Consider the following 115,343-nt stretch of genomic DNA (forward strand, 5'->3'; position numbering starts at 1 on the left):
ACCAACGCCTACGCACCCGCACCGCCACCACCCGACGCCACCGCGGACACCTCAACCCCGCTTAAGTTCGAAGAGCCGGATTCGGGCGGGGGGTCACCGCCGCACCCGGCTCGGTGGCCCGCCTGGCCGGTCGGTGCTGGTCGGCGGGCGGTTCGCCGGTCACAGGCCGCGCAGCGCGCCGCCGTCGACCGGGAGGGTGATCCCGGTGAGGTAGCTGGCCGCCGGGGAGAGCACGAAGGCGGCCACCCGCCCGAATTCGACCGGGTCGCCGATGCGCCGCAGCGGGATGCCCGCCTCCGCTTCCGCGCGAGCCCGCTCCGGGTCCCCACTGGCGGCGAAGAGTTCCCGGTTGCGGTCGGTGAGAACGCGCCCCGGCAGCAGGCCGACCACCCGTACCCCACGCGGGCCGTACTCGTCGGCGACATCCTTGGCCACCCCGGCCAGGCCGGGCCGCAGACCGTTGGAGATGCCCAGGCCGGGCACCGGCCCCCGGGCCGAGGTGGACAGCACCAGAGCGATCGCGCCACCCTCGGGCAGCGCGGCGGCCACCGTCCGCACCATCCGTACGCTGCCCAGGAAGACCGTCTCGAAGGCGTGACGCCACTGGTCGTCCTCGACGGAGGCGGCGCTGCCCGGCGTGGGCCCGCCCACCGACACCAGGGCCCCGTCCAGCCGACCGAAGTGCTGGTGCGCCGCCTGCACCAGCCGGCCGGGGGTGGCCGGGTCGGCCAGGTCGGCGGTGATGCCGACCGCCCGGTCCGCCCCGCCGAGGGCGGCGGTCGCCGCAGCCACCTCGTCGGCGCGCCGGGCCGAGATCACCACCCGGGCACCGTCGGCGACCAGGCACTGCGCGGTGGCGTAGCCGAGGCCACGGGAGGCACCGGTGAGCACGTACACCCGGTCGGTCAATCCCAGATCCATACCGCCGATCCTGCCGCAGCGCGTCCCCGGGGAGCATCCGGGGTTCGGTCGCCCCGCCGGCGTCGACGCTGCTACCGGGCCGCGCGGAGCAGGCGTACCCGACCGGCGAGCTGCACCGCGACGGCCCGGTCGGCCCGGCCCAGGGCGGGCCACCGGCGGTGGCGGGGTGCGGTCGTGCCGTCGTAGCGGTGGGTGGCCTCCCGGGCGGCCAGTTCTTCGGCCCCGAGCGCCGGCAGGGCGTGGCGGGCGTGTAGCGCGCGGGCCAGTTCCCACCCGTCGCGTAGGCCGCCGAGGTTCGGTCGGTCCGCCGCCCACTCGATGAAAATGGCCGGCCACCGCGGGCCGAGCCCGGCGGCCAGCAGGGGCCAGTGGCGTGCCACCTCACCGGCCCGTTTGCGCAGCAGGGCGGCTCGGGCGGCGGCCAGCGGGGCTGGTGCGAAGCCCGGCGGTGGTGGCCCACCGGCCACCAGGGCCGCGACGAGTTCCGCCTGCCGTGCGGCCAACGAGCCGGTGGCCGGACCGGGGGTGCCGGGCGGAGTCGGGCGTTCGCCGGTGGGGTCCGTGCCGTCCACGGGCGGCGCGCTCATGTCACCAGGGGAAGGCCGGTGGCGGCGGCCACGGCGTCCAGTTCGGCGCGGAGTTCGGCGGCGGGCGGGTAGTGCCCGTCGCGTTCCAGCAGCACCGCCGGTGGGCGGCGCCGCGCGCACAACTCGGCCAGCAGGTCCAGCACCGGCGGGGGCACCGGATGGGTGTGCGTGTCGTGGTAGAAGCCGCCCTGCTCCGCACCGCCGGCCACGTGCAGGTACGCCACCCGCTCCAGGGGCAGCCGGTCCAGCAGGGCCAGCGGGTCGGTGCCCCGGTTGCGGGCGTTGGCGTGCACGTTGGCGATGTCGAGCAGCAACAGTGCGTCGGTGCGGGCCAGGATCTCGCTGAGGAAGGCCGCTTCGTCCAGTTCGTCGTCCGGCCAGTCGAACAGCGCCGCGATCGGCTCCAGGGCGATCGGCACCGGCAGTTCGGCTTGGGCCCGCGCGACATTGGCGCAGACCGCGTCGACCGCCTCCCGGGTGCGCGGCAGCGGAAGCAGGTGCCCGGCCTCCATTCCGCCGGCCCGGACGAAGGCGATGTGCTCGCTGACCAGCGGCGCGGCCAGCAGTTCGGCGACCGCCGCCAGGTGGGCCACCCGGGCCGGCTCGACCGGCTCGGCCCCGCCGAGGGAGAGCCGCACCCCGTGCGGTACGACCGTCACGCCGCGCTCTCGCAACTCGACCAGGGCCTCAGGTGGCGGCCCGGCGGTGGGCACCGTCTCGGCGATCACCTCGACGAACCGTAGGCCGGGCAGTTCGGCGACGAACCCGGCGATCTCGGGTCGCCAGCCGATGCCCACCCCCTGCGGACCGGTCATCCGCCACACCCGCCGCCGCCACCACACCCGCCGCCGCCTCCGCTGTCACCGCCGCCGCTGTCGTTTCCGCTGCCACCCCCGCAGCCGCCGCCGCAACCCCCCGCCGTGTTGCTGCCCCCGGTCGCCATCGCCTGGCGCTGGATGTCGGCCTGTTGGGCGAAGTTCGGGTCCATCAGCCAGATGGTGCCGGGGCCGTAGAGGGCCACCGCCATCGCCACTCCGGTCGAGCCGTAGACGGCGTACGCCGGTTTCGAGGCGGGTGCGAGGTGGCGGTTTCGGTGCCGGAGGCCGAGTAGGGCCATCTTGGCCGCCCGGGTCTGGCGGGGCATCCGGAAGAACAGGATCATGGTCAACACCGCCAGCGGCCCGACGATGAACACGAGATACCACACCGGACGGTCGTTGCTGATGCCGGCGGCGATGCGGGCGACCCCGAGGGCCACCAGCGCGGCCAGCAGCAGTGCTCCCAGGCGCAGCCGGGCCCGCCGGTCCGAGCCGACCAACAGGTCGTGGCGGGTCAGTCCGTCGCGCAACTCGTCGAGGGCCCGGCTCACCCACTCGGTGCGGCTCAACTGTTTGGCGGATGTTTGCTGGCTGGCCGCGTAGTGCACCGCGCGGTCGAGGGGAGTGGCCCCCGCCGGTAGCGGGCCCTCGGCGATGAGCGCGCCGCGGTCCTGCACCCCGAGCGCCCGGTTGCTGCGCAGGCTGCTGACCGAGGACCAGATCGCCCGTTCGGGCCCGCCGTTGAGGTACGCGACCTGCTGGGGGTTGAGCTGATCGGCCGGGGGCGCGGCGTGACCGGCCAGGGTACGCCGGCGGTGGATCAGTACGCCGATGACCAGTACGACAGTGGCCAGCAGGTAGAGGATCAGGAAGGTGCGGCTGGGAACACCCCAGGTGTCGAACTCTGCGGTGGGCGCCATCATGGCCGGCTCCTGTCGGGCGAGGGGAACGCGCTTCATTGTGCGGCGGCGGTGCCAGCGGTCGATGGCTGCCGGTGCGCAGTTATCTCCTCGTTATCGGCGGCGTACCGCCTCCTCGACCATGTCGAGCACCGGGCCCAGGTCACCGGCCGGTCGCCCCATGGCCAGGTGCAGCACCAGCCCGTCGTAGGCGAGTTCGAGGAAGCGGGCCAGCACCTCGATCGGAATGTCGTCGCGCAGCACCCCGGCGTCGCGTTGGCGTGCCAGACGGTCCCGGGTCGCCTCGGCGACGGCCTCGGACCGTTGCGCCCAGCGCTTGGCGAAGGCGGGGTCGGTACGCAGGCGGCGGGAGACCTCCAGTTGGCTGCCCAACCAGCCGGTGGTGTCCGGGGAGACCGCGCGGGCCAGCAGGTCCCGCATCACCTGCACCAGGCCGTGCCGGGCGACCGTGGCCACCATCGCCGCCGCGTCGTCCTCGGCGACGGCGAGGAACAGCGAGTCCTTGTCCCGGAAGTGGTGGAAGATGGCTCCCCGGGACAATCCGGTCGCCTCCTCCAGCCGGCGGACGGTGGCGCCCTCGTAGCCGTGCCGGGCGAAGCAGGGCCGTGCGGCGGCGAGAATCTCCTGCCGGCGGGCGTCGAGCTGATCCTGACTTACTCTGGGCACAGTCCGATCGTGTCAGCCCACCAGGGCGAAGGCAAACCGTACGTACGGCTTGGTTTCCTGGTCGAGGCGGCAAGGCGCCGACCCTGACCCGAGTCCGTAACATTGCGACCTGTCGGTCGGGTACCCGCTTACCGTAGGGTTCCCGAGTGCCACTGCTCCTGCTGGACCTGGACAACACCCTGCTCGATCGGGCCGGGCCGTTCCGCATCTGGGCAGAGCGTTTCCTCGACGGCATCGGGGCCCCGCCGGGTGACATCGAATGGCTGCTGTCAATCGACGCCGACGGCCTCACCGACCGGTGGGACGTCGCGGACGCCATCCGGGACCGTTACCGACTGCGCATTCCCTCCATCGACCTGGTCGAGGAGTTGCACGACGGGGTCGTCGAGTTCACCCGACTCGACCCCCTGGTCGCCTGCGCGCTGCGCATCGCCGACGACGCCGGCTGGATGCCGGTGGTGGTCAGCAACGGGGCGGTACGCCAGCAGGACGCCAAGATCCGCCGGACCGGACTGGACCGGTACGTCGCCGACTGGGTGATCTCGGAGGAGGCCGGGGTCAGCAAGCCCAATCCCCGGATCTTCGCGCTGGCCGCCCAGCGGGTACGGATGCCGCTGCGCGGTGCCTGGGTGATCGGTGACGGCCCCGAGGCGGACATCGGTGGCGCGACCGCCGTCGGCCTACCCAGCATCTGGCTGCATCGGGGACGGCGCTGGAGCGACACCCGCTTCGCCCCGACCGTCACGGTCGACACGGTGATCGCCGCGGTCGCCGCCGTCATGGGGGCGTGACGGGCGGTCGGTGCGAAATGCGGTTGACGCGGGGTCAGGGCACCGCGAAAACTCGTCTGCGCATCGGGCATCCCGGGCGTGCGCCCGGTCGAGGAGAGGGGGTCGGTCATGACCGTCTTCGCAGGTCACTTCCCGCCTCCGATCACCTCGACCAAGGGATACCAGCGCAGTGCGCGATCACGACTTCTCGGCGCGGGAGCGCCACACCCGCGGCAAGCGCCGCTTCGACGACGATGACGAACCGTACTTCCTGAAGCGCGGGCAGGCCCGCGTCTCCGTACCGGCCGACCCGGCCGACGAACCCGACCCGGAGACCGGCGCGGTCTGGTCCTCCTGGGACGACGCCCTGCACGGCCCCCAACCCCATCCGGCCTGGCTGGTCACCGACCTGGCCGCGAAGGACACCGAGTTGGGGGTGCTCAAGACCGGCAAGGAGGCGGACGTCCACCTGGTCCGCCGGGCGGTACCGGGCACCGACCGCTCCTGCCTGCTGGCGGCCAAGCGTTACCGCGATCCCCGGCACCGGCTGTTCCACCGGGACGCCGGATACCTGGAGGGCCGCCGGGTCCGCCGGTCCCGGGAGATGCGGGCGATGACCGGCCGGACGGCCTTCGGCCGACAGATGATCGCCGGGCAGTGGGCGGCGGCCGAGTTCGCCGCGCTGGCCCGGCTCTGGGAGATCGACCAGCGGTACGCGACGATCGCGGTGCCGTATCCGGTGCAGTTGCGGGGGACCGAGCTGATGCTGGAGTTCCTCGGCGACCCGGACACCGGACGGGCCGCTCCCCGGCTGGCCGAACTGCGGCCGGCCGCAGCCGAGCTACGCGGGCTGTGGGAGCAACTGGTCGAGGCCCTGACGGTGCTGGCCCGGGCCGGGTACGCCCATGGCGACCTGTCGCCGTACAACCTGCTGGTGCACGCCGGCCGCCTGGTGCTGATCGACCTGCCGCAGGTGGTGGATGTGGTGGCGAACCCGCAGGGACGCGACTTCCTGGCCCGGGACGTCCGGGTGGTCGCCACCTGGTTCGTGGCCCGAGGGCTGCCGGCGGGTCTGGCCGATCCAGCCGTGCTCACCGAGGCGCTGGCGCGCGAGGCGGGCCTGCGCTGACCCCTGCGTTGAGTTCCGGCTCCGGGTGGTGGGACGGCAGCCACCTGGAGCCGGTTGGCCACTACTGGAGGTAGCGCTCGACCTCCTCGGTCGGTCGGGGGTTCTGCGCCTCCGGGTCGCCGTGCGCCTGCCGGGCGGCCCGGCGGCGGCGCAGCAGGTCCCAGCACTGGTCGAGGGACTCCTCCAGCTCGCGGAGCCGGGTCCGGGTCGTGTCGTCCGTGCCCGTCTCGGTGGCCTGCGTGTCCGCGCGCAACCGGTGCTCCTCGTCGACCAGCTCGGAGATCCGGCTCAGGATGGTCTTGTCGTCCATTCCCTGAGCCTGGCACAGCGATACGGCCCACCGCCTGAATTCACCCGGGCGGCGCGGCTCTGTCGTCGACCGGACCGGCCCGCACACCGGAGGCCCGGGGACCCCGACCATGTCATGCCGGACATGACGTAGATCACCCTATCCGATCTGATCCGGTGGTCCACGGCCCGTGTGGTGACGGATACCGGCCGTGCCGTCGCCTCGCCGGTCACCCAGTTGAGCTGGGCAAACGTGCTGCGGCTGGGTGCGCAGGGCGGTCGTCGGGTGACCGGGGGTGCCGGAAGGCGGCGGCGGAAGGCCGTCCTGTGACGCCAAATCCCTTCTGGACAGCGGGAATGTCGACCATGAAGATTTCTCGACACGCGACTAGTGAGGGATACCACTGCGATGTCATGCTCTTCGCAATCGTGGCATTCCAAAGAGTAAACCCATACCCCGGGGAGTCTGTGCGAGTGGGAAACAACCACGCGACTAATGTCCAAAGCCGACGCGCAGGATCGGTACCGCTGCGACACGTACTGCCGGGCCTGTTGCGCGATCCGGCCCGCGCCCTGGTGGAGTGCGGTGAGCGGTCCGGTGGCGAGGTCGTACGGCTGAACCTCGGCTCCTTCCGCCCGTTCCTCGTCACCCACCCCGAACACCTCCAGCGGGTGTTGCGGGAGCGGGCCGACAACTATGTCCGGGCAGGGGACGGGCTCCAGTGGCGGCCACTCAAGCGGCTGTTCGGCGAGGGCATACTCGGCGACGGTGAACACTGGACGAACAGTCGACAGATTCTCCAGCCGTTGTTCACCGCCCGGCGTATCGACGGGTTGGTCGACCGCCTGGCCGTGGCGATCGAGGAGTCGATCGACGAGCTGGCCGAACCGGCCCGCTCCGGCCAGTCGGTGGACATGGGCAAGGTGCAGGCCCAGGTGGTCTGTTCGGCGATCATGCGGGTCTTCTTCGCGGACAAGATCTCGGTGTCGGACGCCATGCGGATCATGGAGGCACAGGACGCCATCGCCTGGTCGGTGATGCCGCGGATCCTGGTGCCCTGGGCGCCGTTGGCCGCGCCGATGCCCGGCGACCGGACGTTCCGCCGCTCCGTGCAACTCATCGACGACCTGCTGTTGCCGACCATCCGGGCCGCCCGGAACACCGCCGAGACCGACTCCGACGACATCATCTCCACCCTCTGGCGGGGACGCACCGAGGACGGCGGCCGGTTGGACGAGCGCCAGGTGCGCAACGACACCGTGGCGATGGTGGCCACCACCACGGAGACCACCATCAGCGTGCTCACCTGGCTCTGGCCGCACCTCGAACAGAACCCGGAGATCTCCGACCGGCTCTACGAGGAGCTCGACCGGGTGGTCGGCGACCAGCCGGTACGCGGGCAGCACCTGCGCGAGCTGCGCTACACCCGGCAGGTGCTCGACGAACTGCTCCGGCTCTATCCGATCGGCTGGCTCTTTCCCCGGACGGCGGTGCAGGAGGACACCCTCGGTGAAGTGCGCATCCCGGCCGGCTCCACTCTGGTGGTCAGCCCGTTGATCACCCAGCGGATGTCGCAGTTCTGGGACCGACCCGAGGTCTTCGACCCGGACCGGTTCCGGCCGGAACTGGTCCGCGGCCGACCCAAGTACGCGCACTTCCCGTTCGGCGGGGGTCCGCACCAGTGCATCGGGATGCACCTGTTCTACCTGGAGGCGACACTGATCGTCGCCACCCTGCTCAGCCGGTACCGGTTCCGGTTGAGCCGCCCGACCGTACCCGGGATCAAGGTGGCCGCCGCGCTGCGCCCCAGGGACCGGGTGGAGGTCACCCTGCGCCCCGTGGCGGGTGTAGCGGCGTGAGTCTGGTGACCCAGTCGCCGCCGGATACCGGCGGCGACCAGATGAGTGTGGCCGCGGAACAGGGACGCATCTGCGCCCTGGCCGCCAAGGGCCAGCGGGACCTGGCCGAGGTCGCCGCCGGCTACCCGGATCTGTTTCCCGCCAAGCCGTTCGACGCGACCCTGTTCGGCAACGTGGCCATGGCCATCGCCTTCGGCGCGCCCTGGTGCGACGTGGCCCAGCTTCGACTGACCAACCGGGCGGTGCTGTGGGGGTTCGCCCTGGACTGGCAGGTGGACCACGAGGCGCGTTCGCGCGACGAGATCGAGCGACTGGCCGCCCGCTGTCTAGCGGTGGCCGACGGTGCCGCGCCGGAGCCCGGGGACTCCCTCGGCGCGTTCCTGGCCGAGCTGCGTGACGAGCTGGCGACCGTACCGGCCTTCGCCGAGTACGGTCACCACTGGCGCCAGGAGACCGGCAAGGTGCTCACCGCCATGGCCCGGGAGTGGACCTGGAAGCAGACCCCCGACCAGCTGCCCGGCTTCGAGGAGTACCTCGACAACGCCGACAACCTGGCCTGCACGGTGGTCAATGTCGTGCACTGGATCCACACGGCCGACCCGGCCACCCTGACCCACCTGGACGCGATGCTCACGGCCAGCGATTGCGTGCAGCGGATCCTGCGGCTGGTCAACGACCTCGGCACCTACGAGCGTGACCTGCGCTGGGGCGACCTCAACGCCCTGCTGCTGGTGCCCCGGGTCGAGGTCGAGCAGCGCATCGCCGAGTTGGTGGCGCAGGCCCGCGACCTGCTGGCGGCGCTGCGGGAGAACTGTCCGGTGCAGGCTGACTACCTGGCCCGACAGATCGGCTTCAGCAGCGGCTTCTACCGGTCCACCGACTTCTGGGGGGTGTCGTGACAGCACCGCCGCTGACCGCCGACGCGGTGGCGCAGCCGACCCTGGCCGAGGCGGTCGGTGGTCTGCTCGCGCAACTGGAAGCACAGCCCCACGGGCAGGTCAGCACCTCGGTCTACGAGACCGGGCGACTGGTCGCCGACACGCCCTGGGTAGCCGGGCACCCGCAGCGGCTGGCGTACCTGCTGGCAGAGCAGGGGGACGACGGCAGCTGGGGTCCGGCCGGCGGGTACGCCCTGGTCCCGACGGCGAGCGCGGTGCAGGCCCTGCTCGCCAGCCTGGTCCGGGCCGATCCGCCCGACCCGGCGGGACCGGACCGGGCGGCGGTCGCCGCCGCGGCCACCCGAGGGCTGCTCGCGCTGATCCGGTGCCTGGGCGATGGTACGGCCCTGCCGGACACCCCGGCCGCCGACCTGATCGTGCCGACCCTGGCGGCGCGGATCGACGCGGACCTGGTCGCCTTGGCGGGCGACCCGGCGATGACCGGCGCACCCGCCGCGCTGCCCCGGGTCGACCGACGTCGGGCGGACGCGGTCGACGCCCTGCTGGCCGGCGGCCGACCGGTGCCCAGCAAGCTGTGGCACGCCTACGAGGTGCTCGGACCGGCCGCCGCCGCCCGCGCCGAGATCGACCCGATCGAGGGTGCGGTGGGCGCCTCACCCGCGGCGACCGCCGTGTGGCTCAGCCACCGAGGTACCGAGGACCGGGCCGCCCGCTCGTACCTCGACGCGGTGGTGGCCCGGCACGGTGGGCCGGTCCCGTGTTGTGCGCCGATCACGGTCTTCGAGCGCTCCTGGACCCTGGCGACCCTGGCCCGGGCGGGTGTGCCGGTGCGTCCCGGCGCGAGGCTGGTGGCGGAACTGGTCGCCGCCCTGGGGCCGGACGGGGCGGCCACCGGACCGGGTCTGCCCGCGGACGCCGACACCACCTCGACCACGCTGTACGCCCTGGCCCGGCTGGGTCACCCGGTGGACCCGGCCAGCCTGCTCCGCTACGACCTGGGCAGTCATTTCTGCACCTGGCAGGGCGAGGACGGGCAGTCGATCACCACGAACGCGCATGTGTTGGAGGCGCTGGGCTGGCACGCCCGGTACACCACCGACGGCGCCGCCCGGTACGCCGCCAGGGTCAGGTCACTGGCCGGGTGGCTGCGGGAGGCGCAGCAGCCGGACGGGCTCTGGGTGGACCGGTGGCACGCCTCGCCCTTCTACGCCACCTACTGCGCGGTGTCCGCGCTGGCCGGTCACGCGCCGCCGGAGGTGGCCCACGCGGCGATCGACCGTGCCGTGGACCGGATCCTGGCCACCCAACGCGAGGACGGCGGCTGGGGGCGTTGGTCCACGACCACCGAGGAGACCGCCTACGCGGTGCAGATCCTGTTGGGTGGGGGCCGGCCGATCCGACCGGAGATGACCGCGGCCGTGCGCCGGGCATTCGGGCAGTTGCTTGTCGATCGGGTCGACCACCCTCCATTGTGGCACGACAAAGACCTGTACGCGCCCATTCTCATTGTCCGGGCGGCGGTGATCGCAGCGCGGAAACTGGCTCATGCGGCGGTGTCGACATTCAACCAGGCTTTGCCGGCGGCACGGCAAGCGGGGACCGGGTCGGGCATGATCACGACCGCTTGAGTTGGCGCGGTGACGCTGTTAGCGTGCGCCGGGGTCGTCGTGTGTGACGCACTGCTGACCAACCGATCAATTAGCTCAGTGCCAGGGACGGTGTAATGGGTTCCCGCAGTTCGAATCTGCGTACCAAGGTCGTGGCTCTATTGGCCTCGCTGGTGGCACTCTGGGGCTTCACCGCCTGGGTCACCGTCCGAGAGGGAGTCAACCTCGTCGGTGTGCAGGCGCTCGACGCCCGGGTGTTCGACCCCACCGAACCGCTGCTGATGCAACTGCAGTTGGAGCGCCGTACCTCAGTGGTCTACCTGGGGCGGCCGGATGAAGGCGGGCGTACCGAACTGGCGCAACTGCGGCAGCGTACCGACGAGTTGGCGGCCGATTTCGTCGAGTCGACCGACAACTGGCAGGTGCGTCTGCTGGGCAGCAAGGATCTGGATGAGCGCATCACCGCCCTGAACCGGGGATTGGCCGCGCTGTCGGAAACCCGTACCGCGGTCGACCAACGCAACATCGGCCGGGGTGAGGCAATGACGGCGTTCACCGAAGTGATCGAATCGATCTACGGCGTCTACGATGAACTCGGCAACCTGGATGACGACGAGGTGGCCGAGAACACCGCACAGCTGATCCGGCTCAACCGGGCCAGGGAACTGGTGTCCCAGGAGGACGCCCTGCTGGCCGGAATTCTGGCCGCCGGCCGAATCACCCAGAACGAGCGGGCGGAGTTCACCCGCGTGGTGGGTGCCCGGCAGTTCCTCGCCGAGCAGGCGGTCACCCGGCTGCCCGCGGCAGATCAGCGCCGTTACGAGCAGATGATTGCCGGCGCCAATTTCACCCGGCTGGCCAATCTGGAAAACCAGATCATGCTCGCCTCCGGAACGTCGCGCCTGCCGTTCGACAGCCGGGAGTGGAACGAGGTCTCCTCGGCCGCCCTGGTCGAGATCGGCGATGTGGTGCTGGCCGGTGGTGACGAGATCGTCAAGCGGGCCACCCCGGTCGCGATCGGCGTCGTAGTCCGGTTGGTGCTCGCCGCCGGCCTGGGCCTGCTAGCCGTCATCGCCTCGGTGGTCGTCTCGATCACCACCGCGCGGGCCCTGGTGCAGCAGCTGCAACGGCTGCGCGACGCGGCCTTCCAACTCGCCAACGAGCGGCTGCCCAACGTGGTCGAGCGGCTGGGCCGTGGTGACCAGGTGGACGTGGCCAAGGAGGCCCCACCCCTACAGTTCGGCGACGACGAGATCGGCCAGGTGGGTAAGGCCTTCAACGTCGTGCAGGAGACCGCCATCCGTACGGCGGTGGAGCAGGCCGAGCTGCGCCGGGCGGTACGGGAGGTCTTCCTCAGCCTGGCCCGGCGTACCCAGGCCCTGGTGCATCGCCAGCTGACCCTGCTGGACGCGATGGAGCGGCGCGAACACGACGCGGAGGAGTTGGAGGACCTGTTCCGGGTCGACCACCTCGCCACCCGGATGCGACGTAACGCGGAGAACCTGATCGTGCTCTCCGGCTCGACCCCGGGCCGGGCCTGGCGACGCAGCGTGCCGATGGTCGACGTGATCCGCGGTGCGGTCGGTGAGGTGGAGGACTACACCCGGGTCACCGTGCTGCCGGTCGGCGGGGTGTCCCTGGCCGGTCGGGCGGTCGGCGACGTCATCCACCTGCTCGCCGAGCTGATCGAGAACGGGCTGTCCTTCTCCCCGCCGCACACCAACGTCGAGGTCCGCGGTCAACTCGTCGCCAACGGTTTCGCCATCGAGATCGAGGACCGCGGTCTGGGCATGACCGAAGAGGACCTCGCCGCGGCCAACCACCGGATCGTGGACCGGTCCGAGCTGAACCTCGCCGACGCCTCCCGGCTGGGCCTCTACGTGGTGAGTCGGCTGACCGACCGGCACGGGGTGCGGGTCCGGCTCAAGGAGTCCGCGTACGGCGGCACGACCGCGGTGGTGCTGATCCCGAGCAACCTGATCATCGTCGACGGCAGCGAGCCGGAGACCGTCGCCGGGCGGGGCACCGAGAGCGCCGTGCGCGGCGCCGAGCCGGTTCCGGCGGTCACCGCCCCGCGGTCGGGCGCACCGGTGGCCCTGGCCGCCCCGGCGCTGCCGCCGGCCCCCCGCCCCACCCGCGAACCGGCGGCCGACACCGAGGCCGAGCAGGGGCAGCCGGGCGGAGCCGCTGGCGACCCCACTGTGGAGTTCCAACCCGACACCGAAGGTGGGCTGCCGACCCGGTCACGACGGCGGCCCGGGCACTCCGCCCTGGACGGTCCGACCATTCCGATCAGTGTGCCGGTCACCAGCCCGCCCTCGGGCGGCTCCGGGCTGCCGCGTCGTCCGCTGGACACCCGGCCCGCCGCCGCACCCGCCCCGGCGAGTTCCCCGGCCGGCAGCGTGCCGGCGACGGCCGAGCCGGGTGAGACGGCCCCGGCCGAGGTGCCCCGCACCGAATCGGGCCTGCCGGTCCGCATCCGGCAGGCCAGCATCACGCCGGCGTTGCGCGCCGAGCCTGAGGCCGCGGAGGAGGACGAGGACGTGATCCGCGAACCCGAACAGGTTCGGCGAATGATGAGTTCGTACCAGACCGGCACCCGGCGCGGCCGTACCGACGCCGCCCGGCTGCTGGGTGGTGGTGGTCGGTCAGGCGACACGGACGAGTCTGACGACGCCGACCAACAGGAGTCCTGACCGGGGTGCCGGTCGTGCGGCGATCCGCCCGACCGACGGTCAGGACCAGATGAGCACGGCGATGAGCCGGGGGAGAAGAGGACGACGAAGTGGCGCAGAAGACGGCTTCGAGTGCCGACCTGACGTGGTTGCTGGACGATCTGGTCGGCCGGGTCAAGCAGGCCGAGCACGCGGTCGCACTGTCCGCCGACGGTCTGCTGATGGCCTCGTCGCAGGGGCTCAGCCGCGACGACGGCGAGCACCTGGCGGCGATGGCGGCGGGAATCCAGAGCCTGGCCCGGGGCGCGGGGAAGCGGTTCGGCGGCGGTCAGGTGCAGCAGACGATCATCGAGATGCAGTCTTCGTTCCTGTTCGTCACAGCCGCCGGTCGCAACGCCTGTCTCGCGGTCCTGGCCAGTGAGGACGCGGACGTGGGGCTGATCGCGTACGAGATGGCCATGCTGGTCACCCGGGTCGGCAAGTTCGTCGCGTCGCCGACACGATCAGCCGAACAGACCAACGGGGAGAAGTAACCCACATGACGGTGCAGGGAGAGTCCGCCGACCACCAGTGGGTGGACGACCATGCCGGTCCGGTGGTCCGCCCGTACGCGGTGACCGGCGGCCGGGCCCGCCCGGTCACCGGCACGTTCGACCTGATCTCACTGGTGATGGCGACCCGGACGGACGTCTCACCGGAGGTCGGGCTGGGCCCGGAGCACCTGGCGATCGTCGGTCTGTGTCAGCGGTTGCAGTCGGTCGCCGAGATCGCGGCGCATCTTGACCTGCCGGTCGGCACCGTGCGGGTCCTGCTCGGCGATCTGGTAGCGCGCAGCCTGGTTCAGATCCGGGAGCCACACAGCACCGTCGGCCTACCCGACAACAGCATCTTCGAGGCGGTTATCAATGGACTACGGGCACTCTGAGCGGTCGTCGGGCGCGGTCGCACTGCCCACGGCGATCAAGATCCTGGTGGCGGGCGGATTCGGGGTGGGCAAGACCACGCTGGTCGGCGCGGTCAGTGAGACACGCCCGTTGCGGACCGAGGAGGTGCTCACCGAATCGGGGGTGGGCATCGACGACCTGTCCGGGGTCGAGACCAAACGCACGACGACCGTGGCGATGGACTTCGGTCGCATCACCATCAGCGACGACCTGGTGCTGTACCTGTTCGGTACTCCCGGCCAGGACCGGTTCTGGTTCGTCTGGGACGAGTTGGCGCTGGGCGCGATCGGTGCGGTCGTGCTGGCCGACACCCGGCGGCTCGCGGACTGCTTCCCCTCCATCGACTACTTCGAGGGGCGGGGCACGCCGTTCCTGGTGGCGGTGAACTGCTTCGACGGAGCCCGGCAGTACCGGCTCGACGAGGTGCAGGCCGCGCTGAACCTCGACCCCGAGGTGCCGGTGTTGCTCTGCGACGCCCGGCAGCGCGAGTCGGCCAAGGAGGTGCTGATCACCGTGGTCGAGCACGCGATGAAGCTCCGCGAGGCCCGTCGCGCCGCCGGCTGAGCCGCCGCCGCGGGGCGACAACGCTCGAAGGGCTCCTTCCCGTGTGGGAAGGAGCCCTTCGGCTTACGACCGTCAGTTGGCGATCATCCGGCGCAGCACGTACTGCAGGATGCCGCCGTGGCGGTAGTAGTCCGCCTCACCGGGGGTGTCGATCCGCACCACGGCGTCGAACTCCACCCCGCTGTCGGTGGTGACCTTGACCGTACGGGGGGTCGAGCCCTCGTCGAGGGCGGTCACCCCGGTGATGGTGAAGGTCTCCGTGCCGGTCAGCCCCAGCGAGTCGGCGTTCTCACCGGCCGGGAACTGCAACGGCAGCACCCCCATGCCGATCAGGTTGGAGCGGTGGATCCGCTCGTACGACTCGGCGATGACCGCCTTGACCCCGAGCAGCATGGTGCCCTTGGCCGCCCAGTCCCGCGAGGAGCCGGAACCGTACTCCTTGCCGGCCAGGATGACCAGCGGCACCTCGGCGGCCTGGTAGGCCATCGAGGCGTCGTAGATGGAGGTCTGCTCGCCGGTCAGGTGGTTGACCGTGAAGCCGCCCTCGACCCCGGGCACCAGCTGGTTACGCAGCCGGATGTTGGCGAAGGTGCCCCGGATCATCACCTCGTGGTTGCCTCGGCGCGAGCCGTAGGAGTTGAACTCGTGGCGCGGCACCCCGTGCGCGGCGAGGTACTCGCCGGCCGGGGAGTCGGCCTTGATGGAACCGGCCGGGGAGATGTGGTCGGTGGTCACCGAGTCGCCCAGCTTGGCCAGCACCCGGGCACCGGCGATGTCGGTCACCGGGGTCGGCTGCTGGGCCATGCCCTCGAAGTACGGGGGCTTGCGGACGTAGGTGGAGTCACCGTCCCAGGCGAAGGTGTCGCCGGTCGGGGTGGGCAGCGACTGCCAGCGCTCGTCACCGGCGAAGACGTCGGCGTACGCGGCACTGAAGCCGGTCGCCCCGATCGCCGAGGCGATGACCTCCTGGATCTCGGTGGTGCTCGGCCAGATGTCGCGCAGGAAGACCGGGTTGCCCTCGCTGTCCTCGCCGATCGGCTCGTTGGCCAGGTCGATGTCCATCGTGCCGGCCAGCGCGTACGCCACCACCAGCGGCGGGGAGGCCAGGTAGTTCATCTTGACGTCCGGGTTGATCCGGCCTTCGAAGTTGCGGTTGCCGGAGAGCACCGAGACGACCGCCAGGTCGGCCTCGTTCACCGCGGCGGAGATCTCCTCCGGCAGCGGACCGGAGTTGCCGATGCAGGTGGTGCAGCCGTAGCCGACCAGGTGGAAGCCGAGCTTCTCCAGGTACGGGGTGAGACCGGCCCGCTCGTAGTAGTCCATGACGACCTTGGAGCCCGGCGCCAGGGTGGTCTTCACCCACGGCTTGCGGTTGAGGCCCTTGTCCACCGCGTTGCGGGCCAGCAGGGCCGCGCCGATCATGACCTGCGGGTTGGAGGTGTTGGTGCAGGAGGTGATGGCGGCGATCACCACCGCGCCGTGGTCCAACTCGTAGGTGTTGCCGTCGGTGCCGGTGACCCGGATCGGGTTGCTGGCCCGTCCGCCCGAGCCGACCGCGGCGGTGACCAGGTCACGCGGGGCGTCGGCCGGGTCGTTGACACCGTTGGCGGGGGAGTCGCTGGCCGGGAAGGACTCCGCGCTGGCCTCGTCGGCCGGGCCGGCGGTGCCGAAGGGCTTCTCCTGCGGGGGCACACCGGGCTTGCGGCCCGGCTCGCTGCCGGTCTCGTCGGCGGCCACGTAGTCGGTGAGCGCCGCGCGGAACAGGGTCTTGGCGCTGCCCAGCGGCACCCGGTCCTGCGGGCGCTTCGGCCCGGCGAGGGAGGGCTCGATGGTGCTGAGGTCGAGCTCCAGGCGCTCGGAGTACTCCGGCTCGGCCGCCGGGTCGTGCCAGAGGCCCTGCTCCTTGGCGTACGCCTCGACCAGGGCGACCTGAGACGCGTCGCGGCCGGTCAGCTCCAGGTAGCGGATGGTCTCGGCGTCGATCGGGAAGATCGCCACGGTGGAGCCGTACTCCGGGGACATGTTGCCGATGGTGGCCCGGTTGGCCAGCGGCACCGCGCTCACGCCCGGCCCGTAGAACTCGACGAACTTGCCGACCACCCCGTGCTTGCGCAGCATCTCGGTGATGGTGAGCACCAGGTCGGTGGCGGTGGTGCCGGCCGGCATCTCACCGGAGAGCTTGAAGCCGACCACCCGGGGGATCAGCATGCTGACCGGCTGGCCCAGCATGGCGGCCTCGGCCTCGATGCCGCCGACGCCCCAGCCGAGCACCCCCAGGCCGTTGACCATCGTGGTGTGCGAGTCGGTGCCGACCACGGTGTCCGGGTACGCCTGACCGCCCCGCTCCATCACCGTACGGGCCAGGTACTCGATGTTGACCTGGTGCACGATGCCGGTGCCGGGCGGGACCACCTTGAACTCGTTGAAGGCGGTCTGGCCCCAGCGCAGGAACTGGTAGCGCTCCTTGTTGCGGGCGTACTCCAGCTCGACATTGCGCTCGAAGGCGTCCTCACGGCCGAACAGGTCGGCGATGACGGAGTGGTCGATGACCAGCTCGGCGGGGGCGAGGGGGTTCACCTTGGTGGGATCGCCGCCCAGGTCGCGGACGGCCTCACGCATGGTGGCCAGGTCGACCACGCACGGTACGCCGGTGAAGTCCTGCATCAGCACCCGGGCCGGGGTGAACTGGATCTCGACGTTCGGGTCCGCGTTCGGGTCCCACGCGCCGAGTTGGCGGATGTGCTCGGCGGTGATGTTCGCGCCGTCCTCGGTCCGCAGCAGGTTCTCCAGCAGGATCTTCAGGCTGTAGGGGAGCCGTTCGTGCCCCTCCACCTGACTGATCTTGAAAATCTCGTAGCTCGCGTCTCCGACGCGTAGCTGGGTCTTCGCACCGAAGGTGTCGAGGCTCGCCACGTCGTACTCCTTCACACCAGCGACCGTGAGTAGTCCTGAGCAGTCTGTCGCACCGGTCGGGGCGCCGCCGTGGTTAGGGGACACTTACCGCCGATTCTCCCTGTCATCAAAACCGTACGTCCGTCTTGCTATGCACGCAACCCAGTGCCATCGTATGGACCCCCTCCCCGGCACCCCCACCCTCATCTCGCCCCTCCGGGTCCGTTGATCAAGAGGTTCGCGTCATTCTTCGGCCGTACGGAGACGCAAACCTCTTGATCAACGGGCAGACAGAGGGCCAGGGGGGGGTGGGTTTTCGGGGAGGGGGAGGGGGAATGCGCGGCGGGTAGGTAGCCGACGATCCAGGGAGGGCCCGTGGGGCAGCAGGGCCGATCCGTCGCCGTACGTCAGCACCCGGCCCCGGTGGCCGGGGCGCCGCTGTGGTGCGACGCGCGGGACTACGGACTACAGGGCGACGGCACGACGAACGACCAGCCCGCGTTGGCGGCCCTGGTGGACCGCCTGGGCGAGGGGTACGCCGCCGACGGGCGGGCCCGGGTCATCTACTGCCCGCCCGGGATCTACTCGATCCGTGACGCCGGCACCGTCTGGCGCAGCGGGGTGTCCCTGATCGGCGCCGGTTCGGGCGCCACCCGGTTCCTGCTCAGCAACGAGGGCAACCGCGCCGAGCCGACCCCCTTGGCGTACTGGACCACCCTCCAGCACGGCGCGGACCGGGACCGGCACATCGCCGACTGCACCTTCGCCGACTTCGAGATCGACGGCTCCGGCGTGGCCATGACCCAGTACAACTACCTGGCCAAGGGCCTGGGGTTGCAGTACGTCGTGCGCGGGGTGTTCCGCAATCTGTACATCCACCACACCGGCGCCACCGGGCTGGGTTGCGACTTTCTCCAGGACTGCCTGATCGACGGGGTGGTCGTGGTGGGCTGCGGCCGACTGGACAACGGCGAGCAGATGGGCGGCGCGGGGATCGGCGTCGGCATCGGCGGTTGGGGTGACGTGGAACGCTGCACCATCTCCAACTGCACCACCCTCGGCAACGGCACCAACGGCATCTTCCTGGAGTTGCAGAAGCCGTACTGGACGCCGCCGCGTGGGTACCGCATCATCGCCTGCCACAGCCAGGCCAACCGGTTCGGCATCTCCGACTGGGGCGCCGACGGACTGATCGTGACGGCCTGCACCATCACCGGGAACCTGGAGGCCGGCTTCGACGTCTCCGCCAACGGCACGGCCGGTATCGCCGGTCGCGGCGGCATCCTGGCCAACTGTGTCATCGACCGCAACGTCGGTGACGGGATCAGCATGGGCAACACCCCCGGCCCGTACACCATCGACGGCAACCGGATCAGCGGCAACGGCCGACACGGCTACCACCAGCATGACCTGGGTACGGGCTACGAGGGCCCGGCCCTGGACGTCGTCATCGACGGCAACCAGTTCTGGGACAACGGGCTGGATGGGATCCGGATCGACCGGCCGATGGTGGACACGGTGGTGGTGAACAACCGGATCCGCAACAACGGGCGGCAGTGCGCCCCGGCGGCTGCCGGGTCCGGCGAATCGGTGCACTACGCACGCCGGGCCGTGACGGACCGGTCGGCGCACTGGCCGATCGACGGCCACCGGGGCAAGGTGCTGCGGGTCGGCACCCGGTACGCGGTCGTGGTCGCCAACACCGACACCGATCTGGCCCTGGCCGACCTGCGACCGGACGCCGAGAACGCCTGGAACGAGGACGTGCCGCCGCCCGGTGCGGCGTACGAACTGCCCAGCCCGGCCCCGGTACGCGCCGGCATCACGGTGAACTCCGAACTGCGTTCGTCCAGCGTGCGCGGCAACCGGATCTGGGACAACCGCGAGGACCCCACCCAGAGCTACGCCATGTGGATCACCCCGCGGGGCCGCTGCGTGTCCTGCCGGGTCGAGGACAACGACCTGGCCGGCAACGCCGAGGGGCCGCTACGGCTGGACAACGCTCCGGAGGGCGGTCGCTGGGACCGCAACCACGTCGAAGTGGACTGAGGACCGTCAGTCCTGCTCGCCGGCCGGGGAGAAGGAACTGGCCTCCGCGTGCCGGTTGCGCAGCCGATCCCGGATCTCCTCCGGTGTGTACGCGCGCCGCCGTCGCTCGGCTCGCGCGATCACCACCCCCGACGCCGCCACACCGGCCAGACCCGCGAGACCGAGAACCTTCCACCACCGCACCCGTCGCCGCATCCGCTTAGGGTAAACCCTCATGAGCATCAGCCTGGACGACGCGGTCGAGCTGACCCGTACCGGCGACATGTGGCTGTTCCGGGGGCGCAGCGCGCCGGACCGGGCCATTCAGTGGACCACGAACAGCCCGGTCAACCATGTCGGCATGGCGGTCGTGCTGGACGACATGCCACCCCTGATGTGGCACGCCGAACTCGGCCGTTCCCTGCCGGACATGTGGACCGGCACCCACCAGCGGGGTGTGCAGCTGCACGACCTGCGTGACGCGGTCTGTGTCTGGGCCAACCGGTACGGCCAGCGGGCCTGGCTGCGGCAACTCGATCCGCCGGCCGACCCGGAGATGGAGGCGGCGGTGTTGCGGACCATCGCCCGACTGGACGGCACCCCCTTCCCGTCCACCGCCCAGATGGCCTGGCGCTGGCTTCGCGGCCGGGTGCCGAGCCCGCGCCTACCGCGCCTACCGCTACCGGCCGCCCGATCGCGCTCGGCCGCCTCGGCGGAGCCGACCCTGGGTCCGGTCTCCTCGGCGGAGCCGACCCTTGATCCGGCGAGCTCTGACGAGCCGACCCTGGAGAGCGCCTACTGCGCGGAGGTCGTAGCGGTCACCTACGAGGCGATGGGGCTGCTGCCCGCCGGTCGCCGTCCGAACTGGTACGACCCGGGACGCTTCTGGAGCGGCGACGACCTCGGCCTGCGCGGTGGGGCCCGGCTGGGCAGTGAGATCGAGGTACGGATGCCGGCCCGTTGAGGTTTGGTCGACCGGCGAGTCGGCTACTTCCTGCCTGTGAATGCCTCCACCGATCTCGACGCCCTGACCGAATTCTTCGACCGGTACGGCGTGGCGCTGACCGCCGGTGACCTGCCCGCGATCGCCGGCTGCTACGCCCTGCCGGGGCTGGTGGTCGCCGACACCTACAGCTTCTCGTTCACCTCGCCGGCGGCGGTGGCGCTGTCCTTCGTGGGCGCCGCCCCGGACTACACCGAGCGGGAACTGATCGCCGCGCACGCCGAGATCGAGCAGATCCAGCACATCTCCGCGCTCCTGACCATGGTGGCCGTCCGGTGGGAGTTCCTGGACAGCCAGGGGCGGCAGGTGCCGGGCGAACGCTACCGTTACCTGCTGCGATCTACTGATGACGGACCGGCCATCTGCACGGTGGTCCGGACCGGCTGACCCTCTGGCCAGCCAGGACCCACCACCGCTGGCCGGGCTGTTCCGTCGCCCGGGCACACCTGGCTAGGCTGACGCATCGGTGACCATGAGGGGGCCTGAATGCCGGTGCGGTCGGCGGGCGACGAGGGCGCAGATCGCCACGGCCGAGGGGCCTTGCCCACCGCGATCGGGTCGGCACCGTGGGTGGTGGTGCTGGTCGGCGTCGCGGTGCTGGCGGTGTTGCTGGTGGTGGCGATGTTGTCCTTTCGCCAGCCGGAACAGCCGGCGGCGTGGGAGCCCGGCCCGCCGATGCTGCTGCCGACCCAGCCCACGCCGACCCAGGAGCCCAGCGCGACCCGCAAGCCCACACCTTCTCCGAGGGCGATCCCCGGCCCGGCGCTCACCCCCTCGTCGGTACGGTCGCCGTCGCCCACCGTGTCGGGGTCGTCGCGGAGGGAAGTCGAACCTTCGGAATCGCCCGATGTCTCTGATCCGCCGTCGTTGGCGGTCGACGCCGGGGAACTTGCCGCCAGCTATCTGGTCACCACCCGTGCGACGGACTATTACCGGGCCCGCCTGGTCGTCCACAATGGCACCGGTCAGCCGGTGGGATGGGTGGTCGACCTGAGGTTCACCAGTGAGGTCACCGGCGTTCGGGCCGCCAGTGGACCGGGGATGTCGATGAGCATCAAGGGCGCCGGCTGGTACCAGCTCAGCGGCAACATTCTGCTCCCCGCCGGCGGGCAGCAGACGGTGTATCTGCGAATCAGCCGTACCGGAAATCGGAATTATCCGGCACAATGCACGGTCAACGGCTCAGCCTGTGCGATGGGCTGACCGTACAGTCGGGACTGTTGGTCGATCGGTCGGGTACTTCCCGAGATCTGTCATGATCGTTACCCTTGCCGGGCTGCCCGCTGAGGAGAGACATGTCCGGTATGCGACGCGCTCCGCGTCCGATGCCGCCCCCCGGTGCCACCGCAGTGGCGTCCTCGCCCTGGATCCTGATCTCGATCGGGGTGGGCGCGATGGTGGTACTGCTCGTCATCGCGGTGGGGGCGTACCGGGGGCCCGGAACCGACTACGACCCCACCCCGCCGTTGGGTGCGGTGCCGCCGCCGCACGCCACCTCGGCCGGGTGGGGGGCCTCGGGCCTGCCGTCGCAGCCGGTGCCGGGCCTGTCGCCGCGTCGCACCGACCCACCCGCCCCGACCGGTACGGCGGGCCTGCCCGTGCCCTCGCCCTCGGCCGGGCAACCCTCGTACCCGTCGCGCCCGACCTATGCCGCACCCGAGGTCAGCAGCCCGCCGCCGGCCGCTCGGCCGCCCGCCGCACCGGCCTCGCCGATTCAGGCGCGCTACCGGGTGACCGACACCTTCGACGGCGGATTCATCGCGGAGCTGTTGATCCGTAACACCTCCCGCCGCGACCAGGAGTGGGTGGCCCGGATCGAGTACCCGGGCGGACGGGTGGTCACGGCCTGGTTGGAGGGGGTGCCGCAGGGGAGCTTCCGCGAGGGCGGCGGCATCCTGACCTATCGCAGCGGCCCGGATCTGGCGGCCGGATCAGCCGTCGCCCTGCGGTTCCACATCGAGTTCGCCTCCCCCCGCCCGGCGCGTTGTGTCGTGTCCGGACGGACCTGCGACGGCCTCTGAGGACCGTTCCGCTGCTGCGCGACGCTTTCAAGTTTGCGCAAGGTGTCGACAACATTGCCGGTTCGTTTGCAAGGTATTGCAGAAGTTTTCGGCAAGGGCTAGCGTGCGGGCCAGTCAGCGACCAGAGGAAGGCCGTCGATGAAGCCCCCGCCGAAACCCCGCAGCGCCCTGCACCCCCTCGTCCTGCTGCTCACCCTCACCCTGCTCGGGGCACCGGTCGTGGTGCACCAGAGCCCCGCCGTGGCCGCCCCGGGCACCGGCTCGCTCAGTCCCACCGGGGCCGTCACCTGGCAGTCCGAGCCCAGCGCCAAGGCTCTGCTGGCGGCGGGCAGCAACTCGGCCCGCGCCGAGCAGTTCTACTTCGTACTGCCCGACCGGTTCGCCAACGGCGACCCGCGCAACGATCGGGGTGGGCTGACCGGAGACCGGCTGCGTACCGGGTACGACCCCACCGACAAGGGGTTCTACCAGGGCGGCGACCTCAAGGGGCTGACCGACCGGCTGGACTACATCCAGGGGCTGGGCACGACCGCGATCTGGCTGGCACCGGTGTTCAAGAACCGGCTCGTGCAGGGCGAGGGCGACGACGTCTCGGCCGGCTACCACGGCTACTGGATCACCGACTTCACCCAGGTCGACCCGCACTTCGGCAGCGCCGCCGACCTGAAGAAGCTGGTCGCCTCGGCGCACAAGCGCGGTATCAAGGTCTACCTCGACGTGATCGTCAACCACACCGCCGACGTGATCACCTACGCCGAGGACAGGTACAGCTACATCGACAAGACGACCGCGCCGTACCGCGACGCGCAGGGCCGGCCCTTCGAGGACCGCAACTACGCCGACGGCAGCCGTACCTTCCCGCCGGTGAACACGCGATCCTTCCCGTACACCCCGACCTTCGCCAGCCCGGCGGACGCCAAGGTCAAGGTGCCCGGCTGGCTGAACGACCCGACCATGTACCACAACCGGGGTGACTCGACCTTCGTCGGGGAGAACAGCGAGTACGGCGACTTCTTCGGCCTGGACGACCTGTGGACCGAGCGTCCCGAGGTGGTCCGGGGGATGACGAAGATCTACGCCGACTGGGTACGCGACACCGGGGTGGACGGGTTCCGGCTGGACACCGTCAAGCACGTCAACATGGACTTCTGGCCGCAGTTCAGCCAGGGCATCGACCAGGCCGCCGCCCGCGCCGGCAAGAAGGACTTCTTCATGTTCGGCGAGGTCTACAGCGCCGACCAGGAGATCACCTCCAGCTATGTACGCCAGGGCGCTCTGCCGGCCACCCTGGACTTCGCCTTCCAGGAGGCGGCCCGGGGCTACACCGCCAACGACGGCTCCGCCAGAACCCTGGCCGAGGTGTACGCCCGCGACGACCTGTACGCCGCCCGGGACACCCACGCCGGTCGACTGCCCACCTTCCTGGGCAACCACGACATGGGGCGGATCGGCTCCTTCATCGCCGCCGGCCCCACCGACCCGGCCACCCACCTGCGCCGTGACCAGTTGGCCCACGAGTTGATGTTCCTCACCCGGGGCCAGCCGGTGATCTACTCCGGTGACGAGCAGGGCTTCACCGGCGCGGGCGGGGACAAGGACTCCCGGCAGCCGATGTTCGCCTCGCGAACCCCGGACTACCTCGACGACGACCTGCTCGGCACCGACCGCACCCACGCCCAGGACCAGTTCGACCGCAGCCATCCGCTGTACCGGACCATCGCCGCCCTGGGCAAGCTGCGCCAGGCCCACCCGGCGTTGCGCGACGGGGTCCAGGTGACCCGGCACGCGGCCGAGGGAGCGGGGATCTTCGCCTTCTCCCGGTTCGACCCGGACAACCGCACCGAGTACCTGGTGGCGGTCAACAACGCGGCGACCGCCCAGACCGTCACGGTGGACACCTGGTCGGCCGGTGCCACCTTCGCCGGGGTCTACGGCAGCACCGGTCGGCCCAGGGCGGCCGGCGACGGCAAGCTGACCGTGACCGTGCCGCCGCTGTCGGCCGTGGTGCACCGGGCCGGCAAGCCCGTCGCGCTGCCGACCGCCAAGCCGGGCCTGACCATCACCGCCCCGGCCGCACCCCAGGCCACCCGGGCCGAGGTGACCGCTCAGGTGACCGGGGATCCGCTGGCCACGGTCACGATGGCGGCCCGGGTCGCCGGTGGCCGGTGGACCCTGCTCGGCACCGCCCACCGGGCGCCGTACACCGTGCACCACGACCTGACCGGGCTGGCCGCCGGCACGAAGGTCGAGTACCTGGCGGTGGTCCGCGACGGGCGGGGCCGTACCGCCACCGCCCGGGGGGCCACCACGGTGGGCACCCCCGACGAGGCCGGCTCCTCCCGTGACTGGCTGGTGGTGCACTACCAGCGGCCCGACGGCGATTACACCGACTGGGGCCTCTACACCTGGGGTGACATCGACCCCGAGTACGCCACCGAATGGCCGAAGGGGCAACCCTTCGCCGGGACGGACGCCTACGGCCGGTTCGCCTGGGTGAAGCTCAAGCCGGGCGCGAAAACGGTCGGATTCCTGGTGGTCGACGCCGACGGCACCAAGGACGTCGAGAATGACCGGGTGGTGGATGTGACGCAGACCGGGGAGGTCTGGGTCAAGCAGGGTGACCCGGCTACCTACCAGAGGCGGGAGGAGGCGGCCGGTGGGCCCGCTCCGCCGGTCGAGGAGGGCACGGCGGTGCTCCACTACCGTCGGTCCGACGGCGACTACGAGGGTTGGGGCCTGCACCTGTGGGACGGCGCCGCCAACCCCACCGACTGGGCGCGGCCGATGCCACCGACCCGGATCGACTCCTTCGGCGCCGAGTTCCGGGTGCCGCTGTCCGAGGGCGCGACCGGACTCAGCTACATCATCCACCGGGGCGACGAGAAGGATCTGCCGCAGGACCAGCGGCTCGACTTCGCCGACGCCGGACGTGAGGTGTGGTTGCTGGCCGCCACACCGGGCCGGCTGCTGCCGACCACGGCCACCGGCACCGGTACGGACACCGACATCGGCAGGCAGAAGGCCCACTGGATCGACAGGTCCACGCTGGCCTGGCGCACCGGTCCCACCGACGGCAAGGCGTACGCCCTGGTGACCGCGCCGACCGGTGGCGTGCGGGTGGTCGACGGCGAGCTGGTCGGGGCGTACACCTCGCTGCCGTTGACCGCGCAGCGCAACGGGCTCACCGAGGCCCAGCGCGCGGCCTTCCCGCACCTGTGGGACCACCGGACCTTCAGCCTGGACCGGCGGGATCTGGCCAAGGTGCCGCCCGCCCTGCGCGGGCAGGTGCTGGTGACCGAGCGGGCCGCCGACGGCACCCTGCTCGGCGCGACCGGGGTGCAGCTGCCGGGTGTGCTCGACGACCTCTACGCCCCGGCGACGGCCGCCCGACTGGGGGCCACCTTCACCGGCGGGGTACCGACCCTGGCGGTCTGGGCCCCGACGGCCCGCAGTGTGGCGCTGGAACTGTTCGACTCGCCCACCGCGACTCCGCGCCTGGTCGAGATGCGCCGCGACGACCGCACCGGAGTCTGGTCGGTGCGGGGGGCCCGGGACTGGACCGGCCGGTACTACCGGTACCGGGTGCAGGCCTGGCAACCGGCCGCCCAGCAGGTGGTCACCGCCTCGGTGACCGACCCCTACTCGGTGGCCCTGGCGGCGGACTCCACTCACAGCCAGATCGTCGACCTGGCCGACCCGAAGCTGGCCCCGCCCGGCTGGGCCAAGCTGCGCAAACCGGCCGCGCCGCCGGCCGCCAAGGTGCAGATCTCCGAGCTGTCGGTACGCGACTTCTCCATCGCCGACAGCACCGTGCCGGCCGGGCGGCGGGGCACCTTCCTGGCCTTCACCGACCCGAACACGGCCGGGATGAAGCACCTCCGGGCGATCAGCGATGCGGGCGTCAACCACCTGCACCTGCTGCCCGCCTTCGACTTCGCCACCATCCCGGAACGGCGGGCCGACCAGCGGCAGCCGGACTGCGACCTGGCCGCCCTGCCGCCGGACTCGGAGCGCCAGCAGGAGTGCATCGCCGCGGTGCGCGACACCGACGGCTACAACTGGGGGTACGACCCGCTGCACTACACCGTTCCGGAGGGCGGGTACGCCGTCGACCCGGACGGCGCCGGGCGCACCACGGAGTTCCGGCAGATGGTCGTCGGGATCAACGGGGCCGGTCTGCGGGTGGTGCTGGACGTGGTCTACAACCACACCTCGGCCGCCGGTACCGACCCCCGCTCGGTGCTCGACCAGATCGTGCCCGGCTACTACCACCGGCTGCTGGACGACGGGACGGTGGCCACCTCCACCTGCTGCGCCAACACCGCCCCCGAACACGCGATGATGGGCAAGCTGGTGGTCGACTCGATGGTCACCTGGGCCAAGGCGTACAAGGTCGACGGGTTCCGGTTCGACCTGATGGGTCACCACCCGAAGGCGAACATCCTGGCCGTACGCGCCGCGCTGGACAAGCTGACCGTGGCCCGGGACGGGGTGGACGGGAAGAAGATCCTGCTCTACGGCGAGGGCTGGAACTTCGGCGAGGTGGCCGACGACGCCCGGTTCGTGCAGGCCACCCAGGCCAACATGGCCGGCACCGGGATCGGCACCTTCAACGACCGGCTGCGTGACGCGGTGCGGGGCGGTGGGCCCTTCGACGACAACCCGCGCCGGCAGGGCTTCGCCTCCGGGCTGTTCAGCGACCCCAACGGGGACCCGGTCAACGGCACCACCGCCGAGCAGCGAGCCCGGCTGCTGCACCAGCAGGACCTGATCAAGGTCGGGTTGGTCGGCAACCTGCGCGGCTACCGGTTCACCGACTCGGCGGGCCGGACGGTCACCGGCGACCAGGTGGACTACAACGGCTCACCGGCCGGCTACACCGACTCGCCCGGCGAGGCGATCACCTATGTCGACGCCCACGACAACGAGATCCTGTACGACGCGCTGGCGTACAAGCTGCCCCAGGCCACCCCGGCGACGGACCGGGCCCGGATGCAGGTGCTCGCTCTCAGCACTGTGGTGCTGGGTCAGGGGGCAGGGTTCGTCACCACCGGCACCGAACGGCTGCGGTCGAAGTCGCTGGACCGCAACTCGTACAACTCGGGGGACTGGTTCAACCAGATCCGCTGGGACTGCGCCCAGGGCAACGGTTTCGGTGCCGGCCTGCCGCCCGCCGAGGACAACCGGGACAAGTGGCCGTACGCGAAGCCGCTGCTGGCCGATCCGTTGCTGGTGCCGGACTGCGCCGCGATCGAGCTGACCGACGCTCGCTACGCCGAGCTGCTGCGGATCCGCAACTCCACACCGGTGTTCGGGCTGTCCGACGCACGTCAGGTGCAGCAGCGGGTCGGGTTCCCGCTGTCCGGGCCGGACGAGACGCCGGGGGTACTCACCATGACCCTGGACGCTCGTGGCCTCGGCGGGGCGTGGAAGTCGGTGACCGTGGTCTTCAACAGCACCCCGGAGACGGCGACCCAGCGGGTCACCGGGCTGCGTGGGGCGGACGTGGCGTTGCACCCGGTGCTGCGTACCTCGGCCGACCCGGTGCTGCGGACCGCCGCCTTCGCCGCGTCGACAGGTACGTTCACCGTACCGGCGCGCAGTGTGGCCGTCTTCGTCCAGCGGTAGGCCGTGCCACCCGGACGGGGGCTGGACCGCACGGTCAGCCCCCGTTCGTGCCCGCAGCAATCAGCCACCGACGGCCACCCGGGACGGTTCCGGTACGCGGCGGCGATGGCCCCGACACCACGCCGTACGTCTCCCAGACCGGCGCGGACCGGCTCCCTTCCGTGGTCGGAAGGGAGCCGGTCCGCGGTCGGAACCGGTGTCAGTGCCGGTCAACCGTGTGGATCAGCCGAAGCAGCCGTCCGGAATCACCGGGCTGCCGAGGCAGTTGGTGGGGCGGTTGTCGGTGATGACGGACTTGTCGTCCAGCAGCACGCCGTCGTTGTTGGTGAAGACACCGCCCGGCTTGTTGGCGGCGGAGTTGTGGGCCACCTTGGTCTTGGTCAGGTAGACCCAGCCGCCCTTGTTGAAGATTCCACCGCCGGCGGCGAACAGGCCGACGGCACGGTTGCCGGTGACCTCGGTGTCCCGCAGCGTGGTCTTGCTGTCCTCGTTGAACAGGCCGGCGCCGAAGAACCCGGCGACGTTGTCCTTGATGGCGCTGTCGTCGACCGTGGCGGTGCTCCAGTCGACCACTGCCAGGCCGCCGCCGACACCTGCGGTGCTGTTCTTCGCGACCGTGCTGTGCGCCAGGGTGAGCTGGCTCTTCTTGGCCGCGAGGATGCCGCCACCGGCGATCAGCGCGGTGTTGTCGGAAACCTTCGAGTGCTTGACGGAGGTCTGACCGCCGATGTCGAGGATGCCGCCGCCGAAGCCGGTGGTCTCGTTCCCCTCGATCTCGGACTTCTCGACGTACAGCGTGCCGTTGTCGATGCCGGCGTGGTGCAGCTTGTCCTGGTACGGCTTGAACTTGACCAGACCGTTGGAGATGCCCGCACCGCCGATGATCGCCTGGTTGTTCCTCACCGCCGATTTCTCGATCTTGAGGACGCCGACGTTGAGGATTCCGCCGCCGAAGAGGAAGGCGGTGTTGTCGACGACGCGGCTCTCGTCGAGCAGGGTCTGGCCGTAGTTGGCCACGGCGCCACCGTTGGCTCCGGACTGGTTCTCGACGAACTCGGTGTCGTGGACATCGGCCCGGCCGCCCGGCTGCACCAGCAGGCCCGCGCCGTCAAAGCGGCCCGGCTCCCAGTCGCCCTCGGCCTCGACCTGCTCCCCGTCGACCTGGGCGGTGGCCGGCGCCGTCGCCTCGGTCTCGGCCGGTGGCGCGGCCGGCGCCTTCGGCGCGGCCTGCAACGCGGTGACCAGCGGCTTGCCGCCCTGTACGGCGTCCGTCGCCTCGCCCGAGCCGGAGAGCTGTGACCACGTCTCCCGTGGCTCCGGCGCCGACATCTTCTTGGCCGGCGCGGTCTGGCCGCCCTTGATGGTCAGGCCCTTGAGGGTGAGTTCCCCGCCGGGACCGACATTGAGGATGCGGAACGGCTTGGCCGTGGCATCCCGCTCGATCTTGGTCCGGTCGCCCTTGAGGGTGATCGGCTGGGTGATCTTCGGTAGGCCGTTGCCCCACTTGTCGTGCCGGGTGAGCTTGTAGGTGCAGCGCTCGGCCAGCCTCAGCGTGGCGCCGTTCCTGTTGTTGGCGAGGGTGATCGCCTCGATCAGCTTGTCGGTGTCGCAGGGCACCTCCCTCGCCCGCTCGTCGTGCCGATCGCGGTCCCGCTTCTTGCCGTCGTGTTCCGCCTTCTTGCCGTCGTGTTCCGCTTCGCCCCGGGCGTCGTCGCGGCTGACCTGCTGAGTGGTAGACCACTTCACCCCGTCAGTGCCGCCGACCGCCCCGGCGCCGGCGACGCCGACCGCGGCGATGCTGACCACGCCGGTCAATCCGGCAACGCCGCTGGCCACCCAGAGCTTGCGGCGACGCCTCGGCGTCGGCCGATCATCGTTGTTCGCTAGGTAGTTGGACATCGGAGCTCTCTGCCCTCTCCTCGTACCAGACAGGGTCGCTCCGCCTCAGGCGGGCGTCCCCCGCTACAAATCGGTTGTAGCTCCCAAAACCAACAGTATGAGAATCTTCTTCATCTCGCGGTCAAATGCGAAACGAACCCGCATTAGGTGCATCCCCGGTCCCACCCGGCCAAGCCCTCATCCCCACCCCACCTCCCCACACCCTGGACAAGCGACTGATCAAGAGCTTTTGGTCGTGCTCCACGCCATTCGTGACGCAAACTTCTTGATCGACATGACCGTGCGGGTGGGGTGGAGAGGAGGAGGGCTTCTTCGGGGCGCCGGGTGGCGGCCCCGGAGAAGCCCTCCGGCTATGTGGTCTGGCTCTCGGTGTGTCTCAGCCGAAGCAGCGGTCCGGAACGACCGGGCTGCCGAGGCAGTTGGTCGGGCGGTTGTCGACGACCGTGGACTTGCTGTCGATGTCGACGCGGTCGTTGTTGGTGAAGATGCCGCCCGGTTCCTTGGTGGAGAAGTTGAAGGCCACCCTCGACTGGATCAGGTTGACCTTGCCGCCGTCGTTGAAGATCCCGCCGGCCTGTGCGTACCTGCCGACCGCCTGGTTGGCGAGTACCTCGGTGTCCCGCAGCACGGTGAATCCGAAGTTGAAGATTCCGCCACCGTCGCCGTCGGAGACGTTCTCCTTGACGAGACTGTGCTCGATGACGGCCTTGGTGCCCTCACCGATGCCGATGCCGCCGGCCCGGCCCTGGGTGGAGTTCTTCGCGACGAGCACGTGCTTGAGGGTCAGCTGGCTGTCGACGTTGGCGAGCACACCGCCGACGTCGGAACCCGCGGTGTTGTCGGTGAACTCGCTGTGGCTGGCCGAGGTGGTTCCGCCGTTGTCGGCCAGGCCGCCGCCGTCACCCGCGGTCCGGTTGTGGCTGATCTTGCTCTTGAAGAGGTAGACGGTGCCGCCCTCGATCCCGTACTGGCCGGATGAGCCGTTGGCGATACCACCGCCGCCTTCCTCGGCACTGTTGCGAGCCACCTCGGACTCCTTGACCTGGAGAGCTCCGGCGTTGAAGATGCCGCCGCCGAAGCCGCCGGCGCTGTTGCGCTCGATCAGGGTCCTGTCGATGCGGGTGGCGCCGAAGTTGGCGATGGCACCCCCGTCACCGGGGGCGTGGTTCTGTACGAAGGTGCTGTGCTCGACGACGGCGCGACCACCCTGGTGGACCAGGAGGCCCGCGCCCTCGGTGGGCGTGTGCCCGTGCCCGCCGGTGGGCCACGGAGCCGGCGTCGCCTCCGAACCGGGTTCGCCGGCTCCGGGCACGGCCGCCGCCTGAGGTGCGGCTGCCGCCTGAGGTGCGACCGCCGGTGTCCCGGGCGCGGCGTTCGCCGCCTCCGGCGCGGTCGTGGGGGCCGTCGCTGACCCCTTCGATCCCCACCGTACGCGGGGCTTCGAGTCGTCCTTCTTCTTGTCGTCCTCGAGCTGGCCGCCCTTGATGGTCAGGCCTTTGAGGGTGAGTTCCCCGCCGGGGCCGACGTTGAGAATGCGGAACGGCTTGGCCGTCGAGTCCCGCTCGACCTGGGTCTTGTGGCCCTTGAGGGTGATCGGCTGGTTGATCCGTGGCAGGCCGTTACCCCACTCGTCGTGCCGGGTCAGCGTGTAGGTGCAGTGCTCGGCCAGCTTCAGGGTCGTGCCGTCGGTCTGGTTGGCCAGGGTGATCGCGTCGATCAGCTTGTCGGTGTCGCACGGCACCTCCTTCACCCGTTCTCGGTCTTCGAAGCGCTTACCCTTGCCGTCCCGGTCGCCCTTGCCGGCTCGGTCGTCCTTGCCGTCCTTGCCGGCTCGGTCGCCCCGGTCGTCCTTGCCGGACTCCGCGCCACCGGTCTCCTCGGCCTTGTCCGTGTCGCTGACGTTCTGTTTCGGCGCCGACGCCTGCATGTTCGACGCCTGTTGCCGCTCGCCGGACTTCTGGTCACGGGCGGCCACGCCGCCCACGGCGGCCAGGCCGACGACACCGGTCAAGCCGGCTACCCCGGCGGCCACCCAAAGCTTCCGTCGTCCTCGTCCGGGTGGGGCCATGGGGGCCTCGCCGGAGGGAGTCGTTAGGTCATTGGACATCAGAGCTTTCCGCCCTTTCCTGCTACCAGACGGGCTCGCACCACCCGAAGGAGGCGCGGGCAGCTACAAATCGGTTGCAGCCTCCGACGACCACCGTATGAGAAGGATCCTCGCGACAAGGGCGTATCCGAAAAACCCCCGCATTAGAGGTATTCAGGGCATCTGCCGGTCAAGGCGCCAGCCCGGGCAGGAAGCGGGTGACCAGGGTAAACGCGGACGGGCCCCGCTCGGAGTGTGCTGGACGTACGAAACGTCGCACACCGCCGGGCGGGGCCCGTCGTGCGGTCGTGGCGCGGTCAGCCGGGCAGGCGCGGGCCCGCCTCGCGCTGCTCGGCCAGCCAGGTCTCCACCTCGTCGGAGCGACGGGGCAGGCCCGCCGACAGGTTCACCGCACCGGAGTTGGTGACCAGGATGTCGTCCTCGATCCGGATGCCTACCCCCCGCAGTTCCTCGGGGACCAGCTCGTCCTCGGGCTGGAAGTACAACCCCGGCTCGACGGTGAGCACGTATCCCTCGCCCAGGCTGCCGTCGCGGTAGGCCTCCTTGCGGGCGTTGGAGCAGTCGTGCACGTCGATGCCGAGCATGTGGCCGAAGCCGTGCAGGGTCCACCGGCGGTAGACGGTGGAGTTCTCGTCCATCGCCTCGTCCACGCTCACCGGCAGCAGCCCCAGCTCGGCCAGCCCCTCGGCGAGCACCCGCATACAGGTCAGGTGCACCTCCTTGAAGGCCACCCCCGGTTTGATGACGTCGATGCCGGCCTGCTGCGAGGCGTACACGATGTCGTAGACCTGCCGCTGGAGGGCGGTGAACCGGCCGTTGACCGGCAGCACCCGGGTCACATCGGCGGTGTAGAGGTTGCGACCCTCCACCCCCATGTCCATCAGCAGCAGTTCGCCCGGCCGGGTGGCCCCGTGGTTGTGCACCCAGTGCAGGATCGTGGCGTGCTCGCCGGCGCCGACGATCGAGCCGTAGCCGACGTCGTTGCCGTCGTGCCGGGCCCGCAGGGCGAAGATCCCCTCCAGCAGCCGCTCCGAGACCCCCCGGTCGGCCGGCAGCACCCGGGCCACGTCCTCGAAGCCGCGTACGGTGGCGTCGATCGCCTCCTGCAACTGGCTGATCTCCCACTCGTCCTTGACGAGCTTCTGCTCGGAGATGGCGATGGCCAGCTCCCGGTCCCGGGCCGGCTGGCCCTCCTCGCGCGGACCGTCGTAGGCGCGGACCGCGGAGTCCACCCGGGGGTCGAAACCGCGCAGCACCCGGGTACGCGCCGGGGCGAGCCCGGCCAACGTCTCGTCCAGCTCGGCCAGGTCGGCGGTGGGCAGGCCCAGCTCGGTCGACTTCTCGGTCAGCGTGTGCCGACGGCCCACCCACAGCTCGCCGTGTCGGCTGCGGAAGAACTCGTCGTTCTCCCGCGAGCTGCGAGGCCGCATGTACAGGATCGCGTCGTGCCCGGAACCGTTGGGCCGCAGCACCAGGACGCTGTCCGGATCATGGTCGCCGGTCAGGTACGCGAAGTCGCTGCCCGGACGGAACCGGTACTCGGTGTCGTTGGCGCGGATCTGCTCCCCGCCGGTCGGGATCACCAGGGTCTCGCCCGGGAAGGCGGCCGACAGCGCGGCCCGCCGCTTGGCGTAGTTCGGCACCTCCGGTCGGGGGCCTACCGGCAGCGTGGTGTCCCGCCAACCCTGCCGCATGAACGCCAGGAACGCCGGGGGAAAGTCCGGGTCGTGTGACTCGGTGCCGTCGGCCGGCTTGCCGTCGGTGCGTTCCTCGGTCATGCCCGCTCCCTTCATGTCGTCGCTGGCCCCGACGGTACCGCGAATCCGGTCCGCACCGGCCATGGTGATCATTCCGCGCCGCGCGCCGAGACCGATCCGGGCCCTCGGCGGGGGAGCCCGCCCGTGCCGCAACGCCCGATTCGTACGCATGGAAAGATGACCACCATGTGCGGACTCCTGGCTTTTTTCAGTGCGCGCGGCGACGCCGCCGCTCACCGCGACAGCATCGCCGGAGCGTTGGAATGCCTGCACCACCGCGGCCCGGACGAGACCGGTGTCGAGGTGGTCGGAGACGCGACCGGCAGGTACGCGGACGGGGTCTTCGCCCACAAGCGGTTGGCGATCATCGACGTCGCGCTCAGCCACGAGCCGCTGCCCTACGCCGACGGGCGCTATCTGCTGACCTTCAACGGCGAGATCTACAACTACATCGAGCTGCGCGAGGAGCTGATCCGCGAGCACGGGGCCCGGTTCGCCACCAACGGTGACGGCGAGGTGATCGTCGCCGGCTACCACTACTGGGGCGAGCAGGTGCTCACCCGGCTGCGCGGCATGTTCGCCTTCGTCATCTGGGACCGGCAGGCCCGCCGTGCCTTCGGTGCCCGGGACTACTACGGCATCAAGCCGCTGCACTACCTGGAGACCGCCGACGGGCTCTACCTGGCCTCGGAGAAGAAGGCCCTGCTGCCGTTCGCGCACTCCGCGCACATCGGCGACGCCGGGGTCGACACGGCGAACCTCAGCCACTACCTGACCCTCCAGTACGTCCCCGAGCCGGGCACCCTGCACAAGCAGATCAGTCGGATCGGGTCGGGGGAGTACCTCACCTGGACCCCGGGTGGCCGGATCGACATCCGCCGCTGGTACCGCCCGGTCTTCCGGCCCGCCCCGGTCGCCGACGAGCAGCAGCTCTACCACGAGATCCGGGAGACCCTGCGCGAGAGCGTACGGATGCACATGCGCTCCGACGTGCCGGTCGGCTCCTTCCTGTCCAGCGGCATCGACTCCACCGCGGTGGTGGCCCTGGCCCGGGAGTTCAACCCGAACATCCTCACCTTCACGGTCGGCTACGACGTGCCCGGCTACTCGGAGATCGACGTCGCCCAGGAGTCGGCCCGGCACCTCGACGTGACCACCATCCCGACCAAGATCGGGCCGCAGGACATGATCGAGGCGCTGCCGAAGATCGTCTGGCACCTGGACGACCCGGTGGCCGACCCGGCGCTGGTGCCGCTCTACTTCGTCGCCAAGAAGGCCGCCGAGCACGTCACCGTGGTGCTCTCCGGCGAGGGGGCCGACGAGTTCTTCGGCGGCTACACGATCTACCGGGAACCGCTCTCCCTGAGTAGCGTCAACGGGTTGCCCGGCGGGGTCCAGAAGGGCCTGCGGGCGGTGTCCAAGGCGATCCCGCAGGGGGTCAAGGGCAAGAGCTTCCTGGAGCGCGGCACCACCCCGATCGAGGAGCGCTACTACGGCAACGCCCGGATGTTCACCGAGGAGGAGAAGCAGCACCTGCTGCGCCGCTACGACCCCTCGGTGCGCTACACCGACGTCACCGCCCCGATCTACGCCGAGTGCACCGAGTTGGACGACGTCACCAAGATGCAGTACGTCGACCTCTACACCTGGCTGCGCGGCGACATCCTGGTCAAGGCCGACCGGATCTCCATGGCGCACTCCCTGGAGGTGCGGGTGCCCTTCCTCGACCGGGCGGTCTTCGAGGTGGCGGCCAAGATCCCGGTCGAGCTGAAGCTGCCGCCGCGCTCGGACGCCACCAAGTACGCCATGCGTCAGGCGTTGCAGGGGGTGGTGCCGCCGGCCATCGTCAACCGCAAGAAGCTCGGCTTCCCGACCCCCACCCGGGTCTGGCTGCGCGGCGAGATGTACGAGTGGGCCCGGCACGTGCTGAGCACCTCCGGCGCCGGTGACCTGTTGGACCTGTCGTACGCCCTGCGCCTGCTGGAGGAGCACAAGCGGGAGGAGGCCGACCACTCCCGCAAGGTGTGGACCGTGCTGATCTTCTGCATCTGGCACGCCATTTTCGTGGCGAAGACCCTGGACCCGGGCATCCAGCGCAACCAGTCCGCCCTGCTCACCAAGCCGGTCGTCGGCTCGATGGTCCGCTGACCTGTCAGAGGGGATCTTCGTGCATCGGAGCGAGCGGCCGGTGGTACGAAGGGGATGGAGCATGACGGATCCCAGCCAGTCCGCCTCTTGTGGACATTGGGCCCGGGGTGTCAGCAATACGTCCGTTTCAACGAGAGATAGATCAGCTACTGACGAGTAATATTTGCTAAAGTTTGATCATGGGCTAGCCTCCAGGCCAGAGTCGGCCGACCGGTGATCTGCCGGAGGAGGCGGCCATGAACAGCCAAACTGATGTCGATCGTCGTCAACTGCCAACGATCTCCACTCCTCGTTTCGTGGGGCGGGGCCGCGAGATGCGGGCGCTGTCCGCCGCCCTCGGACAACCGCCCGCCGTGGTCCTGCTGGAGGGCGAGGCGGGCATCGGCAAGACCCGGCTGTTGCGGGAGTTCCTGGCATCTCCATCCGGTCAGGGCCACCGGGCCCTCGTCGGTTCCTGCCCACCCCTGCGTGAGCCCTACACCCTCGGCGCAGTGGTTGACGCGGTGCGCGAAGGCGTCGGCAATGTCGCCGGGCTGCGGCTGAGCGGCCTGGCCGGAGCGCTTCGGCCGTTGTTTCCCGAATGGGCGGCCGACCTGCCACCCGCACCGGAGCCGGTCGAGGATCCGACGGCAGCGCGGCACCGACTCTTCCGCGCCTTCGTCGAGTTGCTCGGCCGCCTCGACGTAGCGGTGCTGGCGCTCGAGGACGTGCACTGGGCCGACGACGCCACCCTTGAGTTCCTGCTGTTCCTGGTTTCGCGCCGCCCTCAGCCGGCGAGCATAGTCGTGACCTACCGGCCCGAAGAGCTACCGTCCGACTCGTTGCTCCTGCGGCTGTCCTCTCGGCTGCCCGCCGATGCTCGCCTGTCCAGGATGGAACTCGAGCCGCTGTCGATCGATGACACCGCAGCCTTCGTCTCCTCGATGCTGGCCGACGAGCACGTCTCAGCCGAGTTCGCGGCCTTCCTGCACCAACGCACCGACGGCGTACCCATGGCGATGGAGGAATCGATACGCCTCATGCGGGAACGTGCCGACCTGATCCGCTTTGCCGGCGGCTGGGCGCGCCGCCGGCTGAGCCACATCGAGGTGCCGCCGACGATCCGTGACGCCGTGCTCGAACGTGTCGCACGGCTGCGGCCCGACACCGTCGCCATCCTGCGTGCCGCCGCGGTGCTCGCCGCCCCCGCCGATTACCTGACCCTCAACGCGGTCGCCGGTCTGCCGCCGGAGCGGGCCAGCGCCGCCGCAGCGGAGGCGCTCGGCTGCGGCCTGCTCCGTGAGGACCGGCGTGGGAAGGTGTCGTACCGCCACTCCCTGGCCTGCCGCGCGGTGTATGAGGCCGTCCCGGTGCCGGAACGCCACCTCATGCATCTGCGGGCCGGCAGGGCACTGGAAGGATCGGTGCTGCCGCCGGTAGCGCAACTGGCCCACCATTTCCGGCAGGCCGGCGAGACCGAGGCATGGTGCCGATACGCCGAACAGGCAGCCGACCTCGCCGCGCAATCCGGTGACGCGGCCACGGCCGCACTTCTGCTGCACCGGCTGGTCACCACCGTTGACCTGCCGGTCGAATCGCTGGTGCGGCTCGTGATGAAGATTCAGTTCCAGCCGTTGCCCGACGCAGACCCGTATTCGGACATCGTCGGTGTCCTGCGGTCCGCGCTGCGGAAGGAAGCGCTGACGTCGCAGCAGGAAGCAGCGGTACGTTTTCAGCTCGGCCGGGTCCTCATGGTGGCGGGCGCCTGGGAGGAGGCCCGACTCGAGGTCGAGCAGGCGACGGTCAATCTGGCGCCGGACTCGGAGCAGGCCGCGCGAGCACGAATCTTTCTTGCCCTTTCTCCCGGCACCGCCCGGCTGACCGAGGAGCAGCTACGTCAGCTACGCGAGGTACCGGCGGCCACGCTGTCGATCACGCCATACGAGCGACTACGCCTGCTCCAGGAGCGGACGTTCGCGCTGCTCATGCTCGGCGAGGAGACCGCCTGGGCCGAAGTGCGGCAGCTTCCCGAGGAAAGCTCGGATCCTCGCCAACGTGGGCTGATCGCGGCGAGCCACGCGAATATCGCCGAGGTGGCGATTCGTTGGGGCCGATACGACGAGGCCCGCCTGCGACTGGCCAAGGCCAGAGACCTTGCCGACAGATACCAGCTTGAGATGCTGTTCGGCGCCATCGCGGCGATCGAGGCACACCTGGACTGGTTCACCGGCGCCTGGGCCGGCCTGGCGGACCGGGTCGCCGCACTGATGTCCGCGCACGACGGCGTGTGGCTGAAGGACCAGCGCGAGGCGGCCCTGGTGGCGGGCCTGCTACGTGCGCTCACCGGAGAGCGGGAACAGGCGGAACGCCATCTGCTCCTCGCCGGCAGGGACGATCAGCAACGCATCGAATCCACGGCAGCGCTGGCCCGACTGCGACTGCGCGACGGATGTGTCGAGGAAGCGCTCCGCATCACCGAGGAGCCCGGAGAGGTGACGCTACGCAACGGAATCTGGCCGCGTAGCTCGGAAATCGCGCCAGTGCGGATTGAGGCTCTGGTTGCCGCTGGCCGAATCGACCAGGCCGACGATCTGGTCGTCGCCTTCCAGCGCGCCTTGGGCGACGCGCCCGCCCCGGCACCGCAGGCGTCCCTGGCGCTGTGCCGCGCGATCCTCACCGAAGCCCGCGGGCAGGCCGCCCATGCTGCCGCGCTGTTCGCTGAAGCGGTCGCAGCGTGGCAGGCGCTGCCTCGCCCGTACGATGCGCTACTCACCCGTGAGCGCCACGCCCGCTGCCTGCTCACCGTCGGTCAACCCGACGTCGCCTTGCCGATGCTCGCCGAGACGGCACGGGCCCTGACGGAACTGGGTGCCGGCATCGACGCCGACCGGATCTTGCAGGTTCTGCGGGAGTACGGGTGGAAGGGTGGCATGACGCGGGGCCGCGGCCGGCCGAGCTACGGCAACCAACTGTCGCCGCGCGAGCGCGAAGTTGCTCGCCTGCTGGTCGGTGGGTGGACGAACCGCCAGATCGCCGACGAGCTGATGGTGTCCACGCAGACCGTCTCCAGCCAGATCAAGTCGGCCATGCGCAAGTTGCAGGTGGCCTCCCGCACGGGACTCGCACTCAAGATCATGGAACTTGGCCTCGTCGAGCATGAGGCACTCCCACCGGCGCCGGACGAAAAAATTCAGCCGCCGTCAGGTGGCACGAAGTAAATCCGTGGGTGGGCGGACGGTTTAAATCCTGCACTTGGCCAATCGATCTACGGCCGAGGTGATCCCACACTGTCCTCATGGAGCCAGGACAACCGTCTATGCCTGAGTCATCAGACAGCTCGCCGGAGTCGTCGAGCGAGTCGTTGGGCCACGCGGAGCTGGCGGGATCGTCGATCGACTCGGCCGGCGCACCGATAAAAATCGATGCGAGTGGAGTCGACGTCGATGGCGAATACGAGCCGCTCTAGTGAGGAGGCCGAGGGTCAGAGTGGGGTTTCTTCATTCGGCTGCACGACCATTTTTCGGTACGTCGGCGGAACAGTTACCAGTCAGCAGGAGGAATTCTATGCATTCCGCAAGCCGCCACCAAGGCGAGTCACAAATCGTACCTCGGCAGGAGGCCGACAGATGAGGCCAGGTCCGGCGATGAAACCCTTCGGGCGACGCTTGGGCGCCCTGACCGTCGGTCTGACCATCTTCGGGATGGTCGCGTCAACCTCGCCGGCGAACGCCGACACGCCAACCCAGCAGGGCCCGCGACCGGATGTCACAGCGCCCCGGAGCTTGCCGGTGACCATCAGCGAAGACGCCCTGCGGGTCGCTGCCGGCTCCGGCGCAAGCCTGCCGCTGACACTGATCACCGGCGACAAGGTGCATGTCGGTATCGGCGCGGACGCGAAGCCGGTCGTACGGGAGATCGAAGCCGCCCCCAGACCCGACGGCGAGAATGTCACCTTCCACACCATCACCAGGAAGGGCAGCGTCTACGTCGTACCGAACGACGCCCTGTCGCTGATCGAGCAGGGATTGCTGGACTGGGGACTGTTCGACCTTGCCAAGCTGGCCGCGCACGTGGCGGAGGGCACGGTCGACCGGGTGCCGGTGCTGATCACCTACCACCAGAACCTCCGGATGCGGGCCGCACCGAAGGTGGCCGGTGCACGAACCGGGTCCACTCTGGCCAGCATCAACGCCCAGTCGATGGACATCCAGGGTGACGGCCGGTGGTGGCAGGAGGTGCGCGGCAAGGACGACATCGGCGTGGCCGCCGCCAGGACGGCCGGTGCACTGTCCGGAGTCAAGAAGGTATGGCTCAACGAACTGGCCCGCATCAACCTTGACACCTCCGTAGCGCAGATCAATGCGCCGATCGTGTGGGACCGCGGCTACGACGGATCGGGTGTGACCGTCGCGGTACTCGACAGCGGTATCGACCCCAACCACCCGGATGTGGCCGACAAGATCGTCGAGCAGGTCGACTTCACTGGTGACGCGAGCGGCCCGAAGGACGGGCACGGGCATGGGACGCACGTGGCGGCTACCGTCGCCGGCAGCGGTGCCGCCTCCAACGGCCTGCGCAAGGGAGTGGCGCCGGCGGCGAAACTCCTGGTCGGCAAGGTCTGCGGCGACGGCGGCTCCTGCCCCACCGATGCCGTCATCGCCGGTATGGAGTGGGCTGCCCACTCCGACGCCAAGGTCGTGAACATGAGCCTCGGCGCCGGGGCCACCGACGGAACCGACCCGTTGAGCGAGGCGCTCAACAACCTGAGCCGCAGCACGGGAACCCTCTTCGTCGTCTCGGCGGGCAACTCCGGACCAGGCGACAGCACCGTCGGAGCCCCGGGAGCTGCCGACGAGGCGCTGACCGTGGCGGCCGTGGACAAGGAAGACGCCATGGCCGACTTCTCCAGCCGCGGACCGCGACTGGGAGACGGCGCGGCGAAGCCGGACATCGCGGCTCCAGGCGTCAGGATCGTCGCTGCGCGCGCCGCCGGTACGGCGATGGGTACCGTGGTGGACGAGCACTACACCAGCGCCAGCGGCACCTCGATGGCCGCCCCGCACGTTGCCGGGGCCGCAGCCATCATCGCGGAGAAGTACCCGGAGCTGACTGGGCAAGAGATCAAGGGGCTCCTGATGTCCACCGCCGTGGACCTCGGGCACGGCGTGTACGCCCAGGGCGTCGGCCGGGTCGACCTGGCCCGAGCCGTCGACCCGACCATCACCACCACCGGAAACCTGCACTTCGGCCGGCACACCTACCCCCACTCACCGGTGGTCAGGACGCTCACCTACACCAACCACACCGACCAGCCGATCACGCTGAATCTCTCGGCCTCGGTCGCCTCCAACGGCCAGTCCGCTCCCGCAGGGCTGTTCAGCTTCGGCACTGACCAGGTGACCGTGCCCGCGCACGGGACCACGGAGGTGACCGTCACCGTCGACGGCAGGGTGCTGGAGCGCGGTGGGCAGTACGGCAGCTACACCGGTGTGCTGACAGCTCGGGATGCCGACGGCGTCGTGCAGGCGTCCAATCGGATCAGCGCCTTCCTCGAGCCGGAGCGCATCGAGCTGACCATCGACGTCATCCCACCGGCCGGTGCCACCTCCGTCAGGTACGGCAACGCACTGATCGTTCCCGTGGATGACAAGGTGCACCTGCACGACGACGCGGTGAGCGTGCCCGGCGGTAACCGGATCACCGCACACCTGTTCGAGGGCACCTTCGCCGCCACCCTCTCGGTCACCTGGCAGGACGCGCGCGGCGAGCAGCACAGCGCACTTCCGATGGCCACCGAGGTGAAGCTGAGCAGACCCACCAGCGTCACCCTCGACCTGCGTAAGGCGAAGCCGGTCAGGGCGAAGACCCCGAAGCCGACGGAAACCTACTTCGCGGCGCAGGTCATCGCGCGGACGTCCGCTACCGGTGACTGGGGCATGACGGCGCAACAGACCGCATCGAACTACGGCGCCTACGACCCGAACTGGTGGGCCCTGCCCACCGACAAGGTGCGTACCGGCACCCTGACCCACAGCACCTATCTGGTGCAGACCACACCTCTGATCACCATGAAGGTCACCGGTGGGGGCAGCTCCTTCGACCTGTCCGCCCGCTACAGCACCCCCGACAGCTCCGTGTATCGCAACGATCTGCAGTGGACGGAGGGGGAGAACACCTTCTACCAGCCGCTGCGGCTGCGCGTTCCCCGGCTGCCGAACAGCGGGACGAAGGCTGTCGTCTACGGCAGCATGGGGTTGGCGGACGACCTGGCGAAGATCGACGCCAGGGGCAAGCTGGTGCTGCTGACACCGACCGACATCTGCCCGTCGACGACCTGTCAGGTCACTTCGCTGCGCGAACGGGTTGCGGCGGTGGCTGCCGCGGGGGGCGTCGGTGTGCTGGTGGCCGGCCCGCCGGGTCTGCAAAGACTGACGTTCGTCGAGCCCACCATCAGCTGCCCGGACGGGCCGGAGAGCTGCCCGGCGGTCGAACCGTACGCCGCGCTGCCGATCCTGACCGTGCCGGCGGATGAGGCCAACCGGCTGATCGAGCGGCTCGAGGCCAAGCCGAAGAAGGCCTCGTCCGTCCGAATCAAGCTCGGCGGCAGCCCTGACCCGCAGGTCTACACCCTCGCGTTCCACGACTCGGGTCGGGTGCCCAACAAGCTGCCGTACCAGGTGCGACACAACGACCTCGACCGGGTCGACCACCGTTTCCACGCCAACCGGCCGGGAGAGGTCTCCAGCCTTACGTGGGGGCAGTGGACCGAATCCGGCCCGGACCCGGTGTCCGCCAGCCTGCCGCTCACGAGCACCCAAGACATGCTCACCACGTTCGTCACCCGGCAGAAGAACGCCATCAACAAGTTCGCATTCACGTGGGTCGACCACACCGAAAAGCCAACGCCATCGTCGAATCAGCAAGAGGACCAGGAGTTGCTGGCCGGTGTGGCGCAGACGGTTTACTGGAACACCGGTCCGACCCTGCCCGGTGCGGTGCCGCAGGTCCGTACCAGGTCGGGCTTCACCCTCGACACGGGAACGCTCTGCGCAGGGTGCCGGCAGGCTGACACCTTCTACCCGAACATGTATCTGACCACCAGCAGTGGCGGCCGCCAGGCGATGATCGGCATCGTCAACAACGAGGGGCTCGCCGAGGTGTACTTCGGAATCAACAACTGCGAGCCGTCCGCGTGTGACTTCAGGCTCTCGGATGAGTCCGGCAACGAACTTGAACGCCGGCTCGCGCCCGTCTCCGCCGTGATCGGCAGCGGTGCGGCCGGCAACCCGGTGGCCCGGACCTCTGGTGGCCAGCGATGAGGGCCGAATCGAAAAGGGAGGCCGACGCAATGAACACGACGTCGCCGTCGTTGCGGCGAAAGGCAACACTCGCGGGGCTGGTAGCCGCGGGGATCGTCGCGCTGGGATGCGCGGCGGGTGGTGACATCGTCGCCTACGATCTGCCGCCGGAATCGGCCCGCTACACCTTCGAGGCGGAGACCAACGGCGTCAAGACCGTGTGGGAGTACACCTCGGGCAAGCCGACCGAGGGGGACGTCTCGGAGTCGCAGCCCTGCATGGGCGACGTCGTCGGGGGGGTGGGCGAGTGCCGTCCCGAGCCGCTGATCTTCCTCCGCTACGACCTGGGTCTTGACCTGGACAACACGGTCAAGGCCGGGAGCGTGCACCAGGTCAAGATCACCGGCTACTACCAGGAAGGCCTCAGCACGCCGCCGAAGGTGACCGATCTGCGCGCGGAGGTCAGCTTCGACGGTGGCCGGAGCTGGCAGCCGGCGCCGACGAAGGCCGCCGGGAAGAACACCTACACCGCGACGGTCAAGCACCCGAAGCGGGGCCAGACCGCCGAAGGGGTCGGGTTGCGGATCAGCGCTACCGACAGCGGTGGCAACACCGTGAAGCAGACCATCCCCACGGCGTACCGGCTGCGCTGAGCGGTACCGCGGACGGGGTGACCCGATCCGAGGCGCGGTCGGGGCGAGACACTCTCGCCCCGACCGCGCCCTTGTCTGTGGCGGCCGGTGTAGCCGAGACCGGACTGAGGCGCCTGGGGCACCAGTGGCGCTTCAGGCGTTGACGGACAAGCGGAAGGGGGCCCCGACCGGGGCCCCCTTCGTGGTGCTGGTGATCAGCTGGCGGTGCAGGTGATCGTGGGGGTGGTGCTGGTGCCGCTGGCCAGGAAGCCGAAGGTCGTACTGACGTTTGTGTAGAGGGTGCCGTTGTACGACACGTTGCGGGCCGTCACCGTCGATCCGGAGGTGGTGTGCGTGGCGTTCCAGACCTGACTGATCTGCTGACCACTGGCGAGGCTCCAGCTTGCGGTCCAGCCGCTCATCGGCGAGAGGCTGGTGTTCTTGATCTCCACCTCACCCTGGAAGCCACCGGACCAGCTGTTGGTCAGCTTGAAGGTGGCCGTGCAGCTGCTGTTGCCGGGCGGCGGGGTGGTGGGCGGCGGGGTGCTCGGCGGCGGGGTGGTCGGCGGGGGAGTGGTGGGCGGCGGGGTGGTGGGCGGCGGGGTGGTGCCACCGTTGCCGATGCCGGTCACCTCACCGTTGCCGCCGTCGAAGACCACGTCGGAGCAGCCGAAGAAGTTCTCCTGGCTGTCCGAGCGGACCCAGCGGGAGTAGATGATGTGCCGGCCACTCTTGTTCGCCGGCAGGTTGCCGGTGAAGTAGTAGTGGCCGTCGTTGGTGCCGACCGCGCCGCGCTGCGGCGGGTTGGTCACCGTGAGGAACGGCTGGGTCTCCAGGTCGTCCCAGGCCAGCGCACGGGTCGGGCTCCAGCTGTCCTTGGTCACGTAGAAGTAGAACGTGCCCGGGTGGTGGGCCCAGTTGCTGTACCGGAACTCCATGGAGCGGCCGGCGGTCAGGTGGGTCAACGGCCAGTCGTTGCGGGCCAGGTCGAAGCCGCGGAAACCGGTCGCGCCGCCGCTGCACAGCTGCCCGTCCGGAATGAAGCCGGTGGTGCGACCGCCGGCGTCCGAACGCAGCACGCTGAACCAGTTGTAGAGGGAGTTCGTGCCGCTCTGCGCGACAGCCGCCGCGCAGGCCGGGTTCTGCGGACGGATCTCGCCGGTGGGGGAGAGCCCGTCACGCCAACAGAGGTAGGTACGGGCACCCGGGGTCATCGCCGCGCCGTGCGCGGCGGCCGGGTCGGGGCTGGCGGTCACGGCTACGACCGCGCTCGCAGCGAGGGTGATGGCCGCGAAGAATACCGCGGCCAGACGAGGACGGTGCACAGGTTCTCCTGACTCGCGGGGACACCGGTCTGGTGGCCCCGCCGGAACGCGCGGGGGATGACGAGGTATGCCAACCCCGCTGCTGTAGGCGGATGCGATCGATGCGGCGACCCGCGCCCAGGTCGGATGGCCCGACAGGCGGGTGCCGTCAGCATGCGGTCGACGCGTAGATGCCCTCGCGTGCGATGAACCCGGCGCCGGTGACGCGCAGCCCCGCGTCACCCGGCACTCTCTATCCCAGCACGGGTGGCGCATCGGCGCAATAGCCATTTCTCGATGTCGGCTCGGTCGATGCGCCGCCTCGCCCACCCGACCGGCTCCGGCTGTGCCAGCCTGAACATCCCGACGGTGGACGGAAGGATCGGCTCGATGGGATACGCGGTGGTGCTCGGCGAGGCGCTGGTCGACCTGCTCGACACGGAGTACGACGGTGTGCCGGTCTACCGGCAGGCCATCGGTGGCGCCCCGCTCAACGTCGCGGTGGGCATCGCCCGGCTCGGCGGTGCGGTGCAGTTCGTCGGCTCCCTCGGTGACGACGCGCTCGCCGAGCGGATCCGCACCTTCCTCACCTCGGCCGGGGTCGGTCTGACCGGCACGGTCACCGCCGCCGTACCGACCACCCTGGCGGTGGCCACCTTCACCGGCGCCGAACCGGACTTCCGCTTCTACGGCGACCCGCCCTCGTACGCCCTGCTGAACCCGGAGGACCTGGACGTCGGGCTGATCCAGGGCGCGCAGGTGCTCTCCTGCGGGTCGATCGTGCTGCTGTCGCCGGCACCGCTGGCCGCCGCGCGGCGGGCCTGGTCGCTGGCGACCGGCCTGCGGGTGTTCGACCCCAACGTCCGGCCCCGGCTGCTGTCCGGCCCGGCGGCGTTGGCCGACCTGCGCGAGGTGGTCGCCGAGTTCGCCGCCGGGGCGCACCTGGTCAAGTTGAGCTCCGCCGACGCGGAGTTGCTCTATCCGGGTGAGCCGGCCGAGGGGGTGGCGGCCTACCTGCGGGAGTTGGGGGCCGGCACCGTCGTGGTCACCCTGGGCGCCGCCGGTGCGGTGGTCACCGCCGCCGACACCGATCCGGTACGGGTACCCGCCCCACGGGTCAGCGCGGTCGACGCCACCGGCGCGGGTGACTCCGTACTGGCCGCCCTCGTCGCTGACCTGCTGCTCGCCGGGGAACCGGTCGACCCGACCGGGTGGGCCGAGCGGGTGGCCTTCGCCCTGCGGGTCGCCGGACTGGTCTGCGAGCGTCCCGGGGGTGCGGTCGCCATGCCCACCCGGGCCGAGGTCGCCGACCGGTTCCCCGGCTGACCCCTGCGGCCCGGCCGTCACCCGGTCAGATCGTGCCGTCCAACTCGGCGTAGCCACGACGGGCGGCCCACAGCGCGGCACGGGCCGGAAAGGGTGCGTCCGCGGCTACCCGCTCCGGTGGGGTCGAGCCGGTGTGCCCGGCCCGGATCAGCCAGGCCAGCTCGACCAGTTGAGCGTGCTGCGCCCGGACGAAGTCGACCCCCACCGGCGTACCGTGCCCGGGTACCACGACCGTCGAGGGGGTGGCCCAGCGCAGCAGTTCGGCCACCGCCTCCGGCCACTGCAAGGGGTAGGAGTCCTCGAAGGCGGGCGGGCCGGACTCCTCCACCAGGTCACCGACGACGAGCACGTCGGCGTCGGGCACCTGCACCACGAGGTCGGCGTCGGTGTGCCCACGACCGGGATGGCGCAGCAGCACCGGCCGCCCCCCGATGTCGAGGGTGACCTCGGTACGCACAGTGTGGGTGGGCGCCAGCACCTCGACCTCGGTCACCTCGGCGGCCAGCTCGGGATGCTCGTCGCGCAGCTCCGCGTACGCCTCCCGGCGTAGCCCCTCCGGGTCCTCGCGCAACGCCGCCGCGGCCAGTTCGTGCGCCCAGATCGGGCGCGCCCCCTCGGCGGCCAGGGTGGCGTTGCCGAAGCAGTGGTCGAAGTGGTGATGGGTGTTGACCAGGGTCAGCGGGTCGGCGGTGACCGCGCGTACCGCCTCGGCCAGCTCGACCGCCTGCCCGACGGTGGACAGGGTGTCGACCAGCAGAGCCTGTCCCTCGCCCAGCACCAGGGTGACGTTGACCGCCAGCAGCGGCTCCCGCAGCACCAGGACCCGGTCGGCGACCTCGACGAAGCCACCCGTCATGAGGCTCCGCCCGCCCGCTCGATGAAGCGCTGCCGGTCGACCAGCACCCGCTCCACCCGACCTCGCGCGACCGTCTGCTCGCCTTCGGTGACGGTCACCTCGAAGGTCAACCGACGCCTGTCGAGGGCCGTCAGTTCGGCCTGGGCGGTCACCGTCCGGCCCACCAGGGTCGCGGCCAGGTGATCCAACTCCACCCGGGTACCGACCGTGGTGGTCCCGGGCGACAACTGGCCGGTGATCGCCGCCACCGTCGCCGCCTCGGCCAGCGCGACCACCCGGGGTGTGCCGAGCACGGGCACGTCGCCGGAGCCCAGGGCCTGGGCGGTGTCGGCGTCGGTGACGGTCAACGCGACGCGGGCCACCAGGCCCGGCGTCAGGGCATGATCCGACTGCTCCTGCATGGCCACAGCGTAGGTGCTGGCCCGGCGCTGGGGCGGGTGGCCGCCACGATCACCGCGATCCGGGCCGTCCCCGACCCCGGACGACCGGCCGCAGGGATGCGACCCCGGTCACTGCCCGGCGCGGCAGGTGGTCCTGCGTCGGACGGTGGTTGATGCGCCGTTAACCTTGTCCGCGATGTCTGCTGTGACCGACCCCCAGCCCACCGCCCCCACCGAGGCACCCGCCCCACCGGATGGCGGTCGCCGCCGGGTGGTCGCGATGTTGGTGTGGGCTCTCGCGTTCGTGGTGTGCTGGCTGGCCATCGGCCTGCCCACCGATCCCCTGTACGCCTTCTTCTGGATCTGGGCCGGCACCATCGCCTGGAACTCCGACCGCCCGTGGCGCAGCCACCTGCGGTTCGCCCGGGACTGGGTGCCGGTGGTGCTGCTGCTGGTCGCGTACAACCTGTCCCGTGGCTTCGCCTACCACGACGGGACGGTCCCGCACGCGTACGAGTTGATCCTTGCCGACCGGCTGATGTTCGGCTGGCTCACCGGCGGTGAGGTGCCGACGGTCTGGTTGCAGCAGCACCTCTACCACCCCGACGTGCGCTGGTACGACGTGCTCGTCAGCTGGGTGTACTTCTCCCATTTCGTGGCGGCGCTGGCCGCCGCCGCGGTGCTCTGGGTGCACTCTCGCGCCCGCTGGGCGGCCTTCATGCGCCGCTGGTTCTTCCTCTGCGCCGCCGGCCTGGTCACCTACTTCCTCTACCCGGCCGCCCCGCCCTGGTGGGCGGCGCAGAACGGGCTGCTGGAGGAGGTGGCACGCATCTCCACCCGGGGGTGGCGGGAGTTCGGCATGCACGGCGCCGGCAACCTGCTCAACGCCGGCCAGTTGGCCTCCAACCCGGTGGCCGCCATGCCGTCGCTGCACACCGCGTTCGCCCTGTTCGTGGTGCTGTTCTTCCTGAGCGGGGTGCGGCGTCGCTGGTGGCCGCTGCTGCTGGCGTATCCGCTGGCGATGACCTTCACGCTGGTCTACAGCGGCGAGCACTACGTGATCGACGTGCTGGTCGGTTGGGCGTACGTCGGGATGACCTTCCTGGCGGTGGGCCTGGCCGAGCGCTGGTGGGCCCGCCGAAAGGCCCGCCGCACCCCGACCGACACCGACACCCCCGCCGACCCGCCGGTCACCCCGGTCGACCCCACCACCGTCCCGGCTACCCGCTGACCGATCCTCGCGGTCGGGCGGTCACCCCTGGCCGGCGGCGTGGGGTCGGGCTGTCACTCCTGGCGGCGGGCGGCGTGGCCCCGCGCGGACAACTCCGCCGCCAACTGCCAGGCCTCGGCCAGATCCCGGTCCACGGCGGCCGCTCCGGCCCCACCGGCCGTGTCGGCACGGACCGTGGCCAGCCGCAGCAGCCGCTGCAACGGCCCCTGCACCACCCGGACACTCTGCAACCGGGCGTACGGCACGACGGTCACCTGGCGGGTGAGCAGGCCGGAGCGCACCGCGAAGACCTGCGGGGTCAGGCCGGCACCGAGCACCTGACGGCTCAGCGGGTTGAGCCAGCGGGCCCGCTCCGGCGGCGGGGTCAGCGGCAGCGACGACAGATCGACCCCCGGCAGCACCTCGGCCATGATCGTCTCGGCGGTGGACAGGTCACCGACCGGCAGCAGACGGTCGGGGCGGCTGCGCTGGTCCGGCTCGCCGCCGGAGTAACCCGCCACCTCCAGGCGCATCCGCAACCAGCCCTTGAACCGCCAGAGCAGCGGCCAGGTCACCCCGACGGTCTGCACCCGGTGCAGGGGTACGGTCTGCATCCTGGTCTCCAGCAGACCGTTGCGGATACGCAGCCGGTCCTCGTCGCGGGCCAGTTGGAAACGCCAGTCGTCCAGCACCCGGCGGACCGGTTGCAGGAGGATGCCGGCCATCGCGGTCAGCGTGCTGGCCACCGCGATGAACGACCAGGAACCCTCCGACAGGAACTGCGCGGCGACGAAGAGCACACCGAACGGCAGCAGGAACGCCTGGGGGGTGAGCAACTGACTGATCAGCAGATCCTGGTTGCGTACCGAATGCAGTTGCCTGCCGGTCGGCGGCTCGGCTCCGGTAGGAGTGGCCATCGGAGCGGGCCGGGGCCCGGCACCGGTTGCGCCGGTGGTCGGTGACCCGGCCAGGGCCAGCAGGCGTTCCCGCAGCGCGGAGGCCTCGGCGAGGCTGAGAAAGGCCAGCGGGGCCTCGGTCTTACCGCCGCCGACCACCTCCAACCGCAACTCGGCCAGCCCGGTGAGCTGGGCGAGCAGGGGTCGGACCACCTCGACGGCCTGGAGGCGTTCCAGTGGGATCGCCCGGGTCCGGCGCCACAACAGCCCCTCGTGGATCCGCAGCTCGCGGCCCACCACCTGGTAGCCGGTGTTGTACCAACTGACCACGGCCAGCACGGCAGCGCCCAGGACGATCACGGACACCATCGCCGCGAACCAGCCGAACCCGACCCGGGACAATGTCGACCAGGACAGCCCGGCGATGACCACGACCAGCGACCGGGCGCTGTGCAGCACCGGACTCAGCGGATGCAGCCGCTGCCGGGCCTGCGGTACCTCCGGCGAGCCCAGCCAACCACCTGGCGGATACTGCGGCGGCCCCGCGCCCGGGAGATACCCGTACGGATGCTGCGGTGGCACCGCCCCCGGGAGATACCCCACCGGCGGCGGACCCATCGGCGGCCCGGCCGGTGGCGGAACCGTTGCGGGCCAGGCAGGTGGTGGTGGCCCGGTCAGTGGCGGCGGCCCTGCCAACGGCGGTGGTCCGGTCGGTGGCGGGGCTGCCGGGGGTGGGCTGGTTGGCGGTGGTGGGGCTGCTGGGGAGCCGGCGGAGGGTGCGGTGTCCGGCGGCGGCGTGGTGCGGCCCGAGTCCCCGCCGGCGGGGACGCTCACAGCCCTTCCGCCCGGTCCTCGCCGAGCGCGGTGAGCCGGTCGCGCAACCGGGAGGCCTCCGCGGGCCGAAGACCCGGCACCCGGGCGTCACTGGCCGCCGCCGCGGTATGCAACTGCACGGTGGCCAGGTCGAAGGCCCGCTCCAGGGGGCCGGCACTGACGTCGACGAACTGCATCCGGGAGTACGGCACGATGGAGAGCCGACGGACCAGCAGCCCGTGCCGCACCAGCAGATCGTTCTCCCGTTCGGCGTAGCCCCAGGCGCGTACCGCCCGGACGATCGTCACCGCGCGCCAGAGGGCGAAGAACAGGAGCAGGCCGAGGGCCAGCCCGAAGGGCCAGGCGCTGGTGAACGCCCAGCCGACCCCGAGAATGATCGACAGTACGACCACCGTGGCGGACAGTCGCAGCAACTCCACCCAGATCAGATCTCGGGAGATCGACTGCCAGTGGACCGTGTCCGGCCACGGCTCAAGTGGGCTGGGGTGCCCGGCGTCCGATCCCGGCAACGAGCCGCCGCCCACCTGATCACCGGTCATGGGGCCCGCCTTCTGTTGTACGCGTCCACTCTTCGAGGGTAGGCGATTCGGCCAACGGGGCGACCTCTCGCAGGAAGCCCCGCGCGGTGAGGAAGTCGCTGAGATGACCGCGGTGCGCGTCGCAGGCCAGCCAGGTCTTGCGCCGCTCGGGCTGGTGCAGACGCGGATTGTTCCAGCGCAGTGACCACCCGGCCGAGGCGTGACACCCACGGGCCGAACAGACCAGGACCTGGGTGGAGGTGTCGGGGTCGCTCATCCCGGCCAGTCTAGGGCGGCGGGAGAAAGACGATGAGCGCCGGGCGACCACGGGGGAAGCCGCCCGGCGACGGGAGAATGGTACACACGCCGAGGCGGATTCTGTCCACTGGTGATCGGCGATTCGGTGCCGAGGAGCGGGCGTGGCGAAAATCGGTCGCTCCCGCCGTCCGTACTCAGCCGGGCATGCGAGGCTTGGTAGCGCACACGCCGCGACGACCGATTCATGCTGTGGAGGACCGGTGGCCCAGCCGACCACGCCCGACGCCCCGACCCCGAACGGGACGCAGCCGCAGGCGCCCGCCGCGCCGACCACACCGGCGCAGGACGCCGGCCTGCTGGAGCGGGCCCTGTTCGAGATCAAACGGGTGATCGTCGGACAGGACCGGATGGTGGAGCGGATGTTCGTGGCCCTGCTGGCCCGGGGGCACTGCCTGCTGGAGGGTGTGCCGGGGGTGGCCAAGACCCTGGCGGTGGAGACCCTGGCCAAGGTCGTCGGCGGCTCCTTCGCCCGGGTGCAGTTCACCCCGGACCTGGTGCCGGCCGACATCATGGGCACCCGGATCTACCGGCAGTCCAGCGAGAAGTTCGACGTGGAACTGGGCCCGGTGTTCGTCAACTTCCTGCTCGCCGACGAGATCAACCGGGCCCCGGCCAAGGTGCAGTCGGCGCTGCTGGAGGTGATGAGCGAGCGGCAGGTCTCCATCGGCGGGGAGAGCCACCGGGTACCGAACCCCTTCCTGGTGATGGCCACCCAGAACCCGATCGAGCAGGAGGGGGTCTACCCCCTGCCGGAGGCCCAGCGGGACCGCTTCCTCATGAAGATCGTCGTGGGCTATCCGACCGACGCCGAGGAGCGGGAGATCGTCTACCGGATGGGGGTGGCCCCACCCGAGCCCACCACCGTGTTCGACACCGAGGACCTGATCGCCCTGCAACGCAAGGCCGACCAGGTGTTCGTACACAATGCGCTGATCGACTACGCGGTGCGGCTGGTGCTGGCCACCCGTACCCCTGCCGAGCACGGGATGCCCGACGTGGCGCGACTGATCCAGTACGGTGCCAGCCCACGGGCCTCCCTCGGTCTGGTCCGGGCCACCCGGGCGCTGGCCCTGCTGCGCGGTCGGGACTACGCCCTGCCGCAGGACGTTCAGGACATCGCGCCGGACATCCTGCGACACCGGCTGGTGCTCAGCTACGACGCCCTCGCCGACGACGTGCCGGCCGACCACGTGGTGCATCGGGTCATGTCGACCATCCCCCTGCCTTCGGTGGCGCCCCGGCAGCAGGCGACCCCGCCGCCATCGGGGGCGGGAGCGCCGACCTCGGGGTGGCCCGGGCAGCGGCCGTGACCTCGACCACCCCTCCTCGCGGTCACCGGGAACCCGCACCGGCGGACAACCGCTCCGGTGCCGTGCTGGCCCGGTTGCAACTGCTGGTCACCCGCAAACTCGACGGGCTGTTGCAGGGCGACTACGCCGGACTCCTGCCGGGGCCGGGCAGCGAGGCGGGCGAGTCGCGGGAGTACCGCCCCGGTGACGACGTACGCCGGATGGACTGGCCGGTCACCGCCCGTACGACCACCCCGCACGTACGGCGTACGGTGGCCGACCGTGAGCTGGAGACCTGGTTGGCGGTGGACCTGTCGGCGAGCCTGGACTTCGGCACCGGCCGGTGGCTCAAGCGGGAGGTGGTGATCGCCGCGGCGGCGGCCATCACCCATCTGACCGTGCGGGGCGGCAACCGGATCGGCGCGGTGGTCGGCAGTGGCGACGAGGTGCCCGCACCGCGTCGGGGTCGCCGGGTGGCGCCTGTCCCCGCCGGGCCGGGGCGGCTGGTCCGGCTGCCGGCCCGGTCCGGGCGCAAGGAGGCCCAGGGCATGTTGCGGGCCATCGCCGGCACGGAGAGTCGGCCCGGTCGCAGTGACCTCGGCGCGCTGGTGGACATGCTCAACCGTCCACCTCGGCGGCGTGGGGTCGCGGTGGTCATCTCCGACTTCCTCGCCCCGCCGACCCAGTGGGCCCGCCCGCTGCGCAAGCTGCGGGTACGGCACGACGTGCTGGCGATCGAGGTGGTCGATCCGCGGGAACTGGAGCTACCCGACGTCGGGGTGCTGCCCGTCGTCGACCCGGAGACCGGGGAGCTGCACGAGGTGCAGACCGCCGATCCGGGCCTGCGGCACCGGTACGCGGCGGCGGCAACCGCCCAGCGCGCGGAGATCTCCGCCGCCCTGCGTACCGCCGGTGCCGCACACCTGCGACTGCGTACGGACCGAGACTGGCTGCTGGACATGGTGCGCTTCGTGGCCGGGCAACGGCACGCGCGTACCCGGGGGACGACACGATGATCCGACTGCTCCAACCGTGGTGGCTGCTGGCCGTACTGCCGGTGCTCGCCCTCGCCGCGTTGTACGTCTGGCGGCAGTTGCGCCGCCGGGAGTACGCGATGCGGTTCACCAACGTGGACCTGCTGCGCACGGTGGCGCCGAAGGGGCTGGGCTGGCGGCGGCACGTCCCGGCGACCGCCTTCCTGCTGGCCCTGCTGGTGCTGGCCGGTGCCCTGGCCCGCCCGGCGATGGACACCCGGGAACCCCTGGAACGCGCCACCATCATGCTGGCCATCGACGTGTCGTTGTCGATGCAGGCCGACGACGTGCCGCCGAACCGGTTGGAGGCGGCCCAGGAGGCGGCCAAGCAGTTCGTCCGGGAACTGCCCGAGACGTACAACGTGGGGTTGGTCTCCTTCGCCAAGTCGGCGAACGTGCTGGTGCCCCCGACCAAGGACCGCCCCGCGGTGACCAGTGCCATCGACGGGCTGGCGCTGGCCGAGGCGACCGCTACCGGGGAGGCGGTCTTCACCTGCCTGGAGGCGATCCGGTCGGTACCGGCCGACGGGGCGGCCGGGATCCCACCGGCCCGGATCGTGCTGCTGTCCGACGGCTTCCGCACCGCCGGTAGGTCGGTGGAGGAGGCCGCCGCGGCGGCCCAGGCGGCCAACGTGCCGGTCTCCACGATCGCCTTCGGTACGGACGCCGGTCATGTGGCCATCGGCGGGCAGTTGCAACGGGTGCCGGTGGACCGGATGGCCCTGGCCGCACTGGCCGAGACGACCGAGGGCTACTTCTACGAGGCCGCCTCGGTCAGCGAACTCAAGCAGGTGTACCAGGACATGGGCAGCTCGATCGGCTTCCGGACCGAGGCCCGGGAGATCACCCAGTGGTACGCGGGCATCGCCCTGCTGCTGGCCCTCTGCGCCGGTGCCACCAGCCTGCTCTGGTCCTCCCGCCTGGTCTGACCACCCCGCTCAGTCGTGGTGATCACGCTCGATCCAGGATCGCGTGGCCTGGCGGCGCGCGCTGAGCCACTCGATCCTGGATCGAGCACGATCTCGCCGGGGGGTCACCCTGGGCGGGGCGGTCAGTGGGTGCCGCTGGCCATCACGAACAGGACGGCCACCCAGACGGCGGCGAGGGTGAAGCCCAACGGGGCGACGTAGCGGCTCATGACTGACTCCGGGGTGAGCGGTTCGTCGACCCAGGACACGGCTGGACCGGCGAGGAGTGAATCGGGGACGCACACACACGAAGTCGTGACCGGGGGCTTCCGGTTGGCACCCGCAGGATCGACCACCCCGGCTTTACGGGCCGGAGGGCGGTGGCGGAGTGCGCGGGGAGCGGGCCAGCTCAGGCGGAGAAACTCTCAGCGTGACTGGCGGTCGGCCCGGCCACGACTGGGAGGATCGCTATCTGGCACAGCGATCACCTCCTGGAGTCGGTCGGTCCGGGCGATACGGGCCGCCGAGCGCCCCGCAGACGCCAGTCAGCGTACACCCGGTAGCGCACCGGGGCGCATTCGGCCGACCGCCCCCGCACGCCGGGGTCGACTGCCCGGCACCGACCGGCGGCGGAAGCCGGAAAAGGCTGGTAGGAGACCGGATGACCCCGCCTGGGCGCACTCCGGCCGGACGAGGTGTAAGTGAGCACCACAGGTGCGATGACGTGGGTCGGGTTAGCGATTACCGTGCGGTAGCGCCTAGTCTCCACCCCGCAGCGATCTTTTGGAGGGACGCCCGTGTCTCGAACTGTGTTGGTTACCGGTGGCAACCGTGGCATCGGCCTGGCCATCGCCCAGGCCTTCGCCAAGCAGGGCGACCGGGTGGCGATCACGCACCGGGGTAGCGGCGCACCCGACGGGATCTTCGGCGTGCGGTGCGACGTCACCGACAGCGAGTCGGTCGACGCGGCGTTCGCTGCGGTGGAGGCGGAGTTCGGCCCGGTGGAGGTGTTGGTCGCCAACGCCGGCATCACTGACGACACCCTGCTGCTGCGGATGTCCGAGGAGCAGTTCACCCGGGTGCTGGACACCAACCTGACCGGGGCGTACCGCTGCGCCAAGCGGGCGTCGTCGAAGATGCTGCGGGCCAAGTGGGGTCGCATGATCTTCATCTCCTCGGTGGTCGGTCTCTCCGGCGGTGCCGGCCAGGTCAACTACGCGGCCAGCAAGGCCGGCCTGGTCGGGGTGGCCCGCTCGATCACCCGTGAGCTGGGCGGCCGCAACATCACCGCCAACGTCGTCGCGCCCGGCTTCATCGAGACCGACATGACCGCCAAACTCTCCGAGGAGCGCCGGGCGGAGATCCTCAGGGCCATCCCGGCGGGCCGGATGGCCAGCGCGGAAGAGGTCGCCTCGGTCGTCACCTGGCTGGCCGGTGACAGCACCGGTTACATCTCCGGCGCGGTCATCCCGGTCGACGGCGGCATGGGCATGGGCCACTGAGCCGAGCAGGCCACTGAACCTGAGCACGGAGGAATGAGCATAATGTCCGGACTGCTGGCCGGTAAGCGGCTGCTCGTCACCGGCGTCATCACCGACGCCTCCATCGCCTTCTCGGTGGCCAAGCTCGCCCAGGAGAACGGCGCCCAGGTCGTGTTGACCGGGTACGGCCGGCTCTCGCTGGTGGAGCGGATCGCCAGGCGGCTGCCCGAGGTGGCACCCGTCATCGAGCTGGACGTGACCGACCCCGAACACCTGGCCGGGCTGGCCGACAAGGTTCGTGAGCACGTCGACGGCCTGGACGGGGTGGTGCACTCGATCGGGTTCGCCCCGCAGAGCTGCCTCGGCGGTGGGTTCCTCGACGCCTCCTGGGAGGACGTGGCGACCGCCCTGCACGTGTCGACGTACTCCTACAAGTCCCTCGCCGTCGCGGCGCTGCCGCTGATGTCGCCGGGCGGTGCGGTGGTCGGGTTGACCTTCGACGCCACCCAGGCCTGGCCGGTGTACGACTGGATGGGCGTGGCCAAGGCCGGTCTGGAGTCCGCCTCCCGCTACCTGGCCCTGCACCTGGGCAAGCAGGGCATCCGCAGCAACCTGGTCGCCGCCGGTCCGCTGCGGACCATGGCCGCCAAGTCGATCCCCGGCTTCGAGCAGTTCGAGGACGCCTGGTCCGGACGCGCCCCGCTGGGCTGGGACCTCACCGACCAGGCGCCCGCCGCCCGGGCCTGCCTGGCCCTGCTGTCGGACTGGTTCCCCGCCACCACCGGCGAGATCGTGCACGTCGACGGCGGCTACCACGCGATCGGCGCCTAGGTGAAGGGAAGGGCTCCCTGTTAACGCCTACGGTGGAGCAGGGGGCCCTTCTTAACGGCCGGGAGCCGGGGGCGTTGCCGTGACGACGCCCGGCAGGGGCAAGAATGGGACCATGGCGTACGACGCGGTGGTGCTGGTCTCCTTCGGTGGCCCGGAGGGGCCGGACGACGTGCTGCCCTTCCTCCAGAACGTCACCCGAGGACGGGGCATCCCGCCGCAGCGGCTGGCCGAGGTCGCCGAGCACTACCAGCACTTCGGCGGAGTCTCCCCGATCAACCAGCAGTGCCGGGACCTGCTCGCCGCGGTCCGCGCCGACTTCGCCGCCCACGGCCTGGACCTGCCGGTGTACTGGGGCAACCGCAACTGGCACCCGATGCTCGCCGACACCCTGGCCCAGATGCGCGACGACGGGGTACGGCGGGCCCTGGCGTTGGCCACCAGCGCCTTCGGCGGGTACTCCTCCTGTCGGCAGTACCAGGAGGACATCACCGCCGCCCGGGCCGCGGTCGGCTCGGACGCACCCGTGATCGAGAAGCTGCGCCAGTTCTGGGACCATCCCGGTTTCGTCGAGCCGCACATCGACGCGGTACGGGCCGCGCTGAGCCGACTCGACCCGGCTCGGCGGAACACCACCCGGCTGGTCTTCACCGCCCACTCCGTACCGGTGACCATGGCCGACAGCGCGGGCCCGCACGGTGGCCGGTACACCGCCCAGTTGGCCGAGACGGCCCGGCTGGTGCACGCGGGCGCCGCCCCCGACCTGCCCTACGACCTGGTGTGGCAGAGCCGATCCGGGCCGCCGCACGTGCCGTGGCTGGAGCCGGACATCAACGACCACCTGACCGCCCTGGCCGATCAGCAGGTGACCGGGGTGGTGGTCAGCCCGATCGGCTTCGTCTCCGATCACCTGGAGGTGATCTGGGACCTGGACACCGAGGCGCGGGACACGGCCACCCGACTCGGCCTGGACTATGTCCGGGCGGCCACTCCGGGCACCGATCCCCGCTTCGTGACCATGGTGCGGGAACTGGTCCAGGAACGCATCGACCCGGCCGGGGTCGACCTGCGTCGCCGGCTCGGTGAGCTGCCGATGTGGGACACCTGCCCCTCGGTCTGCTGCGTCCCGCCCCGCCGCCCCTCCTGACCGGCACTGGCGACCCCGACACCCCCTGCGGAGACGAGCATGCAAGACCGTAAACCCGTCGAGAGTTGGCTCACCGACATGGACGGTGTGCTGGTGCACGAGGGCCAGCCCATACCGGGTGCCCCGGAGTTCATCAAACGGATGCGGGCCTCCGGCAAGCCGTTCCTGGTGTTGACCAACAACTCCATCTACACCCCGCGGGACCTCCAGGCACGCCTGGCCCGGATGGGTCTGGACGTGCCGGAGCAGGCGATCTGGTCCTCGGCGCTGGCCACCGCCCAGTTCCTGGCCGACCAGCGGCCGGGCGGGACCGCGTACGTCATCGGGGAGGCCGGGCTGACCACGGCGCTGCACGCGGTCGGCTACGTGCTCAGCGACTTCGCCCCCGACTACGTGGTGCTGGGGGAGACCCGCACCTACAGCTTCGAGGCGATCACCAAGGCGATCCGGCTGATCGACGACGGGGCCCGGTTCATCTGCACCAACCCCGACGCCACCGGCCCGTCGGCCGAGGGTGCCCTGCCCGCCGCCGGTTCCGTGGCCGCGATGATCTCGAAGGCGACCGGGGTGGAGCCGTACTTCGTCGGCAAGCCCAACCCGATGATGATGCGTTCGGCGCTGAACACCATCGACGCCCACTCGGAGAGCACCGCGATGATCGGTGACCGGATGGACACCGACATCCTCTGTGGCCTGGAGGCCGGGCTGGAGACCATCCTGGTGCTGACCGGCATCAGCACCCGGACGGAGGCCGAACGCTACCCGTACCGTCCGTCGCGCATCGTCAACTCCGTGGCCGACCTGATCGACGAGATCTGACCAGCTCCGGCGTTCGGGCAGATCGGCGCCGGCCAGACGGGCCGGGTGTCGCGGCGCAGGAAGTCGGCGCGCGCCGTACGGCATGGGGTCCTCGGCGCCGCTTCGCGGCTTACGGGCGCAGGGGGGCGTTGCAGGCGGCGACGAGGGCCTGACGGCAGGCGGTGGTCAGGGGGCGTAGTGCGGCGTCGCGCTGCTGGGCCTCGTGGTTGTTGACCGCGCCGCCGGGTGCGGCGTGCCCGGCCAGGGCGAGCACCCGGTCGAGTACGGCGGCCCGGGCGAACAACCGGCGCGATCGTGGGTCGAAGCCGGGCGGCAGGTCGGTGGTGCCGTCCGGGCGGCGCAGGGCCTCCAGGGCCCCGGCCAGCTCGGGCCGCCACTGGGCGATGTCCAGTCGGGTCAGCGCCGCGGTCGTGTCGGCGAGCGCGGCGGCCAACTCCGCCTCTGCCTCGGCGGCGCCGGGCAGGGTGAGCGAGGCGGCCGGGGCGTTGGCCGGCAGGGGGTACACCCGCCAGAGCACGGTCTCGAAGGTGTCCCCGGAGCCGGAGGTGTGCACCCGTACCTCCGGGATCAGGCCCATCGGACCGGCGATGACCGCCTCACCGGTGACCAGGGCGGCACCGGCGAAGTCACCCGGGCCGGGCAGACCACGGGGGTCGCCCGGGGCCGGCAGCACCAGCCGGATCTCGTCCGGCGAGAGCTTGGCCAGGGTGGGCAGGGCCTCCCGCAGCGGCACGTCCGTCCACGTGCCGGGCGCGTCGGCGACCAGGTGCTCCTCGTCACCGGCGACCTCGTCGGCGACTTCGTCGAAGGGCACCAGCCCGGCGCGCCACGCGCGCACCCAGGCAACGAACCGGCTCGACCGGCGCGGCGCAAGGATGGCCGCACCCGCAGCGGGGGTGGACATGCCGAAAGAGTACGTGTTCTTGCCCGCCCCTGTCTCGACTGCCGCCCTCCACCCCCTCCCACCCCGCCCTTCGCGCTCCTGCTGCGGCACCGTCGATCATGCACTTTTGGTCGCTGGTTCATCCACTTCTGTACCTTTCGTCGCGACGGTAAGTGCATGATCGGCGGTTCCGGGTGGGGTGGGCGGCGCGTCGGGATGTGGGGTGGGACGGGTGGGGCTAGCGTGCGGGGGATGGGGCGGCGGTATGGCGAGGACGTTCTGGCGGGGGACTGGCGGCGGCGGAAGGTGATTCCGGAGGTCGACGCCGAGGCGGACCTGGTGGTCGAGGACGCCGATTCGGGTTTCTGTGGCGCGGTGGTCGGGTTCGAGTCCGGTGCGGTGGTGCTGGAGGACCGGCACGGTAAGCGGCGCAACTTCCCGCTGCGCCCGGCCGCCTTCCTGCTCGACGGTCAGCCGGTCACCCTGCGTCGACCCGCTCGGGCGCCGGTGCCGGCCGCGCGTCGGCGTACCGCCTCGGGTTCCGTCGCGGTCGACGGGGTGCGCGCCCGCGTCGCCCGGGCCAGTCGGATCTGGGTGGAGGGGATGCACGACGCCGCCCTGGTCGAGCGGATCTGGGGTGACGACCTGCGCATCGAGGGTGTGGTGGTGGAACCCCTGGAGGGCATCGACGACCTCGACGCCGCGGTACGCGAGTTCGGCCCGGCCCCGCACCGGCGGCTCGGCGTTCTCGTCGACCATCTCGTGCCCGGCTCGAAGGAGAGCCGGATCGTGGCCCGGGTGACCTCGCCGCATGTGCTGGTCACCGGGCATCCGTACGTCGACGTGTGGCAGGCGGTGAAGCCGGCGGCGCTGGGCATCCGGGCGTGGCCGGTGGTGCCGCCGGGGCGGCCGTGGAAGGAGGGCGTCTGCGCGGCGCTCGGGGTCGCCGAGCCGGCCGACATGTGGCGGCACATCCTGTCCCGGGTGAACACCTACGCGGAGGTGGAGACCCCGCTGATCAACGCCATGGAGCGGTTGATCGATTTCGTCACCGAGCCGGGATGATCCGCGCCGTCGGCGGCCTGTGTCGGGCTGGGCCGCAGGCGCTACGGTGTACCGCCTGATCCCTACCACTCCCGGGGGTGCCGGTTGAGCCGCTTCGAGCAGCCGCGACGGCGGGTGCGTCAGGCGTTCCTGGCGGGACGCGCGTCCGTACGCGCCGCCCGCGAGCGACAGCGCGAACGAGCGGAGATCCGCGCCCAGGATGCGGTCGCCGTCCCGCCGCCCTGGCAGCCCGTACCGCCGGTCGACGGCGGTGGCTCGACGACCAGCCGTGACGACTCCGATGTGCCGAAGGCGCTGCGGATCGCCGCCGCCTGGTCCTGGCGGCTGATCGTGATCGGGGTGGTCGGCTGGGCGCTGCTGCGCCTGATGGGCACCATTCGTATCGTCATCGTTCCCCTGCTGGTCGCCCTGCTGCTGACCGCCCTGCTGGCCCCGGCGGTGGGGTGGCTGCTGCGGTTGCGGGTGCCCCGGAGCCTGGCCACCGCAGTGGTGCTGATCAGCGGGCTCGGCGCGGTGGTGGGCACCCTGACCCTGGTGGTCAACCAGTTCATCGTCGGTCTGCCTGACCTGAGTGTGCGGGCCTCGGCCGGCATCGGGCAGATCCAGGACTGGTTGCGCGACGGCCCACTCGGCCTGTCCGACGGACAACTCAACGCCTACGTCGAGGCCGGCCAGAAGTGGATCAACGAGAACAGTCAGTCCCTGACCAGCGGGGCGATCAACACCGCCGGCACGGTGTTCGAGGTGTTCACCGGCACCCTGCTGGTGCTGTTCGCGATGTTCTTCTTCCTGCGCGACGGTGACCGGATCTGGCGGTTCCTGGTAGGGATGCTGCCGGAGGCGGCCCGTTGGCGGACCGACGACGCCGGTCGGGCCTCCTGGTTGACCCTGGTGGCGTACGTCCGGGCCACGGTGCTGGTGGCGTTCATCGACGCGCTGGGCATCGGGATCGCCCTGGTGCTGTTCGACGTGCCGTTCGCCTTCCCGCTGGCCGCTCTGGTGTTCCTCGGCGCCTTCATCCCGATCGTGGGTGCCACCCTGTCCGGTGCGGTGGCGGTCCTGGTCGCCCTGGTCGACAGCGGCTGGGTCACCGCGCTGGCCATTCTCGGGGCGGTGATCGTGGTGCAGCAGGTGGAGGGCAACGTCCTCCAGCCCTGGATCATGGGTCGGGCGGTGGCCCTGCATCCGTTGCCGGTGGTGTTGGCGGTGACCGCCGGCGTGGTGCTCGACGGCATCGTGGGCGCGCTGGTCGCCGTACCGTTGATCGCCGTGCTCAACACCGCGGTCCGCCGCCTGGCCCGCCGCCCCCCGGAACCGGCCCCACCCATCCCCGACGCGGTGGTCGTCCGCTCCACCGCGCCATAACATCCCCTCTCTCCGCCCCCCACCCCCGGATCTCCGCGTTGATCATGAGGTTGGCGGTCGGGATAGCGCTTTCCTGTGCCGGCAACCTCATCATCAACGCGGGCAGGTGGGTAGGTGGTGGGGCGGGGTCAGGGGATTTGGTCGGGGGAGCGGGTGAAGACGAAGGTGGCGATGTCCAGGGCCACCGGGCGGCCCGCCTGGTCGCGGAGCACGGACAGTACCTCGCCGTGTTCCTCGCCACTGACCCCCCGCCACCGGTCCGGGCCCTGCGGGACGTAGCGGCTGACCGGATCGCCCGGCACGGCCTCGACCAGGTCGCCGGTCGTGGCGTCCCAGGTGAGGTCGAGGGGGATGCCCATCCACCACCAACGGCCGGTGAGGGCGGCCACGTCGGCCGGGGGCGGTGCGTCGACCGGCGACCAGGGCCGGGTCGGTGCCGGTTCGGCCTCCAGGACCTCGGTGAGGACCTGCCGGCCCAGGATGCCGAGACCACCGGTGCGGAAGGCGTACGCGTTGGCGAAACCGACCACCGCGGTACGACTGGGCCGGTGCACCTCCAGTACGGCGAGGTAGCCGGGCATGGAGCCGCCGTGTCCGGCGTACACCCGCTCGCCCTCGCGGTGCAGCGCCAGCCCGAGCCCGCGTCCGGCCCGCCAGGAGTCCAGGTCGACCATCGCCATCGGGGCGCACATCTCGTCCAGGGTCTCCGGGGCGAGGACGGCCGGATCGGGCTCGGCCAGGAAGGCCGCCCAACGGGCCAGGTCCGCCACGGTGGACCAGAGCTGCCCGGCCGGTGCCATGGCCCCGGTGTCCGTACGGGGTTCCTCCCGCAGGGTGTCGTGCCACGGGTGCACCACGTAGCCGGGGGCGAACGGCGCGGTGGCGGCGTAGGTGGTGCGATCCATCCCCAGGGGGTCGAGGATCCGCTCCCGCAGCAGTTGCGCCCACGGGGTCTTCGTGATCCGTTCCAGCGCTCCGCCGAGCAGCCCGTACGCCAGATTGGAGTAGTGGAACGCGCGGTGCGGGGGGTAGGCGATCTTCGCGGCGGAGAACCCGGCCAGCAGCGCACGCAGGTCGACGCCGTCGCTGCGTTCCCACCAGGGTCCGTCCGGTTCCCGTTGCAGGCCACCGATGTGCCCCAGCAGGTGCCGCAGGGTGACCGGCCCGGCCGCCTCGGCCTCCGGCAGGTGCCGCCGCAGCGGGTCGTCGAGCGCCAGGCGACCGGCGTCGCGTTCCTGCATGATCAATGCTGCGGTCATCGTCTTGGTGATCGAACCGATCCGAAACTGCAGGTCGGCGTCGGGGGCCGGGTGGGTGCCGGCGGCGCTCAGATGGACCAGAGCGCCGTCCCGGACCACTCCGACGATCAACGACGGAACGTGACCGGTCGACTGGGCGTCGGCCACCAGGGCGTCGACCTGACGGGCGGTTTCCGGACGTATGGACATCTTCTACCCTCCGTAGTGGTGACCGAGAGCTTACGATCATGTCAATTCGATGACACGTGCATTCTCATGTCACGATCGTGTTATGGATGCCGTGTTCTGGATCGTGCTGGGCGTGGTGCTGGCGGTCGCTGAGATCTTCACGGCGACCCTGTTCGTGCTCATGTTCGCGGTCGGTGCGTTCGCCGCTGCCGGTGCCGCCGCGCTCGGTGCTCCGGTGGCGGTGCAGGCGGTCGTCTTCGCCGCCGTCTCGGCGCTGACCGTCCTGGCGGCGCGGCCGGTGATCCGGCGACACAGGCAGTCGGCGTTGGAGAGCGGCGACACCGCGTTCGGGATCGAGGCGATCGAGGGATCCACCGCCCTGGTGTTGGAGCAGGTCGACTCCGACAGGGGCATGGTGAAGATCGACGGCGAGGTGTGGACCGCCCGAGCGTACGACGCCACCCAGGTTTTGGCTCCCGGTGAACGGGTGCAGGTTATTCAGGTCAAGGGAGCGGTAGCCCTGGTCTGGCGGGATGTTGCGACGCCCACCGAGCTACCCGAAGTGGAGAGGTGACCGGATGGAAATCGTGTTTCCCGTCCTTTTGATAGGTATCGCCCTGATCGGGGTGGTCACCCTGGCCAAGGCGCTGCGGATCGTTCCGCAGCAGCGTCAGGACGTGGTCGAGCGGCTGGGGCGCTACAAGCGCACCCTGAACCCGGGACTGAACCTGCTCGTGCCGTTCGTCGACTCGGTGCGTGCCAAGGTCGACATGCGGGAGCAGGTGGTCAGCTTCCCGCCGCAGCCGGTGATCACCTCGGACAACCTGGTCGTGTCGATCGACACCGTCCTGTACTTCAAGGTGGTCGACTCGGTCCGGGCCACCTACGAGATCTCCAACTTCCTCCAGGCGATCGAGCAGCTCACCGTCACCACCCTGCGTAACGTGATCGGCTCGCTGGACCTGGAGCGCGCGCTGACCAGCCGCGAGGAGATCAACCGGCACCTGTCCGGGGTGCTGGACGAGACCACCGGCCGGTGGGGCATCAAGGTGACCCGGGTGGAGATCAAGGCGATCGAGCCGCCGCCGAGCATCCGTGACTCGATGGAGAAGCAGATGCGCGCCGAGCGGGACCGCCGCGCCGCGATCCTCAACGCCGAGGGGCACAAGCAGTCGCAGATTCTCACCGCCGAGGGTGAGAAGCAGGCCGCAGTGCTGCGCGCCGACGGTGACCGGCAGGCCCGGATCCTCCAGGCGGAGGGCCAGGCCAAGGCGATCCGTACCGTCTTCAGCGCGATCCACACCGCCAACCCGAGCCAGAAGGTGCTCGCCTACCAGTACCTCCAGGCCCTGCCGCAGATCGCCAACGGCACCGCCAACAAGGTGTGGATCGTGCCGGCCGAGCTGACCAAGGCCCTGGAGGGCATGGGCGGCGCACTCGGCGGGCTGAGCCAGATGGTCGGCGACGTGCCGACCCCGCAGGCCTCCGACGACGCCAGCGCGGTCGAGCGCGAGGCCGCCGAGGCGGCCCAGGCCGCCGCCGCAGCCGCCCAGGAGATCCACAACGAGGTACGGGTGGCCGAGGCGCAGGCCAGCGGCGGCAAGGCCCCGCAGGGGCTGCCCGCCCCGGAGCCGGTCTCGCCGGCGAGCCTGCTCAACGACCCGGCCGACCAACGCGAACGCGCCTGACCCCGTAGCCGGCGGGCGTGCCCATCCTCTGGGCGCGCCCGCCGTTTCGCCGTTACGGCCCTGTCCGCCATCCCTCGACCCCGCCTTCGCCGTAACGGCGCGGTCCGGCCTGCTCCGACCCCGCCGTTTCGTTTCGGCGTAACGGAGTCGATCTTCCGGCGGGTAATGCGAGAAAGCCTCATGAAGGGCTTCGGTGTTTGCCACCATCGGTGGTACGGCCGGTTTGGCCAGGCACCGGGGCGTTGCCGCGTGCGTCCCGCGTGATGTCCGTGGATGAGCGAGGTGAGGCATGGATCCGCTGCGCCGTTTGTGGTCCGCGCCGCAGGTGCCAGGCAAGCACGATCCCCAGGGCCCATTGGGCACCCGGCGGACCGGCGGCGGCTTCGGCGTACTGCCCTTCGTCGACGAGCCGGGCCCACCCGGGCCGGCCACCAACGCCAGTTGGGCCTGGTCACTGCGCCGACTTGCCCGAGCCGCGGTCTGGCTGCTGCCGGCGTACGCGATTCTTTATGGTCTGGTCGCGAGGGCCAGCGACGGCGGGGTCGGCAACGATCCCTACCCGGCCGACGGGCGGGCCCTGTACCTGATCGGTTGGGTGGCCGCGGTCTGGCTCGGCCTGCTGGCCCTGCTCGGGCTGACCGGCCTGCTGGCGGCCACCCGCAGCCGCCATTCCGCCGTCGCCGGACTGCTGATCAGCATCGCCGGTACGGTGCTGATGCTGCCGTTCGCCGGGCTGGCCGAACAGACACCCGTCTTCGGTACCACCGCCCGGACCCTGGTGCTGGTGGGTGCCACCTGCTACAGCCTGGGCTGGCTGTGCACCGGCTGGGCGGTGGCCCGGTCGGGGGCGTTCAGCATCGGCGACGGCGTCATGCTGATGATCGCCAGCCCGCTGCTCGGTCTGGGTGGTGCGTTGATCGGTTCCTTGCAGACCTTCGGGGCGATCTTCGTACTGATCGCCAGCATCGGCATCGCGTACCGCTCCGGCCGGCTGATGCCCCGGGAGATCCTCTACGACGCGGCCAGCGCGAGTGTCGCCACGGCCCGCCCGCCCGGCCCGATCGGCCCCGGCCCGGCCTGACCCGCCGGACGGCGGCGGAAGACCATCAGGCGGTCCGCCCCACAACCGAGCGGTTCGTCCGACGGCGGCGGACCACCGCCGGGCGGACCGTACCCGGGTGACCAGGGCAAAGGCTGCTGGCAGGTAGCCGTGAATTGGCTGACAACCCGGGCGTTGAGGTGGTCGGTAGGTGGCTTTCGCGGCAATCCTGGGGACCATGGCCTCCCCTACGCCGCTGTCGCGGCTGTTCACCGTGCTGCTGACCGGCGTGCTCGCCGGACTCGTGCTGGCGGTCGCCGTACTGCCGGTCAATCTGGTGTTCGGCTTCGCCGCCCAGGCCGCGCTCGGTAACTACGCCGCACTGCCGGACGCCTTGCGGACCCCGGCCACCCCGCAACGTTCCTACCTCTACGCCAACGACGGCAAGACGTTGATCACCACCTTCTACGACGTCAACCGCACGGACGTGCCGCTGGCGGAGATCGCGCCGGTGATGCGCCAGGCCATCGTGGCCGCCGAGGACCGCCGCTTCTACCACCATGGTGGGGTCGACCTGCGCGGCATGGCGCGGGCCCTGGTCAGCAACGCCACCTCCGGCACCGAGCAGGGGGGCTCGACGCTGACCATGCAGTACGTGCGCAACGTGCTCAAGACCGACCCGAACCGCACCGCGGAGGAACGGGCCGCGGCCACCGCGCCGACCGTGGGGCGCAAGATCCAGGAGATCCGGTACGCCAACGCCCTGGAACAGCGCCTCGGCAAGGACGAAATCCTCAACCGCTACCTCAACATCGCGTACTTCGGTTCCGGGGCGTACGGCATCGCCGCCGCCAGCCAGCGCTACTTCTCCAAGGCGCCGGCGGACCTGACCCTCGCCGAGGCGGCCCTGCTCGCCGGCCTGGTGCAGGCGCCGGAGGCGTACAGCCCGATCGACGGTGACGCCGACGCGGCGCTGACCCGGCGGGCGTACGTCTTGGATGCCATGGTCGCCACCGGGGCGATCACCGCCGAGCAGGCGACCCGCGCGAAGGCCGAGAAGTTGAAGCTGGACCCCAGCGACCAGGCCAACGGCTGCGCGGCCACGGCCAGCTCCCGCGACGGGTGGGGCTTCTTCTGCGACTACCTGCGCCGCTGGTGGTTGGAGCAGCCGGCCTTCGGCGACACCGTCGCCGAGCGGGAGCAGGCGCTGCGCCGGGGCGGCTACAGCGTGGTCACCACCCTCGACCCGCAGCTCCAGAAGACCGCGCAGCAGCAGGCCACCGGCATCTACGGGTACGACAACAAGCGCGCGGTGCCGATCGCCGCCGTCGAACCGGGCACCGGTCGGATCCTCGCCATGGCGGTCAACCGGCACTACAGCCTCGACGACAACCCGGACGGGCAGGTCAACTACCCGAACACCGTCAACCCGCTGATCTCCGGCGGTGGTGGCGTCGCCGGTTACCAGGCCGGCTCGACCTTCAAGCTGTTCACCATGCTCGCCGCCCTGGAGTCCGGCCGTACCCTGTCGACCGGGTTCGACGCCCCCACCCGGCTGCCCACCCGGTACGCCGCCGGCACCGACGACAGCAGCTGCAACGGTCAGTGGTGCCCGGCGAACGCCAACCCGCAGTGGATGAACGGCTACCGGATGATGTGGGACGGCTTCGGCCGCTCGGTCAACACGTACTTCGTCTGGCTGGCCGAGCAGGTCGGCCAGGACAAGGTGGTCGAGATGGCCCAGCGGCTGGGCATCACCTTCCGGGCCGAGGCCGACGCGCGCTTCGCGCAGGACAACGCGGCCAACTGGGGGGCCTTCACCCTCGGGGTCTCCGCCACCACCCCGCTGGACCTGGCCAACGCGTACGCCACCGTGGCCGCCGAGGGCACGTACTGCGCGCCGTTGCCGGTGGTGTCGGTGACCGCGCCGGACGGGCAGCGGGTGCCGGTCGGTGACCCCTCCTGCCGCCAGGTGCTGGACCCGGACGTGGCGCGGGCCGCCACCGACGCGGCACGCTGCCCGGTGGGTCAGCAGTCGGCGTTCGGGCAGTGCAACGGTGGTACCGCCACGGCGGTGAACCGCATCCTCGAGGGCCGTCCGGTGGCCGGCAAGACCGGCAGCTCCGAGCGGGCCGCCACGGAGACCTTCGTCGGCTTCACCCCGCAGGTGGCGGTGGCCGGCATCGCCGCCAACCCGGACGACCCCACCGACCTGGTCGGCTCCGCCGTGCAGGCCCGGGTGATCGAGGCGGTGGCCCGGATCATCGGTACGGCGATCGACGGCGAACCGGCCGAGTCGTTCACCGCTCCCAGCCGCGCCCTGGTCGGCGACCCACGCCGCCCGGTCGAGCGTCGTCCGATCGAGCGCGCCCCCTCGACCGCACCCCGCTCACCCGACACCGCACCCCGCTCACCCGACCCGGAATCCGACCTACCCCGCTGGCTCCAAGGCCGAGGCTGAACTGCGCGTGCGGTGGGGGTCAGCGGCGGGGGCGGTAGGTGGTGACCATGGTGGGTAGGCCGCGGCGGATGATGCCGGCCCAGTCGGTGTCGCCGCGCAGGACGGCGGCGGCGGTGTTGCGGGCCTGTTCGGCGGTGAAGTGTGGGGGCATCATCAGCTCGGCCGGGTCGACCAGGGCGTTGATGACGGTGGGGCGGTCGGCGCTCAGGGCCCGGTCCCAGGCCCCGGCCACCTGATCCGGGCGGTCCACCAGCTCGCCGCGCAGCCCGAGGACCTCGGCCCAGCGGTGGTAGCCGATGTCCGGCAGCTGCTGGCTGTCCGGGAACATCGGGGTGCCCTCGCTGGAGCGTTGTTCCCAGCTGACGAAGGCCAGATCCCGGTTGTTGAGCACCAGCACCACGAACCGGGGGTCGGCCCAACCCTGCCAGTACTTCGCCACCGTGATCAGCTCGTTGACCCCGTTCATCTGCATCGCCCCGTCCCCGATCAGGGCCACCAGTGGCCGGTCCGGGTGGGCGAACTTCGCGGCCAGGGCGTACGGCATGGCTCCGCCCATGGACAGCAGGGTGCCGGAGAGGCTGGCCAGCATCCCGGGGCGGACCTTGACGTGTCGGGCGTACCAGGCGGTGGTGGTGCCGCAGTCCACGGCGAGCAGCACGTCCTCGGGCAGCCGTTCGCTGAGGCCGGCGAACCACCGTTGCGGGTTGACCGGGTGGGCGTTCTGCTCGGCGAGTTCCCGTTGGGACTGCCGCCAGGCGGCGGTGGCCCCGGCGATGGTCTGTCGCCAGCGGGTCGGCCCGGGGCCGGGCCCCAGTTCGCGCAGCAGGGCCCGCAGGGTGGGCGCGGCGTCCCCGGTCAGGTTCACCTCGGTCGGGTAGCGCAGGCCCAGTTGGGTGCCGTCGTGGTCGATCTGCACCCCCCGGGCCTGACCGGGTGGGGGATAGAACTCCGAGTACGGCATGTTGCTGCCGACGATCAGCAGCCGGTCGCACTCGTTCATCAGTTGCCAGCTCGGGCGAGTGCCGAGCAGACCGATCGCCCCGGTCACCCAGGGTTCCCGGTGGTCGACCACGGTGAACCCGAGCAGGGCGGTGGCCACCCCGGCACCGAGGCGGTGGGCGATCTCGCGTACCTCCGTCTCGGCGCCGATCGCCCCCTGGCCGACCAGCATGGCCACCCGCTCGCCACCGCGCAGCACCTCGGCGGCGTGCCGGAGGTCGGCCTCCGGTGGCACGGTCGGGCCGGTGCTGGGCACGCTGCTGGTGTGATAGAAGCCGTGGGCGTGCGGCGGGTCCGGGACGGCGGCCAGGTCCTGCACGTCCAGGGGGAGCACCAACGCGGCGACGGTACGCCGGGCCAGGGCCGTGCGGCAGGCCCGGTCCACCAGGTGCCGGACCTGGGAGGGGTGGTCCAGTTGGGCCAGGAAGGCCGCCGCGACGTCCTTGTAGAGGGCCGGCAGGTCCACCTCCTGGTAGTAGCCGCCCCCCTCGGCGGTCGACGCGGTGTGCCCGACCAGGGCCACCACCGGCTGGTGGTCCAGTTTGGCGTCGTACAGGCCGTTGAGGGCGTGGATGGCCCCCGGCCCGCTGGTGACCAGCACCGCGCCGATGGGCCCGCCGCCGTACTTGACGTGGGCCGAGGCGGCGAAGCCGGCGGTCTCCTCGTGGCGTACCTGGACGAACTGGGTCTGCTGGCCGGTGCGTTGCAGGGCGGAGGTCATGCCGTTGATGCCGTCGCCGGGATAGCCGAAGTACCGGCGTACCCCCCAGCAGGCCAGCCGCTGCACGATGTGGTCCGCGACGGTGGCCTTGCGGGGCAGGGGCCACGGGTCGGCTGGCACCAGAGTGCCGACATGTCCTGCGCTCACTGGGCCGCCTCTCGGGTAGTACCGGCGAACGCACATTCCCGGCACCACCCGGACGAAACACCCCGACGTGGGTCAGGTCCGGCGCGGATGGGTGGTCAAGAAGGTCCACCAGCGGCATCGGCCGCCCCGCCCGGGGACGTACCCGGGCGGTGCGTGAAGTCGGTAACCCCGGCTCACCCCGTCATGGTTCAGGGTCAGGGCATGTTGCCCTGGGCCCGGCGACACGGCGGGAGCCGCCCCCGACGTCGTGGGTGGCGTTTCCGCATCGCCACCACCACACGCCGCGGCCCCCGCCACCAGGCAAGCCGATACGCACCACCCGAGCAGCCGACGCGAGCCGCCCCCTCCCGGCTGTTGGTCTGCCTCACTCTCACCGGCGGGCCGACACCCCGACAACCCTTTCGGCGTACGCCGAAAAGCACCCCGGTTCCTTCGGCGTACCCGGAAAACGCTTGCCCCTGCGACGTATGCCCGCAACTGCTGGCAACCTGGAGGGGTGATCTCCCTGCGGCTCACTGCGGCGGACCTGACCCGGATCCGGTTCGGTAGTCGTCCACATCCGGTCGGTAACACGATCCTGGCCAGCCAGGCCCTGCGCGATCCGGTGGTGGCCGCGCGGATGCCGGAGCTGGCCACCCGTGCCCAGGCGGCCCCGGCGAGCACCGCCGCCCTGCGCCACCTGCTGCCGGCGCGGGGCCTGCTGCCCGACTTCCTCACCCCGGTGCAGGGGATCGAATCGGTGGCCGCCGGCATCGAGAACATCCGGGCCACCCCGCGTCGCCAGATCACCGCCGAGCTCACCGCGACGTACGCCAAACTGCCGCCCAGCCTGTGGCGGCGGCGGTTCGTGTCGGCCGACCCGGAGATGCTGGATCTGCTGATGACGGCGGTGGACCACTACTTCGAGGCCGTGCTCGCCCCGGCCTGGTCGCACCTGACCGCGGCCCACCGGGCGCATGTCGACCTGCGGGCCCGCACCTATGCCCGGTCCGGAGTGGACGGCCTGCTCAACGAACTGCACCCGGCGATCCGGTGGCGTCCGCCGATCCTGGAGATCGACAGTTGGTGGAGTGCGGAGCTGACCGGAAACGGTGAGGGCATCCTGCTGATCCCCGGCCCGCTGGCCGGTCTGCGTCCTCGGGTGCTGGTCCGACCAGGACAGCCGGTGCTGCTGGTGTACCCGGTCATCGCCCCGCCCGAACCGCCGCCGACCAGGACGGACCCACTGGCCCAACTGCTCGGCGGCACCCGGGCGGCGGTGCTGCGCCGGCTGGCCGAACCCGGCCGGCACACCACCACGGCGGTGGGTCGACACCTCGGCATCAGCACCTCCTCGGCCTCCGAGCACGCCGCCGCGCTGCGGGCCGCCGGGCTGGTCGACAGCGAACGCATCGGCGGCGCCAAGGTGCACCGGCTGACCCCCCTCGGCATCCACCTGCTCGCCGGTGGCAGCCGTCCGCCGGGCGGGTAGCGGCGACACCTCGCCCGGATGTGACACTCGGAGCATGTCGCTCAGCGCGCAGGACGTGGAACTGTTCGAGGGGTCCAGGGGCCGGCTGGAGGCGGTGGCCTATCGCCTGCTCGGCTCGGCCGGGGACGCCGAGGACATGGTCCAGGAGACGTTCCTGCGCTGGCAGGCCGCCGACCGGGCCCGGATCGAGCAACCCGCGGCGTGGCTGACCAAGGTGCTCACCAACCTGTGCCTCAACCAGTTGACCTCGGCCCGATCCCGGCGGGAGAGCTATGTGGGCATGTGGCTGCCGGAGCCCCTGCTGGCCGGGGACCGGATGCTCGGCCCGGTCGACACCGTGGAGCAGCGGGAATCGGTGTCCCTGGCGGTGCTGACCCTGATGGAGCGGCTGTCGGCCAACGAACGCGCCGTGTACGTGCTGCGGGCCGCCTTCGGCTACCCGCACGCGGAGATCGCCGAGATCCTCGACCTCACTGAGGCCAACTGTCAGCAGCTCTACCGGCGGGCCAAGCAGCACCTGGCCGCCGGTCGCCACCGAGTTCAGGTCGACCAGGCCGCCGCCCGCAGCATCGTGGCGGAGTTCCTGGCCGCCGCCGACAGCGGCCAGACCGCGCGGCTCGTCGAGTTGTTGACCGAGGACGTGCTCAGCGTCGGTGACGGTGGTGGGAAGGTCCCCGCCCGACCCACCCCGCTGGTCGGTGCGCTGGCGGTGGCCAGGTTGTTGCGTGGCGTCTTCCAGGCCGTCGACCTGCGGCGGCAGGTGCTCGGCGGGCACGCCAGCATGTACGCCGAGATCGTCAACGGCGAACCGGCCGTGGTGGTCGTCGTCGGCGACCGGATCGTCGGGGTGCTGGCCCTGGAGGTGACCGCCGAGGGGGTGGCGGCCGTGCGCGCCCAGGCCAACCCCGACAAGCTGACCCGCATCACCCGGCACTGGTCGGCCACCACCCCGGCCGAACCCGTCCTGGACCGGTGGTGACCGGGACCACACCCCATCCCTGTCAGCAATCGCGGGGCTGCCCGGTTCAGAAGGCGTACGCCGACGACCGGCTCCCAGTGGCCGGCGCGGCACCGCCCGCAGACAGGGAGTGGGAGCATGACCCATCGCATCGTGGTCCTCGGCGCCGGTTACGCCGGGGCGATCGCCGCCGGTCGCCTGGCCCGGCGACTGCACCCCGACCAGACCGAGATCACCGTAGTCAACGCCGCCGCCGACTTCGTCGAGCGGGTCCGCCTGCACCAACTCGCCGTCGGGGCGGACCTCACCGCCCGTCCGCTGCGGGACCTCTACACCAATACCGGCGTACGGCTCCGACTGGCCCGGGTCACCGGGGTCGACGTCGACCGCAGGACGGTCACCCTCGCCGAGGCGGACACCTCGTCCGAGATCGGCTACGACACCCTCGTCTACGCCCTGGGCAGCACCGCCGCCGAGCACCCCGGCGACGCCGACCACGCCTACAGTGTGGCCGGCGCCCGGTCCGCGCAGCGGCTGCGGCTGCGCCTGTCCGTCCTGGACGCGGGCGGCCGGGTACTGGTCGTCGGTGGGGGCCTCACCGGCCTGGAAGCGGTCACCGAGATCGCCGAGGCCCGACCGGACCTGCACGTCGCGCTCGCCACCCGGGGCGGCCTCGGGGACTGGCTCGACGAGGGCGCCCGCCGCCACCTGCGGAAGGTGTGCGACCGGCTCGGGGTCACCGTCCACGAGCACACCGACATCACCGAGGTCCAGGCCACCGGCGCGGTCACCGGCACCGACGGGGTCATCCCGGCCCAGGTGACCGTCTGGTGCACCGGCTTCGCCGTACCCTCCCTGGCCGCCGGCATGGCCGTGCGGACCGCACCCACCGGGCAGATCCTCGTGGACGCCACCATGCGCTCGGTGTCACACCCCGAGGTGTACGCCATCGGCGACGCCGCCTGCGCCGAAGGGCCGGGCGGCAGGCCGCTGCGGATGTCCTGCGCCTCCGCAGTCCCGATGGCCTGGCAGGCGGCGGACGCCATCGCGGCCCGGTTGACCGGTCGGCCGGTGCGCAGGATCCCGATCCGCTACTACAACCAGTGCATCAGCCTCGGCCGGCGGGACGGCATCATCCAGTGGGTGACCGCCGACGACCAAGCCAGGGGGGTGCACTTCCGGGGCTGGTGGGCCGCCCGCTACAAGGAACTCGTCTGTCGGGGCGCGGCCTGGGGGGTGTCCCACCCCACGCTGCTGTTGCCGACCCGTCGTCGCCGCCTCACCGGTCCGGCGGACACCGCCGGGCGCCACGCGCCTTCGGTGCCCTTCGGTGTCGGGGGTGGCGACTAGGGTTGCCGTATGGGTGGGGCCGATGGTGAGCGGCCGGACCACGCCCGGCACCGGCAGATGGTCCGCCGTCACGTCGACCGACGGGTGATCTGGCGCGCCCGGATCTACGCCGTCGTGTTCGTCGTGACGCTTGTCGTCACCATCGTCGACGCGGCGGTCGCCGGGAACTGGACGTGGCTGCGGGCACTGGTCGGGTTCGTCGCAGGTGTCGTCGTCGGCGTCGTGGCGAGTCGCATGTTGCGACTGCGGTGGGACGGCTTCGAGAAACGGGTGGTCGGCAAGATCGACGCCATCGGCGTGGTGGTGCTGCTGTGCTACGTCACGTTCAGCATCCTCCGCGTCCGCATCGTCGGCATGTGGGTACCGGCTTCCCAGGTGGCGGCGACCAGCATGGGCGTGTTGAGCGGTGTCATGCTCGGGCAGATCCTCGGCATCCGGCGGGGGATGCGTCTGCTGGCCAGCCGCCTGCTCGCCCAGCCCTACCGCGTTGGCCGGCGCAGCCGTCAGCCGAGAGAACCACAGTCGTGATCACGAGCGATGAAGGCGAGCGGATGGGACCTCTGCGGTATTCCATAAACATCACGGTGGACGGGTGTTGCGATCATCTAGCTGCCTCCCCCGACGAGGATCTGCATCGTCACCACACCGAGAATCTCGCGCGGGCCGATGCCCTCCTGCTCGGTCGGGTGCTGTACGAGATGATGGAGGAGGCGTGGCGACCGCCCGTCCCGGCGGGGTCGCGGCCCGACTGGATGGAACCCTTCGCGCGCACGATCGACGCGGCGAAGAAGTACGTCGTGTCGAACACCCTGGAGCAGGTCGACTGGAACGCCGAGCTGGTGCGTGGGGATCTGGGCAAGGCTGTCGAGCAGATCAAGCGTGAGTCGATCAAGGGCGTGTTCGTCTCCGGGGTGCAGCTTCCGCTGGCCCTGGCCGAGCTGGGGCTGATCGACGAGTACGAGTTCGTGGTGCATCCCCGGATCGCGGGGCGCGGGCCGCGACTCTTCGAGGGCCTGGCGAAGCATGTCGACCTGAAGCTGGTGGACCGGTCGGAGTTGGCCTCGGGCGCGGTGGTGATGCGGTACGCCCCGGCCAGCTGACGGCCTTCGTCCAGCCCGCCGGCAACGACACCGACCCGGCCAGGCCCCTAGCGCCTGGCCGGGTCTGTCGTGTCTCGGCCGGCCCGCTCGCGCCGGGCCGGGCCGGGTCGGTGGTGTCTGGGCTGGTCGGTGGTGTCTGGGCGGCTCGGCCGATCTGCGGTACGGCTGCTGAAGGTCAGTGCCGCTTGGCCAGTTCGAGGAAGGACCGCCAGGCGGCGGGGTCGAAGGCGAGCACCGGCCCGCTCGGGTCCTTGCTGTCACGTACGGCAATGACGCCCACCAGATTGTCAGCCACCTCGACACAATCACCGCCGGAGGAGTTGCTGCGGGCAGCCTTCCGCCAACGGGCGTCACTGAGGTCCATGCTGGCTCTCAACTTCCTTGATGAGGTCGATGGAGAGGTCTTCGGGAAGGGCGACCGTCCGCACACCCTCCCATTTGCTGAGGAGCTTAATCACCTTCTCGTCGGTGTCGGCCGCCTCGCCGCCGAGCTGGCTGTCCAGGTGTCCGATCCAGGTGCCGTCGGGCAGCATGGCGAGCAGCAGTGGCCCGTCGAGGCCGACGTGCAGGCCGGTGCGGGCCGGGATGATGTGGATGTGGACGTGCGGCAGCTCGGTCATCCGCAGCAGATGCGCCAGTTGCTCGGCCATGATGGCGTTGGTGCGGCGTAGCGCCGCCTCGTCGATCACCGCGAAGACCTGCGGTGGGCGCTCGCGGTGCAGGATCTCCTGGCGTTCCAATCGAGCTGCCACCTGCTGCTCGATCTCCTGCTCGGGGCAGGTGTCGTCAAACCGCAGGACCGCCCGCGCATAGTTCTCGGTCTGGAAGAGACCTGGAATCAGGGTCGGATTGAAGTAGCGCAGTTGTTTGGCGGCGCGTTCGGCTTTCAGCCAGGGCATGAACCAGGCGGGTTGGCCGTCCTGCTGGGCGGTCCGCAGCAGGGATTCGAAGAGGCCACCGGTTTCCAGGATCTCGTCCGCGCGGCGGGCGTAGGGCAGGTCCACCGGGCGGGTGCCGGTCTCCACGGCGGACACCGTGGAGGCGGAGTAGTTCGTACGTTTGCCGAACTCCTCCTGGTTCATGCCGGCCAGGGCCCGCTGCTTGCGTAGCTGGACCCGGATCAGATCCACGCTCTGTTCACCTTCCACCGCACCCCCAGGGGCCTCGTCAAGATCGCCAGCTGTCGCCGCGTGGTGGCCATGATCCACGCAGTGTCACCGTGGTCAGGCTCGATGCGTTCCGAGGGTAGCGGTGTGATCAGCAGACTGTCACGTAAGCGGATCCGCTCCCATCCACCGGGGACGGGGCGGGTTCTGCGCCCGGGGCCGCCCCGCGCCTTCCCCCCGTGTCGGGGTGGCCCCGGTTCCATCGCTTGCTCTGGGTGCGTTTGTTGCTGCCAGGGCGACAAGAAACGCACCCAAAGATGTCTGCCCTGGGAGGTCATAGGTGATCACCACGCGGCTGCCGGGGGCGGGCCGGGGCCCGTACCCGGATCGTCCTCGGCGGGTCGGCGCGGACCCGCCGCACACCCCGCTGCGTCCGATGTGGTGTTGCCGGGCCTGCGGGCAACCCTGGCCGTGTGCCACCGCGCGGCTGTTGCTGCACACGGAGTACGCCCACAATCGCACCGGCCTGTCGATCTACCTGGCCGGGCTGATGTACGAGGCCATGCGCGATCTCTACCACCTCAACCCGCACGACGGCCCGGACCCGACGAGCCTGTTCAACCGGTTCCTCGGCTGGGGACCGCCGCGTGCTCCGGGGCCCGGAGGGAGTCGATGACCAGGCGTTCGACCTCCGCCCAGGTGGGTGTGGGGTGACCGTAGTAGGGGACCGGGCGGCGCTGGGGGCCGAAGAAGTACTGGTGGTCGACGGCACCCTGGATCGCGGCGTGCACCTCGGGGTGGTCGTCGATGAAGTGGGTCAGGGCCAGGTCCAGGCTGTGGGCCCGCTTGTCGGCGCGAGCCCGGCAGAACCGCACCTGCCGGGGGTCGACTCCGGTACGCCTGTAGAAGTCGTGCGCGGCCAGCCAGCGCAGGGTGCGGGCCTGCACCCGGGGACCGCACTTGGAGATCAGCCAGACCCGGCCGTCGAAGTGGGGGACCAGTCGGGCGATGGTCGCCACCGCCTCGGATACCTCGGGGGTGGCCAGCATGTTCGCCTCGTCGCCGCTGAAGAAGGCGGTGTCGTTGCCGCTGGGATGGGCGGAACCGTCGATGATGACCCGGCCGATGTCGATGCCGAGTCGGGGAGAGGGCGCGTTCATGTGGCCCAGCATCGGCGGCCCCAGGCGTACGCAGAACTATTGTTCTTTCGCCTATCTATAGTGTGGCGTTATGACTGGGCGGGAGTTGCTGGAGGCCGACGCCCTCCGGTCCTTCGCGGTCTTCGCCGAGCACCGCAACTTCACGACCGCCGCGGCGGCGCTGCACATCAGCCAACCCGCCCTGCATGTGAAGATCCGCAAGCTGGCCACGGCCCTCGACGTGGAGCTGTACGAACGCGAGGGTCGGCGGCTCAGCCTGACCGCCGCCGGGGAACGCCTGGCCGCGTACGCCCTGGATTGTCGGCGGCGGGCCGACGAGTTCCTGCGGGAACTGCACCACGAGTCGACCCCCACCCTGACCATCGCGGCCGGTCGGGGGGCGCTGCGTTGGGTGATCGGGGAGGCGATCCGGCAGGTGGGCCGGCAGGGACGACGGGTCAATGTGATCACCGCCGACCGGGATGCCGCGCTGGCGGCCCTGCGCGCGGGGCGGGCCGATCTGGCGGTCATCGCCCACGATCCGCCGACCCGGCAGGTCGAGGCTACCCAGATCGCCGCGTACCGGCAGGTGCTCGTGGTCGACGAGCGACACCCGCTTGCCGACCGTCGGCAGGTCCGGCTGCGCGACCTGGACGGCCTGGACCTGGTGGTACCCCCGGCCGACCGTCCGCATCGGCGGGCGCTGACCCGGGCCCTGCTCGACGCGGGCGTACGGTGGCAGGTCGCCGCCGAGGTCGACGGCTGGGACCTGCTGGTGCACCTGGCTGGGCTGGGGGTCGGCGCCACCGTGGTCAACGGGTGTGTCGAACTGCCCGAGGGTCTGCGTGCCGTGCCGATCCACGGCCTGCCGAAGATCCGTTACTGGGCCACCTGGCGGCTGCCCCGTGCAGATCTGGTCGGCGACTTCCTGGCCCAGTTTCCGCCGGTGGTCGAGCGGGCGCCCCGGTGACCGGGCGGCTCACCTCGACGAGCAAGTTCCTGGCGTACGTGCTGCGGCATCGCCCGGAGGCGATCGGGATCACCCTGGACGAGGCCGGCTGGGTGGCGGTGGAGGAGTTGCTGGCCGCGTTGGCCCGGCACGGTCGACCGGTCACGGTGGAGTTGCTGGACCAGTTGGTCACCGGCACCGACAAGCAACGCTTCGAGATCCGCGAGGGACGGATCCGGGCCGCCCAGGGCCACAGCATCCCGGTGGATCTGCGACTGGCGCCGCAGGTGCCGCCGCAGGTGCTCTATCACGGTACGGTGGCCCGGTTTCTGCCCCGCATCCGTGTCGAGGGACTGGCGCCGGGTGAGCGTACCCATGTGCATCTGTCCGCTGACCCGGAGACCGCGGCCCGGGTCGGGGCCCGCCGGGGCGAACCGGTCGTGCTGCGGATCGACGCCGCCGGTATGCACCGCGCCGGCCTGGTCTTCTACCGGGCCGCCAACGGGGTCTGGCTGACCTCCCAGGTGCCGCCGGGTTTCCTGGCCTGATCGCCACCGGTTCCGTCGACTCAAGACATTCATATGTCTTGATATGTTATCGCTCACACGATACCTTCCGAGCGGGAGCCGGGCACACACTCGACGCGTCCCCGCCGGTCCGGGATCCCGGCGAGTGGGCGAGACACCCACGGTGCAGTGGCACCTTCCGCGCGTCCGGTGCGACGCGAGATGGAGCAACAAGATGGTGAGATCCAGATCGATCTTCGGGCCTGCCGCGATCGCGGCATTGCTCGTGCTGAGCGTGGGCGGCGTGGCGCTGGCCACCGGCCCCAGCGCGACCGCCTCGACCACCGAGGTCGGCACCCAGGCGGCCACGGCGGGCTGCGGTCGGGCCCCCGGGCTCAACAGCGGCACCCACACGATCCAGAGCAACGGCAAGAGCCGCAGCTACATCCTGCGGATCCCGGCCAACTACAACAACAACCACCCGTACCGGCTGGTGCTCGGCTTCCACTGGCGCGGCGGCTCGGCGGTCGACGTGGACACCGGGCAGACGGTGCAGCGGGACGTCTGGTCGTACTACGGGCTGCGGCAACTGGCCGACAACAGCACCATCTTCGTGGCGCCGCAGGGGCTCAACGCCGGCTGGGCCAACTCCGGCGGCGAGGACGTGACCTTCGTCGACGACCTGCTCCGGCAGGTCGAGGCCAACCTCTGCGTGGAGACCACCCAGCGGTTCGCCCTGGGCTTCAGCTGGGGTGGCGGGATGAGCTACGCCCTGGCCTGCGCCCGACCCGACGTGTTCCGCGCGGTCGCGGTGTACGCCGGTGGCCTGATCAGCGGATGCAGCGGCGGCAACGGTCGGATCGCCTACTTCGGTGCCCACGGCCTCCGGGACAACGTCCTCGGCATCTCCGGTGGACGGTCGCTGCGCGACCGGTTCGTCAACAACAACGGGTGCACCCCGCAGAATCCGCCGGAGCCGTCCCAGGGCAGCCTGACCCACCGCACCACCACGTACTCCGGCTGCGCGGCGGGCTACCCGGTGGTGTGGGCCGCCTTCGACGAGGGCCACATCGCCGCACCCCAGGACGGGGCGCCCGGCGACAGCGGCTCCCGCACCTGGCTCCCGGCGGAGACCTGGCGGTTCTTCACCCAGTTCGGCAGCAGCACCCCGCCGCCGCCGGACCCGACCACCCCGCCGCCGGGCCCCACCACTCCGCCGCCCGACCCGACGACCCCGCCGCCGGGTGGTGCCTGCCGGGTGGCCGTGGCGGTCAACGCCTGGAACAACGGCCTGACCCAGGACATCACCATCACCAACACCGGTGGCAGCGCGATCAACGGCTGGTCCCTGGTGTTCACCCTGCCGGGCGGGCAGAACATCACCGGTGGCTGGAACGCCAGCTACTCGCCCACCTCCGGGCAGGTGACCGCCCGCAACGTGTCGTACAACGGCAGCATCGCCCCGGGTGCCTCGGTCGCCATCGGCTTCCAGGCCACCCACACCGGCGACTCCGCTAGACCCTCCTCATACACCCTCAACGGCGCCACCTGCACCATCGCCTGACCACTCCGGACCTGATCGACCGTCCGGGCCACGCTGATCGCGTGGCCCGGGCTCGTCGGGCTGGGGCCGTCTGTCGGTGATCGACTCCGTTTCGCCGTAACGGCGGTGTCCGACGGCTGCGAACCCCGCCGTTTCGCCGTAACGGCGATCGCCGACCGTCGCGGACCCCGCCGTTTCGTCGATACGGCGCGCGTCGGCGCTGCTAGGGGGCGGGCGTCGTGCCGGGGCCGTCCACCAGAGGGCGGCACGCTAACATTGCCGCGTCTTGAGACGGCTGCGGAGCGAGGCTGTATGGGGTGGCTCCAGCGTGTGCTGGGTGGGCGGCGGGTCGAGCACGATCCGGGTCGACAAGAGGCACTGCTAGAAGAGGTCCGGCACCGGTTCGGCATCCGCGTTCAGGTCGGCCTCCACGACCAGATCAAGGCGGTCACGCAGCTGCTGGACGATGAGGATGGCCTGCTCGTGGCGATCCGGATCGTGCGTGAGGTCGCCGAGGCGGCCCACGCGGATCTCCAGGCTCAGGCCGCTGACCTGCACCGACGTACCGGTTACCGGCTGGTGATCGATCGGCGCAACTATCGTCCGTTGTGGCGGGAGGCCGGGCCGGGTCTGCGGTGGCCGCTGTTCGATCCGCCGGGCGGCCTGCATCCGTACGTGCAGGTGGCCGCGGCGGTCACGATGATCGGCGACCGTGCGTCGCGGGTCGTGAAGATCACCGACCCCGCGCCGGTCCTGGCCGCGGTCTTCGAGCTGTTCGACCTCATCACCACCGGGTGGGAGTACGGCCGGGTCCGGCCGGACAGCAACGGCGCCGAGCTGGTCCTCCGGCTGATCTCGGCCGCGCAACAGATCAACGCGGCGTGGTCGGATCCGCCGCCGTTGCCGCAGCCGGTCCGGGAACTGATGCGCCGCAACAACACCACAAACGTGTACGACCCCGCCGTTGACCGGGTGGTAGGTGGGATCAATCTGGGCGGGGAGTTGAGGCCGGCCCTGCTGTCCTGAAGACCGTTCAGCACACCGGGCCGATCGCATCCGGCTGTAGCAGAGCCGCGTCTCGGCGGCTGACTGCGGCTTGTTAACAGGGGACCCCTGCTCTACCGCAGACGTTAAGAAGGGGCCCTTCCTTACACTCAGCCGGGTGGAGCTGATCACCGAGCCGGACGACGAGCGGATCGCCGACTATCGCGCGCTGACCGACGTGGAGTTGCGTACCCGCTGGGAGCCCCCGCATGGGCTGTTCATCGCCGAGGGGGAGTTGGTGCTGCGCCGGGCCCTGCGGGCCGGCTACCCGGCCCGGTCGTACCTGGTCGACGCCAAACGGGTAGACCAGCTCGCCGACCTGGACACCGGCGAGGCCCCGGTGTACGCCGCCACTCCTGAGGTGCTGCGCGAGGCCACCGGTTTCCACGTGCACCGGGGAGTGCTCGCCTCGTTCCGGCGCAAGCCACTGCCCAGCGCCGCCGAGGTGCTGGCCACCGCCCGCCGGGCCGTCATCCTCGAAGACGTCAACAATCACACCAATCTGGGCGCGATCTTCCGGGCGGTCGCCGCCCTCGGGGTGGACGCCGTGCTGCTCTCCCCGTCGTGCGCCGACCCCCTCTACCGGCGCAGCGTACGGGTCAGCATGGGGGAGGTGTTCGCGGTGCCGTACGCGAAACTGGATCCCTGGCCGACCGCGTTGGCCCAGGTACGCGACGCCGGTTTCACCGTGCTGGCGATGACCCCGGCCCCGGACGCGGTGCCCATCCAGCGACTGACCCCGGCTCAGCGGGCCCGGTCCGCGCTGCTGCTCGGTGCCGAGGGCGCCGGGCTGACCACTGCGGCGATGGAAGCCAGCGACGTACGGGTGGTCATCCCGATGCGGCGCGGTGTCGACTCGTTGAATGTCGCCGCCGCCACCGCCGTGGCCTGCTGGGAACTCGGCCGCGACGATCCCCTCTGACCTGGCCTGCGGTTATCGGAGGACAAATCACTGACGGTAACGTGTCGCGGGTGTTCCCCACCGTACGCGAGGTCCTGGCGCTGGACCCGGTCCGTCGTGGCGCCCCGCGTCTGGTCGCCGGAGAGGTGGGTTTGGACCGACCGGTGCGCTGGGTGCACGTGGCCGAGGTGCCCGACATCGCCACCCTGCTGGGCGGCGGTGAACTGGTGCTCACCACCGGCATCGGGTTGCCGGCCGACGACGCCGGACTGCGGGCCTTCATCGCCGACCTGGCCGGGGTCGGCGTCTCCGGACTGGTGGTGGAACTGGGCCGCCGTTACCTGACGGGGGTACCCAGGGTGATGGCCGCAGCCGCCGGACGGCACGGCCTGCCCCTGGTGGAACTGCGCCGGGCCACCCCCTTCGTGCGGATCACCGAGGCGGTGCACGCCCTGATCGTGGACGCCCAGCTCACCGAGTTGCGGGCCACCGAGGAGATCCATCAGCGGTTCACCGAACTGTCGGTGGAGGGTGCCGAACCGGACGAGGTGATCCGGCAGGCCGCCGAGCTGTCCGGCTGCCCGGTGGTGCTGGAGAACCTGTCCCGCCAGGTGCTCGCCTACGACCCGGCGGGGGAGAACGCCGAACTGCTGCTGGACGGGTGGGAGCAGCACTCCCGACGGATCCGACCCGCCGGGCGTACGGCGTACGACCCGGACAGCGGCTGGCTGGTCACCATGGTCGGCGCCCGGGGCGAGGACTGGGGTCGGCTGCTGCTGCGCTGGCCGGGCGGCGTCCACCTCAGCGGGTCGGGTGGCGCCGACCTCGCCGGGTCGGGCGGGGCTGAGGTCGAGGGGGCCGGCGATGGTGAGCCGGGTGAGGTCGACGGCCCGAGGCCCGGCCCGGCCGTGCCGCCGACCCGGCTGACCATCCTGGTGGAGCGGGCCGCGTCCACCCTGGCCCTGGGTCGACTGATCCGCCGGGACACCGAAGGGTGGGAACGGCAGATCCACCGCACCCTGCTCACCGCGCTGATGGACCGCACCCGGCCGGTCGACGAGGTGGCCCTGCGGGCGCGGGCGCTGGGGCTGATGCTGGACCGCCGGCACCTGGTCGGGGTGGTGGTCCGGCCGCGCGGCGACGACCCGGCCGGAGAGTACGGCCCGTCGACCGACCCGGCCGGTGAGCCCGGGTCGACCGGTGGCGACGCCGGGAAGGGCCGGCTGCGGGACCTGGCCGAGACGGTCGGGCAGGCGCTGCGCGAGGCGAACCTGACCGGCCTGACCAGCGCCATGGACGACCAGGCGGTCGGGGTGCTGCTGGCTCTCGCCGACGCGGCGGCGGAGGAGCGGGCCCTGACGGCCTTCGCCGCCGCCCTGCGACGCGCCCGACCCGACTTCCGCCCACCCGAGCCGCGCCGCCCCGGCAGCGGGGGACCCGGGGGACTGGTCATCGCGGCCGGTTCAGGGGTGGGCAGTCTGCGGGAGGCGGGTCGATCCCTGATGGAGGCCCGACAGGTCGCCGAGGCGGCCCGGCGGGACCGGCGGGATCTGCCGATCTTCCGGCTGCCGCATGTCGGGCTCGCCGGGCTGCTGCACCTGCTGCGCGACGAGCCGCGCCTGCAGACCTTCGTCGAACGCGAGCTGGGTGCCCTGCTGGCGTACGACGCCCGGCACCCCCGCGAGCACCTGCTCGGCACCCTGCGGGCGTACCTGGAGCAGGGGAGGAACAAGTCGGCGGCGGCCACCGCGGCGCACCTGTCCCGGCCGGCCTTCTACGAACGGCTGGCCCGCATCAGTCGCATCCTCGACGCCGACCTGGACTCGGTCGACACCTGCCTCTCCCTGCATGTCGCCCTGCTAGCTCTGGACGCCATCCGCGCCCCCTGACACTCACCCGGTCAGGGAGTGCAGGGCCTTGGCGTACACGGGCGGGACGTAGGAGGGGCCGCCGCCCGGGGTGAAGGTGTCGGAGGTGGCGGCGGTCGCCCAGGCGCTGTCCGGGACGGCGGCTACCAGGGCGGTCACGACCGGGGTGTCCCGCCACTCGGGCTGCTGGGCCAGCAGGCTCAGCGCCACCACGGACTCCTCCACCTCGCCGACACACTCGAAGGGCTTGTGCCCGTCCACCCCGAGCAGTTCCCGGTAGCCCGGGATCTGGGTGGGGTCGGCGAGCAGGTCACCACCGAAGATGTGGGTGATCCGCTCCCGGGACATGAACGGCGCCAGGGCCAGGAAGACGAACCGGCACTTCGGGCAGTCACGGCACCAGCGCTCGCTGGCATCGCGCAGCTTGAAGGCGGCGTTGCAACTGGTCACCACGTCGTCGTACCGGTCGATGGTGGCGAACAGTCGGGCGATGTGCAGCTCCGACAGCGGACGCAGCAGGGAGAAGTACGGCTCGGTCAGCCCGGCGTGCTCGGCCAGGGCCGCCCGCAGCAGCCCCTCGGCCTCCACCCCCTTGGACCACTGGTGGTTGATCTCGTGACCGTTCCAGATCAGGTTCGGGTCCGACGCCGAACGCTCGTTGGACATCACCACCGGACCCAGACCGTGCAGCACCGCCGTGGCGACCGCGATCAGCGAGTTGATCGCGGTGACCGGGATGTGCCCGTTGCGGGCCCCGGCCGCGTTCAGCTCGAACAGCACCGGATCGAGGCGGCGCCGCGCCGCCAACGCGGGGAGCCCGGAGGCGGCGTTCACCGCCTTGATCACATGGTTCGGGTTGACCGAGAAGGGCACCGGGTCGAGGCCGGCCCGACGCAGGGCCTCCAGACTGACGATGGAGTCCTTGCCACCACCGACCGCCGACAGCGGACGCCGTTCGGAGTTGTCGTACTCGGCGGGAGGGCTCACCCGGCCGGGCGGGATCTGCGGGGTCAACTCCAGCACGTACGGCAGCTGGTTACGGTAGGCGTACTCGGCCAGACCCTTGGTGTAGACGGCGGTGACGAACTCGGCGGCGGCCGGGCCGAGCGGTGCCGGCAGCACGAGCTGCCCCGGCGCGGCGGCCTTGTAGTAGCTGACCCCGGCCACCACGTGCAGCAGCTCCAGCACCCGGCCGAGGGCCGCCACGGCCGCATCCGAGGGTGACTGCTCCGGCACCGGCAGCGTGATCACCTCGGTGAACCGCTGTTCGCCGTCCGGGCCGGTCAGCGCGTAGTCGAACAGCGCCTCACCGGTGGAAAGGTCGATCGAGTAGGACGGGAAGGTGAACGCGTCCATCCGCGCCAGTTGCGTGTTGGGCACACGCCATACTAGGCCCTGGTTCGTCCGGCCGTGCCCGGCTCCGCCGGACCGTGTTCCTGCCCCACCGCCGTCGCCCCCGAGGAGAAGCTGTGCGCCTGTCTGACCTGCGCGGACGTTCCGTCGCCGTCTGGGGGGCCGGCCGGGAGGGCCGGGCCGCCGTGATCGCGATCGCCGCCCACGGGCCGGCGGAACTGGTCGCCGTCGACGACAGCGCCAACTTCCTCACCCTGCCCTGGGAGGGGCCCCTGGCCGAGGCCGCCCCGCTGGTCACCGGCGAGGAGGGCTTCGAGCGGCTGGCCGCCGCCGAGGTGGTGGTCCGCTCGCCGGGGGTGCCGCAGACCCACCCCTGGCTGGTGGAGCTGCGCCGCCGGGGCACCACGATCACCCAGGGCACGGCCCTGTGGATGGCCGACCACGCCGCGCGCACCGTGGGGGTGACCGGCAGCAAGGGCAAGAGCACCACCTCCAGCCTGATCAGCCACCTGCTGAACGCGATGGATCGCCCCAACGTCTTCGGCGGCAACATCGGGGTACCGACCCTGGACCTGCCGGAGGCGGAGCTGTACGTGCTGGAGCTGTCCAGCTACCAGTGCAGCGACCTGACCGACTCGCCCCGGGTGGCCGTGGTAACCGCCCTGTTCCCGGAGCACCTGGACGCCCACGGCGGCGAACAGGAGTACTACCGGGACAAGCTCAACCTGCTGGAGTACGGGCCGCACACCGTGGTGGTCAACGGCGCGGACCCCCGGCTGGCGGCCGAGTTGGGCGAGCGGGCCGTCATCCGGGCCGGTACGGCCGACTCGGTGAACGTGGCCGCCGGGTCGGACGGCGCACCCTGGTTCCACCTGGTCGACCGGCCGCTGTTCCCCCGGGCGGTACTGCCGCTGGTCGGTCGACACAACGAGGGCAACCTCTGCGTGGCCCTGGCGGTGCTCGACGCCCTGGGGGTGGACATCGTCGGACGCAGGGACACCCTGGCCGTGGCGGTGGCCGAGTTCCAGGGCCTGGCCCACCGGCTGACCGAGATCGTCGACCCCTCCGGCCTGACCTTCGTCGACGACACCCTGGCCACCAGCCCGTACGCGGCCATGCACGCCATCGACGCGTACGACGGCCGCCCGTTGACCGTGATCGTCGGCGGCAACGACCGAGGGGTCGACTACACCCCCCTGCGGGAGCACCTGGCCGAGCGGGAGCTGACCGTCATCGGCATCCCGGACAGCGGCCCCCGCATCATCGAAACCCTGTCCGGCCTACCCAAGGTGCGTACCGAACTGGTAGACGACCTGACCGCCGCAGTCCACCTGGCCCGCCAGGTGACCCCGCCCGGCGGCGTCGTCCTACTCTCCCCAGCCGCCCCCAGCTACGGCCGCTTCCGCAACTTCGAACACCGCTCCGAAGTCTTCGCCGAAGCCATCCAAACCACCACCCCCACCCACCCCTAACCCCCACCCCCTTTTCTTGGCCTGGTTGATCATGAGGTTAGCCGGTGGTTTTGTCCCGATTCGCTGCCGCTAACCTCATGATCAACGCCCGAGGGGTGGGGAGGGGAGGGTGCGGAAAGCGTGGGTGGGGGGTGGGTTTGGGTGTGGGAAGCGTGGGGGTGGGGGCAGGTGGGTGCGGAAAGCGTTGACGTTGTGTCAGGGAGGGTGGGGGCATCCGCGACAGGTTGACTCTTGTCGGGTAGTGATCGTGGTGGAAGCGTGCGGTTACCGCGAACCGAGAGGGTGCGACGATGACCGCCGATGACCTGCTGGCCCGGCACCGGGCCGTACTCCCGTCCTGGATGCCGCTCTACTACGCCGAGCCGATCGAACTCGTCTCCGGCGAAGGACGCCGGGTCACCGACGCCCAGGGCCGCACCTACCTGGACTTCTTCGGCGGGGTGCTGACCAACATGATCGGGTACGACATCGCCGAGATCCGGGAGGCGGTGCAGCGGCAACTGGCCACCGGGATCGTGCACACCTCGACGCTCTACCTGATCCGCCAGCAGGTCGAACTGGCCGAGAAGATCGCCCGGCTGTCCGGCATCCCGGACGCCCGGGTCTTCTTCACCAACTCCGGCACCGAGGCCAACGAGGCCGCCCTGCTGATGGCCACCAACCACCGCCGCTCCCACCAGGTCCTCGCGGTCCGCAACAGCTACCACGGCCGGTCGTACGCGACGATGGGCATCACCGGCAACCGGGGCTGGTCGGCCAGTCAGCTCAACCCCCTCCAGGTGGCCTGGCTGCACTCCGGTGAGCGGCTGCGCGGCCTGCTGGCCCGACTGCCGGAGGCCGACCGGATCGACGCGGCCGTGGAGGACCTGCGGGAGGTGCTGGCCACCCAGACCAGCGGGGACGTGGCCTGCCTGCTGGCCGAACCGATCCAGGGGGTCGGCGGTTTCGTGCACGGCCCGGACGGTCTGTTCGCCGCCTGGAAGAAGGTCCTCGACGAACACGGCATCCTGCTGATCTCCGACGAGGTGCAGACCGGTTGGGGGCGTACCGGGGAGCACTTCTGGGGCTACCAGGCCCACGGGATCACCCCGGACCTGCTCACCTTCGCCAAGGGCATCGGCAACGGCTTCGCCCTGGCCGGGGTGGTCGGCCGGGCCGAGGTGATGGAGGCGGTACCGGCGATCAGCTTCTCCACCTTCGGCGGCAACCCGATCTCCACCGCCGCCGGCAACGCCGTCCTGGACTACCTGCTCGACCACGACCTGCAGGCCAACGCGGCCCGCACCGGCGCGATCCTCGTCGAGGGCCTGCGCGCCGCCGTGGGCGACCTCGACTGCGTCGCCGAGGTACGCGGAAAGGGCCTGATGCTCGGTGTCGAGTTCGTCCGACCCGGCACCACCGAGCCGGACGCCGCCCTGGCCACCCGGGTCTTCGAGGGGTGCCGGGCCGGTGGCCTGCTGGTCGGTAAGGGCGGGCTCCACGGCAACGTGCTGCGGATGGGGCCGCCACTGACCCTGACCGACCAGGAGGCCCGGGAGGGCCTGGCCATCCTGGTCGAGGCGATCCGTTCCGGCGCCGCCGAGTCGGTGACCCGGTGAGCGCGAGGAGTGAGCCGGGTTTGCGAGCCAGGCAGTCGCGAACGAAAGGTTGTTCAGCGTGAACCTCATCGGGCACTTCATCGACGGCAAGCGGGTCGGCGGCAGCTCGGGACGGCGCAGCGAGGTCTTCGACCCGGCCACCGGTCGGCGTACCGCTCAGGTGGAGCTGGCCTGTGCCACGGACGTCGCGGTGGCGGTGGAGTCCGCCGAGCGGGCGGCCCGCGCCTGGCGGGACGCCTCCCTGGCCAAGCGGACCGCTGTGCTGTTCGCCTTCCGGGAATTGGTGCACGCCCGCCGCGACCGACTCGCCGAGGTGATCACCGCCGAGCACGGCAAGGTGCTCGCCGACGCCGCCGGGGAGGTGCAACGCGGCCTGGAGGTCATCGAGTACGCCTGCGGCATCCCCTCGGCCCTGCGCGGCGGGTTCAGCGAGAACGTCTCCACCGAGGTCGACTCGTACAGTCTGCGCCAGCCCCTCGGGGTGGTCGCGGTGATCAGCCCGTTCAACTTCCCGGTGATGGTGCCGCTGTGGTTCGTGCCGGTGGCGGTGGCCGCCGGTAACGCCGTGGTGCTCAAGCCGAGCGAGAAGGACCCCAGCGCGGCCCTGCTGCTGGCCGAATGGTTCGCCGAGGCCGGCCTGCCCGACGGGGTGCTCAACGTGGTCAACGGCGACAAGGAGGCCGTCGACGCCCTGCTGGAGCATCCGGCGATCAAGGCGGTGTCGTTCGTCGGGTCCACCCCGGTAGCCCGGTACGTCTACCAGCGCGCCACCATGGCCGGGAAGCGGGTGCAGGCCCTCGGCGGGGCGAAGAACCACATGGTGGTGCTGCCCGACGCCGACCTCGACCTGGCCGCCGACGCGGCCGTCAACGCCGGGTTCGGCTCGGCGGGGGAGCGGTGCATGGCGATCTCCGCCCTGGTGGCGGTGGAGCCGATCGCGGACGAGCTGGTGGCGCGGATAGCCCGGCGGATGGCCGGTCTGCGTACCGGTGACGGGCGACGCGGCTGCGACATGGGCCCGCTGGTCACCGCCGCCCACGCCGACCGGGTGCGTTCCTATGTGGAGGCCGGGGTGGCCGCCGGGGCGGTGCCGGTGGTCGACGGCCGCGAGGTGACCCCGGACGGCGACCCGGACGGCTTCTGGCTGGGACCGACCCTGTTCGACCACGTGACCCCGGACATGTCGATCTACACGGACGAGATCTTCGGGCCGGTGCTGTCGGTGCTGCGGGTCGGCTCGTACGACGAGGCCGTGGCCCTGGTCAACGCCAACCCGTACGGCAACGGCACGGCGATCTTCACCAACGACGGCGGGGCCGCCCGGCGCTACCAGCACGAGGTGGAGGTCGGCATGGTCGGCGTCAACGTGCCGATCCCGGTGCCGATGGCCTACTACTCGTTCGGCGGCTGGAAGTCCTCCCTCTTCGGGGACCTGCACGCGCACGGCCCGGACGGGGTCGCCTTCTTCACCCGGGGCAAGGTGGTCACCAGCCGCTGGCTCGACCCCCGCCACGGCGGGGTCAACCTCGGTTTCCCCACCCAGACCTGAGCAGCCGCAGGGTGCCCGCCCCGACCAGGTACGCCACCAGGGCGGTCAACGGCAGGCCCAGGGGTTCCGGGGCGGTCTTCGGGGCGACGCTGTTGGCCACCATGGCGTACCCGACGGCGGCGTAACCGGCGACGACGAGCGCGATGCGGATGCCCGCCCACCGGCCGGTCGACCGTCCGTCTCCCCACGGACGGTCGGCCCGGCCCTGTGCCGGCGGCTCCGGACGGTCCCGTCCGGCGGTGGGGTGGCCGCGGTTCGCGGTGGAGCGGCCGGTGCGGGCCTCGATCGGGCCGAAGATCGTGACCAGTACGGCCAGCACCACACCCAGCATCAGCAACCAGGGCAGCCGCCAGGCGAACCAGGCTCGCGCACCGGCGGTCGGAGTGGGTAGCACACCGAGCGCGTCCAGCCCGCCCACCAGCAGGATCACCGCACTGAGGTGCCACAGGAAGACGGTGAGTACGACCGCGTTGACCGCGATCACCGCCTGCCACGGGCGGCTGCGGCGCAGCCAGCGTTCGGCGCGTTCACGCAGCAGCAGGATGAGTCCGAGTTGGGCGGTGGCCACGGCGAGCAGTGCCACGCTGGGCGGCGCGGCGTTGTCCAGCCGCTGACCCGGCAAGTTGATCATGCTCACCGGGTACGGTCCGGGGCCGGTGAGCAGCACCGCCACGGTGAGTCCGGCCGCGAGCATCACCAGGGCGGCCCGAGGCGACATCGGTAGACATCGGGTGCGCAGTCCTCGGCGTGGTGGACTCCGGTCCGCCGCCGCGGCTGGCGGTTCCCGCCCGGGCGAGGATGGTCGGCAGTTGCCACGTCGGGCGTCGTACCAGGCGAAACCGAGCTGGTGGACGGCGAGCCAGCCGAGCAGGTAGTTGGCCAGGGCCAGTTCGGCCGGACCGAACGCGCGTCCTGCGTCGCCCAGGGCCACCAGGGCCGCCAACGCCACCGGCACGACCAGCCCGAAGCGGCGGTGCAGCGCGTACATGAGCGGGGTCAGCGGCACCACCGCGAGGTAGGCGGCGAGAAACCACAGCGGGATGGTGGCGAACCAGATGACGGTACGGACCAGGCTCGCCTCGGCTCCGACCAGCCGGGCGATCAGCGCGCTGCCGGCGAGCACCAGTACCAGCGCGGTGGTCGGGCGCAGCAGCCGAGCGCTACGTCCGAGCAACCAGCTGCTGACCTCACCACCCCGGTTGCGGTGTGCCGTCAGCGCGGCGGCGTTGGCGTACCCGCCCACCAGGAAGAACACCGGCATCACCTGGACCAGCCAGGTCAGCGGATAGGCCCACGGCAGCGACGGCAGGGCCGAATGGCCGTCGGGCTGTCCGTGCTGGTCGTAGGAGATGGTGGCGATCGCCCAGTGACCGAGCACGACCATGAGGATCGCCAGGGCCCGAAGCAGATCCAGGTAGCGCTCACGGTCGGCCGGTGTCCTCGCGGCGAGTGCGGCCAGGCGGCGCATCAACCGAGGGTATGCCCAGTCGAGGCGGTGCAGCCCAGGCTGGCCCGAATCCGCTCGGCCTTCTGGCCGTCGATGTCGTCGAACACGACCAACGCGCGCCGCCACGCGACGGCGGCACCCTCGTGGTCGCCGGCCTCGTGCAGCGTGTCGCCGAGATTCGTGTCCGCCGTCGCCTCGCCGTGCCGGTCGCCGAGGGCGGCGTACAGTTCCCGCGTGCGGTGGTAAAGCTCGGCGGCCCGGTCGTACTCGCCGAGCATGCGGTGCACGTAGCCCAGGCTGTCGTGAGTGACGGCGGCCCCGTCCACGTTGCCGAACTCGTTGAGCATCGCCAAAGCCTGTTCGCAGTACGCGATCGCCGCGCGGTGGTTGCCGAGCTGGGCATGACACCAGCCCACCGAGTTGAGCGTATTGGCCTCGCCGATGCGGTGCCCGGTGCGGCGGAACAGCTCCAATGCCCGTAGGTCGTTGCGTAACGCCGTCTGATGGTCATCGGCCTGGTCGGCGATCCACCCCAGACTTCGGTGGGTGAACGCCTGATGAAGCGCGTCGTCCAGCCCTTCGAACAGATGCAGCGCCCGCTGCTGGTGTTCCCGGGCGTCGCCGTAGCGGCCGAGCCGGGTGGCGGCCCCGCCGAGGAAGCGGTGGGTGTGAGCCTCCGCCGCCGGGTCACCGAGCCGACGGGCGGCGGACAGGGCGATGTGTTGGGTACTGGTCCAGTCGTGCCAGTGGCCGCGCAGGTCGAGGAAGCTCACCAGGGCGGCGGCGAGTTGCCAGGCGTGGGTGTCATGGCCCGAACCGGCGGCGAGGTCGACGGCGGCGACGAGTACGACGTGTTCGGCGGCGAACCAGGCGAGTGCCGACTCGCGGTGGGTGAACCCCTCCGGGACCACTCCGGGCGCGGCGGCGGCGAGCGAGATCGGGCCCCGGGGCGGCTGCAACAGCAGTTCGGCGTCGTGCGCGCTGTGCAGGTAGTGGTCGAGGAGACGCCGGGTGGCTGCCCGCCGCCACTCGGCCGGCTCCGCCTCGGCCAGTTCCTCGGCGTATGCGCGCAGCAGGTCGTGGCAGGTGAACCGACCCGGCCGATGTTCGGTGACGAGGTGGGCCTGGACCAGTTCGGCCAGGGACGCCCGGACCTCGCCCACGGTCGCTGCGGCGAGGCTGGCCAGGGCGGCGACCCCGATGTCCGGCCCCGGGAACAGCCCGCACAGGCGGAACAGACGTGCGGCCGGCTCGCTCACCTGCTGGTACGAGCAGCTGAGGGCGGCTCGCACGTCAACGCGCGAATCCGTTCCCGCCAGCGGGTCGAGCCGCCGTGGTGCGTCCCGCAGCTCAGCGGTCACGGCGGCCAGCGGGAAGTGCGGGTGGGTGGCGGCCCGTGCGGCCACCACGGCGATGGCCAGCGGTAGGCCGGCACACCTGTCGACGAGTTCGTCGACCGCGTCGGGTTCGGCCGCCATCCGTCGGGCTCCGATCCGGCGGCCCAGCAGGGTCCTCGACTCCACCCGATCCAGCAGCGGCACCGCGATCGGTCGGGCACCCTCCGCGGCGACGAGACCGGGCAGTTGGCTGCGACTGGTCACCAGGACCAGGCAACCGGCTGAGCCGGGCAGCAACGGGCGAACCTGGTCGGCATCGCGGGCGTTGTCCAGCACCATCAGCAACCGGCGGCCGGTCAGCAGGCTGCGAAACAGATTGATCTGTGCCTCCAGATCGCCCGGAATCCGCAGTCGGGGCACCTCGAAGGCGTCCAGGAAGTGACGGATCGCGTCACTGGGTGGGACTGGTGCCCTTCGGTCGAATCCCCGCAGATTGACGTGGAGCTGACCGTCCGGGAAATGTTCCCGCATTCGTTGTGCCCAATGGATGACCATTGTCGTCTTACCCACGCCGGCGGTCCCGGTGACGACCGCGATGACCGGGGCAGTGGTGGTGGCGTCCAGGTCGGCGCGCAGCCCGTCGAGTTCCGCCAGCAGTTCCCGCCGTCCGCTGAAGGCGCCGAGCGCCGCCGGGAGTTGGGCGGGCACCGGCAACGCCGGTTGCGGGCGGTCCGTGACCGGATCCGCCTGCGGTCCGGTGCCGGGCAGCGCGGGTCCTGCCGGGTCCGCTGCCCGCCGGTCGGTGCCCGGTACGGCGGTACGGTGTGGGCCGCCGGTCGCGAGGCGTTCGCCGACCACCCGTTCCCATCGGGTGGCCCACGCGCCCGCCTGGGCCGGTGTCACACCGAGGGCGAGCAGCAGCCGGTCGAGCACATCCATCGGCATCACACTGTTGCCGTTGAGGTAGTTGGCCAGGCTGCTCCGGGGGACTCCGGTGGCCGCAGCCAGGTCCTGGAGGGAGAGCCGAGCCTTGCCTCGGGACCGGGCGGCGCGGATCCGCAGCCGGTTCAGCTCCGCCAACAACTCCTGCTCCGGCTCGCCTGAATCGGCCGTGGAAGAACCGGCAGGGCTGTTGGTCACAGCCGCATCGTCGCACCCGATGTCCAGCATCGTCCATGGACGTCCAACGGTGGCGGTATCGCTCTCGCCGGCTGGCAGTCTGGGATCCAGAAGTGGTGTGCCGGGTTCGGGGGATCTGAATTGGCTTGGTGAATTCGGAAATCGGCACGCCGGTGAGAAATCGACGAAGGGAAAAGCGATGAAACGAAAGCTGCTGATGCTGGCCGCCGCCGGCCTGATGGCGTCCGCCGCGCTGATCCTGCCCGCCGCTTCGGCGTCCGCTGCCGCCGTGGGTACGGGCTGGAACTACCCGGACGACGTCGCCACCATCCAGGGTTGGAACTACCCGGACTGAGGTCTACGCGGGGACGTGCCACTGCCAGTCGCGCTGTTACGACGCCTGGTACCGCCACATGATCGTGCCAGAACAGTCCACAACCCCAAGGTGGCCCGCCCTCCGATCCGGAGGGCGGGCCACGACGTTGATCGGGTGACGGCTGATGTATCGATATCTATCTACTTATCATCGTTCGTGCTGGTCATGGCGGCGTCGTGGTGGTCGACGGCGGGGTGGTCGGGGCTGCGCGACTGGTAACAGTTTGAAAACTTCGCCCGTGGTCTTGACATGGAGGTGCCTTTAGTAAGAACTTTTACCACTAACAGTTAACAGTCTTTTCCGAAAGGCTTCCCATGGTTGATCACGAGGCGGACACCTCCGCGGGCGCCGCGGTGGCCGACGTCGACGGGATCGACCGGCGGGACTCCCTTGGCGTGGCGTCCGACGGGATACTGGCCCGGGTCCGGACCGGCGCCGACGAGTTGACCGGGGCGCTGCGGCGGGTCGCCGAACACGTGCTCAGCGACCCGGCGGCGGCGGCCCGCGCGACAATCGTGGAGCTGGCCGAACGCAGCGGCACCTCACCGGCCACAGTGACCCGGTTCTGCCGGGCGATGGGCTTCGAGGGCTACGCCGACCTGCGGTTGGGCATCGCCGCCGAGACCGGCCGAGCGCGCTCGGCCGGGTGGAGCGTCGACATCGGACGCGAGATCCAACCGGGCGACCCTCTGGAACGGGTGTTGGAGCAGATCATCGCCGCCGACACCCGGGCCATGCACGACACCGCCGCGCTGCTCGATCTCGCCGAGGTGGAACGGGCCGCGGTCGCCATCGCCGGAGCCAGCCGGGTCAACATCTTCGGCGCCAGCGGCAGCGCCCTGGTCGGGGAGGAGATGCAGTTCAGCCTGCACCGCATCGGGGTGGCCGCCTGGGCGTGGAACGACGTGCACTCCGGACTCGCCGCCGCCGCCCTGCTGCGGCCCGGCGATGTCGCGTTGGGCATCTCGCACAGCGGTCAGACCCGGGAGGCCATCGAGATGCTCGCCGAGGGCGGCAGCCGGGGGGCCACCACGATCGCGCTGACCGGGTTCCGCCGCTCCCCACTGGCCGAGTTGGCCGACATCGTGCTGCTCACCGCCAGCCAGGCCACCACCTTCCGGCCGGACGCCCTGTCGGCCCGGCACCCGCAACTGGTCGTGTTGGACCTGCTCTACATCGCGGTGGCCCAACGGACCCATGACCGTGCCCACGCGGCCTTCCGGCGTACCGCCCAGGCCGTCGACGGGCACAAGGCCGCGCGAGCGGCCTCCGCATGAACCACGACGCCAGGCCGCCGCACCGCCGATTCACCTGACCCGACACCACAAGGAGAGCCGAACGATGTCCGTCAACCCCGAACTCGACCGCCGGACCCTGCTGCGCCGCGCGGCGGCCGCGGGTCTCCTGGTGACCCCCGCCGCCGGTCTGCTCAGCGCCTGCGCCGGCAGCACGCCCAGCCCGAGCAACGACAACGCCGGGGCGAAGAGCGACGACAACCCCTTCGGCGTGCAGGAGAACAGCGCCGTCAAGGTGGTCATCTTCAACGGTGGCCTGGGTGACGCCTGGGCGCAGGAAGACAAGGCGATCTTCAACGCCAAGCACCCGACCGTCACGGTCAACATGAGCTCCACCCAGAAGATCAAGACCGAAGAGCAGCCGAAGATGGCGACCACCCCCAGCGACGTCGTGATGAACTCCGGCGCCGACATGATGGACGTCAGCACCCTGGTCAACGAGGGCGCCATCGAGCCGCTGGACGACCTGCTCGCCGCCCCGGCCTGGGACAGCCCGGGGACGGTGGCGGACACCCTGCTGCCGGGCACCGTGGCCGACGGCACCTTCCAGGGCAAGTTCTACGTGGTGAACGTCGCCTACACCGTCTGGGGCAACTGGTACAACGACGCCCTGTTCAGCAAGGAGGGCTGGGCGCCGCCGAAGACCTTCGACGAGTTCTTCGCCCTCGCCCCGAAGATCAAGGCCAAGGGCATCGCACCGTACGTCTACGACGCCGTGCACGGTTACTACCCGCGCTGGGCGCTGATGGCCACCATCTGGAAGTCGGCCGGTAAGCAGGCGGTCATCGACATCGACAACCTGAAGGAGAACGCCTGGCGGGCCGAGGGCGTGCTGCCCGCGCTGGAGCAGTGGGAGAAGCTGGTCAAGGACAAGCTGCTGCTGCCCGGCCGGCTGGACCACACCCAGTCGCAGCAGGCCTGGCTGGACGGCAAGGCCGCCTTCATCCAGGTCGGCACCTGGCTGAAGAACGAGATGGCGGCGACCATCCCGCCCGGCTTCGAGATGAAGATCTCCGACTACTGGGGTCTGGGCGCCACCGACAAGGCCCCCAACGACGTGTACGCCGGTGCCGGCGAGAACATCGTGGTGCCGAGCAAGGCGCCGAACAAGGCGGCGGCCAAGGAGTTCCTGCGGGCGGTGCTCTCCAAGGCCGGCTCGGCGAAGTTCGCCGAGCTGACCAAGTCCCTGGCCTCGACCGTGGGCTCCGGCGACAAGGTCCAGGACTCGGCACTGGCCAGCGCCAACGAGCTGATGAAGAACGCGCCGAAGGACCTGGTCTCGGTCAAGTTCTGGAACTTCTACGCCGACCTGGACAAGGAGAGCCAGAACCTCTCCCAGGAGCTGATGGCCGGCCGGGTCACCGCCGCGCAGTTCGTCGACAAGATGCAGGCCGCCGCGGACAAGGTGGCCAAGGATTCGTCGATCACCAAGCAGACCCGCGACGCCTGACACCCGACCGAACGAGGAAGTGAGCGGCGATGCGGCACGGTGTTGGGCGTTTCGTCACGGGTTTCCTGGCGCTGCCGGTCGGGCTGTACCTCTTCTACGTGGTGTGGCCCTTCCTCCAGGCGGCCGGATACTCGCTGACCGACTGGGGCGGCTACTCCGACCGGCAACAGTTCGTCGGGCTGGAGAACTACCTCCGGCTGTTCTCCGACGAGCTGATCAGGAAGGCGTTCTGGCACAACGTCTTCTTCCTGGTCACCGTGCCGCTGTTCACCATCGCGCTGGCCCTGTTCCTGGCGTTCCTGCTCAATGTGGGCGGACGCGAGGACAAGGCCGGCATCCGGGGGGTCTTCGGCTCCGGCCTGTACAAGGTGATCTTCTTCTTCCCGCAGGTGCTGTCCCTGGTCGTCATCGCGGTGATGTGGCAACAGATCTACCGCGCGGACGGCCAGGGCCTGATCAACGGCGTACTGATGAAGATCGGTCTGGTCGACCAGAACGACCCGATCACCTTCGTGTACGACCCGGAGCCCTTCCTCGGCGTACCGGCGGTGTTGTGGTGGCTGTTGGTGATCGCGGTCTGGAGCGGCGCCGGTTTCTACATGGTGTTGTTCTCGGCGGCTATGCAGTCCATCCCGAAGGACATCTACGAGGCGGCCATCCTCGACGGCGCGGGCCGCTTCCACACCTTCTTCCGGATCACCCTGCCGCTGCTGCGGGACACCGTCTCGGTGGCCTGGGTGTACCTGGGCTTCATCGCGCTGGACATGTTCGCGCTGGTCTACATCATGACCCCCAGCCAGGGCGGCCCGAACCACGCCAGCGAGATCTTCGCCTCGGTGATCAACTTCAACGCCTTCCAGCGGGGCCAGTTCGGCTACGCCTGTGCGATCGCGGTGGCCCTGGCGATCTTCACGATCCTGCTGGCCGCGTTGCAGCTGCGGATCACCCGTCGTGAGCGCATCGAGTACTGAGGAGACACCGACGATGAGCACGGTGACCCACCCTCCGGCCGGGCCCGGTCAGGCCCCACCGTCGGACCGTACGCCGGGCCCACGCGCCGCCGTCGACGGCGGCGGCGCCGGGGCGAAGATCTTCAACGGCTTCTCGCATCTCTTCCTGGCCGTCTGGGCGATCATGGTGGTCTACCCGCTGCTGTGGGTGGTCATGTCGGCGCTCAAGACCGACTCGGAGGTCATCCGCAAGCCGCTGTCGCTGTTCCCGGAGACGTTGCAGTGGGACAACTTCGCCCGGGCCTGGACCGAGGGACAGATCGGTTCGTTCTTCCTCAACACCGTGCTGGTGCTGACCGGAAGCGTCTTCCTCACCATGCTGCTCGGCTCGATGGCCGCGTACGTGCTGGCCCGCTACGAGTTCCCCGGCAACCGGCTGATCTACTACATGTTCCTGTCCGGGCTGACCCTGCCGGTCTACCTGGCCGCGGTGCCGCTGTTCAAGGGCGTCTACAACATGGGCGTGACCCTGCCCTTCCTCGGCCCGAACAGCTATTTCATGCTGATCCTGGTCTACGTGGCCTGGTCGCTGGCGTTCACGGTCTTCTTCATGCACTCCTTCTTCCGTACCCTGCCGGACGCGATCGCCGAGGCGGCCATGGTGGACGGGGCCTCCCACAGCCGGTTGTTCTTCAGCGTCATGCTGCCGATGGCCAAACCGGGCCTGATCAGCATCGGCATCTTCAACGTCCTCGGGCAGTGGAACCAGTGGTACCTGCCGACCCTGCTGATGCAGTCGGTGGCCGACGAACCGAAGAAGCAGGTCATCTCCCAGGGCCTGATCGAACTCTCGGTCAACCAGGGCTACCGCTCCGACTGGTCCGGCCTGTTCGCCGGGGTCACCATGGCGATGCTGCCGGTGCTGATCGTCTACATCGTCTTCCAGCGCCAGGTGCAGTCCGGCCTCACCGCCGGTGTGAGCAAGTAACGAGACCGGTGGCGCCTTCGGTGTTCGCGGGCCACGAGACCGGCCACCCGATCGGTGGGCTGCGTGACACCGAGGCCGACAGCCGGCTCACCGATTGTCGAACGTGATGCCCAGGTGGTCGCGGAGCGCGGCGTGCCCCGCAGGGGTGAGCCGTACGGCGCGGCCGGAGCCGATCCGCACCACCCACCGGTTGTCGAGAAACGTCTCGCACAGTTTCGCGCCGGCCAACCCGCCGAGGTGCTCACGGCGTTCCGTCCAGTCGAGGCAGCCGCGCACCAGCGGTCGGCGGCCCGGCCGTGGCTGCGCCGGATCCCAGCCGACCAGGTCGGCCAGCCAGGCCCGTCCGGCGGGAGTCAGAGTGAAGCCGGCGTCGATGTCCAGCAGCCCCTGCCCGGTCATCGCGTCGGTCACCGCCACGCCGATCTGTCCGGCGAGGTGGTCGTAGCAGGTGCGGCCCCGGCGCAGCGCCGCGCTGGCGGTGGCCGCCCGCAGACTGCCGGTGCGGGCAGGACGCGGCTCGGTACGCGCCGCCAGATCTTCCAACAGTTGTGCCACCGAAGGGTCCGCGAGCTGTACGTACCGGTGTCGACCCTGCCGCCGTTCGACGAGCAGGCCGCCGGCGACCAGACGATGCAGGTGCGCGGTGGCGGTGGAGGGCGCGACACCGGCGTGCGCGGCCAGTTCGCTCGCGGTCCACGACCGGCCGTCCAGCAACGCGAGGCAGATCCCCGCACGGGTCTCGTCGGCCAGCAGCGCCGCGAGCCCGGCGAGGTCAGCAGCGAAGGTCACCGGCCAATTGTCGGGTACGACAGTTCGGTGCTCATCGAAGGGTTCTGGCCGTAGCCTTCGCCGCGAGAAGGAGATCCACGGCCGCGAGACGGCCCTCGCCGTGCTGACCAACCCGGCATTCGTGGTGCCACCGGTTCCGCCCGCCTGCGCCGGGGTCGCCTGGCTGCGGGCCACCGTCGGCCGGTTCAGCCAAGGCACCGAGCACGAACGGCGGCGCGCGTTGTCGACGGCGATTCTGGACCAGATCTCGCCGGACTCGCTGCGCCACGCCGGTGCGGTCCACCCGGTGACGGCCCTGGCCCGTCGGCTGGGGGTGACCGGGTCCGTGGTGGAGTTGGTCCGCGACGTGGCGCAGGCCTACCAGCCGGGCACCGGCGACGAGCCGCGGGCGGACGCCGCGGTGGACCGGTTGGTCGCGATCTTCGGCGGCAGCTTCGACGAACCGACCGCAGCCCGCATCGGTGTGCTCGTGCAGGCGTGCGAGGCCACGGCCGCCCTGATCGACCGGACCCGGCACCGGCGGGTCGACGACGTGCTGCGCGATGATCCGCCGGTGCCGGCAACCAGGCGGCAGGCGCTGGTCACCACCACCGTGGCGGGCGTGACCGTCCAGGCCGGCGAGGTGGTCCGGGTACGCCTGGCCGGCGACCTGGCGTTCGGCGCGGGCCCTCGGCGTTGCCCCGGCCGCGCCCATGCGCTCGCGCTGGTGGCCGGAGCACACCGATGAGCGGCTTCGCGGCGTTGCATCGCGCCGGTGACCCGTTGGTCCTGCCGAACGTGTGGGAGGTGGCGTCGGCCCGCCTTCTGGTCGAGGCCGGGTTTCCCGCGCTCGGCACCACCAGTCTCGGCGTCGCGGCCACCAACGGCCTGCCCGACGGCGTCGGCGCGACCGAGGCCGAGAGCCTGGCGCTCGTCCGCAGCCTGGCGGCGCTGCCGGTGCAGCTGACCGTCGACATCGAGACCGGATCGGTCGCCGCGGCGGTCGCGGTGGCCGAGGCCGGCGCGGTGGGGGTGAACGTCGAGGACGCCCTGCGTCCGGCGGCGGAGCACGCGACACTGATCCGCTTGGTGAAGCGGGAGGTGCCGGAGCTGTTCGTCAACGCCCGCACCGACACGCACTGGCAGCGTCCCGGCGATCTGGCCGAGGCGGTCAGCCGGGTACGGCGCTACGCGGACGCCGGTGCGGACGGGGTGTTCATTCCCGGCCTGTCCGAGCCCGCCGACATCGCGGCCGTCGTGGCCGCCGTCGACGTGCCGGTCAACATTCTGTTCCTGCCGGACCGGCACACCGTCGCAGCCCTGGCCGAACTGGGCGTGCGGCGGATCAGCACCGGCTCCCTGCTGTTCCGGGCGGCCCTGGCCGCCATCGTGGACACCGCCACCGCCGTCCGCGACGGCCACCCGATCCGCCCGAACCTGCCACCGTACGCACAGGTGAACGCCGGGTCCGGGCTACCTGGCTGATCAACTCCGTTTCGGCGCGATGGTGGTGTCCCGCTCGCGCGGACCCCGCCATTGCGCCGTAACGGTTCTGCGCCCCGTCGTCCCCGCTTCCTCCGTGGATGAGCGAACCGACATCAGGTGCTTGACTCGTCAATATCTTAACGAGTAAGTTCGATGTAGATCGATGTTTGTCTCACGGAAAGCAGGTGAACCGTGCTGAAGTCCCTTGCTGTCGCCGCGGCCGTGGCAGGAGTGCTTGTCGCCGCCCCTCCCGCCTCGGCGGCAACCGCCGAGTCGGGGTGGGGAAGATATCTGCCCGGAAACTGCCTGCCGGGCACGTTCTGCGGCTGGGCCAACTGGGACCACCCGCCGGAGGGCCCCACCGCGACTCCCTCCCTGGTGACCACCACCGACTGGTCCGGCAGCGTCACGGTGTTCAACTTCTACAACTACACCTCCCGCAACGTCGACATCGACTGGTTCCTGCCGGGGACGGCCTACGCCGGCACCTTCTGCGCCACCCCTGGCGACGCGGACCTGTACGTGCCGATGACCGTGACGAAGGTGGTCTTCCACACGCGCAACTGCCGGTGAATCCCCACCACGAGAAGTAGGTGAACCATGCTCAAGACCATGTTGAAGTCCCTCGCTGCCGCCGCAGCCGTCGCAGGCGTGCTGGCCGCCGCCCCTCCCGCCTCGGCGGCCCCGGCCCAGGCGTCAAACGGAATCTGGCCGTCCGGGAACTGCCCGCAGGGCGTGTTCTGCCTCTGGCCCGAATGGAACGAATGGATGACGCCGGCCCTGACGACCAACACCGACTGGTCCGGCGAGATCCCGGGAGGGCTGTTCTACAACAACACCTCCCGCAACGTCGACATCACCTTCCGCTGGCAGCATGACTCGCCGTGGGGCCCCTTCACCATCTGCCTCACCCCCGGCAACGGGCAGGACACGTACTGGCCCGGGATCGTGACAACGGTAAAAGTCCACACGCAGCCCTGCGTGTGGTGATCCGCTCGGCGAATCCGATACCGACAATCGACAAGTCAGGTGAACCGTGCTCAAGAACATGCTGAAGTCCCTCGCTGTCGCCGCGGCCGTCGCAGGCGTGCTGGTCGCCGCCGCTCCCGCCTCGGCGGCGACCGCGCACACGTCGGATGAGAGCCACCCGCCCGGGAACTGCTCGCAGGGCGTGCTCTGCATCTGGCCTGATTTCAACCCGTGGGGGACTCCGTCCCTGGTGACCGCCGCCAACTGGTCCGGCGGCGTCACCGGGTTGTACTTCTACAACTACACCTCACGCAGCGTCGACATCAGCTTCACGTTCGGCGCGTCGGAGTACACGAGATGTGCCAACCCCGGTGGCGGAGACCTGTATCTGCACGTGAACGTGACGAAGGTGAGCTTCCGCAACGGCACCTGCGTCTGGTGATCCCGTAACACCGCCCGGACGGACCGAGGCGCGGCAGCGTGTCGGTGGGTACGGGCAGGATGGGGGTGTGCTGGTCGCGGTGGTGGCGGGGGAGGGCGGTGCGGGCGTGCTGTGCCCGCTGCGCTCGGACGGGCAGTGCGCCGGTCCGCCCGAGCCCGTCACCGACCTCGCCACCGCCGTCGCCGCGCGGGAGGCCCAGGACCGGCCCCGCTGGGTCTGGGCCTCCGGCGCGACCCTCTACCCCAGCCTGCTGCGCGCCGGGGTCCGGGTCGAGCGCTGCCACGACGTCGAGCTGACCGAGTCCCTGCTGCTCGGCCACGCCGGCCGCTGGGGTGAGCCGCGTTCCCTGGCGGCGGCCTGGGCCCGGCTGACCGGCGCGCCGGTGCCGCCCGATCCGCCGCCGCGGGCCGCCGCCCCACCCGGGGCCGGGCAGGCCGCACTCTTCGAGGCCGTGCCCGGGCCGCCGGGCCCCGGCATCACCGCGTTGACCCGGGTGTACGCCGACCAACTCGACCGCATCGCGGCCACCGGGCATCCCGGCCGGTTCCGCCTGCTGGTGGCCGCCGAGTCGGCCGGCGTGCTGATCGCCGCCGAGATGGGGGCGGCCGGGCTGCCCTGGCGGGCCGACGTGCACGACACCATCCTCACCGAGCTGCTGGGAGAGCCCTCCCCGGTGGGCGGCCCGCCGCGTCGGCTGGCCGAACTGGCCGCCCGGATCGCGGAGGCCTTCGGCGTACGCCAGTTGCATGCCGACTCCCCGGCCGAGCTGCTGCGGGCCTTCTCCCGGGCCGGCATCGACCTGCCCAACACCCGGTCCTGGGTGCTGCGCGGGGTCGACCATCCGGCGGTGCCGCTGGTCCTGGAGTACAAGGAGCTGTACCGGATCTGGACCGCGCACGGCTGGGCCTGGCGGGACGCCTGGGTCCGCGACGGCCGCTTCCAACCGGAGTACGTGCCCGCCGGGGTGGTGTCCGGTCGGTGGGCCACCCGGGGCGGTGGCGCGTTGCAGATCCCGAAGGTGATCCGCCGGGCCGTGGTGGCCGATCCGGGTTGGCGGTTCGTGGTGGCTGACGCCGGGCAGTTGGAGCCCCGGGTGCTGGCGGCCGTCTCCGGTGACGGCGGGCTGGCGCGGGCGGGGGCGACCGGGGACCTGTACGCGGCTCTGGCGCGGGACGCCTTCGGCGGTGACCGGGGGCGGGCGAAGCTGGCCCTGCTCGGTGCGATGTACGGGCAGACCGGCGGGGCGGCCGTACCGGCCCTGGCGGTGTTGCGGCGCAACTACCCGACGGCCTTCGGGTACGTCGAGGCGGCGGCGCGTACCGGTGAGGCCGGCGGGTTGGTGCGCTCCTGGCTGGGGCGTACCTGCCCGCCGGGCACGGCGGGTTTCGCCACCGATGAGGGGCCGGTCGATCCGGACGCGGCCGGCGACCCGCAGTCGCCCCGGGCCCGGGCGGCGCGGTCCCGGGGCCGGTTCACCCGCAACTTCGTCATCCAGGCCACCGCCGCCGAGTGGGCCTCCACCCTGCTGGCGGTGCTGCGCGGCGAGCTGGCCGGCACCGAGGCCGAGCTGGTCTTCTTCCAGCACGACGAGGTGATCGTGCACTGCCCGGCCGAGCAGGCCGAGACGGTGGCCGAGGCGGTCCAGCGGGCCGGTAGGCAGGCCACCGCCCTGCTGTTCGGCGACACCCCGGTGCGCTTCCCGCTGGACCTGTCGATCGTCGAGTCCTACGCCGACGCGGCCTGAGCGAACCGGAACACTGCCCAAGGCAACCTTTCCTCGGGCGCGGCCGGTACTACCTCGGTGAGGCGTCTTGCGGGGAAGGGCGGGCACGGGTGAACACACCGGAGGGTTTCGACGACTTCGTCGCGACTCGGTCGACGCGGTTGCTGCGTACCGCCTTCCTGCTCACTCGGGACTGGGCGCTGGCCGAGGACCTGTTGCAGACCGCGCTGGCGCGGGCCTGGGAGGCGTGGCGGCGCATCGACGGCGATCCCGAGCCGTACGTGCGCCGGATCATCGTCAACACGTACGCCTCCTGGTGGCGACGGCGATGGCGCGGAGAGTTGCCCACCGCCGAGCTTCCCGAGGTGAGTGTGGCGGCGGATCCGCACACCGGCTTCGACGACCGCGACCAGCTCTGGCGCGCCCTGGGGCGGCTGCCGCGCCGACAGCGGGCCGTGCTCGTCCTGCGCTATTTCGAGGAGTTGTCCGAACACGAGGTCGCCGAGACCCTCGGCTGCTCGGTCGGCACGGTCAAGAGCCAGGCCAGCCGGGCGCTGGCCAAGCTGCGACTGGACGAGACGCTAGCTCCGGAAGGGATGCCGCGATGAACCTGACCGATCTCACGCAGGTGCTCGACGAGCGCTCCCACGCCGCGATCGAGCAGGCCACGCACCGGGCCCGGCTGCACGGCGTACGCGCCAAGGTGCGCGCGCGTCGTCGGCGGCGGATCGCGGCCTGGGCCACCGCCGGGGTCGTCGTGGCGGCGACCGTGACTCTCGTCCTCCCCGGAGTGCGTCCGGACCTGACCCCCACTCCCGCGGTCAGCCCGTCGTCGACCCCGACCGTCGAGGGATTCCCGGAGTACGCGAACGGGGCCCGCGTGGTGGCCGCCCGCAGTGTCCCGCTGTCGACGCGCCGGGTCGAGGTGACAGTGGTGCCGACCACCCTCGACCTGGTCATCTTCACCCGCTGCGACGCCGTCGACGAGGACATCACGGTGGAGCGGACGGTACATGTCGCCGGCCGGCTCGTCACCGAGGGAACGTGCCACGACGGCAGCCTGCGTCCGCACGACTGGGCGGGTCTGGGCGTCACGGTCGGCCAACCGGCCACCGTCGTGCTGACCGTCACCGGTGCCTACCGGTCCGGCGACGCGGGCGAGATGGCGGTGCCGGTCCCCGAGCGCGGGGAGGTCGGGATCGCCATCGGCGAGCGGATGCCGTTCGACCGCTTTCCGTTGCCGCCCCGGCCGGCGGGCACCCTCAACCCGCTGACCGAGACGGATCTGCCGGCGGGATGCAGCGAGGCGCTGTGCCAGAACGTCATCATCCTCCGATCGGACCCCCAGGACCCGACCCGCCCGGTGAGCAGGGAGCTGACCTGGCCGACGCTGACGTCCATCGACATGGTGTCCCAGACGCCCGGTCTGCTGCGCGTACGGGTCGCCGGTGTGCAGGTCGCCGTCGGCGAGTGGTGGGACTACCAGGCGACCGGCACCGCGATGTACGGCGACACCGGCGGCCAGTGGAAGAGTGACTTCGACCTCGACCTGCACCACGGTGACCGGGTACGGGTCGAGGTCGTACCCGAGCACGTCACCGGCGCCTGGCAGATCGTCCTGACCCCGGCGGTCGGCGACGGCGGCTAGCGACAGCGCCGACCACTGTCGGTCCGCCAACCTCATCGAGTAGCAAATGATTGGCGAAGGATACCCAAATTATACGATTTGCCCCGCCACCCTCCTTTGGCGCCAGTCGTTGCAATCGGTGTGCGTAGGAGGGGGACGGCCAGGGCCAGGCCGCCCCACGTGGGAGGGAGCCCGGCTCTGAACCGGATCGCAGGAATGATCATCGCCGCAGGGGGTGGTCGCCGTATCGGCGGCCCGGAGGCCCTGCTGCACCAGGGCGGTAAGCCCCTGGTCGACCAGATGATCGACACGCTGACCGAGGCGGGCTGCGGGCAGATCGTGGTCGTCCTCGGCGCCGCGGCCGACCAGGTCCGCGAGACCGCCGACCTGGACCGCGCCACCGTGGTGGTCAACCGGGCCTGGGGTACCGGGGTCGGCTCATCCATCCGCGCCGGCCTGGCCGGGTTGGACGACGACCGCATCGAGGCGGTAGTGGTGGTGCCGGTGGACATGCCCGGGTTGACCGCCGCCGCCGTTCGCCGGGTGACCGCCCTGCCCTTCCCGGACGTGCTGGTCTGCGCCACCTACAACGGCCTGCGCGGCTACCCCATGCTGTTCGGCCGCCGGCACTGGGCCGGCATCGCCACCCTGGCCAGCGCCGACGTCGGGGCCCGCCCCTACCTGCTGGCCCACAAGGACCAGATCGTCGACATCGCCTGCGACGCCGTAGCCGACGGCAGCCGCGTAGACACCCCCGAACTCATGGCCCTCTATGGCCTCTCCGTCCCCGAACAACGCATCCCCGTCTAGCCCCACCCCCGCACGCCCCCGCGCCCCCACCCCGCCCGCCCCAGCGCGGCCCCTCTCCCCGTCGATCTTGCACTTTTGGTCGCCGAGATGGGCGGAATGCCACCTATGCGGGGACAGAAAGTGCAAGATCGACGGGCGCTCAGGCCCGCGTTAGGGCGTGGTGGTCAGGGGAGGGTGTTGGTGGTGGTCAGGGTGCGGTACCAGTGGGCGGAGTCTTTCCAGGTGCGTTGCTGGGTGTCGTAGTCGACGTGGATGATGCCGAAGCGGCGGTCGTAGCCGTACGCCCACTCGAAGTTGTCCAGCAGGGACCAGACGAAGTAGCCGCGTACGTCCGCGCCGGCGGCCATCGCGACGTGGGTGGCGGCGATGTGGCGGCGCAGGTAGTCGACGCGGCGGTCGTCGTGGACGGCGCCGTCGGGGGAGACCTCGTCGTCGAAGGCGGCACCGTTCTCGGTGATCATCAGTGGCAGGTCGGGATATTCGCGGTGCAGCCGCAGCAGCAGCTCGGTCAACCCGGCCGGTTCGATGTTCCAGCCCATCGCGGTGTACGGGCCGGGCTGCGGCAGGAACTCCACCTGCTCCGAGCCGACCCAGGCCGAGTGCGCCGAGCGGCCGTGCCCGTCGGAGTCCGACTTCGGTGACGCGCCGTCCCAGGCGCGGACCAGGGTGGTCGAGTAGTAGTTGACCCCGAGCACGTCCAACGGCACCGCCGAGGTGCGCTCGTCGCCGTCGCGGACGAAGGACCAGTCGGTGACACCGGCGGTGTCGGCCAGCAGGTCGGCCGGGTATGCCCCGTCCAGCATCGGGCCGAGGAAGGCCCGGTTGGCCAGCGCGTCGATGCGGCGTACCGCGTCGGCGTCGGCGGCCGAGTCCGAGGCCGGTCGGATCACGTGCAGGTTCAAGGTGACCGACAGTTGCGCGGCGGGTGCCAGCTCCCGGATCACCCGCCCGGCCAGCCCGTGGGCCAGGTTCAGATGGTGTACGGCGGCCAGCGCCGCAGCCGGTTCGGTACGCCCCGGCGCGTGCACCCCGGAGGCGTACCCGAGGTAGGCCGAGCACCACGGCTCGTTGAAGGTGGTCCAGGTGTGCACCCGGTCGCCGAGGGCCCCGACGATGGCGGTGGCGTAGTCCGCGAAGCGCGCGGCGGTGTCCCGCGCCGGCCAACCCCCGGCGTCCTCCAACTCCTGCGGCAGGTCCCAGTGGTACAGCGTGGCCACCGGCTGGATGCCCAGCTCCAACAGCCGGTCCACCAGCCGGGAGTAGAAGTCCACCCCGGCCTGGTTGATCGGCCCGGAACCGCCGGGCTGCACCCGGGGCCAGGCGATCGAGAACCGGTACGCCCCGACACCCAGGGCGGCCAACTGGTCGAGGTCGTCGGCCCAGCGGTGGTAGTGGTCGGCCGCCACGTCGCCGGTGTCCCCGTTGAGGGTGCGTCCCGGGGTGTGGCTGTAGGTGTCCCAGATCGAGGGTCCCCGGCCGCCCTCCTTGGCCGCCCCCTCGATCTGGTACGCCGCCGTGGCCGTACCCCAGATGAAGCCCGGGGGGAACCGTACGTCGCTCACCTTGCCACCTCCGTGATCTCGCAGCGGTATCCGGCCGAGACTCCCGCCACCACCTCGGCGGTGGCCGTCCCGTCGCGGTAGTGCACCTCGAACTCGGTGCCCGGCCCGTCGCCCGGCGACGGTATCCGTACCCGGGTGCGTTGCCCCGGCGTCGGGGCGTACAGCCGCAACCGGACGTCGTCGGCCCACGGGTAGTCGGGCCGGTCGGTGACCGACCCGAAGGGGATGACCGCGCCCGGCCGGGCCAGCACCGGCACGGTGTCGAAGCCGTGCTTCTCGTTCACCCAACCCGGCCCGGTGACCTGGGCCCCGGTCATCAGGTTCGTCCAGGTGCCGGCCGGTACGTAGTAGGTGACCTGCCCGTCGGCGCTCATCACCGGGGCGACCAGCAGGTCCGGCCCGAGCATGTACTGCCGGTCCAGGTAGGCGGTGGTCGGGTCGTCCGGGAACTCCAGGATCATCGGCCGCATCACCGGTATCCCCTCCCGGTGGGCCTCGTCGGCTGCCGCCGCCAGGTACGGCATCAGGCTCAACTTGAGCCGGGTGAACCGGCGCAGCACCTCGACGGCCTCCTCGTCGTACGCCCACGGCACCCGGTACGAGCCGGAGCCGTGCAGCCGGGAGTGGGAGGAGAGCATCCCGAAGGCGATCCAGCGTTTGAACACCGCCGCATCCGGGGTGCCCTCGAAGCCGCCGATGTCGTGGCTCCAGTACCCGAAGCCGGAGGCGGCCAGGGACAGCCCACCGCGCAGCGACTCCGCCATGGCCACGAAGGTGGACTCGCAGTCGCCACCCCAGTGCACCGGGAACTGTTGCCCACCGGCGGTCGCCGAGCGGGCGAAGACCACGGCCTCACCCGTCCCGCGTTCGGCCTCCAGCAACTCGAAGACGGTCTTGTTGTAGAGGTAGGAGTAGTAGTTGTGCATCCGCTGCGGGTCGGCGCCGTCGTGCCAGATCACCTCGGTCGGGATGCGTTCCCCGAAGTCGGTCTTGAAACAGTCGACGCCCATGTCGAGCAGCACCTTGAGCTTGTCGGCGTACCACCGCGCGGCCTCGGGGTTGGTGAAGTCGACGAGCGCCATCCCGGCCTGCCACTTGTCCCACTGCCAGATCGACCCGTCCGGGTTGCGGACCAGGTAGCCGGCCTGCCGTCCCTCCTCGAACAGGTACGACCGCTGGGCGATGTACGGGTTGATCCAGACGCACACCTTCAGCCCGCGCTCGTGCAGCCGGCGCAGCATCCCCTCCGGGTCCGGGAAGGTGGCCGGGTCCCAGATGAAGTCGACCCAGTGGAACTGCCGCATCCAGAAGCAGTCGAAGTGGAACACCGACAGCGGCAGGTCCCGCTCGGCCATCCCGTCGATGAACTCGGTGACGGTCTTCTCGTCGTACGAGGTGGTGAACGAGGTGGACAGCCACAGCCCGTACGACCAGGGGGGCACCCGGGCCGGGCGGCCGGTCAGCGCGGTGTAGCGGCGCAGCACCTCCTTCGGGCTGGGCCCGTCGATCACGTGGTAGGTCAGCGACTGTCCGGGCACGCTGAACTGGGTCTGCGACACCACCTCGGAACCCACCTCGAACGACACGTGCTCCGGGTGGTCCACGAACACCCCGTAGCCGGCGCTGCTGAGGTAGAACGGCACGTTCTTGTACGCCTGCTCGCTGGCCGTGCCACCGTCGGCGTTCCAGATCTCCACCGTCTGGCCGTTCTTGACGTACGCCCCGAAGCGCTCGCCCAGCCCGTAGATGGTCTCCCCGACGCCGAGCGTCAACCGGTCGTGCACGTACTTGCCGCCCTCGGCGTCCGTGACCACCCCGATGCTGCGTTCCGTGGAGGAGGTGACCAGCCGGTCGCCGCGCAGGAAGTCGACCTGCCAGGGCCCGGTCAGCGCCACCCGGACAGTCAACTCCCCGGTGGTCAACCGGGCGCTGAGCCCGGTCACCTCCACCTGCACCGGATGATCGGTGGCCTCGGCCAGGGTGAAGCGGGGCTGTTTGGGCAGCCCACCATGGTGGTGCCCGACGGTCACCCCGACCACCCCAGGGGCGGGGGAGAAGAAGCGTACGGTGACCACCGGGCGGTTGAGGGTGTCACCCCGGCCGGTGATCCTGCCGATGGGCGCGAACACGGTGAACGAGCGTTCGTCCGGCTCCACCGATTCCACCGCGCCGGGTCGCAGCACGGTGACGCCGGGACGCAGTTGCCAGTACCCGTCGGTGAACTTCACTTGTCGGCTCCTGCCTGATGAGTGTCGGGCCGGTTCTTCGTCAGGGCCCGCGTCGGGTCACCGCGCGACGCAGGGCCGCGGTGTCGTCGTCCGCACCGGGCCGTCGGCGGCCGCCGGCTTGCGGGTCCGCAACCCTGCCGCCTTCGGTACGCGGTGGGCCGCTCGATCCGCGTACCTGAAGGGCGCACGGCAGCAGTTGCTGGTGGATCTCCCGGTCACCGCCGTCGACCTGCCGCAGCAGCATCTCGATGGCGATGCGGCCCAGTGCCGTCCCGGGCGAGTTCATCGCGGTCAGTGCCGGGGTGGCCAGTTCGGCTACCTGCGGCGAGGTGACCATCGAGACCACGGAGACGTCGTCCGGCACGCTCATGCCACGGCTGTGGAGTTCGCCGAGCAGGCCGAAGACCGCGCTCTCGTTCATCGCCAGGATCGCGGTCAGATCCGGTGCCTGGCGCAGGGCGGTGGCCAGGGCGCGGCGCCCGCCGGCCGCACTGTCCTGGGTGGGGATCATCATCGGCTCCAGACCGTGTGCCGCCATCGCGGCGGTGAAGGCGTCCCGGGTACGCAGGGCCGGGCCGTACCCCTCGGCGATGGCCTCGGCGGAGTGGTTGACGTACACGATCCGCCGGTGGCCGAGGTCCACCAGGTGCCCGACCGCCTCCGCCACCGTCCGGTCGAAGTCGATGTCCACGTACGACAGATCAGTGGTGTCGGCGGTGCGGCCGATGAGCACCAGCGGCATGTCGAGTTCACGCAGCACCTCCACCCGCGGATCGTGCAGTTGCACCTCCATCAGCAGCGCCCCGTCGAGCATCCGCTGACTGGCCAGCCGGCGCAGTTCGTCGCGTTCGCCGACCCCGATGGGGGCGAGCACCAGGTGGTAGCCGGCCGCGCTGGCACCGGCCGCCGCGCCAGTGACGAAGGCGGTCTCGGTGGCGCCCAGGCCGCGTTCGTCCATCGGCAGCAGCAGGCCCAGAATCCGGCTGCGCCGGCTGGCCAGCCCACGGGCCATGGCGTTGGGCTGATAGTCCAACTCCGCCATGGCGGCCAGCACCTTGTCCCGGGTGGCCTGGGAGATCGGGCGGGCCCCGGTGAGCACGTACGACACCGTGCTGACCGACACCTGGGCCAGGCGCGCCACATCATGCATGGTCGCCACCCCGGCACCTCCCTGCGGTAAGCCGGCCCCGTGCATCGAAGCGGTTAGTCGAAACGTTTCGACGAACGTAGGCCACACGCTACGGCCACGTCAATAGGCGAACATGAATAAACCCCCACCCCACCCCACCCGCCCCACGCCCGCCGCTCGCCCCGTTGATCATGAGGTTAGCGGCAGTCGAGGAGATCAACACTGCCGTCAACCTCATGGTCAACGACCCTGGGGGCCGGCCGGGAGGGCTGCGGGTGGGTGGGGGGCGGGGGGTGGGGGGGCGGGGGGGGGGGGGGGGGGGGGGGGGGTGGGGGGGGGGGGGGGGGGGGGGGGGGGGGGGGGGGGGGGGGGGGCCCGGGGGGGGGGGGGGGGGGGGGTTAGCCGTCGATGTTGAACTTGTTCAGGAGGGTGGGGGCTAGCAGGCCGATCGAGGCCAGGATCGAGATGACGGTCAGTGCGGGGCGGACGATGGCCATCTCGGTGCGCCCGCCGGCCCGCAGAGCGATCTTGTCGGGCAGGCTGATCGGTGTCCACATCCGGCGTTTGATCGGGATCGGCCAGAGGATCGGCACCCCGGCTCTGGTGATCATGTCGCCGAGGATGTGCACGAAGCAGCCCACCCCGACCGCCAGCCCGATCAACGGGTACCCCCGATCACCCGGCAGGTTGGTCGCGGTGACCACGGCCGCACCGGCGGAGATCAGGGTGACGATGAGCCAGCCCGCCCGCTCGGCCCACTTGTCGAACAACCCGCGCAGCGCCAGACCGATCATGAAGAACAGGATGCCGATGACCGCCCACTTGCCGTACTTCGCGCACAGAGTGGTGGTGCCCCAGCCGACCAGCACGGTGAACGGGATGGTGTGGGTCAGGGTCCGGTGGCCGTTGTTGCGCTTGGGGTCGCGGCTGAGCTTGGTGGCGTAGTAGACGCCCAGCGAGATCTTCTCCACCACCTCGGCGATGAACAACGAGAAGACCCCGAAGGTACGGGCCACGGTCGCCCCACCCTTGTTGCGGGTCACCTTGCCGGACAGGTCGAGGTCGGGCAGCAGGGCCCCACCGGCACAGACGGCCGTGCCGGCGGCCAGGGCCAACGGAGACTGCTCGTAGTCGTAGAACTGCTGTAGCGCCCAGGACCCGCTCAGCCATACCGCCGCGCCGGACAACGCGTGCGATGGACCCATCATCTCGGCTCGCCCTCCCCAGGGATCTTGAGCGCCAAAACTACGTCACTGTAGTTCGCCGCGCCGCCGCAGGGGCATCACTGTAATGTCCACAAGAGACAACATCGGAGCATGATCCGCAGACCGAGCCGACCACCAGGGAGTATGGCAGTCGGAACCGGCTCGCCAGGGCACTGTGTCGGCCATGGGACGCGGCCTGCCGCCCAAGCGCTACCCGAGGAGACCACACGGTTCATCCGGCTGCTCCGGGTGGCGCGCCGGCCGGTCAGGCATCGGAATCGATGTGGCCCTGCTTCTCCACACACATCGTTGGCGTGGGGTGACACCCGGCCGGACTATGATGCGTCCCGATGATCCCGGGCGGGTACCTGCGTTGGCTTCCGGTCATGGTGACTGCCGTGGCTCTCGTCATGGCCAGCCTGGTCGGCAGACGTCACCTCGTGGCCTGTTACCGGCAGCGCGGCGTCCCAGCGGAGCTGGCGGTCCGGCGGGCCTTGGCCACGACGGTCATGGCGGTCTGGACGCTGCCGTGGCTGATGGTGGTCCTCACCCCACTCGACGCACCCCGAGAGGTTCGGCTGGTGCCGCTGCGTGACCTTGTGGAGATCCTCGCCGGCCATCCGCTGACCGCGTTCTTCCAGATCGTGGGCAATCTACTGGTGTTCGCGGCGGTGGGGTTCGGTCTGGGCATGGGGTGGCAGGTCCGGTTCGCATCTGTGGTCGTAGCGGTTGCAGGCATGTCGACCGCGGTGGAAGCCCTGCAGTACGCCCTCGCGCTCGGACGCGTCTCATCGATCGACGACGTGCTGTTGAACGCGACGGGTGCAGGCCTGGCCGTCCTCGCGGCACGTCGGCTGCCCGTTCCCGATCGCCTGCTGTCACCACCGTCGCGATAGCCTCTCCCGGTCACGGAGCCGGACACCCACCACGGCGTGGGACAACCGCCTCCACCGCTGGTCGCGTCGCAGCCCGGCTGGAGTAGCCGGAACCTCTCGGCGTCCGGTCATGCCGCGAGTCGCGCGCTACCCGACGGGTCACGGCCTGTTTGGCGGCCGACGCCGGTTCCTGCCGAGTCGAGTCTGCTGTTGGAACAGGGCCGGGACTGACCGTGCCCTGAGCGCCACCCGAGTGGCTCGCCTTCACCGTCCTGCAACGAACCTGCGGCTAGACGCCGGTAGCGGCCGCAGCTACAACACGGCCGTTACCAGGAGGTCCGAAGTCAGCCGCTTCGACGGTTGCCGTACTGGCGAGGACTCTGCACCGTGCCGGAACGGCCGTGGGCGCGGCTCGCGGTACCCCCGGTGTGGTTGGCGGTGGGCTTGCCCTTGGACCGGCGTGCCGCCCGGTTCTCGAAGGGCTGTGGCTGCTCCTCGGTTTCCGCTTCGGCGTCAGCGGTGGGATCGGCGTCGCTGGTGGCGTCGGTCATCGGTGTCTCCTCGTGCTGTGCAGGACTGGGCTGTTCGCGGCGGATCTGGAAGCGTGGCCGCCGCGATACGCAGACGGTAGCGGGCACGCCGACCCGAGTCGGCACCGACTGCCTGGT

General features: G+C 70.8%; 97 protein-coding genes. 64 read left to right on the forward strand and 33 right to left on the reverse strand.

Going from position 1 to position 115,343, the window contains the following annotated elements:
- Positions 1–159 precede the first annotated feature (159 nt).
- The 5 genes from ACLQ2T_RS23815 to ACLQ2T_RS23835 form a co-directional block, all read right to left on the reverse strand.
- Positions 160–921, reverse strand: coding sequence for an SDR family oxidoreductase (locus ACLQ2T_RS23815; RefSeq protein ID WP_425768583.1), 762 nt, complete (start codon positions 919–921; stop codon positions 160–162).
- Between the two features lie 71 nt (positions 922–992).
- Entirely contained in the window at positions 993–1,508 is a 516-nt protein-coding gene (locus tag ACLQ2T_RS23820) for a hypothetical protein (RefSeq protein ID WP_425768584.1), read from the reverse strand.
- Positions 1,505–2,323 carry a DUF692 domain-containing protein gene (locus ACLQ2T_RS23825; protein WP_425768585.1) on the reverse strand — a complete coding sequence of 273 codons (819 nt, stop codon included), beginning with the start codon at positions 2,321–2,323 and terminating at the stop codon, positions 1,505–1,507. The genes ACLQ2T_RS23820 and ACLQ2T_RS23825 overlap by 4 nt, the downstream gene beginning before the upstream one ends.
- Positions 2,320–3,249: a TIGR04222 domain-containing membrane protein gene (locus tag ACLQ2T_RS23830; RefSeq protein ID WP_425768586.1), complete on the reverse strand. Its 930-nt coding sequence runs from the start codon at positions 3,247–3,249 to the stop codon at positions 2,320–2,322. Before ACLQ2T_RS23830 ends, ACLQ2T_RS23825 begins: the two co-directional genes overlap by 4 nt.
- Before the next feature lie 90 nt (positions 3,250–3,339).
- Positions 3,340–3,912, reverse strand: coding sequence for a TetR/AcrR family transcriptional regulator (locus ACLQ2T_RS23835; RefSeq protein ID WP_425768587.1), 573 nt, complete (start codon positions 3,910–3,912; stop codon positions 3,340–3,342).
- Between the two features lie 146 nt (positions 3,913–4,058).
- Here ACLQ2T_RS23835 and ACLQ2T_RS23840 point away from each other — a divergent pair, with 146 nt between their 5' ends.
- Together ACLQ2T_RS23840 and ACLQ2T_RS23845 are read left to right on the forward strand one after the other, a co-directional pair.
- Positions 4,059–4,703: an HAD family hydrolase gene (locus ACLQ2T_RS23840; protein WP_425768588.1), complete on the forward strand. Its 645-nt coding sequence runs from the start codon at positions 4,059–4,061 to the stop codon at positions 4,701–4,703.
- 169 nt (positions 4,704–4,872) lie between these two features.
- Complete coding sequence (locus ACLQ2T_RS23845) at positions 4,873–5,811, forward strand: RIO1 family regulatory kinase/ATPase (RefSeq protein WP_425768589.1); 939 nt, start codon at positions 4,873–4,875, stop codon at positions 5,809–5,811.
- A gap of 61 nt (positions 5,812–5,872) precedes the next feature.
- Here ACLQ2T_RS23845 and ACLQ2T_RS23850 read toward each other — a convergent pair whose 3' ends face one another.
- The gene (locus ACLQ2T_RS23850) at positions 5,873–6,121 is read right to left on the reverse strand and encodes a DUF2630 family protein (RefSeq protein ID WP_425768590.1); all 249 of its coding nucleotides are present in this window, start codon (positions 6,119–6,121) and stop codon (positions 5,873–5,875) included.
- 530 nt (positions 6,122–6,651) lie between these two features.
- Between ACLQ2T_RS23850 and ACLQ2T_RS23855 the strand changes: the two genes are divergently transcribed.
- The 7 genes from ACLQ2T_RS23855 (at position 6,652) to ACLQ2T_RS23885 (ending at position 14,648) form a co-directional block, all read left to right on the forward strand.
- Complete coding sequence (locus ACLQ2T_RS23855; protein ID WP_425768591.1) at positions 6,652–7,959, forward strand: cytochrome P450; 1,308 nt, start codon at positions 6,652–6,654, stop codon at positions 7,957–7,959.
- A gap of 41 nt (positions 7,960–8,000) precedes the next feature.
- On the forward strand, positions 8,001–8,858 hold the full coding sequence (locus ACLQ2T_RS23860; protein ID WP_425768675.1) for a terpene synthase family protein: 858 nt from the start codon (positions 8,001–8,003) through the stop codon (positions 8,856–8,858).
- Positions 8,855–10,486, forward strand: a complete 1,632-nt coding sequence (locus ACLQ2T_RS23865; RefSeq protein WP_425768592.1) for a prenyltransferase — start codon at positions 8,855–8,857, stop codon at positions 10,484–10,486. The genes ACLQ2T_RS23860 and ACLQ2T_RS23865 overlap by 4 nt, the downstream gene beginning before the upstream one ends.
- Positions 10,487–10,581: 95 nt before the next feature.
- Positions 10,582–13,161, forward strand: a complete 2,580-nt coding sequence (locus ACLQ2T_RS23870) for a sensor histidine kinase (protein WP_425768593.1) — start codon at positions 10,582–10,584, stop codon at positions 13,159–13,161.
- An 89-nt stretch (positions 13,162–13,250) separates the two neighbouring features.
- Positions 13,251–13,673, forward strand: a complete 423-nt coding sequence (locus ACLQ2T_RS23875; protein ID WP_013734909.1) for a roadblock/LC7 domain-containing protein — start codon at positions 13,251–13,253, stop codon at positions 13,671–13,673.
- A gap of 5 nt (positions 13,674–13,678) precedes the next feature.
- The gene (locus ACLQ2T_RS23880; RefSeq protein WP_425768594.1) at positions 13,679–14,065 is read left to right on the forward strand and encodes a DUF742 domain-containing protein; all 387 of its coding nucleotides are present in this window, start codon (positions 13,679–13,681) and stop codon (positions 14,063–14,065) included.
- Positions 14,046–14,648, forward strand: coding sequence for a GTP-binding protein (locus tag ACLQ2T_RS23885; protein WP_425768595.1), 603 nt, complete (start codon positions 14,046–14,048; stop codon positions 14,646–14,648). The genes ACLQ2T_RS23880 and ACLQ2T_RS23885 overlap by 20 nt, the downstream gene beginning before the upstream one ends.
- 72 nt (positions 14,649–14,720) lie before the next feature.
- On the opposite strand, the gene ACLQ2T_RS23890 is transcribed toward ACLQ2T_RS23885, so the two are convergent.
- The gene (locus tag ACLQ2T_RS23890; RefSeq protein WP_425768596.1) at positions 14,721–17,576 is read right to left on the reverse strand and encodes an aconitate hydratase; all 2,856 of its coding nucleotides are present in this window, start codon (positions 17,574–17,576) and stop codon (positions 14,721–14,723) included.
- 339 nt (positions 17,577–17,915) lie between these two features.
- On the opposite strand from ACLQ2T_RS23890, the gene ACLQ2T_RS23895 reads away from it, so the two are divergent.
- Complete coding sequence (locus ACLQ2T_RS23895) at positions 17,916–19,589, forward strand: right-handed parallel beta-helix repeat-containing protein (RefSeq protein ID WP_425768597.1); 1,674 nt, start codon at positions 17,916–17,918, stop codon at positions 19,587–19,589.
- Positions 19,590–19,595: 6 nt separating this feature from the next.
- On the opposite strand, the gene ACLQ2T_RS23900 is transcribed toward ACLQ2T_RS23895, so the two are convergent.
- Positions 19,596–19,805, reverse strand: coding sequence for a hypothetical protein (locus ACLQ2T_RS23900; RefSeq protein WP_357529738.1), 210 nt, complete (start codon positions 19,803–19,805; stop codon positions 19,596–19,598).
- On the opposite strand from ACLQ2T_RS23900, the gene ACLQ2T_RS23905 reads away from it, so the two are divergent.
- From ACLQ2T_RS23905 to pulA, 5 genes are all read left to right on the forward strand, one after another.
- Positions 19,804–20,532 (forward strand): hypothetical protein, encoded by a 729-nt coding sequence (locus ACLQ2T_RS23905; protein ID WP_425768598.1) that lies wholly within the window; start codon positions 19,804–19,806, stop codon positions 20,530–20,532. The genes ACLQ2T_RS23900 and ACLQ2T_RS23905 overlap by 2 nt on opposite strands.
- Positions 20,533–20,568: 36 nt before the next feature.
- Positions 20,569–20,958, forward strand: a complete 390-nt coding sequence (locus ACLQ2T_RS23910) for a hypothetical protein (protein ID WP_425768599.1) — start codon at positions 20,569–20,571, stop codon at positions 20,956–20,958.
- Positions 20,959–21,141: 183 nt separating this feature from the next.
- The gene (locus tag ACLQ2T_RS23915) at positions 21,142–21,774 is read left to right on the forward strand and encodes a cellulose binding domain-containing protein (protein WP_425768600.1); all 633 of its coding nucleotides are present in this window, start codon (positions 21,142–21,144) and stop codon (positions 21,772–21,774) included.
- A gap of 92 nt (positions 21,775–21,866) precedes the next feature.
- Positions 21,867–22,592 (forward strand): cellulose binding domain-containing protein, encoded by a 726-nt coding sequence (locus tag ACLQ2T_RS23920; RefSeq protein WP_425768601.1) that lies wholly within the window; start codon positions 21,867–21,869, stop codon positions 22,590–22,592.
- A 138-nt stretch (positions 22,593–22,730) separates the two neighbouring features.
- Complete coding sequence (gene pulA, locus ACLQ2T_RS23925; RefSeq protein ID WP_425768602.1) at positions 22,731–28,220, forward strand: pullulanase-type alpha-1,6-glucosidase; 5,490 nt, start codon at positions 22,731–22,733, stop codon at positions 28,218–28,220.
- Positions 28,221–28,442: 222 nt separating this feature from the next.
- Here pulA and ACLQ2T_RS23930 read toward each other — a convergent pair whose 3' ends face one another.
- The 3 genes from ACLQ2T_RS23930 to ACLQ2T_RS23940 all read right to left on the reverse strand — a co-directional run bounded on the left by ACLQ2T_RS23930 (position 28,443) and on the right by ACLQ2T_RS23940 (position 34,004).
- A complete protein-coding gene (locus ACLQ2T_RS23930; RefSeq protein WP_425768603.1) occupies positions 28,443–30,119 on the reverse strand; it encodes a right-handed parallel beta-helix repeat-containing protein in 1,677 nt (558 codons plus the stop codon).
- A 376-nt stretch (positions 30,120–30,495) separates the two neighbouring features.
- Complete coding sequence (locus tag ACLQ2T_RS23935) at positions 30,496–32,130, reverse strand: right-handed parallel beta-helix repeat-containing protein (RefSeq protein WP_425768604.1); 1,635 nt, start codon at positions 32,128–32,130, stop codon at positions 30,496–30,498.
- A gap of 392 nt (positions 32,131–32,522) precedes the next feature.
- Entirely contained in the window at positions 32,523–34,004 is a 1,482-nt protein-coding gene (locus ACLQ2T_RS23940; protein ID WP_425768676.1) for an aminopeptidase P family protein, read from the reverse strand.
- 165 nt (positions 34,005–34,169) lie between these two features.
- On the opposite strand from ACLQ2T_RS23940, the gene asnB reads away from it, so the two are divergent.
- From asnB to ACLQ2T_RS23960, 4 genes are all read left to right on the forward strand, one after another.
- Positions 34,170–36,131, forward strand: coding sequence for an asparagine synthase (glutamine-hydrolyzing) (gene asnB / locus ACLQ2T_RS23945; RefSeq protein ID WP_425768677.1), 1,962 nt, complete (start codon positions 34,170–34,172; stop codon positions 36,129–36,131).
- 236 nt (positions 36,132–36,367) lie between these two features.
- Positions 36,368–39,328 carry a helix-turn-helix transcriptional regulator gene (locus ACLQ2T_RS23950; protein WP_425768605.1) on the forward strand — a complete coding sequence of 987 codons (2,961 nt, stop codon included), beginning with the start codon at positions 36,368–36,370 and terminating at the stop codon, positions 39,326–39,328.
- Between the two features lie 570 nt (positions 39,329–39,898).
- Entirely contained in the window at positions 39,899–43,429 is a 3,531-nt protein-coding gene (locus tag ACLQ2T_RS23955) for a S8 family peptidase (protein WP_425768606.1), read from the forward strand.
- A 29-nt stretch (positions 43,430–43,458) separates the two neighbouring features.
- A complete protein-coding gene (locus ACLQ2T_RS23960) occupies positions 43,459–44,061 on the forward strand; it encodes a hypothetical protein (RefSeq protein WP_425768607.1) in 603 nt (200 codons plus the stop codon).
- A gap of 194 nt (positions 44,062–44,255) precedes the next feature.
- On the opposite strand, the gene ACLQ2T_RS23965 is transcribed toward ACLQ2T_RS23960, so the two are convergent.
- Positions 44,256–45,365, reverse strand: coding sequence for a lytic polysaccharide monooxygenase auxiliary activity family 9 protein (locus tag ACLQ2T_RS23965; protein ID WP_425768608.1), 1,110 nt, complete (start codon positions 45,363–45,365; stop codon positions 44,256–44,258).
- 369 nt (positions 45,366–45,734) lie between these two features.
- On the opposite strand from ACLQ2T_RS23965, the gene ACLQ2T_RS23970 reads away from it, so the two are divergent.
- The gene (locus ACLQ2T_RS23970) at positions 45,735–46,670 is read left to right on the forward strand and encodes a PfkB family carbohydrate kinase (protein ID WP_425768678.1); all 936 of its coding nucleotides are present in this window, start codon (positions 45,735–45,737) and stop codon (positions 46,668–46,670) included.
- 25 nt (positions 46,671–46,695) lie between these two features.
- Here the strand turns inward: ACLQ2T_RS23970 and ACLQ2T_RS23975 are convergent, their stop codons facing one another.
- Entirely contained in the window at positions 46,696–47,526 is an 831-nt protein-coding gene (locus ACLQ2T_RS23975; protein ID WP_425768609.1) for an MBL fold metallo-hydrolase, read from the reverse strand.
- Positions 47,523–47,927, reverse strand: coding sequence for a thioesterase family protein (locus ACLQ2T_RS23980; protein WP_425768610.1), 405 nt, complete (start codon positions 47,925–47,927; stop codon positions 47,523–47,525). Before ACLQ2T_RS23980 ends, ACLQ2T_RS23975 begins: the two co-directional genes overlap by 4 nt.
- A gap of 175 nt (positions 47,928–48,102) precedes the next feature.
- Between ACLQ2T_RS23980 and ACLQ2T_RS23985 the strand changes: the two genes are divergently transcribed.
- Entirely contained in the window at positions 48,103–49,137 is a 1,035-nt protein-coding gene (locus ACLQ2T_RS23985; RefSeq protein WP_425768611.1) for a phosphatase PAP2 family protein, read from the forward strand.
- 53 nt (positions 49,138–49,190) lie between these two features.
- Here ACLQ2T_RS23985 and ACLQ2T_RS23990 read toward each other — a convergent pair whose 3' ends face one another.
- The 3 genes from ACLQ2T_RS23990 to ACLQ2T_RS24000 form a co-directional block, all read right to left on the reverse strand.
- Positions 49,191–50,630, reverse strand: coding sequence for a PH domain-containing protein (locus tag ACLQ2T_RS23990; protein WP_425768612.1), 1,440 nt, complete (start codon positions 50,628–50,630; stop codon positions 49,191–49,193).
- A gap of 212 nt (positions 50,631–50,842) precedes the next feature.
- The gene (locus ACLQ2T_RS23995; RefSeq protein ID WP_425768613.1) at positions 50,843–51,385 is read right to left on the reverse strand and encodes a PH domain-containing protein; all 543 of its coding nucleotides are present in this window, start codon (positions 51,383–51,385) and stop codon (positions 50,843–50,845) included.
- On the reverse strand, positions 51,375–51,641 hold the full coding sequence (locus tag ACLQ2T_RS24000) for a hypothetical protein (protein ID WP_425768614.1): 267 nt from the start codon (positions 51,639–51,641) through the stop codon (positions 51,375–51,377). Before ACLQ2T_RS24000 ends, ACLQ2T_RS23995 begins: the two co-directional genes overlap by 11 nt.
- Before the next feature lie 241 nt (positions 51,642–51,882).
- On the opposite strand from ACLQ2T_RS24000, the gene ACLQ2T_RS24005 reads away from it, so the two are divergent.
- The 3 genes from ACLQ2T_RS24005 to ACLQ2T_RS24015 are packed head-to-tail and all read left to right on the forward strand — an operon-like array spanning position 51,883 to position 54,934.
- Entirely contained in the window at positions 51,883–52,992 is a 1,110-nt protein-coding gene (locus tag ACLQ2T_RS24005) for an AAA family ATPase (RefSeq protein ID WP_425768615.1), read from the forward strand.
- Complete coding sequence (locus ACLQ2T_RS24010) at positions 52,971–53,987, forward strand: DUF58 domain-containing protein (protein WP_425768616.1); 1,017 nt, start codon at positions 52,971–52,973, stop codon at positions 53,985–53,987. Before ACLQ2T_RS24005 ends, ACLQ2T_RS24010 begins: the two co-directional genes overlap by 22 nt.
- A complete protein-coding gene (locus tag ACLQ2T_RS24015; RefSeq protein ID WP_425768617.1) occupies positions 53,984–54,934 on the forward strand; it encodes a VWA domain-containing protein in 951 nt (316 codons plus the stop codon). Before ACLQ2T_RS24010 ends, ACLQ2T_RS24015 begins: the two co-directional genes overlap by 4 nt.
- Before the next feature lie 122 nt (positions 54,935–55,056).
- Here the strand turns inward: ACLQ2T_RS24015 and ACLQ2T_RS24020 are convergent, their stop codons facing one another.
- Positions 55,057–55,182 (reverse strand): hypothetical protein, encoded by a 126-nt coding sequence (locus ACLQ2T_RS24020; RefSeq protein WP_425768618.1) that lies wholly within the window; start codon positions 55,180–55,182, stop codon positions 55,057–55,059.
- A gap of 528 nt (positions 55,183–55,710) precedes the next feature.
- On the opposite strand from ACLQ2T_RS24020, the gene fabG reads away from it, so the two are divergent.
- The 4 genes from fabG to ACLQ2T_RS24040 all read left to right on the forward strand — a co-directional run bounded on the left by fabG (position 55,711) and on the right by ACLQ2T_RS24040 (position 59,188).
- Entirely contained in the window at positions 55,711–56,415 is a 705-nt protein-coding gene (gene fabG, locus ACLQ2T_RS24025; protein ID WP_425768619.1) for a 3-oxoacyl-ACP reductase FabG, read from the forward strand.
- 42 nt (positions 56,416–56,457) lie between these two features.
- Positions 56,458–57,225: an enoyl-ACP reductase FabI gene (gene fabI / locus ACLQ2T_RS24030; RefSeq protein ID WP_425768620.1), complete on the forward strand. Its 768-nt coding sequence runs from the start codon at positions 56,458–56,460 to the stop codon at positions 57,223–57,225.
- A 112-nt stretch (positions 57,226–57,337) separates the two neighbouring features.
- Positions 57,338–58,369 (forward strand): ferrochelatase, encoded by a 1,032-nt coding sequence (locus ACLQ2T_RS24035; RefSeq protein WP_425768621.1) that lies wholly within the window; start codon positions 57,338–57,340, stop codon positions 58,367–58,369.
- Positions 58,370–58,408: 39 nt separating this feature from the next.
- Positions 58,409–59,188, forward strand: a complete 780-nt coding sequence (locus ACLQ2T_RS24040; protein WP_425768622.1) for an HAD-IIA family hydrolase — start codon at positions 58,409–58,411, stop codon at positions 59,186–59,188.
- A 109-nt stretch (positions 59,189–59,297) separates the two neighbouring features.
- On the opposite strand, the gene ACLQ2T_RS24045 is transcribed toward ACLQ2T_RS24040, so the two are convergent.
- Complete coding sequence (locus ACLQ2T_RS24045; RefSeq protein ID WP_425768623.1) at positions 59,298–60,092, reverse strand: hypothetical protein; 795 nt, start codon at positions 60,090–60,092, stop codon at positions 59,298–59,300.
- Between the two features lie 231 nt (positions 60,093–60,323).
- Between ACLQ2T_RS24045 and ACLQ2T_RS24050 the strand changes: the two genes are divergently transcribed.
- Together ACLQ2T_RS24050 and ACLQ2T_RS24055 are read left to right on the forward strand one after the other, a co-directional pair.
- A complete protein-coding gene (locus ACLQ2T_RS24050) occupies positions 60,324–61,136 on the forward strand; it encodes a DUF3097 domain-containing protein (RefSeq protein WP_425768624.1) in 813 nt (270 codons plus the stop codon).
- Positions 61,137–61,220: 84 nt separating this feature from the next.
- Positions 61,221–62,501 carry an AI-2E family transporter gene (locus tag ACLQ2T_RS24055; protein ID WP_425768625.1) on the forward strand — a complete coding sequence of 427 codons (1,281 nt, stop codon included), beginning with the start codon at positions 61,221–61,223 and terminating at the stop codon, positions 62,499–62,501.
- Between the two features lie 128 nt (positions 62,502–62,629).
- On the opposite strand, the gene ACLQ2T_RS24060 is transcribed toward ACLQ2T_RS24055, so the two are convergent.
- Positions 62,630–63,949, reverse strand: coding sequence for a serine hydrolase domain-containing protein (locus ACLQ2T_RS24060; RefSeq protein ID WP_425768626.1), 1,320 nt, complete (start codon positions 63,947–63,949; stop codon positions 62,630–62,632).
- 82 nt (positions 63,950–64,031) lie between these two features.
- On the opposite strand from ACLQ2T_RS24060, the gene ACLQ2T_RS24065 reads away from it, so the two are divergent.
- From ACLQ2T_RS24065 to ACLQ2T_RS24080, 4 genes are all read left to right on the forward strand, one after another.
- Positions 64,032–64,502, forward strand: a complete 471-nt coding sequence (locus tag ACLQ2T_RS24065) for an NfeD family protein (protein WP_425768627.1) — start codon at positions 64,032–64,034, stop codon at positions 64,500–64,502.
- Between the two features lie 4 nt (positions 64,503–64,506).
- Positions 64,507–65,616, forward strand: a complete 1,110-nt coding sequence (locus ACLQ2T_RS24070; protein WP_425768628.1) for an SPFH domain-containing protein — start codon at positions 64,507–64,509, stop codon at positions 65,614–65,616.
- 289 nt (positions 65,617–65,905) lie between these two features.
- The gene (locus tag ACLQ2T_RS24075) at positions 65,906–66,697 is read left to right on the forward strand and encodes a hypothetical protein (protein WP_425768629.1); all 792 of its coding nucleotides are present in this window, start codon (positions 65,906–65,908) and stop codon (positions 66,695–66,697) included.
- Between the two features lie 196 nt (positions 66,698–66,893).
- Positions 66,894–69,116, forward strand: a complete 2,223-nt coding sequence (locus ACLQ2T_RS24080; protein WP_425768679.1) for a transglycosylase domain-containing protein — start codon at positions 66,894–66,896, stop codon at positions 69,114–69,116.
- Positions 69,117–69,135: 19 nt separating this feature from the next.
- Here ACLQ2T_RS24080 and ACLQ2T_RS24085 read toward each other — a convergent pair whose 3' ends face one another.
- Positions 69,136–70,983 (reverse strand): thiamine pyrophosphate-requiring protein, encoded by a 1,848-nt coding sequence (locus ACLQ2T_RS24085; RefSeq protein WP_425768630.1) that lies wholly within the window; start codon positions 70,981–70,983, stop codon positions 69,136–69,138.
- Between the two features lie 496 nt (positions 70,984–71,479).
- Here ACLQ2T_RS24085 and ACLQ2T_RS24090 point away from each other — a divergent pair, with 496 nt between their 5' ends.
- From ACLQ2T_RS24090 to ACLQ2T_RS24110, 5 genes are all read left to right on the forward strand, one after another.
- A complete protein-coding gene (locus tag ACLQ2T_RS24090) occupies positions 71,480–72,454 on the forward strand; it encodes an ArsR/SmtB family transcription factor (RefSeq protein ID WP_425768631.1) in 975 nt (324 codons plus the stop codon).
- Positions 72,455–72,488: 34 nt separating this feature from the next.
- Positions 72,489–73,433, forward strand: coding sequence for an RNA polymerase sigma-70 factor (locus tag ACLQ2T_RS24095; protein WP_425768632.1), 945 nt, complete (start codon positions 72,489–72,491; stop codon positions 73,431–73,433).
- A gap of 117 nt (positions 73,434–73,550) precedes the next feature.
- Positions 73,551–74,762 carry an NAD(P)/FAD-dependent oxidoreductase gene (locus ACLQ2T_RS24100; protein ID WP_425768633.1) on the forward strand — a complete coding sequence of 404 codons (1,212 nt, stop codon included), beginning with the start codon at positions 73,551–73,553 and terminating at the stop codon, positions 74,760–74,762.
- 9 nt (positions 74,763–74,771) lie between these two features.
- On the forward strand, positions 74,772–75,290 hold the full coding sequence (locus tag ACLQ2T_RS24105) for a hypothetical protein (RefSeq protein ID WP_425768634.1): 519 nt from the start codon (positions 74,772–74,774) through the stop codon (positions 75,288–75,290).
- Positions 75,291–75,313: 23 nt separating this feature from the next.
- On the forward strand, positions 75,314–75,862 hold the full coding sequence (locus ACLQ2T_RS24110; protein WP_425768635.1) for a dihydrofolate reductase family protein: 549 nt from the start codon (positions 75,314–75,316) through the stop codon (positions 75,860–75,862).
- Between the two features lie 175 nt (positions 75,863–76,037).
- On the opposite strand, the gene ACLQ2T_RS24115 is transcribed toward ACLQ2T_RS24110, so the two are convergent.
- Together ACLQ2T_RS24115 and ACLQ2T_RS24120 are read right to left on the reverse strand one after the other, a co-directional pair.
- A complete protein-coding gene (locus tag ACLQ2T_RS24115; RefSeq protein WP_425768636.1) occupies positions 76,038–76,226 on the reverse strand; it encodes a DUF397 domain-containing protein in 189 nt (62 codons plus the stop codon).
- On the reverse strand, positions 76,213–77,010 hold the full coding sequence (locus ACLQ2T_RS24120) for a helix-turn-helix domain-containing protein (protein ID WP_425768637.1): 798 nt from the start codon (positions 77,008–77,010) through the stop codon (positions 76,213–76,215). Before ACLQ2T_RS24120 ends, ACLQ2T_RS24115 begins: the two co-directional genes overlap by 14 nt.
- Positions 77,011–77,308: 298 nt before the next feature.
- Here ACLQ2T_RS24120 and ACLQ2T_RS24125 point away from each other — a divergent pair, with 298 nt between their 5' ends.
- Positions 77,309–77,644 (forward strand): hypothetical protein, encoded by a 336-nt coding sequence (locus ACLQ2T_RS24125; RefSeq protein WP_425768638.1) that lies wholly within the window; start codon positions 77,309–77,311, stop codon positions 77,642–77,644.
- On the opposite strand, the gene ACLQ2T_RS24130 is transcribed toward ACLQ2T_RS24125, so the two are convergent.
- Entirely contained in the window at positions 77,586–78,128 is a 543-nt protein-coding gene (locus ACLQ2T_RS24130) for a hypothetical protein (RefSeq protein ID WP_425768639.1), read from the reverse strand. The genes ACLQ2T_RS24125 and ACLQ2T_RS24130 overlap by 59 nt on opposite strands.
- A 70-nt stretch (positions 78,129–78,198) precedes the next feature.
- On the opposite strand from ACLQ2T_RS24130, the gene ACLQ2T_RS24135 reads away from it, so the two are divergent.
- The 6 genes from ACLQ2T_RS24135 (at position 78,199) to ACLQ2T_RS24160 (ending at position 84,939) form a co-directional block, all read left to right on the forward strand.
- The gene (locus ACLQ2T_RS24135) at positions 78,199–79,077 is read left to right on the forward strand and encodes a LysR family transcriptional regulator (RefSeq protein ID WP_425768640.1); all 879 of its coding nucleotides are present in this window, start codon (positions 78,199–78,201) and stop codon (positions 79,075–79,077) included.
- Positions 79,074–79,604, forward strand: a complete 531-nt coding sequence (locus tag ACLQ2T_RS24140; protein WP_425768641.1) for an RNA 2'-phosphotransferase — start codon at positions 79,074–79,076, stop codon at positions 79,602–79,604. The genes ACLQ2T_RS24135 and ACLQ2T_RS24140 overlap by 4 nt, the downstream gene beginning before the upstream one ends.
- A 193-nt stretch (positions 79,605–79,797) precedes the next feature.
- Positions 79,798–81,126, forward strand: coding sequence for a cellulose binding domain-containing protein (locus ACLQ2T_RS24145; RefSeq protein WP_425768642.1), 1,329 nt, complete (start codon positions 79,798–79,800; stop codon positions 81,124–81,126).
- 291 nt (positions 81,127–81,417) lie between these two features.
- Complete coding sequence (locus ACLQ2T_RS24150) at positions 81,418–82,131, forward strand: hypothetical protein (protein WP_425768643.1); 714 nt, start codon at positions 81,418–81,420, stop codon at positions 82,129–82,131.
- A 136-nt stretch (positions 82,132–82,267) separates the two neighbouring features.
- The gene (locus ACLQ2T_RS24155; protein ID WP_425768644.1) at positions 82,268–83,071 is read left to right on the forward strand and encodes a TrmH family RNA methyltransferase; all 804 of its coding nucleotides are present in this window, start codon (positions 82,268–82,270) and stop codon (positions 83,069–83,071) included.
- A 41-nt stretch (positions 83,072–83,112) separates the two neighbouring features.
- Positions 83,113–84,939: a PucR family transcriptional regulator gene (locus tag ACLQ2T_RS24160; RefSeq protein WP_425768645.1), complete on the forward strand. Its 1,827-nt coding sequence runs from the start codon at positions 83,113–83,115 to the stop codon at positions 84,937–84,939.
- Positions 84,940–84,942: 3 nt separating this feature from the next.
- Here the strand turns inward: ACLQ2T_RS24160 and ACLQ2T_RS24165 are convergent, their stop codons facing one another.
- Complete coding sequence (locus ACLQ2T_RS24165; RefSeq protein WP_425768646.1) at positions 84,943–86,298, reverse strand: hypothetical protein; 1,356 nt, start codon at positions 86,296–86,298, stop codon at positions 84,943–84,945.
- Positions 86,299–86,387: 89 nt separating this feature from the next.
- Between ACLQ2T_RS24165 and murD the strand changes: the two genes are divergently transcribed.
- The 3 genes from murD to ACLQ2T_RS24180 all read left to right on the forward strand — a co-directional run bounded on the left by murD (position 86,388) and on the right by ACLQ2T_RS24180 (position 90,890).
- Positions 86,388–87,743 (forward strand): UDP-N-acetylmuramoyl-L-alanine--D-glutamate ligase, encoded by a 1,356-nt coding sequence (gene murD, locus ACLQ2T_RS24170; RefSeq protein WP_425768647.1) that lies wholly within the window; start codon positions 86,388–86,390, stop codon positions 87,741–87,743.
- A gap of 290 nt (positions 87,744–88,033) precedes the next feature.
- A complete protein-coding gene (locus ACLQ2T_RS24175; RefSeq protein WP_425768648.1) occupies positions 88,034–89,341 on the forward strand; it encodes an aspartate aminotransferase family protein in 1,308 nt (435 codons plus the stop codon).
- A 58-nt stretch (positions 89,342–89,399) separates the two neighbouring features.
- Positions 89,400–90,890 carry a CoA-acylating methylmalonate-semialdehyde dehydrogenase gene (locus tag ACLQ2T_RS24180; protein WP_425768649.1) on the forward strand — a complete coding sequence of 497 codons (1,491 nt, stop codon included), beginning with the start codon at positions 89,400–89,402 and terminating at the stop codon, positions 90,888–90,890.
- Here ACLQ2T_RS24180 and ACLQ2T_RS24185 read toward each other — a convergent pair.
- Together ACLQ2T_RS24185 and ACLQ2T_RS24190 are read right to left on the reverse strand one after the other, a co-directional pair.
- Positions 90,862–92,358: an acyltransferase family protein gene (locus ACLQ2T_RS24185; protein WP_425768650.1), complete on the reverse strand. Its 1,497-nt coding sequence runs from the start codon at positions 92,356–92,358 to the stop codon at positions 90,862–90,864. The genes ACLQ2T_RS24180 and ACLQ2T_RS24185 overlap by 29 nt on opposite strands.
- On the reverse strand, positions 92,358–94,814 hold the full coding sequence (locus ACLQ2T_RS24190) for an ATP-binding protein (protein ID WP_425768651.1): 2,457 nt from the start codon (positions 94,812–94,814) through the stop codon (positions 92,358–92,360). Before ACLQ2T_RS24190 ends, ACLQ2T_RS24185 begins: the two co-directional genes overlap by 1 nt.
- Before the next feature lie 178 nt (positions 94,815–94,992).
- On the opposite strand from ACLQ2T_RS24190, the gene ACLQ2T_RS24195 reads away from it, so the two are divergent.
- The 5 genes from ACLQ2T_RS24195 (at position 94,993) to ACLQ2T_RS24215 (ending at position 99,852) form a co-directional block, all read left to right on the forward strand.
- The gene (locus ACLQ2T_RS24195) at positions 94,993–95,148 is read left to right on the forward strand and encodes a hypothetical protein (protein WP_425768652.1); all 156 of its coding nucleotides are present in this window, start codon (positions 94,993–94,995) and stop codon (positions 95,146–95,148) included.
- Positions 95,149–95,483: 335 nt separating this feature from the next.
- Positions 95,484–96,446: a MurR/RpiR family transcriptional regulator gene (locus tag ACLQ2T_RS24200; RefSeq protein ID WP_425768653.1), complete on the forward strand. Its 963-nt coding sequence runs from the start codon at positions 95,484–95,486 to the stop codon at positions 96,444–96,446.
- A gap of 64 nt (positions 96,447–96,510) precedes the next feature.
- Positions 96,511–97,914, forward strand: coding sequence for an N-acetylglucosamine/diacetylchitobiose ABC transporter substrate-binding protein (ngcE, locus tag ACLQ2T_RS24205; protein WP_425768654.1), 1,404 nt, complete (start codon positions 96,511–96,513; stop codon positions 97,912–97,914).
- A 29-nt stretch (positions 97,915–97,943) separates the two neighbouring features.
- Entirely contained in the window at positions 97,944–98,885 is a 942-nt protein-coding gene (locus ACLQ2T_RS24210) for a carbohydrate ABC transporter permease (protein WP_425768655.1), read from the forward strand.
- Positions 98,886–98,898: 13 nt separating this feature from the next.
- Positions 98,899–99,852, forward strand: coding sequence for a carbohydrate ABC transporter permease (locus tag ACLQ2T_RS24215; protein WP_425768656.1), 954 nt, complete (start codon positions 98,899–98,901; stop codon positions 99,850–99,852).
- Positions 99,853–99,939: 87 nt separating this feature from the next.
- On the opposite strand, the gene ACLQ2T_RS24220 is transcribed toward ACLQ2T_RS24215, so the two are convergent.
- On the reverse strand, positions 99,940–100,641 hold the full coding sequence (locus ACLQ2T_RS24220; protein WP_425768657.1) for an ArsR/SmtB family transcription factor: 702 nt from the start codon (positions 100,639–100,641) through the stop codon (positions 99,940–99,942).
- Positions 100,642–100,741: 100 nt separating this feature from the next.
- Here ACLQ2T_RS24220 and ACLQ2T_RS24225 point away from each other — a divergent pair, with 100 nt between their 5' ends.
- From ACLQ2T_RS24225 to ACLQ2T_RS24265, 9 genes are all read left to right on the forward strand, one after another.
- A complete protein-coding gene (locus ACLQ2T_RS24225) occupies positions 100,742–101,368 on the forward strand; it encodes a hypothetical protein (protein ID WP_425768658.1) in 627 nt (208 codons plus the stop codon).
- On the forward strand, positions 101,365–102,105 hold the full coding sequence (locus ACLQ2T_RS24230) for an isocitrate lyase/PEP mutase family protein (RefSeq protein ID WP_425768659.1): 741 nt from the start codon (positions 101,365–101,367) through the stop codon (positions 102,103–102,105). Before ACLQ2T_RS24225 ends, ACLQ2T_RS24230 begins: the two co-directional genes overlap by 4 nt.
- 192 nt (positions 102,106–102,297) lie before the next feature.
- Positions 102,298–102,678: a hypothetical protein gene (locus ACLQ2T_RS24235; protein WP_425768660.1), complete on the forward strand. Its 381-nt coding sequence runs from the start codon at positions 102,298–102,300 to the stop codon at positions 102,676–102,678.
- A 27-nt stretch (positions 102,679–102,705) separates the two neighbouring features.
- Positions 102,706–103,095: a hypothetical protein gene (locus ACLQ2T_RS24240; protein ID WP_425768661.1), complete on the forward strand. Its 390-nt coding sequence runs from the start codon at positions 102,706–102,708 to the stop codon at positions 103,093–103,095.
- A gap of 46 nt (positions 103,096–103,141) precedes the next feature.
- The gene (locus tag ACLQ2T_RS24245) at positions 103,142–103,516 is read left to right on the forward strand and encodes a hypothetical protein (RefSeq protein WP_425768662.1); all 375 of its coding nucleotides are present in this window, start codon (positions 103,142–103,144) and stop codon (positions 103,514–103,516) included.
- Positions 103,517–103,583: 67 nt separating this feature from the next.
- The gene (locus ACLQ2T_RS24250) at positions 103,584–105,260 is read left to right on the forward strand and encodes a bifunctional 3'-5' exonuclease/DNA polymerase (protein WP_425768663.1); all 1,677 of its coding nucleotides are present in this window, start codon (positions 103,584–103,586) and stop codon (positions 105,258–105,260) included.
- A gap of 89 nt (positions 105,261–105,349) precedes the next feature.
- Positions 105,350–105,847, forward strand: coding sequence for a SigE family RNA polymerase sigma factor (locus ACLQ2T_RS24255; RefSeq protein ID WP_425768664.1), 498 nt, complete (start codon positions 105,350–105,352; stop codon positions 105,845–105,847).
- Positions 105,844–106,887, forward strand: a complete 1,044-nt coding sequence (locus ACLQ2T_RS24260; protein WP_425768665.1) for a hypothetical protein — start codon at positions 105,844–105,846, stop codon at positions 106,885–106,887. The genes ACLQ2T_RS24255 and ACLQ2T_RS24260 overlap by 4 nt, the downstream gene beginning before the upstream one ends.
- Before the next feature lie 195 nt (positions 106,888–107,082).
- A complete protein-coding gene (locus ACLQ2T_RS24265; RefSeq protein ID WP_425768666.1) occupies positions 107,083–107,676 on the forward strand; it encodes a nucleotidyltransferase family protein in 594 nt (197 codons plus the stop codon).
- A 164-nt stretch (positions 107,677–107,840) separates the two neighbouring features.
- Here the strand turns inward: ACLQ2T_RS24265 and ACLQ2T_RS24270 are convergent, their stop codons facing one another.
- The 4 genes from ACLQ2T_RS24270 to ACLQ2T_RS24285 all read right to left on the reverse strand — a co-directional run bounded on the left by ACLQ2T_RS24270 (position 107,841) and on the right by ACLQ2T_RS24285 (position 113,803).
- Positions 107,841–109,238: a GH1 family beta-glucosidase gene (locus ACLQ2T_RS24270; RefSeq protein WP_425768667.1), complete on the reverse strand. Its 1,398-nt coding sequence runs from the start codon at positions 109,236–109,238 to the stop codon at positions 107,841–107,843.
- Positions 109,235–111,466: an alpha-xylosidase gene (yicI, locus tag ACLQ2T_RS24275; RefSeq protein ID WP_425768668.1), complete on the reverse strand. Its 2,232-nt coding sequence runs from the start codon at positions 111,464–111,466 to the stop codon at positions 109,235–109,237. Before yicI ends, ACLQ2T_RS24270 begins: the two co-directional genes overlap by 4 nt.
- A 40-nt stretch (positions 111,467–111,506) precedes the next feature.
- The gene (locus ACLQ2T_RS24280) at positions 111,507–112,616 is read right to left on the reverse strand and encodes a LacI family DNA-binding transcriptional regulator (protein ID WP_425768680.1); all 1,110 of its coding nucleotides are present in this window, start codon (positions 112,614–112,616) and stop codon (positions 111,507–111,509) included.
- A 377-nt stretch (positions 112,617–112,993) separates the two neighbouring features.
- Positions 112,994–113,803, reverse strand: coding sequence for a metal-dependent hydrolase (locus ACLQ2T_RS24285; protein ID WP_425768669.1), 810 nt, complete (start codon positions 113,801–113,803; stop codon positions 112,994–112,996).
- 407 nt (positions 113,804–114,210) lie between these two features.
- Here ACLQ2T_RS24285 and ACLQ2T_RS24290 point away from each other — a divergent pair, with 407 nt between their 5' ends.
- Positions 114,211–114,696 carry a VanZ family protein gene (locus ACLQ2T_RS24290; protein ID WP_425768670.1) on the forward strand — a complete coding sequence of 162 codons (486 nt, stop codon included), beginning with the start codon at positions 114,211–114,213 and terminating at the stop codon, positions 114,694–114,696.
- Positions 114,697–115,019: 323 nt separating this feature from the next.
- On the opposite strand, the gene ACLQ2T_RS24295 is transcribed toward ACLQ2T_RS24290, so the two are convergent.
- A complete protein-coding gene (locus tag ACLQ2T_RS24295; RefSeq protein WP_327025103.1) occupies positions 115,020–115,226 on the reverse strand; it encodes a hypothetical protein in 207 nt (68 codons plus the stop codon).
- Between the last annotated feature and the right edge of the window lie 117 nt (positions 115,227–115,343).

This window comes from Micromonospora sp. DT229 (assembly GCF_049844505.1).
Classification (GTDB): Bacteria; Actinomycetota; Actinomycetes; order Mycobacteriales; family Micromonosporaceae; genus Micromonospora.

Excerpts from the sequence above, each read along its gene's own strand:
- ACLQ2T_RS24175 (WP_425768648.1), top strand. The coding sequence starts at position 88,034 with ATGACCGCCGATGACCTGCTGGCCCGGCACCGGGCCGTACTCCCGTCC.
- ACLQ2T_RS23960 (WP_425768607.1), top strand. The coding sequence starts at position 43,459 with ATGAACACGACGTCGCCGTCGTTGCGGCGAAAGGCAACACTCGCGGGG.
- ACLQ2T_RS24110 (WP_425768635.1), top strand. The coding sequence starts at position 75,314 with ATGGGACCTCTGCGGTATTCCATAAACATCACGGTGGACGGGTGTTGC.
- ACLQ2T_RS24095 (WP_425768632.1), top strand. The coding sequence starts at position 72,489 with ATGTCGCTCAGCGCGCAGGACGTGGAACTGTTCGAGGGGTCCAGGGGC.
- ACLQ2T_RS24060 (WP_425768626.1), bottom strand. The coding sequence starts at position 63,949 with ATGTCCATACGTCCGGAAACCGCCCGTCAGGTCGACGCCCTGGTGGCC.
- ACLQ2T_RS23905 (WP_425768598.1), top strand. The coding sequence starts at position 19,804 with ATGAGCATCAGCCTGGACGACGCGGTCGAGCTGACCCGTACCGGCGAC.
- ACLQ2T_RS24105 (WP_425768634.1), top strand. The coding sequence starts at position 74,772 with ATGGGTGGGGCCGATGGTGAGCGGCCGGACCACGCCCGGCACCGGCAG.
- ACLQ2T_RS24290 (WP_425768670.1), top strand. The coding sequence starts at position 114,211 with ATGGCCAGCCTGGTCGGCAGACGTCACCTCGTGGCCTGTTACCGGCAG.
- ACLQ2T_RS24115 (WP_425768636.1), bottom strand. The coding sequence starts at position 76,226 with ATGGACCTCAGTGACGCCCGTTGGCGGAAGGCTGCCCGCAGCAACTCC.
- ACLQ2T_RS24265 (WP_425768666.1), top strand. The coding sequence starts at position 107,083 with ATGATCATCGCCGCAGGGGGTGGTCGCCGTATCGGCGGCCCGGAGGCC.
- ACLQ2T_RS24150 (WP_425768643.1), top strand. The coding sequence starts at position 81,418 with ATGGGGTGGCTCCAGCGTGTGCTGGGTGGGCGGCGGGTCGAGCACGAT.
- ACLQ2T_RS23885 (WP_425768595.1), top strand. The coding sequence starts at position 14,046 with ATGGACTACGGGCACTCTGAGCGGTCGTCGGGCGCGGTCGCACTGCCC.
- ACLQ2T_RS24100 (WP_425768633.1), top strand. The coding sequence starts at position 73,551 with ATGACCCATCGCATCGTGGTCCTCGGCGCCGGTTACGCCGGGGCGATC.
- ACLQ2T_RS24260 (WP_425768665.1), top strand. The coding sequence starts at position 105,844 with ATGAACCTGACCGATCTCACGCAGGTGCTCGACGAGCGCTCCCACGCC.
- ACLQ2T_RS24210 (WP_425768655.1), top strand. The coding sequence starts at position 97,944 with ATGCGGCACGGTGTTGGGCGTTTCGTCACGGGTTTCCTGGCGCTGCCG.
- ACLQ2T_RS24185 (WP_425768650.1), bottom strand. The coding sequence starts at position 92,358 with ATGCGCCGCCTGGCCGCACTCGCCGCGAGGACACCGGCCGACCGTGAG.
- ACLQ2T_RS24285 (WP_425768669.1), bottom strand. The coding sequence starts at position 113,803 with ATGATGGGTCCATCGCACGCGTTGTCCGGCGCGGCGGTATGGCTGAGC.
- ACLQ2T_RS24135 (WP_425768640.1), top strand. The coding sequence starts at position 78,199 with ATGACTGGGCGGGAGTTGCTGGAGGCCGACGCCCTCCGGTCCTTCGCG.
- ACLQ2T_RS23940 (WP_425768676.1), bottom strand. The coding sequence starts at position 34,004 with ATGACCGAGGAACGCACCGACGGCAAGCCGGCCGACGGCACCGAGTCA.
- fabI (WP_425768620.1), top strand. The coding sequence starts at position 56,458 with ATGTCCGGACTGCTGGCCGGTAAGCGGCTGCTCGTCACCGGCGTCATC.
- pulA (WP_425768602.1), top strand. The coding sequence starts at position 22,731 with ATGAAGCCCCCGCCGAAACCCCGCAGCGCCCTGCACCCCCTCGTCCTG.
- ACLQ2T_RS23920 (WP_425768601.1), top strand. The coding sequence starts at position 21,867 with ATGTCCGGTATGCGACGCGCTCCGCGTCCGATGCCGCCCCCCGGTGCC.
- ACLQ2T_RS24080 (WP_425768679.1), top strand. The coding sequence starts at position 66,894 with ATGGCCTCCCCTACGCCGCTGTCGCGGCTGTTCACCGTGCTGCTGACC.
- ACLQ2T_RS23970 (WP_425768678.1), top strand. The coding sequence starts at position 45,735 with ATGGGATACGCGGTGGTGCTCGGCGAGGCGCTGGTCGACCTGCTCGAC.
- ACLQ2T_RS24280 (WP_425768680.1), bottom strand. The coding sequence starts at position 112,616 with ATGCATGATGTGGCGCGCCTGGCCCAGGTGTCGGTCAGCACGGTGTCG.
- ACLQ2T_RS24065 (WP_425768627.1), top strand. The coding sequence starts at position 64,032 with ATGGATGCCGTGTTCTGGATCGTGCTGGGCGTGGTGCTGGCGGTCGCT.
- ngcE (WP_425768654.1), top strand. The coding sequence starts at position 96,511 with ATGTCCGTCAACCCCGAACTCGACCGCCGGACCCTGCTGCGCCGCGCG.
- ACLQ2T_RS24045 (WP_425768623.1), bottom strand. The coding sequence starts at position 60,092 with ATGTCCACCCCCGCTGCGGGTGCGGCCATCCTTGCGCCGCGCCGGTCG.
- ACLQ2T_RS23820 (WP_425768584.1), bottom strand. The coding sequence starts at position 1,508 with ATGAGCGCGCCGCCCGTGGACGGCACGGACCCCACCGGCGAACGCCCG.
- ACLQ2T_RS23975 (WP_425768609.1), bottom strand. The coding sequence starts at position 47,526 with ATGACGGGTGGCTTCGTCGAGGTCGCCGACCGGGTCCTGGTGCTGCGG.
- ACLQ2T_RS23830 (WP_425768586.1), bottom strand. The coding sequence starts at position 3,249 with ATGATGGCGCCCACCGCAGAGTTCGACACCTGGGGTGTTCCCAGCCGC.
- ACLQ2T_RS23880 (WP_425768594.1), top strand. The coding sequence starts at position 13,679 with ATGACGGTGCAGGGAGAGTCCGCCGACCACCAGTGGGTGGACGACCAT.
- ACLQ2T_RS23900 (WP_357529738.1), bottom strand. The coding sequence starts at position 19,805 with ATGAGGGTTTACCCTAAGCGGATGCGGCGACGGGTGCGGTGGTGGAAG.
- asnB (WP_425768677.1), top strand. The coding sequence starts at position 34,170 with ATGTGCGGACTCCTGGCTTTTTTCAGTGCGCGCGGCGACGCCGCCGCT.
- ACLQ2T_RS23860 (WP_425768675.1), top strand. The coding sequence starts at position 8,001 with ATGAGTGTGGCCGCGGAACAGGGACGCATCTGCGCCCTGGCCGCCAAG.
- ACLQ2T_RS24000 (WP_425768614.1), bottom strand. The coding sequence starts at position 51,641 with ATGAGCGACCCCGACACCTCCACCCAGGTCCTGGTCTGTTCGGCCCGT.
- ACLQ2T_RS23995 (WP_425768613.1), bottom strand. The coding sequence starts at position 51,385 with ATGACCGGTGATCAGGTGGGCGGCGGCTCGTTGCCGGGATCGGACGCC.
- ACLQ2T_RS24200 (WP_425768653.1), top strand. The coding sequence starts at position 95,484 with ATGGTTGATCACGAGGCGGACACCTCCGCGGGCGCCGCGGTGGCCGAC.
- ACLQ2T_RS24240 (WP_425768661.1), top strand. The coding sequence starts at position 102,706 with ATGCTCAAGACCATGTTGAAGTCCCTCGCTGCCGCCGCAGCCGTCGCA.
- ACLQ2T_RS23870 (WP_425768593.1), top strand. The coding sequence starts at position 10,582 with ATGGGTTCCCGCAGTTCGAATCTGCGTACCAAGGTCGTGGCTCTATTG.
- ACLQ2T_RS24070 (WP_425768628.1), top strand. The coding sequence starts at position 64,507 with ATGGAAATCGTGTTTCCCGTCCTTTTGATAGGTATCGCCCTGATCGGG.
- ACLQ2T_RS24075 (WP_425768629.1), top strand. The coding sequence starts at position 65,906 with ATGGATCCGCTGCGCCGTTTGTGGTCCGCGCCGCAGGTGCCAGGCAAG.
- ACLQ2T_RS23815 (WP_425768583.1), bottom strand. The coding sequence starts at position 921 with ATGGATCTGGGATTGACCGACCGGGTGTACGTGCTCACCGGTGCCTCC.
- ACLQ2T_RS24050 (WP_425768624.1), top strand. The coding sequence starts at position 60,324 with ATGGGGCGGCGGTATGGCGAGGACGTTCTGGCGGGGGACTGGCGGCGG.
- ACLQ2T_RS24015 (WP_425768617.1), top strand. The coding sequence starts at position 53,984 with ATGATCCGACTGCTCCAACCGTGGTGGCTGCTGGCCGTACTGCCGGTG.
- ACLQ2T_RS23950 (WP_425768605.1), top strand. The coding sequence starts at position 36,368 with ATGAACAGCCAAACTGATGTCGATCGTCGTCAACTGCCAACGATCTCC.
- ACLQ2T_RS24295 (WP_327025103.1), bottom strand. The coding sequence starts at position 115,226 with ATGACCGACGCCACCAGCGACGCCGATCCCACCGCTGACGCCGAAGCG.
- ACLQ2T_RS23825 (WP_425768585.1), bottom strand. The coding sequence starts at position 2,323 with ATGACCGGTCCGCAGGGGGTGGGCATCGGCTGGCGACCCGAGATCGCC.
- ACLQ2T_RS24040 (WP_425768622.1), top strand. The coding sequence starts at position 58,409 with ATGCAAGACCGTAAACCCGTCGAGAGTTGGCTCACCGACATGGACGGT.
- ACLQ2T_RS23850 (WP_425768590.1), bottom strand. The coding sequence starts at position 6,121 with ATGGACGACAAGACCATCCTGAGCCGGATCTCCGAGCTGGTCGACGAG.
- ACLQ2T_RS23980 (WP_425768610.1), bottom strand. The coding sequence starts at position 47,927 with ATGCAGGAGCAGTCGGATCATGCCCTGACGCCGGGCCTGGTGGCCCGC.
- ACLQ2T_RS24195 (WP_425768652.1), top strand. The coding sequence starts at position 94,993 with ATGAAACGAAAGCTGCTGATGCTGGCCGCCGCCGGCCTGATGGCGTCC.
- ACLQ2T_RS23990 (WP_425768612.1), bottom strand. The coding sequence starts at position 50,630 with ATGGGTCCGCCGCCGGTGGGGTATCTCCCGGGGGCGGTGCCACCGCAG.
- ACLQ2T_RS23930 (WP_425768603.1), bottom strand. The coding sequence starts at position 30,119 with ATGTCCAACTACCTAGCGAACAACGATGATCGGCCGACGCCGAGGCGT.
- ACLQ2T_RS24035 (WP_425768621.1), top strand. The coding sequence starts at position 57,338 with ATGGCGTACGACGCGGTGGTGCTGGTCTCCTTCGGTGGCCCGGAGGGG.
- ACLQ2T_RS23985 (WP_425768611.1), top strand. The coding sequence starts at position 48,103 with ATGTCTGCTGTGACCGACCCCCAGCCCACCGCCCCCACCGAGGCACCC.
- ACLQ2T_RS24215 (WP_425768656.1), top strand. The coding sequence starts at position 98,899 with ATGAGCACGGTGACCCACCCTCCGGCCGGGCCCGGTCAGGCCCCACCG.
- ACLQ2T_RS24145 (WP_425768642.1), top strand. The coding sequence starts at position 79,798 with ATGGTGAGATCCAGATCGATCTTCGGGCCTGCCGCGATCGCGGCATTG.
- ACLQ2T_RS24230 (WP_425768659.1), top strand. The coding sequence starts at position 101,365 with ATGAGCGGCTTCGCGGCGTTGCATCGCGCCGGTGACCCGTTGGTCCTG.
- ACLQ2T_RS24130 (WP_425768639.1), bottom strand. The coding sequence starts at position 78,128 with ATGAACGCGCCCTCTCCCCGACTCGGCATCGACATCGGCCGGGTCATC.